We start from the raw sequence: 111,464 nt of genomic DNA on the forward strand, positions 1-111,464 counted from the left end.
GCAGGGCGCCGTCGACTACGCCGGGCTGCTGTACGAGCTGATCCAGCTGCGCCGCGTCCAGCCGGGCGACGACCTCACGTCCTGGCTGCTCGGCCACGACGCGAAGCTCAGCGACGAGGAGACCCTCAACCAGCTCTACACGACCGTCGGCGCGGGCGTCATCCCCACCGCCGCGTGGATGGGCTGGGCGCTGCACCTGCTGCTGGGCGACGACTCCTACGCGGGCACGCTCGCGGCCGGCACGGTGACGGTGCGCCGCGCGCTGGAGAAGGCGCTGTGGGTGCGCAGCCCGATGGCGAACTTCTCCGTCCACTTCGCCCGCAAGGACACCACCCTGCACGGGATCGCGGTGCCCGGCGGCGTACCGATCCTCGTCAGCCACGCCGCGGCGAACACCGACCCCGGGCTGCCCGCCGACCTCGGCTACGAGAACCGGTCCCACCTCGCGTGGTCGGCCGGACCCCACCGCTGCCCGGCCATCAGCCAGGCCACCGTGATCGCCCAGACCGGCATCGAGACGGCACTCGACCAGCTGTGGGACATGCAACTGGCCGTGACGGACGACGAGATCCAGCTCCGCCACGGCCCCTTCCACCAGTGCCCGGTCGCGATGCCCGTGACGTTCCGCCCGAAGTCCGCAGCGGCCATCCGGGCCGCCGCAACCGATGGAGGTACACCGTGACCAGCAGCACCACCGGTACCGACGTGACGCTCGACGCGAGCGGCGGGACCCGCCTCTACGCGCAGGCGGACGAACTCCGCGCGGCCGGACCCGCCGTGCGCGTGGCGCTCCCCGAGGGTGTGACGGCCTGGTCCGTCACCCGCGGCGACGTCATACGCAGGCTGCTCAGCGGCGACCAGCTCTCCAAGGACGCCCGCAGGAGCTGGCCCGGCTACGTCCCCGGCGCCATCCCGTGGCTCTACTCCTGGGTCGACGTCAAGAGCATGTTCACCTCCGACGACCCCGACCACCAGCGGCTCAAGCAGCTCATCAGCCGCGCCTTCACCCCGCGCCGCATCGAGGCGATGCGCCCGGTGCTCCAGGGCATCGTCACCGACCTGCTGGACGGCCTGGAGCGGCGCGAGCGCGAGGCCCCCGGCTCCCTGTACGACCTGCGCGCCGACTTCGCCTACCAGGTGCCGACCCGGCTGATCTGCGACCTCTTCGGCGTCCCCGACGACCAGCGCCCCGCGATGCTGGACGTCATCGACCGCGTCCTGACGATGAGCGGCGCCACCCAGGAGGAGGGCCAGGCCATCAACCGGGACATGGGCGCCGCCATGTACCGGCTGCTGGAGACCAAGCGGCAGGCGCCGGGCGACGACATGACCAGCCTGCTGCTGGGCGCCCACGAGGAGGACGGCGACCGGCTCGACGAGAACGAGCTGATCTCGACCCTCATCCTGATGATCGGCGCGGGCAGCGAGACCGCCGTGGCGATGATCAGCCACGCGATACGGATGATGATCGCCCACCCCGAGCAGCTCGCCGCCGTCCGCCGCGACCCGGCCCGCTGGACGGACGTGATCGAGGAGACGCTGCGGCTGCACCCGCCGATCATGCACATGCCCCTGCGGTACGCGACCGCCGACATCGACCTCGGCGAGGGCGCCGTCATCCGCACCGGCGACGCGGTCATCATCGGCTTCGGCGCCCACGGCCGCGACCCGGGCGTGCACGCGTCCGCGGACAGCTTCGACATCGACCGCGAGGACAAGAGCCACCTCACCTTCGGCTACGGCATGCACTACTGCATGGGTGCGCCGCTGGCCAAGCTGGAGGGCGAGGTCGCCCTCCCCGCCTTCTTCGCGCGCTTCCCGGACGCCTCGGTCGAGGCGGACGCCGCCGCGCTGGTGCCGCAGCCGTCGTTCATCGGCAACGACATGTCCCGCGTCCCGATCCGCCTCGGCGCCCCCGCCGCTTCGCGGAGCTGAATCCCGCGCCGGGCCCTCCCGAGTCCTCGGGCGGGCCCGGTGTGACATTCTCTGACGTGACGTCAATCTCATTTCTGCGTAAGTCGATTACTTACGTACGCCGCACAGGTCGTTGCTAAGTCGGAGTTTCGTTCTTCCGGATATCGGACGCCCGGCGGCGGAATTCTTCACGGAACCTTGACAACCGGGCGGGAAACCGTACGCATTGGGCCTGCGTGTATAGTGACGCGTCGTCGCCGACGACTCGCACGAACGGATCGGTGCACGGACCAGTCGGTCCGGCCCGATTCCCGTACTCGTATTTCCGCAACCGGGGGGCATTGCCTTGCGCGTCCGTATCACCACCACCCTCACCGTCGCCGCCGCGGTCATAGCCGGCAGCGCGCTCCTCACCGCGTGCAACGACGACGACTCGTCGTCCGACGCGCCCTCCAGCCCGTCCGCGACCGCCCCGGCCACGACGGACGCGCCCACCACGGACGCCCCCGCCCCGACCGACTCCGCCACCGACGCAGGCGGCGACACCGCGGCCCAGGGCAAGCCCGTCACCGTCAACAAGTCCTTCACGGACGACGTGATGGGCGAGAAGGCGACGGTCATCAGCTACATCTCGGGCTTCCAGCCCTCCGCCGCCTCGAAGGGCAAGTTCTCCGCGCTGGAGGACGAGAACGTCGTCCTGGTCAACGTCAAGGTCACCGCGAGCTCCAAGTATTACGACAGCTTCGGCGCCACGTCCTTCTACCTGACGAACCAGTCGAACGGCATCGACCAGGCCAGCACCACAATCCTCGACGACGACATCAAGGCGGCGGGTTACACCCCCCTGGAGGACGCGTCGACGGGCAAGACGACGACCGGCTGGGTCGTCTTCACCCCGAAGAAGACCGAGACCTCTCTCGTCCTGCGCTACAAGCGCCTCGCGGCGAACGCGTCGGACGGCACGAAGATCACGGCGAAGAACTTCGACATCCCGATGAAGTAACCGCCCCCGCACGCGCTGCGGCCCCGCTCCCCGGAATCGCCCGGGCGGCGGGGCCGTGGCCTTTTCCGGCGGAGGCTGTCAGACGTCCCCGAAGTCGCCCTGCCGGACGGCGCTGACGAAGGCGTGCCAGGCGGAGGTGCCGAAGGTGAGGGCGGGGCCCTCGGGGTCCTTGGAGTCGCGCACGGGCACGATGCCGGGGAACCCCGGGGCTACTTCGACGCACGCGCCGCCGTTGCCGGCGCTGTAGCTGCTCTTGATCCACGCGGCGGTGGTGAGGTCGGAAGCGGTGTTCATTGCGTGCCCCCTTGGCGGTTCGAGCTGAGGCTGTCAGACGTCCCCGAAGTCGCCCTGGCGGACGGCGGCAACGAAGGTGTGCCAGGCGGAGGTGCCGAAGGTGAGGGCGGGGCCCTCGGGGTCCTTGGAGTCACGCACCGGGACGACGCCGGGGAAGCCGGGGGCTACTTCGACGCACGCACCGCCGTTGCCGTCGCTGTAGCTGCTCTTGATCCATGTCGCGCCGGCGAGGTCAGGGGTGGTGCTCATTGTTCGTACTCCTCCATCACTTGACGGATGAACGCCAGCGACTCCTCGGGAGGTAGCGCGGCGGCTCGCAGCCGATCGTACCGGTCCTGAGCCTCCGCGACCGTAGCCGCAGAGTCGTCAACGTGCCCCGTGGTCATGGTTTCCGTGTAGAGCAGGGTCGGGCCCTTCTCCGGCGTCACCAGGATGAAGAGTGAGGCCCCTGCGGGCAGTCCCTGCGCAAAGGGCAGCACCTGGATAGTGACGTGCGGGCTGGCGGCTTCGTCGGCCAGCAAGCTGGCGAGTTGGGAGGCCATGATCTCCTTGCTCCCCATGACCATGCGCAGCGCCGCCTCGTGAATGACAACCCACAACAGCGGCGGATTCGGGCGGGTGAGCACCGCTCGGCGCGCGAGACGAGCCTCGACGCGTTCCGCAATGGATTCGGCGTTCTCCCGCGGGTGAGCTTGGCGGAAGATCGCCGTGGCGTACTCCCGGGTCTGGAGGATGCCGGGGATGACGACCGGTGAGGAGTCGAGGATGCACTTGGCCTCCTGCTCGATGGTGGCGTACCGGATGAACCAGCCCGGGTGCCCGCGCTCGGCCACGCGCTGCCGCAGCCGTGCGAACATTTCCGGCGTACCGAAGACGCGGTCGCAGGCCTCGGCGAAGTGCATCGACGCCAGCAGGGTGCCGCCTTCCACCCTCGTGACGTACGGGCGCTCGTAGCCCGCATCGGTGGCCAGTTCTTGCTGCGTCATCCCCCTCTGCTTGCGGAACTTCAAGACCTCGTGCCCGAAGTACGCAGCGCCGTCCCGGGCTGTGTCCGGCTCTTGATGGGGCATCAGTTACCTCAACTCCCTGATGTTCCAACGCGCCTGGAACCACGTTTCCTCTGGTCAGGGAGGTGCGGCGGGCGCGACTCTTGTGAGGCGTTACCAGGCTCACAAGCAGAGCCGACGACGGCGGGTGAGGTGACGCTCACCCACCGTTGGACCTTCCACGCTACGAGCCGCGCAGCGCCTGCGCAGCGGAAACGGCAAGAAAGGCCCCCCACGATGGAGACTCCCGGGCGGACGCTGGAGCAACCGGCGGTGTTCCGCTGGCCCTCGATGCATCGGTGCGTGCCGGAGGCCCGGCACGCGTTACGGGCGACGCTCAGCCGCTGGGGCCTGCTCGGGCTGGCGGACGACGCGTGCGTGGTGCTCTCGGAGCTGATGACGAACTCGATCGAGCACACCGTCCCGCGCGGCCACCGCGTCGAGACACGCTTCGTGCGTCTTCGCCCCGCGGAGGGCGGCCGCCCGACCGGCCTGCGGATCGAGGTCCACGACGCGGAGGAGTCCGTCCCCGTCCTCCGTATCCCCGCCCCGGACGCGGAGCACGGCCGCGGCCTCCCCGTGGTCGACGCCCTGACGGCGGGCCACTGGGGCATCGCCCCGCGCGAGGGCATCGGCAAGCTCACGTGGGCCGAACTCTGACGCTGTGCGGGTGGCCGGGCACATCCGGCCACCCGCACAGCGGATGTGAGGGACCATGCGTGAGCGGGTGAGCTGGGAGGAGTTGCCGTCGGCGCTCCGCGGAGCGATCGAGCAGCGCGCGGGTGCGGTGACGCGCTCGGCCGAGGTGACGTCGGGACTCACCTGCTCCGCGGCCCTCGTCGTGGACACCGAGCGGTACGGTCGCCTCCTCCTCAAGGGAGCCCGCGACGCGGACCGCGCGGCCGTCGCAGGACTGCGGACCGAGGGGATGGTGAACCGGGCGGTGCGAGGCTGCACCCCGGCGATCCGCCTCACGGTCGGGGCGGCCGGGTGGTACTGCCTGGCCTTCGACCACATCGCCGGGCGGCACGCGGACCTGAGCCCGGGAACGGCGGACCTGCCTGCCGTGCGGCGGACCCTGACGCGGATGGGCCGCATCACCGGCCCGAGACCCGACCTGCTGGGGAGTTACGGCCTGCCCCGGATCTCCGACCGCCTGGCCGGATTCCTGGAGCCCGGGGAGGAGCGGCTGCTCAACGGGACGAGCCTCCTGCACACGGACACCAACCCCCACACCATCATGATCGCCCGGCACGGCGGAGCCGCCTACGTGGTGGACTGGGCGATGCCCGCGCTCGGACCCGCGTGGGTGGACCCGGCGAACACGGCGGTCCGCCTCATGGAATCCGACCAGGACCCGGCCACGGCTCTCGCCTGGCTCAGCGGTCTCCCCGCATGGCGGACGGCCGCCCCGAACGCGATCGCGGCCTACGTGAACGCGACCTGCCGCCAATGGACCGCCAGAATCGGTGAGAAGCAGTCCCGTCCGAGCAACGACCGCTTCCGCCACCTGCTCCAGGAGAAGTAATGGCCCGCACCGAGTTCTCCGAGACCCGGACGCCCCGACCCCGCCAGGTCCACCGCGACGAACGCGGGTACTACTTCGACCCCACCGCCCGGACATGGACCGCGCTGGAGCCGCCCACCATCACCTGGGCACCGGCGCCGCGCGACGTCGCCGCGCTCCTGGGTGTGCCGGTCGACGAGGACGTCCTTGTCCGCGACCGGCTCATGGGAGACCCCGCCACCCGCGTCCCCATGCAACTGGCCACGAGTTACCTGCCGGCCTCCGTCGCACGGGGAACCCGGCTCGCCCAACGGGACACCGGCCCCGGCGGCATCTACGACCGGCTCGAAGAAGGCGGCCACCTGCTCTCCTGGGAAGAGGCCGTGAGCGCCCGCATGCCCACCCCCGACGAGGGCGCGCGCCTTCGCCTGCCCAAGGGCGTCCCGCTCCTGCGGATCGTGCGGACCGCCACCCGCGACGGCCTGACGGTCGAGGTCAACGACACGCGCATGAGCGCGGACGCCTTCGAAGTCGGCTACCGGATCACCCGGCACCCATCCGCCCAGCCGAAGGCATAGCTCACCCACCGACGCGATCGAGCACACCGTCCCGCGCCGGGGGTTATCCCCCGTTCCGATCCTGGGGTTGATCGGATCGCGACCCGTCCGGGGGCGAAACTAGCGTCCCGGACATGACTTTGACGCTGCGAAAGTACCTTGCTGTGGCACTCGGTGTCGCTACGTTGCTTGCCGCAGAGGCGGCCACCGCCGCCGCCCAGCCTGCCCGGCCGTCTCTTGCGAAGCAGCTGCGCCAGGACACCGAGGCGATCCACGCCCTCGGTGTCAGCGGCGTGCAGGCCCGCGTGATCGGGCCTGACGGACGGCAGTCGGTCGCCACCAGCGGCACCGCGGACCTGAACACCGGCCGCCCGGTCTCTCCCGACGGCTACTTCCGTATGGCCAGCACGGCCAAGACGCTGACCGCCACCGTCGTCCTCCAACTGGAGGCCCAGCACAGGCTGTCCCTGGACGACACGGTCGACCGCTGGCTGCCGGGAGTGGTGCGCGGCAACGGCAACGACGGCAGCCGGATCACCGTCCGCCAACTGCTCCAGCACACCAGCGGCATCCACGACGACCTGCCCGGATACTCCACGCCGGAGGAGTATTACCAGCAGCGCTACGACGTCTACAGCGCCGCGCAGTTGGTCGCCCGTGCCATGACCCACGCGCCGGACTTCCCGCCCGGCGAGGGCTGGGGGTATTCCAACACCGACTACATCCTGCTCGACATGATCATCCAGAAGGCCACCGGCCGGCCCGCCCACCAGGAGATCGAAGCCCGCATCCTGCGCCCTCTCGGCCTCGACCAGACCCGGTGGGGCGGCACCTCCGCCACCCTGCCCCGGCCCCATGCCCAGGCCTACCAGCTCTTCGGCCCCGACTCCGTGGTGGACGTCACCGAGCAGATACCGGTGGAGCACGAGAGCCTTTCCTTCGTCACGACCACACGGGACCAGAACCGCTTCTTCCGCGCGCTGCTCGCGGGCCACCTGCTCCCGACGCGACAACTGGCCGAGATGAAGCAGACCGTCCCCGTGAGCGGTCAGGTCGCCCAGTCCTGGCCCGGCGGCCGATACGGGCTCGGCCTGGTCCAACGCCCGCTGAGCTGCGGGGGAACCTACTGGAGCCACGAGGGCGGCGACGCCGGCTACATCACCCTCAACGGCGTCACCGCCGACGGCCGGCGCAGCGCCGTGGTCTCCATGTCCGAGGCCCGCGGCGACACCCTGGAGCACATCCTGGCCCAGGAGAAGGCCGGCAGCACCCTGATCGACCACGCCCTGTGCGCCAAGGGCACCACCACCCTGTAGGCCGGGGCGTCATCCACCGTCCCGGCCGTCGAGGACGCGCAGCTTGCGGGACAGGGCCCGGTCTGTCACGGCGTAGGTGACGAGGGCCGCGAGGTGGAGGGGCCAGAGGACGGCGAGCACCAGGCCGGCGAACGCGGCGAGCATCTTGCGTACGGTGTGGGCGGGACGGCGAAGGGCGAGCACGAGGGTTGTGACGGACGCGGCCACGCCCCACCACAGTGCGACGAGGACGTACACGCCCCGCGCGTCCTGGCTGGACAGGCTGTAGGCGAAGAGCAGCGTGGCCCACGCGGCGTATCTCGCGTACCACAGCCCGCCGGCGATGGCGAGCAGCACGAGGAAGGTGCCCGTGTGTCCGAGTTCGGGGCGCGGTGGGGGCGGGGTCGTTCTCCAGGGCACGGTCGGGCCTTTCGGACGCGGCTGCGGAGTGAGGGCTCAGCGGACGAAGACCGTGCCGGGGGCGCACGCGGAGTCCGGGTCGAGGGTGACGCACAGGAAGGGGGTGCCTCCTGCGCGGAGGGTTTCGAGGCGCAGGTCGGCGCCGGCCCAGACGCCCTCCGGGTCGAGGGAGGGGTCCAGGGTGAAGAAGAAGCCGCCGCTGTAGCTCCAGAGGCCGTGGGCGTCGACCGTGTTGTCGGCGTGCACCGTGCCCGTGGGGAAGAGGCCGTGCGGGACGCGGGTGGCCCGGAAGCGGCCGTCCGCGCCGAGGTGGAGGCGGCCGCCGGAGGCGGTGTGCCAGTCGCCCGTCACGGTGGCCGCGGTCGCGGAGCCGTCCCGGCGGACGTGGGAGTCGTCCTGCGCCCGGCGGTCCCATGTGCCCCCGGCGATCAGGACCGCGACGCCCGCCGGGACGGCGAGGACGCGCAGCGCGAGGGGCAGTGACCGGCGGGTCACGGCGTAACCGGCGAGCACCGCGGCCTGGACGGGCCAGAAGACGGCGAGCACCAGGGCGGCGACCGAGGCGCCCCATCCGCCACCGCGTCGTGCTCGCCGGCCGGGTGCCCCGGAAGACGGCGACGAGCACCGTGACCAGGGCCGCGGCCACCCCCCACCACAGCGCCACCAGGACGTACGCGTCCCACCCGTCCTGCCCGGGCACGTCGTAGGCCACCGGATCCAGCGTCTCCTCCACGGCGAACGCAGCGAACCAGAGCCCGCCGACCACGGCGACGAGCAGGAGCAGGGCACCCACGCACCCGGGTGCGTTGCGCGGGGGAGAAGTGTCGGGCATCGCCGGGGCCTTTCTGCCGGGGGGAGCGGGGCTCAGCGGACGAAGACCGCGTCCGGGGCGCAGGGCGTGTCGGGGTCGATGGCGATGCAGAGGATGTGGGCGTGGCGGGTGCGGTAGGCGGTGAGCCAGGTCGGGGTGGCGGACGGGGTGTCCTCGGCGAGGAAGGTGAAGCTGGTGCTCCAGGACTGGTACGCGTACGTCCAGTGGCCGTGCGCCTCGGTCGGTCCGGGCGGAGAACCGGTGAAGCTGTCGGTGAAGAGGGTGGGCGGGACGTGGGTGGCCTCGAAGCGGCCGTCCGCGCCGAGGTGGAGGCGGCCGCCGGACGCGGTGTGCCAGTCGCCTGCCAGGGACGCGGCGGTCGCGGTCTCGTCGTCGAGGATCTGCGCGTTGTCGTGGGCCGGGCCGCCCCACAGGACGCCCGCGAGCAGCGCCCCGGCGCCTGCCGGGACGGCCAGGACGCGGAGCGTGCGGGGGAGGGAGCGGCGGGTCGCGGCGTAGACGGCGAGTATCGCGACCTGGAGGGGCCAGAAGACCGCGAGCACCAGGCCCGCGTCGGCGGCGGCCATGCGGCGGACGGTGGACCGCGCGGGGCGGGCGGAGGGGACGAAGGCGAGGAGCAGCGTCGTGGCTCCCGCGGCGGCGCCCCACCACAGCGACACCGTCTTGTACGCGTTCCAGGGCCCCTGGTCGGGGACTTCGGCGACATCGAGGCTGCCGGTCGCCGCGAGCGCTGCGCACAGCAGCCCGCCGAGCAGGGCGACGACCACGAGGAAGGCGCCCCCGCAGCCGGGGCGGTCGTGCGGGGGAGGAGTGTCGGGCATCGCCGGGGCCTTTCGGGCGGGGCGGCGGGGCCCGACGGGGGGTCAGGTGCGCCGCTTGGGGGCGGGGGTGGGGCGGGTGACGGCTGTGCGGCCGATCGTGGGGAGCACGAAGTCCTGGATGAGGGACTTCGCGTCGCGGACCATCGGGCGGAAGACGCGGTAGCGGGACAGGGCGATCAGGCGGGCCACGAAGGGGGTCGAGCGGCGGACGAACTCGCGGGTGCGCTCGGTGTCGGGGGTGCGGTCGAAGACCCAGTAGAGGACGACGACCATCAGGTGCAGCCACAGCAGGTCGGGCAGCAGGTCGGCCAGCTCGGGATCGAGCTTGGGGGCCAGGTCGGAGCCGGTCAGGACGTCGCGGAAGAGGTCCACCGCGGTCGCCCGCGCCGGGTGGGACTCGTTCGAGAACGGGCTGAGCGAGCTGTCCGGGTCCGCCGCCGTACGGAAGAACTGGGCGGCGAACTCGTGGTAATCCGCGGCGCAGTCGAGCCAGGACTCCAGCGCGATCCGCAGCCGTACGTCGAACTCCCGCACCCCGGCCATGCGGACGGCGGCGTCCGCGGCGTGCTCGTACGTCATCCGGTCGTAGAAGCCCTGGATCAGGAACTCCTTGGACTCGAAGTAGTAGTACGCGTTCCCGACCGAGACGCCCGCCTCCTGGGCGATGGCCCGCATGGTGGTCTTCTCGTAGCCCCGCTCCCGGAAGAGCCGCATCGCGGTCTCCAGGATCAGCGCCCGGGTCTGCTCGCTCTTGCCGGTCTTGGGCCGGGCCCGGCCGCCGGGCAGCTCCTCCGCGGGCCCGGGGGCCTGCGAAGGGGCCGGAGGGCGTTCGTCGGGGCTGTGCTTGTGGTCCATTGCGGTGAGCCTAGCCCGGCGGTGGGCACCCTTCCCCGCACCCTGGCGCCTCGTCGCGGGCGGGTCCGGCGAACGGGCCCGAGCCGCGTACCGTCCAGCCGCCGTTGCCGTCGTAGACCCAGGCGGTGCGGTTCCCGGGGGTGCGGGGCGGCTCAAGGGGGAGGGTGTACGTGCGCGGGAGCTTCCGCGCGCCCGGGTGGTGGGTGTTCGCGCCCTCGCGGTATTTCGCCGCGCCCAGCACCGCCGCCCGCGCCAGCCGCCGCCCCGCGGGCGTGCTCATCCGGTGGGCGAGGGCGCGGTGGTCGGCCAGCGCCCACAGCACGACCACCCACGCGGCCTGGCCCACGTACACCTGGCCCGCGTCCCCGACGACCGTGATCTCGCGGCGGGTGGCCCCGTCGTGGTCCAGGTCCGGGAAGAGGCGGCGGGCCTCGGCGGAGCCGACGGGGACGAGCGCGACGGGGACGAGCTTGCGCTGCCCCGCGATCCAGCCCGCGACGAAGCGGCACAGGCGGCACGCCGGGTCGGTCAGGACGGTGAGCCCGCGCAGCGGCTCCCGCCGCCGGGCCCCCGCCCCTGCCGCGCCCCCCTCCGGCGCGGCAGGGGCGGCGGGCGCGGGGGGCTCGGGAGGCACCCTCCCAGGAGGCACGCTCCCGGGACCCGAGGGCGCGGGCACCTCACGCCCCCGCGGGCTTCGTCGCGGTGAAGCCGTCGGGAGCGACGGGCGGGTACTGCTCGCGCTCCATCAGCCCGCGGCGGCGGATCTTGTTGAGGACGTACACATTGCCGAGGTGCATCACCCCGAGCACCAGCAGCACCACCCCGAGCTTCACCGACAGCTCCTCGAAGACCTGCCGGGCGTCGTCGACGGTGTCCGCCGACTTCAGGTAGAGGGCGACGAAGCCCAGGTTGACCAGGTAGAAGCCGACGACCAGCAGGTGGTTGACGGCGTCGGCGAGCTGCTCGTTGCCGTGCAGCACGTCGGCGAGGAAGACGCGCCCGTTCGCGCTCAGTGTCCTGGCCACCCAGACGGTCAGCGCGACGCTGACCACCAGGTAGACCGCGTAGGCGACCACGGTCAGGTCCATGATGATCCCACCCCTCAGACGTTCCTTGAACGTGTTCAAAACCTTGTGCCACAGACGCTAGACCTCTTTTTGAACGCGTTCAAGCTCGCAGCCGGAGGCAGGCCTGTGACCCAGGCCACGCACGAAAAAGCCCGGCCCGGCTCCGAGGGTTCGGAGCCGGGCCGGGCGGGGGAAGGCGGGAGGGGAGGCGTCAGTCCGAGGAGGACGCGAGCGCGAGGTCCGGCTCCTGGCCTGGCCTGGCCGCCGGGTCCGGCGCGGCCTCGTCCGCGGGCTCGACGGCCATGTGCGGCAGCCGCTTGTCCAGCCACGCGGGCAGCCACCAGTTGGCCTTGCCGAAGATGTGCATGAGCGCGGGCACCAGCACCGACCGCAGGATGAACGCGTCCAGCGCGACCGCGCCCGCGAGCCCGACGCCGAACATGCCGAGCACGCGCACCCCGCTGAGCGCGAAGGCGCCGAAGACGCACACCATGATGACGGCCGCGGAGGTGATCACCCGGCTGGTCTCGGCGAGCCCGACCCGTACCGCACGGGCGCTGTCGCGGGTGTGGACCCACTCCTCGTGCATCCGGCTGACCAGGAAGACCTGGTAGTCCATCGACAGCCCGAAGAGCAGCGCCAGCATGATCACCGGCAGGAAGGCGTCGATCGGCCCCTCCCGGGTCGCGCCGAGCAGGCTGCCGCCCCACGCCCACTGGAAGGTCGCGACCAGGACGCCGAAGGACGCCGCCGCCGCGACCATGTTCATCACCGCCGCGGTGAGCGGGACGACGATGCTGCGGAAGGCGAGCAGCAGCAGCACGAAGCCCAGGGCGATGATCACCCCGATGAAGATCGGCATCTTCCCGCCGAGGACGCTGGAGAAGTCCTTGAAGATCGCGGTCGGACCGCCGACGTACGCCTTCATCGTGGTGCCGCGCTCGGCGGCCGGTACGACGTCGTGGCGCAGGTGGTTGATGAGGGTGTCGGTCTCCTTGTCCTGCGGCGAGGTGGTCGGCACCGCCTGGACGAGGGCCACCTTGCTGTTCGGCTCCATCGGCAGGGCGGCGGCGTAGGCGATGCCCTTGGTGTGGCCGAGTGTCGTGACGAGGTTGTCCAGGGCCTGCTTGTCGCGCTGGCCGCCGGGCACCTCGGCGAGGATGGTGAGCGGGCCGTTGAAGCCGGGGCCGAAGCCGTCGGCGAGCATGTCGTACGCCTTGCGGGTCGTCGTCGACGTCGGGTTGTTGCCCTGGTCGGACGAGCCGAGCCGGAGCGCAAGCGTCGGGATCGCCAGCGTCGCCATGACCACGATCGCGGCGGCGGCGAGCGAGCGCGGGTGCCGCTGCACGAAGGACGACCAGCGTGCCGACGCGCCCACCGGCTCCCCGGTCCGCACACCCTCGGCGGCGAAGCGCCGCCGCTGCTTGCGGCTGAGCACCTTCATGCCGAACAGACCGAGCAGCGCGGGCAGCAGCGTGACCGCGCCGATCACGGAGACGACCACGGTCATCGCCGACGAGATCGCCACCGCGTAGAGGAAGCTCAGGCCCACGGTGAACATGCCCAGCAGCGCGATGCAGACCGTGCCGCCCGCGAAGAGCACCGCGCGCCCGGAGGTGTTGATCGCCTTGACCGCCGCGTCCTCCGGCGACAGGCCGCTCAGGATGCCCTTTCTGTGCCGGGTGACGATGAAGAGCGCGTAGTCGATGCCGACGCCGAGGCCCACCAGCATCGCCAGCTGGCCGGAGAAGTCCGGCACGTTCTCGACGTGGGTGAGCAGTGTGATCAGCGACGACGAGATGCCGATGGCGAACAGCGCCGTCACGATCGGTGTCAGCATGCCCAGCAGCGAGCCGAACGCCAGGAAGAGCACGACCGCGGCGGCGGCGATGCCGACGAACTCGCTCACGCCCGCGGGCGGCTGCTCGATCAGGCCGATGATGTCGCCGCCGACCTCGACCCTGAGCCCGTCGGCCCGCGCGGAGTGCGCGGTGTCGACCAGGTCGTGGACCTGCGCCTCGTCGAGCGCGGAGCCCAGGACGTCGTACGTCACACGGGCGTAGGCGGTCTTGCCGTCCTTGCTGATCTGTGTCGCCCCGGCCGGGTCGTACGGGCTGACGACCTGTCCGACGTCCTTCTGGTGCCGGATCTTCTCCAGCATCGGGACGATCCGGTCCTTGACCGCCGGGTCCTTCACCGTGCCGGAGTCGGTGTGCCAGGCCACCGTGTCGCTCTCGCCCGACTGGCTGTGCACGGCCTGGTCGAGCAGTTCCAGCACCTTGTTGGACTCGGTGTTCGGGAGCGAGAAGACATTCGAGTACGCGTCGCCCGCGATCCTGCCCGCGGTACCGACGCCGAGCAGCGCCGCCACCCACAGCAGGATCACCACCCACTTGTGCCGGAAGCACCATCGCGCCAGAGAGGCCACGATCCATCCCCCATCATCTTCGTCGTCATCGTCGTCCTTGCGGCTCCGTACGGTTGCGTACGGTCGTGCCGTGATCACTCGCCCCCCACCAGAGTCAGTGGTGACAGGCCCGCCCACCAAGTCCAACGGCCTTCTCTCAAGGAACTCCAAAGTTCGCGCCCCCCGGAGGACACCCGGTGTGCGGATACTTGACGCATGGAGACAGCTGTCGGTACGGCTCCCACCGTGCTCGTCGTCGAGGACGAGCCGGGCATCGCGGACATCCTGCGCATCACGCTGACCTACAACGGCTTCACCGTGCACTGCGCGGCCACCCGCAGGGAGGCCCTCGCCGCGGTCCGCGCCCACCGCCCCGACCTCGTGCTGCTCGACGTGATGCTGCCCGACGGCAACGGCTGGGAGCTGTGCCGCGCGCTGCGCGCCGAGCACCCGGCCGGGCGGGACGGCGCGGGCGACGACCTCGCCGTCATCTTCGTCACCGCGCGGGACGCGCCGCGCGACGTCGTCGCCGGGCTCGCGCTGGGCGGCGACGACTACATCACCAAGCCCTTCGGCGTCGACGAGGTCGTCGCGCGCGTGCACGCGGTGCTGCGCCGTACCCGCCGCACCACGGGCGTCGCGGACCGGGTGCTGCGGCACGGCGACCTGGAGATGGACGAGGCGACGTACTCGGTACGCCGCTCCGGCGAGCCCGTCGAGCTGACGCCCACCGAGTACAACCTGCTGCGGCACCTGCTGCGCAACTCGGGGCGGATCGTCTCCAAGGAGCAGCTGCTCCAGCACGTCTGGCAGTACGACACGGTGGTGCCGTCCACGGTCGTCGAGACGTACATCTCGTACCTGCGGCGCAAGCTCGACCGGCTGGGCCCGCCGCTGATAGAGACCCGGCGTGGCGTCGGCTACGGGCTGCGGGCGGTCGAGGGCGCATGAGCAAGCGGCTGCTGCCGTGGGCCTTCGCGTGGGCCGCGGCGGAGTCGACCCGCAAGTCGCGCGAGGCGGCCGGGGAGACGGGCGGGGTGCTGTGCGGCAAAGGGCGGCTGCTGCCGGGGCCCAAGACGCTGCGCGCGCGGCTCACGCTCGCGAACGTCGCCTTCGTCGCGCTCGGGCTGCTCGCGACCGCGGCCTTCAGTGTCATGGCCACCGACATGGTGCTGGGCAGCGAGATAGACCACACCCTGAGCGAGTCGCAGCGCTCGCTGCGCAGCACCCCGGTCACGGCGAACGGCCTCCAGCAGCTGTGCACGCTCGCGACGATCCTGCAGACCGGCCACGACGGGGACGACGGCGGGGGCGGGCTGCCCTTCGCCAAGGCCTTCAAGCAGGACCTCTTCGTCGTCCTCGACCCCGACGGCCGCAACTCCACCGTGTGCGAGAACGGCATGGGCACCGACAACCGCGTCCGCGCCGACGTGACCGCGGCCCTGCCCGACCCCGCGGAGCTGGCCCGTACCGGAAGGGCCGTCAACGTGCGGGCGGCTGGGACGGACTACCGGGTCGTCGTCACCCGGCTCGGCGACGGCAGCATGGTCGTGCAGGGCATGCGCTACAGCGGTGTGGAGCGGGCCATCCACAAGCTGCTGGGCTGGGAGTTCGTCGCCGGGTTCGTGCTGCTGGCGCTGCTCGCGGTCGGCTCGCTGACCTCGGCCCGGCGGCGGCTGAGCCCGCTGGAGGCCATGGTGGAGACCGCCTCCGCCATCGCCGAGGGCGATCTGTCGCGGCGGATCGCCACCGGGCGGTACGGCTCCAGCGAGGTGCAGCAGCTCAGCACCGCCCTCAACGCGATGCTCCAGCAGATCGAGACCGCCGTCACCGAGAGCGAGCGCGCCACCGCCCAGCTCCGGCACTTCCTCGCCGACGCCTCGCACGAGCTGCGCACCCCGCTGGCGTCCGTGCAGGGCTATCTGGAGCTGTACGAGAAGGGCATGCTCGACGCCGACGACAAGGAGCGGGCGCTGCGCCGGGTCTCCGCGGAGGCCGCCCGGATGAGCCGCCTGGTTGACGAACTCCTCGCGCTGGCCCGGCTGGAGGAGCGCCCCGAGCTGGACTTCCAGCCGGTCGACCTGTGCGCGCTGGTCCGGGACGCCGCCGCCGACCTGGCCGCGCAGCAGCCCGGACGCCCGGTCACGCTGCTGCTCCCGGAGCCCGGGGGGCCGGGCGCCGGGTGCTCGGTGTGGGCGCTCGGCGACGAGGCGGGGCTGCGGCAGGTCGTGGGCAACCTGCTCAGCAATGTGCGGGTGCACACGCCGCCGGACGCGCCGCTCGTCGTCGAGGTGCGCGGCAGCACGCGCGGGGTGCGGCTGCGGGTGAGCGACGCCGGGCCGGGCCTGGACGCGCGCGACGCCGAGCGCGCCTTCGACCGCTTCTTCCGGGCCGACCCGGAGCGTGCCCCCGACACGGGCGGGGCGGGGCTGGGCATGGCGATCGTGCACGCAGTCGTCCAGGCCCACCACGGGACGGTGCGGCTGGACACGGCGCCGGGCGCGGGGCTGACGGTGCGGGTCAGCCTGCCGGGCGCGCCGCCGCCACCCGGGCGTACCGCGCCGGTCGCGGTCGAGTCGGGCCGCGCGGGGCGCTGAGGCGGGCCGGGCGGGGCGCTGAGGCGGGCCGGGCGGGGCGCTGGGGCGGGAGCGCGGAAACGCCCGCGGAAACGCGGCTTGCGTTGGAGCGGACTCCAACTCGTAGCGTCATGGTCATGACCCACGGAACCGCAGCTCACGCACCCCGCCCCGGCGACCGGGACCGCGACGACGACCGCTACGCCCGCGGCCTGGCCGCACTCCGGCTCGTCACGGGCAGCGAGCACAACGCCGTCCTCGACCCGGTCGCCGAGATCGCGCCCGACCTCGCGCGCTTCACCGTCGAGTTCGGCTACGGCGACATCTGGTCGCAGCCCGGACTGACCCCGCGGCAGCGGCAGATCGGCACCGTCGCGGCGCTCGCCGCCCTCGGCAACGCGGCGCCGCAGCTGCGCTTCCACATCGCCGGGGCCCTCAACGTCGGCTGCACGCGGCGGGAGATCGTCGAGACCTTCATCCACACGACCGTCTACGCCGGATTCCCGGCCGCCCTCAACGCGCTGGCCGCGGCCCGCGAGGTCTTCGCGGCACGCGGTGCGGAAGAGGCGGAGCAGACCGCGTCGGAGCCGGAGGACGGGCGGGACCGGTACGCGCGCGGCCTGGACCTGCTGCGCGCGGTGGACGGCCCGGCGGGCCCGCACGTCGTCGACTCGCTCGCGGACATCGCCCCGGACCTCGGCCGCTACCTGGTCGAGTACGTCTTCGGCGACGTCTACGCCCGCACCGGCCTGGATCTGCACACCCGCGAGCTGGCCAGCGTCGCGATGTGCACCGCGCTCGGCACGGCGGGCCCGCAACTGCGCGTCCACCTGCGGGCGTTCCTCAACGTCGGCGGCACCCGCGAGGAGATCGTCGCCCTGCTCACGCAGCTCGCCGGATACGCGGGATTCCCCGCGGCCCTCAACGGCGTCGCGGCGGCCCGGGAGATCTTCGCCGAGCGGGACGCGGCGGACGCGGCGGATACGGCAGGGGAGTGACCGCAGGTGTGTGACCCCGGTTCAGGGGCAAGTGGCCACTATGGGCATCATCGGATGGATCGTACTGGGACTGCTCGCGGGCGCCATCGCCAAGATCATCCTGCCGGGCCGCGACCCGGGCGGGCTCATCGGCACCACCCTGATCGGGGTCGTCGGCGCCTTCCTCGGCGGCTGGCTGTCGGCGAAACTGTGGGACAAGCCGGTGCCCCACCATTTCTTCGACGGCAGGACGTGGGTGGCGGCGATCGGCGGCTCGCTCGTCCTGCTCATCGCCTACCGCATCCTCTTCGGCGACTCGCGCGCCCGCCGCTGAGGGCCCTTCCGGGGCCGGGCGGCGGCATCGACAGCCGGGGACGGCATCGCTAGTCTCGATGTCATGACCCTGCTGGTGAGCCGCCGCCATGTGGACCACGGCCGCGCCACCACCACCGGGTGTCGCCGCGTCAGCTGACGCGGCCCCCTCCCCGTTCCGACTCCTCGTCCGTACGAGGGTCCGTACGAGGGCCGCTTCCTTCCCTCCTGCTTCCTGCCGGGCGGCCCCGCACACCCCTTTCTCCGCAGCGCTGCGTGACCGCGTGCGGCCGCCGGGCATCCGACCCTGCCGCAAAGGACCCCGCTCATGCGTCCGCACGCCCCGCGCCGCCGCCTGCTGACGGCGCTGGCGACCGCCGCCGTCGCCGCGCTCACCGCCACCGCCACGGCCTCCGCCGCGACCCCCGGCTTCGGCCCGCTGCCGCCGCAGAACCCGGCCACCGCGCCGAACGGCACCGCCACCATGCACGGCGACAGCGCGTCGAGCGACACCACCCCGTACGCCGGACCCGGCACGGGCTCCGTCAACTGGAGCCGTACGGCGCTGGCGTCGGCCTGCCCCACCGTCGTCATCGGCGCGGACGGCTACCCCGTCACGCTGTGCACCACGATCTTCGGCCAGACCCCGACCGTGCACCTGCTCGACCCGGCGACGGGCGGCGACCTCGCCTCCCTCGCCCTGCCCAAGGGCAGCCTCTTCGGCGGCGTCTACGCCTACCTCGACCAGTCCGGCGCGCTCGTCGTCGTGGACGGCGACGACAACCTGCTGCGCATCGGCCACCACCAGCAGGGCGGCAGCTGGAAGCTGACGGTCGACCAGTCCACCTCGCTGGCCGCCGCGCTGCCCGCGGGGGACGCCATCGTCGGCCTCAGCCCCGGCTGGGACGGCCGGGTGTGGTTCGCGAGCGCGGGCGGCGTCATCGGCACCGCCGACACCACGACCGGCGCGGTGCACACCCTCAGCACGGGGGAGGGCATCGGCAACAGCATCTCCACCGTGCCCGGCCACACCGCCGTGGCCACCGACCACGCCCTCTACCTGCTGGACGAGACCGCCGACGGCACACCCGTGGTCGAGTGGCGCGCCCCCTACGACCGCGGCCCCGGCCGCAAGCCCGGCCAGCTCACCTGGGGCACCGGCGCCACCCCGAGCTTCTTCGGCCCCGGCGACGGCACCGAATACGTCACCATCACCGACAACGCCGCCCCGCACGAGAACCTGCTCGTCTACCGCGTCGCCGACGGCCCCGCCCCGGTGTGCACCACGCCCGTCCTCACCCAGTACGCCCAGAGCGGCACCGAGGACGCCGTCATCGCCAGCGGCAGCAGCGTCATCGTCACCAACACCTTCGGCTACGCCTACCCAGCCCTCCCGGACGGCGCCCCGCCCAGCGTCCCGTCCTCCGCGAGCTTCGACGGCGGCCTGAGCCGGATCGACGTGGACGCCGACGGCGGCGGCTGCCACGTGGTGTGGAACAGCACCGTCAAGTCGGCGGCGCTGCCCCGGCTGTCGGTCGGCGACGGCCTGGTCTACACCCTCACCGTCAGCGGCCCGACCGACGTGATCGGCTCCAACACCTTCGCCGCCTACTCCTACGCGGCCCTCGACCCGGCGACGGGCGCGGCCGTGAAGACCTCCGCCATCGGCCTCGGCCTGCTCTACAACCCGCTCCAGATGACCGGCACGACAGCCCCCGACGGCACTCTCTACCAGGGCACCGAGACCGGAGTGCTGCGCATCACCCGCCGCTGACCGCCGCCTCCGCCCCGACCGGCGGCAGCTGGCGGGTGATCGTCGGGTCGGTGATCGACGCGTCGTCCGCCAGCAGGAACGCCTTGGACAGCACCACCGCCAGCATGCCGCCGTCCTCCTCGAAGGGCAGGAAGACCCGCCCGGCCGCACCCTGCGGCCGGGCGGGCACGATGCACAGATAGGCGTCGTGCGGCTCGACCAGCACATTGCCCGAGCCCAGGTGGATGCGGTACGTCGCCCGGTCGCCGCGCACCCGCAGGAAGCGCCCGGCCAGCTCCACCCGGTCGGCGATCCTGGTCCGCGGCAGCAGCCGGGCCAGCGCCTCCCCGCGCATCTCGGCGGACGGCGGCAGCTCCCCGAAGGCCGCCTCGTGCCACCGCCCGGCGAGCCGCCCCTCCGCGGCGTCCCGCCAGTCCGGATCGCCCGCGATCGAGGCCACGCCCACGAAGAGGTCCACATCGCGCAGCGCCTCGCTCAGCACCAGCGGCGGCACCTCCACCAGCGCCACCGGCACCCACGCCTTGGCGCCCGCCGCCTGCCGCTCGAACCGCACCCGGTTGGTGGAGCACAGATCCCCCAGGCCCGACAGCGCCCGGGTCTCCTCGACCAGCTGGTAGTCGAAGCGCGCCCGCCACTCCACCGGACCGGCCGCGGGCACCACCCGCACCGCCTCGCCCTCGTAGCCGCCGTCCCAGAAGCCCAGGTGCGTCGCCGACCAGCCGCGCGCCGCCATCAGCGAACGGGCCTGCCCGAAGCGCAGCACCTGCGCCGCGAAGCGGTTGGAGTAGCCGCCGGTCGCCTCCTCCGCGGGGGTGAGCGGGTAGATCTCCCGGAAGACCTGCTTGAACGGCTGCCGCAGCTCCCGCCCCGTCACCTCCGTCCGCCACGCGGCCACTTCCGAGACCTCCGCCCGCAGCGGGTGCCACATCCGCACCCGGTCGGCGGCGCCCACCGGGACCGCCGTGCCGTCCGCCCCCGCCAGCACCCACCCGGCACCGGCCCGCTCCGGCAGGCCCGCCCGCCAGCCGTCCTCCCCGGGCCCCTCCGGCCGCCCCGGCGCGTCCGCCGGGCGCACCTCCCACAGCAGGGCCTTCGCCTGCGCCCCGACCACCGGGTGGTCGGCGTACCAGCGCTGCCACTGCGCGCCGCTCCAGCTCGCCCCGGACGCCAGCAGCTCCTCCAGCCGCAGCCGCTCGGCCGCCAGCAGCTTGCGCAGCCCCTTCAGCTCCTCCCGCAGCCCCGCCACCTCACCGGCCGCCTCCCGCTTCGCCGACGCGGGCGGCGCCGCGACCCGCCGCCCCGCCGCCGTCACGAACGCCAGCGACGCCTTCCCCGCCGCGTCCACCGCCAGCACCGCCGTCGAACCGTCCGGCAGCGCCACCTCCCGCCGGTGCTCCCCGTCCAGCCCCGCCGTCGGCACCGCCCGCTCCCGCAACTGCGACGGCGCCAGCCCCGCCCGCCCCCCGATCTCCCGCTGCGCCCGCTCGGCCCCCTTGAGCACCGTCCGGTTGCGCACCTTGTCCCGCAACGAGGCCAGCTCGCCCACCGCGTGAGCGCCCAGGTCGCCGTCGAACCCGGCCAGCACCGCCACCGCGGTGTTCGCCACCTGCTCGTTGCGCGACTCGCCGCCCCTGCCGCCGATCCCCGTCCCGGCGTGCCGCGCGCACTCCCCGAGCAGCCGCACCACCTCCTCGCCCGCGGCCTCCTCCGGCACGAGCCCGGCCAGCGTCCACAGCAGGCCCCGCACCAGGCAGGTGTTCGCCCGGCCGGTCAGCCCGCGGGACCGGCCCTGCTCGCCGTAGCTCCAGCGCATCACGTACCGCCCCTCCGGCTGGGCGGCGAACGCGGCCACCAGCTCCCGGACCGCCTCCGCCCCGCGCGGCGCCGCCCCGACCAGCTCCGCCGCCCGAGCCCGCCACCGCACCCCGGCCCTGACCTGCTGCAGCGTCACGCAATGTGCCAGCAGCTCCGGCACCCCCGGCGACGCCAGCAGCCCGGCGTGCTCCGCCCGCATCCGCGGCCCGTACGCGTCGTCGTCGTCCAGCACCGACCAGTGCAGGCCCGAGCCGTCCGGCGGGAGCAGGCCGTCCAACCGGCGCAGCAGCTCCTGCTGCACCGCGGACGGCGCGTCCAGCACCTGCAACCACCGCCCCAGCGCCTCGACCTCCTTGCGCCACCCGGCCGTTGCCTCCCCGTCCGCCGACTCCAGGGCCGCCACCGCCAGGACGAGCGCCCCGCGCGACCGTGTCCGCAGATCCCCCGGGTCCGCGAGGATCCGCCCCAGCAGCTCCTGGACCTGCTCCGGCGCCCACCGCAACGGCATCTCCGCGAGCGCCAGCACCGCCGCCTCGGCCGCCTTCTCCCGCCCGGGCCTGCGCAGCCTCCCGTGCAGATGCAGCGCCGCCCTGCGCTGCTCGGGCTCGGGAAGGCCCAGCACCAGCCGCCCCACCTCCGTGTCGGCGAACTCCCGCCCGTGCACCCCCTCCTTGTCGTCCCGCCCCACCGCCGCGTCCAGCCGCGCCGCCAGCAATATCGCCATCCGCCCCACCCCTGCGCCCGGGCCCCGGCAGGGGCGCCGTCCTCCGACGGTCAGCAGAGTAGGCAACCCCACCGACACCCGGGCCCGCGGCCTACGCCACGCCGAACCACCGCCCTCCCGCCGCGCGCAGCTCCGCCAGCTCCTCCGAGGTGGGCTCCGCCGCCGAACTCACCCACGCCACATAGGAATCCGGCCGGATCAGCGCTGCCGTGAAGGGCGCCGCACCCGGCGGCCGGACCGACGCCCGCACCACGTCCACCCCCGCGGCGCCTTCCGCCGTCCCTTCCGAGGCCCAGCCCTCGGCCACCCGCGCCGCCGCTGCTCCCTCCGTCAGATCCAGCAGCAACGGGCGCCCGCTCCGCGCCAGTTCGGCCAGCCGCACCTGCCCCTCGGCCGTCACCAGCGGCACATCGGGCACGAACCCGCCCAGCAGCGGATGCCCACCCGCCGGACCGCCCCCCGGGCCACCCGAGCCGCCCGCCGGACCGCCCATCTCGTAGCGCAGGTCGGAACCGGCTATCAGCGCGGCCACCCGCGCCACCGCCGACGCGTCCCGCAGCAGCTCGCCCATCAGCTGGCGCAGCACGTCCACATCGCTGCCCGGCATGTGCAGGGCGTGCTGGGCCTGCGCGGAGACCAGGGTGCGGCGGGCCGCGGCGCCGCGTTCGGTGTCGTAGCTCCGCAGCAGGCCCTCGGGCGCGGTGCCCGCGAGGGCCGCCGCCAGCTTCCACCCGAGATTGACCGCGTCCTGGAGCCCGGCGTTGAGGCCCGGGCCGCCGCCGGAGGCGTAGACATGGGCCGCGTCCCCGACCAGGAAGAGCCGTCCTTCCCGCATCCGCTCCGCCACCCGTGTGTTGCCGCCCTTGAGCCGCCGCAGCACATGCGGGCCCTCGCCCTCCGGCGCCTCCCACGGGATCTCCGCCCCGAGCACCCGGGCCGTGCTCGCCCGCATCTCCTCCAGGCTCATCGGCTCGTCGCCCTCCACCGGCTCCCACTCGGTGGTGGCCACCAGCGGCGGCCGGCCGGGCAGCGGCGCCCAGGTGAAGGCCCCCCGCTCGGTGCGCAGCGGCAGGAAGGGCGGCACCGTCCCCACGCCCGGCACCCGCAGCCCCGCCGCGTCCGCCCACCCCGGGGGCAGGGACACATGCGCATGGCGCCCCACCGAGCGGTCGTACGTCACCCCGGGGAAGCCGATCCCGGCGAGCTTGCGGGTCGGGCTGTGCGCACCGTCGGCCCCGACGGCGTAACGCGTCCGCAGCTCGTAGACCCCCGCCGGGCCCGACACCTTCAGCTCGACCCCGTCCTCCCGCAGGACCAGGCCCACCACCTCGTGGCCGGTGCGTATCTCGGCGCCCAGCTCGCGCGCGCGTTCCTCCAGCACCTGCGCGATCCGCTGCTGCGGCACCGCCACCGTGTAGACGGGGCTCTCCTGGAGCAGGCTCAGATCCAGCGGCATCCCGGAGAACATGAAGCCCGTGGTGTTGGGCCGCGGCGCCCCCGGCTCACCTGTCAGCGGCTCGCTCAGCCCGCGTCGATCCAGCGCCTGCACCACCTGGCCCACCAGGCCGTTGGCCTTCGGCTCGCGCCCCGGCTCCGCAAGCTTCTCCAGCACCAGCGGCCGCACTCCGAGCAGCCCCAGCTCGGCGGCCAGCATGAGCCCGGCGGGCCCGCCGCCCACGATCACGACATCCTCGGCCGACACGTTCCTTTCGGCCCCTTCGCCCGCAATCTTCCCGGTCATCAGGACGCACTCCTCCCAGCTCTCCACGCACGGTTGTCGTTTCTCCGGTCGTCGACCGGTGCGGCCCAGCGGCTTCACGCCGCGGGCGTCAGCTCTCCGCGGGGGCGCCGTCCGGCGAGGACAGGCCCGTCCGCAGGTGGTGCAGGGCCTCGTCTATCAACGGGGCCAGCGGGACCGGGGGATCGGCCCGCAGCCAGTGGGCCAGCGTCGCGCCCATCGCGGCGCCGACCGCGGAGGCGACCAGCTTCGGATAGAGGTCGGCCACCGCGTCCGTACCCGTCCGCGCCGCTATCGCCTCGGCCAGCACGCCCTGCGCGGCCTGGTCGGCGCGCATGACCTCGGCCTGCACGGCGGGCTCGGTCAGCACCTCCCATATCGCCTCCCGGTGCTGCCGCCGGGGTGTCCGCTGCTGGTGCGCCGCGCTGTCCTCGGGTGCGAACTCGAACCGCAGGGCCGTCCCTATGGCCTCGAACAGCGGCTCCACCGCGGGCCGTTCGCCGACCGCCCGCGCGACCCGCGCCATCCGGTCCAGATGCGTCGCCGCGACCGCTTCCGCCTTGCCCGAGAAGTAGTTGCGGAACGTGCGCTCCGAGACGTTCACCGCCGCGGCGATGTCCTCGACCCGCACATTCGCCCACCCCCGCTTGACCGCGAGCGCGATCGTGGCCTCACTGAGCGCCCGCCGCGTCTGCTGCTTCTTGCGCTCGCGCAGCCCCGCCGCCTGCTCGCCGCCCGGCTGCCCGTCCGCCTGCTCGTCCGTGAGCCCCCGCGCGGGCTCACCCGCGAGCCCTTCCGCCTGTCCGTCCACCGGTCCGCCCCCTCGCTCTCCGTTCTCCGCTCTCCATCCTCCCCGTGACCACCAAGCTAGCAATTCTTTCCGATCCGGAAAACCTGCCCTGTGGAAAACTTTTCCGATCCGGCAAGATTATCCGACCTTCGGCCCGCGCCCACTCGATTCGGCCGCGGCGCCGCCGCTGTCAGTGGTCGCCCCTACGCTCGCGGTCATGGGAATGGTGACCTTCGTCGACGAGACGACATCAGGGGAGAACCGCGACTCCTGGGGGCTGGAATTCGTGGAGGAGCGCGTCAGCGCCCGCGAGTTGATCAGGCGCCGGGTCTTCCAGGAGGTGGCGGAGTACAACGCGAAGCAGCCCGGCCTCTTCCAGGGCCTGGTCCAGCCGACCGACGCCGAGCGCACGCTGAACGGCTACCGGCTGCGCACCCCGCGCCGGCTGGACGCCGAGCGGCAGTTCGAGCTGGCCGTCGAGGCCTTCGGGCGCAACGGCTTCCTGCTGCTCGTCGCCGACCGCCAGATAGAGGACCTGGACGAGGAGGTCGACATCTCCTCGGGCACGGCGGAGGCCGTCTTCCTCAAGCTCGTGCCGCTGGTGGGTGGCTGATGGCCGCCATGGGGGAGCACGTGGTGGCGGTGCGCGGGCTGGTCGCCGCCGGGGACATGGGCGCCCTGGCCCAGCGGCTCAGGAACGCCTGGGTCACGGCCGGCCCGAGCACCTCCGGAGCCGCGAAGATGCTGGCCGCCGTCGACACGCTGGCCCCCGAGCAGCGCCGCGCCCTGGTGGAGGCTCTGGCGGCGGGCTATGCCGACCGGCCGCCCGCCGATGCCGACGACCGGCAGAGGCTCCTGACGGTCATCGTCCTCGCCGCGCGCGGCACGGGCCTCGACCCGCTCGCGGAGGAGCGCGCCGCCCGGCTCGCGGAGCACGGCGGACTCAGCGTCGCCTGGTACGACCACGGGATCGACGTGCTGGCCCGGGCCGAGATCACCGCGGGCCGCGCGGTGCCCGCCGGAGCGGTCGCCCTGCTGCGCCGCAGTGTGCTCGCCGGCTACGCGCCCCCGGAGTACGCGACCCTGCTCAAGAAGCTCCCCGACCCGCCGGTCAACCCCGGCGAGGCCTGGTCGGACGACGCGCTCGCGACCGCCGCGCTGCTCGGCGAGCCCTGGACGCTGCTGCTGCGGCACGCCGCCACCGCCACCTCGGCCCGCCCCACCGCCCGCTGGGAGAAGGAAGCCCGCGCCCTGGTCGACCGGATCGGCGCGGACGCGGTTCGGGACAAGGCGACCGCCTGGCTCGGCATGGCGGGGCGGCCCAGGACGGTCCCCTTCACCGATCCCGAACATTTCGCCGCCGACCCCAACGCCCTGATCGACGCCTACAACGCCAACGCCCTGCGCGGGCTCGCCTGGACGCTCGCGCTCCTCCCGCCGCACCCGGCGGTCCCGCGCGCGCTCGGCTCCCTCGTCGACGGGTGCCTGCGCAAGGTCCCCGGCCACGGGCCGCGCAACCCCAAGCTCGCCAACGCCGGGGTGACGGCGCTGGCCCGCTGCGAGGGTGAGGCGGCGCTCGGCGAGTTGGCGCGGCTCGCCGCCCGCGTCACCTTCCGCGGCACGCTCAAGCAGATCGACCGCGCCCTGGAGGAGCGGGCCGAGGCGCTCGGCCTCAGCAGGGAGGAGATCGAGGAGCTGGCGGTCCCGGCCTACGGGCTCACCGAGGTCGGGCTGCGCCCGCACGCGCACGGCGAGTTGGCCGTACACGCCGGGAAAGCCGTCCTGACGTGGCGCAACGCGGCGGGCAAGCAGGTCAAGGGCGTCCCGGCGGCGGTGCGGCGCGACCACCCGGAGGAGGTCGCGGAACTCAAGGCCGCCGCCAAGGACGTCGACCGCATGCTCGGCGCCCAGTCCGAGCGGCTGGACCGGCAGTTCCTGGCCCGCCGCCGGTGGGCGTACGCCGCCTGGCGCGAGCGCGTCCTCGACCACCCGCTGGTCGGCACCCTCGCCCGCCGCCTGCTGTGGACGGTCGACGGCCGGGCCTGCGGCTTCGCCGACGGCGAGCTGCACACCCTCGACGGCGCGCCCGTCACCACCGGCGGGAGCGTCGAGCTGTGGCACCCGGTCGGCCGGGAGGTCGCCGAGGTCATGGCCTGGCGGGATTGGCTGGAGCGGCACGGCGTCACCCAGCCGTTCAAGCAGGCCCACCGCGAGGTGTATCTGCTCACCGACGCCGAGCGCCGCACGGCCACGTACTCCAACCGCTTCGCCGCGCACGTCCTGCGCCAGCACCAGTTCCAGTCGCTGGCCGCCGTCCGCGGCTGGAGCAGCAAGCTGCGGCTGGCGGTGGACGACACGTATCCGCCCGCCGTACGCGAGCTGCCCGCGTGGGGGCTGCGCGCGGAGTTCTGGATCGAGGGGGCGGATGTCCACGACATCACCGGCCCGGGCAGCTACCTCCATCTGACGACCGACCAGGTCCGCTTCCACCGCATCGGCGCGCCCGGCAACTGGGCGCACGCGGGCGGTGGCGGCTACCGCCCCGACCGCCGCGGCACCCCGGCGCCCGGGGACGGGGCGCTGCCGCTGGAGGAGATCCCACCGCTGGTGCTCAGCGAGGTGCTGCGCGACGTGGACCTCTTCGTGGGCGTCACGAGCGTCGGCAACGACCCGCTGTGGCAGGACGGCGGTCCGGACGGCCGCTACCGCGACTACTGGCACAGATACGGCTTCGGCGAGCTGACCGTGTCCGCGCAGGGCCGCCGCGACGTCCTCGCCCGGCTCCTCCCGCGGCTCGCGACAGCCGAGCGGTACACGATCGAGGGGCGCTTCCTGCACGTCCGCGGCGACCGGCACACGTACCGCATCCATCTCGGCTCGGGCAACATCCTCATCGCCCCGCAGGACCGCTACCTGTGCATCGTGCCCGGCGCGGCCAAGCCCTCCGACGCCGGATATCTGCCCTTCGACGGCGATCGCACGCTCGGCCTCATCCTCAGCAAGGCCCTGCTGCTGGCGCGCGACACCGAGATCACCGACCCGACGATCCTGAGCCAGCTGTGACAGGGACCCGGCGGTGAAAAGGCCGCACACACAGAAAAGCCCCGGCCCCCGGGCGCACCGCGCGCCCAGGGGCCGGGAAGAACAGCAGCAGCCGGAAAAGCTCAGTACCGCCGGGTGATCAGCGCCCGCTTGACCTCCGCGATCGCCTTCGTCACCTCGATGCCGCGCGGGCACGCGTCGGTGCAGTTGAAGGTCGTGCGGCAGCGCCAGACGCCGTCCTTGTCGTTCAGGATCTCCAGCCGCTGCTCCCCGCCCTCGTCACGCGAGTCGAAGATGAAGCGGTGCGCGTTGACGATGGCGGCCGGGCCGAAGTACTGGCCGTCGTTCCAGAAGACCGGGCAGGACGACGTGCACGCCGCGCACAGGATGCACTTGGTGGTGTCGTCGAAGCGCGCGCGGTCCTCGGCGGACTGCAGCCGCTCCCGGGTGGGCTCGTTGCCCTTGGTCACCAGGAAGGGCATGACGTCCCGGTAGGCCTGGAAGAACGGGTCCATGTCGACCACGAGGTCCTTGAGCACGGTCATGCCCTTGATGGGCTCGATCGTGATGGGCTTCGTGGGGTCGACGTCCTTGATCAGGGTCTTGCAGGCGAGCCGGTTGCGCCCGTTGATCCGCATCGCGTCGGAGCCGCACACACCGTGCGCGCACGAGCGGCGGAAGGTCAGGGTGCCGTCGATCTCCCACTTGACCTTGTGCAGCGCGTCCAGGACGCGCTCCTTGGGGTCGATCGGGATCTGGTAGTCGACCCACTCGGCGTGGTCCGCGACCTCGGGGTTGAAGCGGCGCACCCGCAGGGTGATCGTGACCAGGTGGGACGCGCCGGCCTCGGCGGCGTCCAGGGCCGCGGAATGCCCGCCGTCGAGCGTCGGAGTGCTCGGGGTGCTCATCAGTACTTACGCTCCATCGGCTGGTAGCGGGTCTGCACGACCGGCTTGTAGTCCAGGCGGATCGTCTCGGCGCCGGTGGCCGGGTCGAACTCGCGGTAGGCCATCGTGTGCCGCATGAAGTTGACGTCGTCGCGGTTGGGGAAGTCCTCGCGGTAGTGGCCGCCGCGGGATTCCTTGCGGGCGAGCGCGGACACGGCCATGACCTCGGCCAGGTCCAGCAGGTTGCCCAGCTCGACGGCCTCCAGCAGGTCGGTGTTGAAGCGCCGGCCCTTGTCCTGCACGGAGACGTTGCGGTAGCGCTCGCGCAGCTCGCCGATCTTCTCGACCGCGGTCTTGATGGTCTGCTCGGTGCGGAAGACCATCACATTGGCGTCCATGCACTCCTGCAGCTCGCGCCGCAGGTCGGCGACCCGCTCGGTGCCGGTGGACTCGCGCAGGTGCTCGACGAGCTCCACGACCTTCTCGGCCGGGTTGTCCGGCAGCGGCACGTAGTCGTTGGCGTGCGCGTACTCCGCGGCGGCGATGCCGGAGCGGCGGCCGAAGACGTTGATGTCCAGCAGCGAGTTGGTGCCCAGCCGGTTCGCGCCGTGCACGGACACGCACGCCACCTCGCCGGCCGCGTACAGGCCCGGCACCACCGTGGTGTTGTCGGACAGCACCTCGCCCTGCACGTTGGTGGGGATGCCGCCCATGGCGTAGTGCGCGGTGGGCTGGATCGGGATCGGGTCGGTGTACGGCTCGATGCCCAGGTAGGTGCGCGCGAACTCGGTGATGTCCGGCAGCTTGGCGTCCAGCTGCTCCGGCGGCAGGTGCGTGAGGTCGAGGTAGACGTGGTCGCCCTCGGGGCCGCAGCCGCGGCCCTCGCGGATCTCGGTGTAGATCGCGCGGGAGACGACGTCGCGCGAGGCGAGGTCCTTCATGACGGGCGCGTACTTCTCCATGAAGCGCTCACCGTCCTTGTTGCGCAGGATGCCGCCCTCGCCGCGGGCGCCCTCGGTGAGCAGGATGCCCATGCGCCAGATGCCCGTCGGGTGGAACTGGAAGAACTCCATGTCCTCCAGTGGCAGCCCGCGGCGGAAGACGGCGGCCTGGCCGTCGCCGGTGAGGGTGTGCGCGTTGGAGGTCACCTTGAAGAACTTGCCGGTGCCGCCGGAGGCGTAGATGACGGCCTTCGCCTGGAAGACGTGGATCTCGCCGGTCGCCAGCTCGTACGCCACCACGCCGGCCGACCGCTTGACGCCGTCGACCTCGGTGAGGAGCTGGTCCAGGACGTAGAACTCGTTGAAGAACTCCACGCCCTCCTTGACGCAGTTCTGGTACAGCGTCTGGAGGATCATGTGACCGGTGCGGTCGGCGGCGTAGCACGCCCGGCGGACCGCGGCCTCGCCGTGGTTGCGGGTGTGGCCGCCGAAGCGCCGCTGGTCGATCCGGCCCTCGGGCGTCCGGTTGAACGGCAGGCCCATCTTCTCCAGGTCGAGGACCGCGTCGATGGCCTCCTTCGCCAGGATCTCGGCGGCGTCCTGGTCGACCAGGTAGTCACCGCCCTTGATCGTGTCGAAGGTGTGCCACTCCCAGTTGTCCTCCTCGACGTTCGCGAGGGCCGCGGCCATGCCGCCCTGGGCGGCGCCGGTGTGGGAGCGCGTGGGGTAGAGCTTGGTCAGGACGGCGGTGCGGGAGCGCTTGGTGGCCTCGATGGCGGCGCGCATACCGGCGCCGCCCGCGCCGACGATGACGGTGTCGTACTTGTGGATCTGCATTGGGGTCGCTTTCCCTGTCCCAGCCCTGGCTCAGCGGATGTTCGGGTCGAAGGTGAAGATCACCAGCGAGCCGAGCGCGATGGTGAAGACCACCGCGGTGTACAGCAGCGTCTTGAGCCAGACGCGGGTGTTGGCCTGCTCGGCGTAGTCGTTGATGACGGTCCGCAGACCGTTGCCGCCGTGCAGCATGGCCAGCCACAGCATGGCCAGGTCCCAGAACTGCCAGAACGGCGAGGACCAGCGGCCGGCGACGAAGGCGAAGCCGACCTTCTGCACACCGCCGTCCAGGACCAGCTGGATCAGCAGGTGGCCGAGCACCAGCACCACGAGCACCACGCCGGACAGCCGCATGAAGAGCCAGCCGTACAGCTCGAAGTTGGTGCGGGTGGCGCGCGGGGTGCGCGAGGTGCGGGCCCGCGGCGGCTCGATGACCGGCGCCGGATTCGCGGGGCTGTACGGGGCGACGCTGGAACCGGTCAGTTCGACGGCGTCGGAGATGTCAGCGGACATGGCTCAGTTCCCCCACAGGACTCGTGCGGCGTGGCCGAGGACGGGGTAGATCGCGCCGAGCATCAGCAGGATCCACACGCCGAGCACCGTCCACAGCATCTGCTTCTGGTACCGCGGGCCCTGGGTCCAGTAGTCGACCGCGATGATCCGCAGGCCGTTGAGGGCGTGGAAGAGGATCGCGGCGACGAGGCCGTACTCCAGCAGGCTGACGATCGGGGTCTTGTAGGTCGATACGACCTTGTCGTAGTCCTCGGGGGAGACGCGCACGAGTGCGGTGTCGAGGACGTGGACGAACAGGAAGAAGAAGATGAGGACACCGGTGACTCGGTGAGCCACCCAGGACCACATGCCTTCCCGGCCGCGGTACAGCGTTCCTGCCGGCACGGAAAAAACCCTCCGGGAGCGGGGCGAGGGGGTGCCGGCCAGTGTGTCGGTCACGCCCGGCCGGGTACGGTCCACCGGCCCCGGCCATCGTAGCGACGTGATCCGGCCTCGGGACGGCGGGGTGGGCCAGGTGTGAGCGATCCCGCACGGTCGGGTGAACGCGACGGCTCGAACGCACGCAGCAGCCGGGCCCGGCACAGGCCGCGCAGCTGCTCCGCGGTGACCACCGACTCCTCGTCCGTGTCGTGCCCGAGACGGATCCGCAGGCTGAGGAGGGTCTGGTCGAGCGCGGTGGCCGGGTCGGCGGCGGCGCGCTCGTCGAGGGCGAGGATGAAGGCGTGGCCGAATTTCGCTTCGTAGTGGGCGTGCGCGGCCCGCAGCGCGGTGTGCACGCTGAGCCCGCCGCGGTCGGCGAGCGCGGCGGGCCGCTCGGCGGCCAGCGCCTCGGCGAGATCGGCCGAGGTCAGGTCGTACGCCGCTTCCTCCGCGGCCGCCAGCAGGGCGTCGACGGTCGGGTACGGGCGGTGGGCCGCGAGCCGGCGGGCCCACCGGTGGCTGCCGCAGCACGCCAGCAGCGCGGCCTCCGCGGCGGTGACCGGCGCCCCGTTGAAGCGGGAGAGCGGCGACGGCGCGGCGGCAGGAGCGGCGAGCGGGGCCGGCACGGAAGGCGTGACGGCCTCGGAGGCGGGGTCGCTGGACAGCAGCGGGGCTCCAGGAGAGTGAACGGGGCGGCCCTACGGCGGAAGTCCACTCTAGGCGGGACCTCTTCGAACACGGCAGGCGGATATCCGAACTTCACCCGTTCGGGCCTCTCGTGTCACCTCCGGTTGACGCGTACGCCGCGCGGCGGCCCGGCGCCCCACCTGTCGGTCCAGTCCGAACGACCTCAGTCCCACCAGAACGACCACAGGCGCTCGCCCCGCAGCGCCTCCGCGTACTCGGCGAACGGGAAAGCGCCGTCGTTCAGGTTGGTCGCCCCCGTCAGGACGTGCTCCAGCGCCACATGCGCGGCGTGTCGCGACGCGAGCGGCGGCGAGGCCACCGACACGAAGAGCGAGGCGCCCTCGAAGCCGATGACGCGCGCCCCGAAGCGGTCCTCCCAGGTGCGCAGCAGCGCGGACAGCTCCAGCGCGGGCGCGTCGGCCTCCCAGCCCACGGCGGCGGGGATGTCCGCGCTGCGCGCCACCTGGACGAGCGCGACATAGGCCACGAAGCGCGTCGTGAAGTAGTGCAGCATCTGCCCGACCGCGACCCGCGCCACCGCGTCCGGCGACGGCCCCTCGTGCGGCTCCGACGCCGCCGCGAGCCCCGGCCACGCGCCGTACGGCACCCGGAGCCCCGCGCCCTGCCCGGCACCCGCCGTCGAGTCGGGGCCCGACCGCCCGCGCGGGGGCCACAGCACCGGCCGCGCCGCCCGGCTCAGCTCGTACGACTGCCAGGAGTCGCGCAGGGACTCGGCGACGTCGACAGCGGCGACCTCCTCGGGCCCCTGCCCGTTGCCGTGCCCGCAGGGCCACGCCATCAGCACCGGATACCAGCCGGTGCGGCGGTGCTGGCGGTGGCAGGACGTCCATAACCGCCCGGGCGCGACGACGGGTTCGTGGCTCATCCACAGACCCGGGGCGGATCCGGCCACCACCCGGCCCGGGGGGAGGCCGTCGGGGAGGCGGTCCACATGCATGGCGGCGGGCTCCTCCGTGGCGCGCGCCCGGATGCGCGGCGCGCACCCGGGCAGGTGTTACGAGTGACGACGGCCGGGGGCCGCCTCCCCCCACAGGAGCGTCCCCGGCCGCCGACTTGTACGGCGTATCCCAGACCAAAAGTGTCACAGGCCCGTATGAGGCAGGATTGGCCGTGTGTTCGAGGGGGTGGGGCCGGACGTGGAACTGCCGGAGTCTCTGGAGGCCGCGGTCAGTGCGGCGCAGCAGGGCGACGAAGGGGCGTTCCGTACCGTCTACCGCGCTGTGCAGCCGCAGTTGCTCAACTACGTGCGCAGCCTGGTCGGTCCGGGCGAGGCCGAGGACGTCGCGTCCGAGGCGTGGCTGCAGATAGCCCGCGACCTGCCCAACTACCGCGGCGGCAGCGGGTCGATCCGCGGCTGGGCGGCGCGGATCGCGCGCAACCGCGCGCTGGACCACATCCGCGCGCGGGCCCGCCGGCCGGTCGCGGGCGGCGGCGTGGACGACCTGGTGCAGATGCCGGACCGGTCGGACACCGCGGGCGAGGCGCTGGACGCGGTCGCGACCGACCGGGCGCTCTCGGCGATAGCGGCGCTGCCGCGGGAGCAGGCGGAAGCGGTGCTGCTGCGGGTGGTGATGGGACTCGATTCAACCAGTGCGGCAAGAGTGCTCGGGAAACGGGCCGGATCGGTGAGAATGGCGACTCACCGCGGGCTGCGGCGGCTCGCCGAGATCCTGGAGTACACCGACGAAGGGGGCGGGAAGGGCTACCGGGACGGCGAGGGGGACGAGGACGACGGGAGCGGCGGCGAGGAGGGCCGGCGCGGCGTCCCCGGGCAGCGGCCGGCGGACCGGCAGAACGCGGATGTGACGTTTTCCGCGTCCAAGGCGCTGTGAGTGTGAGGGAGTGGGATGAGCGACAACGCGCGACGTGACACCGCATCCACGGACCTGCCCCACCCGGCCCGTCACCCCTACCGGGCCCGGCGGTACGAGCACCGCCCGGCGGTCTACCCGGTGCCGCGCTCCGAGCGCCGCCCGGCGGCCGCCCGGGGCCAGAACTGGCCCGACGCCCGTACGGCCGAGACGCTGCTCGACGGCGGCACCGCCACCGCGGCGGCCGGGGAGCCCGCCGACCGTCTGGTGCGGCTGCTCAGCGCCGCCCGCGAGGTGGGCCCCGTGCTGGACCCGGCCCGGGAGGCCGCCGCGCTCGCCGCCTTCCGCAGCGCGGTCGCCGGACGGGCCGCCGGCGGGGAGGCCCCGCGGCCCCGGCGGCTGGCCGCGCTGCGCGCCGCGTTCGCGGTACGCCGGCCGCGGGTGATGGCGGCCGCGGTCGTGTCGGCGCTCGCGCTCGGCGGGGTCGTCGTCGGGATGGCCGCCGCCGCCCGCTCCCTCACCCCCGGCGGGGCGGGCACCAGCCCGCTGGAGACCCGCCCGCCCGCGGCCGTCTCGCCCGACGGCGGCCGGCTGGGCCCGTGGACCGCGGGCCCCGTCACCCGCTCCCCGGCGCCGCGTTCGACCGGCGGCCCGCAGCGCGAGCACGACACGGGCCGTACCGTCCGCGGCTGCCGCAACCCCGCCGCCGACCACTGCCGCACCGGCTCGTCCACCGGCAGGGGCAACGGCTCCCGCACGGGCGGCAGCGGCCAGGGCGACGACAACGAGCGGGGCAGCGGGCAGGGCGGCGGCAACGGCCAGGGCAACGGCCAGGGCGGCGGCCAGGGCGGCGACAACGACCGCGGAAAGGGCCGGGGCGGCAGAGGCGGCGCGTCCGGCGGGGACGCGGGGCCCGGACGGGACGGCTGGGATTCCTGGGGCGAACGCGTCTCCTCGCCGGGCAGCGCGGGGCCGCGCGCCACCCGCCCCGGCTACCGCTCCCCGTCGCGCCCGCCGGGCAGGTGACACTTCTGACGGTTCGTGCGCTGTAGGGAGTAAGGCCGACTGGTCATCGGCCCCGATGACCCCGGTTCTCCCCGTACCGGGGTTTGACACGGAGCGCGGCCGGGCGCATTCCCCCTGCCCGGCCGCGCTCCTCAGCGCTGTCGGCCGTGCCGTGTCACCAGTAGACGACGACCTTGTCGCCGACCTCGACCTCGTCGAAGAGCTTGGCGATGGCGGCCTTGTCGCGGACGTTCACGCAGCCGTGGGAAGCCCCCGCGTAGCCGCGCGCGGCGAAGTCCGAGGAGTAGTGCACGGCCTGGCCGCCGCTGAAGAACATCGCGTACGGCATCGACGTGTGGTAGATCGTCGAGACGTGGTCGCGGCTCTTGGAGTTCACGTGGAAGAGGCCCTCGCGGGTCGGCGTGTACTGCGACCCGAAGCGGACGTCCATGGTGGCCTGCACCTTGCCGTCGACGACCCACGACAGGCTGCGGGTGGTCTTGCTGATGCACAGCGCGCGGCCGGTCATGCAGCGCGCGTCCAGCTTCTGCGCGGGCTTGGCCGGGGCCGGCGGGTACAGCTCCTTGTGCGTCGGGGTGTGCGTCAGCGCCGTGAGCTTCGACCAGGTGGCCTGGGTGACGCTGCTGCCGCTGCCGGACAGGCCGTGCCGCTCCTGGAAGTCGCTGACCGCGTGCTCGGTCACGGTGCCGTAGTAGCCCGTGGGGTTGCGGGAGAAGAAGTGCAGCTGGCCGAGCCGGGCCTGGAGCTCGCGGACCTTCGCGCTGGTCTGGCCCGACGCCATCAGGGCGGCCGGCTTCGCGGGGGCCTTCGTGGTCGGGGTGTCCGAGGGCTTGGGCGCCGTGGTCGTGGGCGCCGCCGTCGTGGTGGGCGGTGCGGTGGTGGCGGGCTCGGTCGTGGCGGGCGCGTCCGTGGTGGCCGCCGGGTCGGCCGACGCCGTGGCCGACGCCGACGGCTCGCCCTCCGCGTCGCTGCCGTCCGGGCCGCACCCGCTCAGCAGCGCGGCGGCCAGCGCCGCTCCGACCGCCGTCGCCATGGGCAGCGACATCCGCCGTCGTCTGCCGCTGCTTCCTCTGCCTGTACCTGTCGACATCGCTGGTTATCCCCTTGATCAGCCGTTGTGCCCGCATAGACACGATTCCGGCGCGCACGGTTCCACCGCTGCGGGCCGCGGACTCCGTACTGTGAGGAAGGTCCCAGCTCGCGGCGCTGCGTCCCGCGCGGGCCCGCCGCTACAGTCCGTGTCGGTAACTTCGCCGGTTCCCCCCGGCCCGCAAACCCCCACCCCACCCCTGTCCGTCCATTCGTCCTTCCGGACATTCCGGCTTCCCGGACATTCCGGCCACTGAGCAACGCGGAGGCGTGCAGCATGACGCGCGAGTCGGAGAGCGGCCTGCCGATCGAACCCGTCTACGGCCCGGAGGCGCTGGCCGGCTGGGACCCGGCCGAGCGGCTGGGCGAGCCGGGCGGCTACCCGTACACCCGCGGGGTCTACCCGTCGATGTACACCGGGCGGCCCTGGACGATGCGGCAGTACGCGGGCTTCGGCACCGCGTCGGAGTCGAACGCGCGCTACAAGCAGCTCATCGCCAACGGCACCATGGGCCTGTCCGTGGCCTTCGACCTGCCCACCCAGATGGGCCACGACTCCGACGCGCCGCTCGCGCACGGCGAGGTCGGCAAGGTCGGCGTCGCGATCGACTCCGTCGACGACATGCGGGTGCTCTTCGACGGCATCCCGCTGGACAAGGTGTCCACGTCGATGACCATCAACGCGCCCGCCGCGCTCCTGCTGCTGCTCTACCAGCTCGTCGGCGAGGAGCAGGGGGTGCCGGCGGACAAGCTCACCGGCACGATCCAGAACGACGTGCTCAAGGAGTACATCGCGCGCGGGACGTACATCTTCCCGCCCAAGCCGTCGCTGCGGCTCATCGCCGACATCTTCGCGTACTGCAAGGCCGAGATCCCGAAGTGGAACACCATTTCGATCTCCGGCTACCACATGGCCGAGGCCGGCGCGTCGCCCGCGCAGGAGATCGCCTTCACGCTCGCCGACGGCATCGAGTACGTGCGCACCGCGATCGCCGCCGGGATGGACGTGGACGACTTCGCGCCGCGGCTGTCCTTCTTCTTCGTCTCGCGCACCACGATCCTGGAGGAGGTCGCGAAATTCCGCGCCGCCCGGCGGATCTGGGCCAAGGTGATGCGCGAGGAGTTCGGCGCGAAGAACCCCAAGTCGCTGATGCTGCGCTTCCACACCCAGACCGCGGGCGTCCAGCTCACCGCGCAGCAGCCCGAGGTCAACCTCGTACGGGTCGCGGTGCAGGGCCTCGCCGCGGTGCTCGGCGGCACGCAGTCGCTGCACACCAACTCCTTCGACGAGGCGATCGCGCTGCCCACCGACAAGTCCGCGCGCCTGGCCCTGCGCACCCAGCAGGTGCTGGCGTACGAGACGGACGTCACGGCGACCGTCGACCCCTTCGCGGGCTCCTACGTCGTCGAGAAGCTCACCGACGACGTCGAGGCCGCGGCCCTCGACCTCATGGCCCGCGTGGAGGAGCTCGGCGGCGCGGTCGCCGCGATCGAGCACGGCTTCCAGAAGTCCGAGATCGAGCGCAGCGCCTACCGCATCGCCCTGGAGACGGACGCGGGGGAACGCGTCGTGGTCGGCGTCAACCGCTTCAAGCTCGACGAGGAGGAGCCGTACGAGCCGCTGCGCGTCGACCCGGCCATCGAGGCCCAGCAGGCCGCGCGGCTGGCCGCGCTGCGCGCCGGACGCGACCAGGACGCGGTCGACACGGCGCTGGCCGCCCTCCAGAAGGCGGCGGGCGGCACCGACAACGTCCTCTATCCCATGCGGGACGCGCTGCGCGCCCGCGCGACGGTGGGCGAGGTGTGCAACGCGCTCCGCGCGGTGTGGGGGACGTACGTGCCGTCCGACACGTTCTGAGGCTTCCCCCCGCGTCCTTCAGGCGCGCGCCCTCCTGCTCAGGGCGCGCGCCCGGCGCGCCACGCGGCGGACGACGCGGTTGCGGGGGACGAAGGAGAGCTTGGCCGGGACGCCTCCCGGCAGGCCCAGGGAGGTCAGGCGGCGGCGCTTGAAGTACGGCCAGGTGCGCTTCGTGAGATGCGCGGTGAGCCAGGCGGTGGCCTCGTCGCGCAGATGCGGATACGCGGCGGACTGCATGCAGAAGCCGACCGTGCGGATCAGCGGGGTGAGGTCGGCGGCGACGGACTCCGGGGTGGGCGGGGTCCACGCGCGCACCGCCGCCGGGGCGGTCAGCTCCGGCAGGAGCGCGTGCACGATCGTGACCGGCACGCGGTTGCTGTTCTGGTACGGCGAGAGCCGCTCCAGCAGCAGGTCCGTGCCGGTGCGGGCGACCGGGATGCCGTAGAGCGCGGACGCGGTGAGCAGCGCGGTGGAGAAGCAGCCGGCGACGAGCGCGGGGCGGGCCTTGAGGTAGACGGCCTCGGCCAGCACGGGCGTGTCGAGCACCGTCAGCCGGCAGCCGAGGCGTTCGGCCTCCGCGACCAGCGGCTCGGTCCAGCTCGCGGGCGCGGTGGGGTGCGGTTTGAAGACGATGTCCCGGTGGCCGAGCGCGGCCGCGCCGCGCACCATCGACAGGTGCAGCTCCTCCTCCTCGCGCACGCTGAGGATGTTCAGCGCGGAGAGGTACTGGCCGAGCAGCAGCGCGGCGCCCTGCGGGAGGCCGGCGAGGACGTCGGCGCCGGCGGAGGCCTCCGCGACCTCCTGGAGGACCTTGGTGAATTCCGCGCTCGGCACGACCTGCGGCTCGACGCCGAACTCGCTGAGCAGCAGCGGCCGCAGGCCCGGCACGAGGTCCAGGTGCAGCAGCCGGTCGATCCGGGTGTCGACGAGCAGGCCGAGCTTGTTGCGCGTCGGGCCGTAGGACATGAGGCCGTCGGCGTAGACGGTGATGGGCGCCCCGGTGAAGACCTGCGCGAAGGCGAGCGAGGGGGCGACCTGGATGGACTCGACGACCAGGTCGACGTCGTCGTCCCCGAGGTCCCACAGCATCCGCACATGCCGCTCCCACATCGGGATCTCGTTGACGCGCGGGGTCCAGCCGCCCGGGTGCAGCGGGCTGACGAGCGCGTTCCAGGAGACCAGCCGGTCGAAGCGGGAGCGCAGCGCGGCGAAGCCGGGCGCCTCGTCGAGGGCGGGGTGCGTCTCGGGCACGGAGGCGTTGTTGCTGACCACGAGGATGCGGCGGTCGGCGGGCGGGAGGGCGCCGGCGTCGACGGCGGCGGCGAGCGTCGCGGCCCCGTAGAGGGTGGACGCCATGAGCAGCTGGGTGGTGGCCATCACGCGGCCTCCGTTCCGTTGCCGGTGCCGGAGCCGCCGCCGGAGCCGCCGCCGGACCGCCAGCGCAATCTGCGGATCTTCGTGCTGCGTTCGATATCCATCGCGTCCAGAACCGCGTTCAGCGTCTCCGCCGGCAGCCGGCCGAGAGCGGCGGCGCTCACCGACTTGAGGCGGCGTGCGACGGCGGGTTCGAAGCGGTCTATCTGTTCCAGGTGGAAAATGACGAGCGCGCAGAACTGCCGGATGGCTTTCGGCAGGTAGCGCTCGCCCTCAGGGTCTTTCGCGAGCATGTCGAAGACCAGTTCGCACGAGCGGACGAAATCGAGTTGGCGCTCGTCGCCGATGCGCGTGAGCGAGGTGCTCACATCACGGCGGTAATGCATCCCCAGCAGGCCGACGACACCGACGGATTCGGCGTTCAGGTGCATCCGCCACGCCCACAGCCGGTCCTCGGCGGTGCGCAGATCCTCGGGCATGCGCAGCAGGCCGCGGTCCACGGTGCGCCGGTGGTAGGCGCCGAAGGGCAGGTTGGGGTAGTCGACGAGCGAGGGCCGCTCGGCCGGCAGGATGCACGCGCGCGGCGCGAGCACGGCGTTCCGGCGGCCGTGCGGCGCCCGGACGATCTCCCGGTTGGCGCCCGTGCACTTGACGTGGTCGGTGCGCAGGAAGTCGACGTCCAGCTCCTCCATCGCGTGCACGAGCCCGTCCAGATAGCCCGGGGCCATCCAGTCGTCGCCGTCCATGAAGGTCAGGTACCTGCCCTCGGAGGCGTCGATTCCGGCATTGCGCAGGGCGGACACGCCGCCGTGCTCGCGCCGCAGCACCCGCGCGCCGGGCAGGGTCCGCGCTCCTTCTTCGAGCAGCCGCGGCGTCTGGTCCGAGGACCCGTCGTCCATCAGCAGGAACTCGTAATCCGGACGGTTGTTCGCGCGCAGACTTTGCAGTGCGTCGGGCACGAATTGCTGCACGTTGTAGAACGTCACGATGACGGAGAGCTTGACCACCCGATGAATCCTATGGTCCTGCGGCCCGGGGCACTTGGCGACCGGGGGACGTTTGGGTAAACGGAAAATGGCCAACCGGTGACGCCGCTGATCGGGAGCCCTCCGTGCAAAGTAGCGGCATTCTGTTTACCTCCCGTTGTCCTTCGCTTCGTCATTTCCACCCGCCCGCTTCCTACTGTCGGCGCTGTGCCAACACGTACGTCAGGCCCGCTGCGGGTCACGGTGATCGCCGATTCGGACACCCGGTGGAAATGGGGCGCGCTCGTCGCGCGCCGGATCGACCCCGACGCCCGGCTCGACGCGCGCCTGCTGCGGGGCCGCGCCACCCCGACGCCGCGCCAGCTCGCCGAACTCGGCATCCCCGCCGACACGATGGTCGAGCGCACCGCCGCCGAGATCCTCGCCGAGACCAGCGCCGACACCTGCGACGTCGTCGTCGTCTCCTGCGTGGGCGGCACCTGCCAGGCCCTGCTGCACGGCTTCCAGCACGCCTGGGCCGGCCGCGCCCGCCGCCCCGTCGTCGTGACCGGATACGTCGGCGTCGTCTACGAGAAGCTCACCGACGGCCTGCTGCTGCGGGCCGGCGCCGACGTCGTCCTCGCCAACAGCGCCGACGACGCCCGCCGTTTCCGCGACGTCTACGAGGGCGTCGGCCACCGCACCGGCAGCATCGTCGAGACAGCGCTGCCCTTCCTCGGCGGCGACCACTACCGGCCCGACGAGACCCGGCCCCTCACCGTCACCTTCGCCGTCCAGCCCTCGGTCCCCGACAGCCGCAAGGACCGGCTGCACCTGCTGCGCCGCGCCGTCGCCCACGCCCGGCTGCACCCGCGCCGCGAGGTGCTCGTCAAGCTGCGCAGCAAGCCCGGCGAGCACACCACGCACATCGAGGAGCAGCCCTACCAGAAGCTGGTGGCCGACCTCGAACCACCGGACAACCTGCGCCTGGTCTACGGCAACATGGCCGAGGTCCTCGACCGCACCGACCTGCTGGTGACGGTCAGTTCGACCGCCGCGCTCGAATCGCTGCACCGCGGCATACCCACGGCGGTGCTCACCGACCTCGGCATCCGCGAGTCGCTCGGCAACCACCACTTCCTCGGCTCCGGCTGCTACGCCTCGTGGGACGAGCTGGACGACGGGCACCTGCCGCGGGCCTCCGCGGAATGGACGTCCACCCACGGGGTCGACGGCGCCGCCCCGTACGCGGCCCTGCGCGGCCGGGTCGCCGCGCTCCTGGAGGAGGAGTCCCTCCCCCCGCTGGAGCCGTACTACACCCTGCGCACCGCGCCGGGTTACCTCCCCGGCGTCCTCGCCCGCCACGGCCTCGACCCCACCGGCGAGCCCGTCCCCGGCTTCGCCCCCCGCGAGGCGGGGCCCGTGCGGGCGGCTGTACGGGAGTTCGTGCGCAACTCCGCGCGCACTGCCTACCGGCAGGGGGTTCAGCGGGTAGCCCCCGCCATCCGCCGCTGGGGGCAGCTGTGAGCCGCACTCGCCGTGGGGGCTGTGCCCCGAAGGGGCGCGGGGAGCCCCCACCGGGGCGCGGGTCGCCACCGTCCGAAAGGGGCAGTTCGGTCCGCTCCGGACCACCGGCCGGTGGGTGGTTGCTCGCGCAGTTCCCCGCGCCCCTTCGGGGCGCCCTGCTCACCCTCACGACAGGAGTCACCTCATGAGCACCGAGCCGCCGGCGGCAAACCGGAGCGTTCTCGTCGTCATCCCCGCGCGCGGGGGGTCGAAGGGGGTGCCCGGGAAGAACCTCGCGCCGGTCGCGGGTGTGCCCCTCGTCGCGCGGGCGGTGGACGCCTCCCGCCGGGCGCGCCGCGTGACCGGCGTGGTCGTGTCGACCGACGACCCCTCGATCGCCGAGGTCGCGCGTACGGCCGGCGCCGACGTCGTGCTGCGGCCGGCCGCGATCGCGGGGGACACCGCGACGAGCGAGGCCGCGGTGCTGCACGCGATGGACGCGTACGAGGCGATGACCGGCGCGGAGCGGGGAAGCACCGACGTGGTGCTGCTCGTGCAGTGCACCAGCCCGTTCGTCACCGCCGAGGAGATCGACGGCGTCGTGGCCGCCGTCACCGAGGGCGGCGCCGACACCGCGCACACCGTCGCGCCCTTCCACGGCTTCATATGGCGGGAAGGCGTGGACCAGGACCCCTCCGCGTACGGCGTCAACCACGACAAGGCCACCCGCCCCCGCCGCCAGGACCGCCCGCAGGACCTGCTGGAGACGGGCACCGCGTACGCGATGCGCGCGGCCGGCTTCCGGGCCGCGGGCCACCGCTTCTTCGGGCGCACCGCGCTCGTGCGCACCGACCCCGCCAAGGTGCTGGAGATCGACGAGCCCGCCGACCTCGCGCGCGCCCGCGCCCTGGCCCCGCTGCTCGACCCGACGGCGGCCACCCCGACCCGCGACGACGTCGACGCGGTCGTACTGGACTTCGACGGCACCCAGACCGACGACCGGGTGCTGATCGACGCGGACGGACATGAGGCCGTCACCGTGCACCGCGGTGACGGGCTCGGGATCGCGGCCCTGCGCCGCGCGGGACTCCCCGTGCTCATCCTGTCCACCGAGACCAACCCGGTCGTCGCCGCACGGGCCCGGAAGCTCAACGTGCCCGTTCTGCACGGCATCGACCGCAAGGACCTCGCGCTCAAGCAGTGGTGCGAGGAGAACGGCATCGCGCCCGAGCGGGTGCTCTACGCCGGCAACGACGTCAACGACCTGCCGTGCTTCGGCCTGGTCGGCTGGCCCGTGGCCGTCGCCGGCGCCCACGACGTCGTACGGGCCGCCGCCCGTGCGATCACCACGGCCGAGGGCGGCTTCGGCGCGATCCGCGAGATCGCCGCCTGGCTCCTCGGCCCCACTCTGGCCCGCTGACCCGGCCACCACACCCCTGATCCAGTCCCGAAACCTCCTAAGGAACCACCCGTGAACTCTCCTCTCGCTTCGCTCCCGGCCAACCTCCGCAAGGTCGGCTCGCGCCACATCGGCAACGGCCAGCCCGTGTACGTCACCGGTGAGATCGGCATCAACCACAACGGCGACCTGGAGAACGCGTTCGCGCTGATCGACGCGGCCGTCGCCGCGGGCTGCGACGCCGTCAAGTTCCAGAAGCGGACGCCGGAGATCTGCACCCCGCGCGACCAGTGGGACATCGAGCGCGACACCCCCTGGGGCCGGATGACGTACATCGACTACCGCCACCGCGTCGAGTTCGACGAGGCCGGCTACCGGGCGATCGACGAATACTGCCGCAAGCGCGGCATCGACTGGTTCGCCTCCCCGTGGGACGTCGAGTCGGTCGCCTTCCTGGAGCAGTACGACGTGCCCGCGCACAAGGTCGCGTCCGCCTGCCTGACCGACGACGACCTGCTGCGCGCCCTGCGTGCGACCGGCCGCACCGTGATCCTCTCCACCGGCATGTCGACGCCGAAGCAGATCCGGCACGCGGTGGAGGTGCTCGGCAGCGACAACATCGTGCTGTGCCACGCCACCTCGACCTACCCGGCCAAGCACGAGGAGCTCAACCTGCGGATGATCAACACGCTGCGGAACGAGTACCCGAACGTGCCCGTCGGCTACAGCGGCCACGAGGTCGGCCTCCAGACCACGCTCGCCGCGGTCGCGCTCGGCGCCGTCTTCGTCGAGCGGCACATCACCCTCGACCGCGCCATGTGGGGCTCCGACCAGGCCGCGTCCGTCGAGTCGCAGGGCCTGGAGCGGCTCGTCCGCGACATCCGCATCATCGAGACCTCGCTCGGCGACGGCGTCAAGAAGGTCTACGAGGGCGAGCTGGGCCCGATGAAGAAGCTGCGCCGCGTCGCCGGTGTCGTTGCGGAGGCGGAGGCGGAGGCGGAGGCCGCCGGGGCCGGTACGGAGGCCGCCGGGGCCGACGCCGCCGCTTCCGTCTGACGCGCGGCCGAGCGCCCACGACAGAACGCCGAGCCGGCACCGAGGACACGAGGACATGGACGAGTCGAGGACGACCGCCACCCCCGACCGCACCCCCGCGCCCCACCCGGGCCACGGGACCGTCGCGCTGGTCGAGTCACCCGTGCAACTGCTCAACGTCCTGGAGTGGGCGCACATACAGCCCGGCATCCCCGCCGCCCGGGACGGCGGCCCGGGGGGTGGCGGTACGGCGGGGGGTACGGCGGTACGCGGGCGCGTGCCGGTCACCGTCGTCGTGCTCTCGCCCGCCGACCCCACCAGCCGCGGGCAGCTGCGGCGGATGGCCGAACTCGCGCGGGACGAGGGCCTGGCCGTGCGCTGGTTCGAGGCCCGCGGCAACCGCGGCGGGCTGCTGCGTACGGCGCTCGCGCTCGCGCCCACGCTGCTGCGGGTGCGGCGGCTCGTCATCGGCGACCCCTTCTCGCGGCTCGTGCAGGTTCTGCTGCCGCTGTGCCGCGCGAAGGAGCTGACCGTCGTCGACGACGGCACCGCCACGATGGAGTTCACCGCCCTGCTGGAACGCGGCGGGCGGCTCGTCCGCTGGCACCGCAGTGGGCGGCGGCGCTCGCTCGTCGAGGCCGCCTTCGGCGTCTTCGCCTCCGCCGCGCGGCGCCGCCTCACGCCGGGCGGGCGGCGGCGCGTCGAGCTCTTCAGCGCGATGCCCGCCACGCCGCCCGCCGGGATGGCGCTCACCGTCAACGCCTTCTCCTGGACCCGCGGCCGCTTCGGGCCGCCCCACGTGCTCGCGGGGACGGACCTCATCGGGACCTCGCTCGTCGAGACCGGCGTCGTCGACCCCGAGCGCTACGTCGCGGTCGTCGCGGATCTCGCGGCGCGGCATGGTGCGCGGCGGTATTTCGCGCACCGCAAGGAGGCGCAGGAGAAGCTGCACCGGCTCGCGGCGGAGACGGGCCTGGAGATCGTCCGGCCCGACCTCCCGCTCGAACTCGTCGCCCGGCGCGGGCCGGCGGGGCGGGTGATCCTCTCCTTCCCGTCGACGGTCGTCCACACGTTGCCTCTGGTGCTCGCGGGTACGGGAGTCGACCTCCGGGTCGTCGACATCGATCCGGCGTGGCTCACGCCTGCGGCGGGCGAGCGGGCGCATACGTTTCTGGCGGCGATCACGTCTTCGGCGAAGTCGCCCACTCGGTAGGGGGTGCCGCTCCGGGGCGGGGGGTTGCGGTGGTCCGCGCGACCTTCTGCCGGTGGGTGGTTGCTCGCGCAGTTCCTCGCGCCCCTGGTGTACCCGGCGGGGCATCGCGCGTTGCGTGCGGGGGGTGGGTCGGGTGCCGGCACGGGGCACCTCCTCGGAATGCGCGTCTGACGTCATGGGGGTAGGTGGCGGGTCCTGTGTGCGCATTCCTGCGGGGGCACCCCGCACCGTCCCCCTCCCGGGAGCGTTGGCGGCTGCCTGCCGGTGGGGGCGGATGTCTTGGGGACTGCGGTTAGCCCCCGACGGCGAATGCGCCCCACAGGGGGACCGTCAGACGACATCTGACTCGCACGGGTGGCTGGGGGTGGGAAACACCCCGCGCCGCCAGGCGCGGGCGCCACCGCGGTGGGCGTGTTTGCCCCCGCGTAAGGGGGACGTAACCTCGTGATCAACTCCGTAGGACAGGGTGCGGGGATGGCGGGATCTTTACGCGGCGCCGAGTCGGCGCATGCTCGGCCCATGACGGGGGAGCCGTCGGAGGGGGTCGCCCTCAAGGGGAGGCGCGGCGTCCGGCTGGCCGTGGTGACGAGTGGCGGGGTGGACGGGGATTCGCGGGCGCTGCGGGTGGCGGAGGCGGCGCGCGGTGCGGGGTATCGCGTGACGTTGGTGGGGCAGGCCCCTGCCACGGTGCGGCTGCCCGGAATCGACGTGCGGCAGGTCGGCGTCGCGGGGGTGCTGGGGAATCACCGGGTGCGGCGGCCGCGGCCGGGGCTGCGGTGGCCGCTGGCGTACCGGAGCGCGGGGGCGTACGACCACCGGACGGTACGGCTTGCGGCGGTGCGGCAGTTGCTGATGACGCGGGCGGCGGAGCTGGTCGTGGTGCACCGGCCGCTGCCGCTGCTGGCGCTGGCCCGCTGCGGGCACGCGGTGGCGTGGGTGCGGTACGGGGTGCGGGCGGGGTGGACGCGGGTGCGCGCGGCGCAGTACGTGGCGGCGGTGCGGCGGCGGCGCAGTCCGGACGCGCGGCTGGACAACCTGATGACGGATGTGGCGCGGCTGGTGCTGGGGCGCCGGGCGTGGCGGCGGCTGGACCCGGGGCTGCTGGACGAGGAGGTCGCGTACGGGCCGGTGCTGGACGCGGTGCGGCCGCAGCTGATCCATGCGCTGGGGCACCGCGCGCTGGGCGTGGCGATCCGGGCGGCGCTGCGGGCGGAGGGGTCGGGGCACCGTATCGAGGTGGTGTGGGACGCGCCGTCCCGTACGCCCGCGGCGACCCGGCGGGCGAATGTGGCGGCGGACGCGCACGAGCGGTCCTTCGCGCGGGAGGCGGACGGTGTCGTGACGGTCGGGCAGGGGCTGGCGCGCGAGTTGCGGGCGCGGCACCGGCTGGCGGCGACGCCCGCGGTGGTGCGCAACGCCCCGCCGCTGGTGGAGGGCCCGCGGGTGCCGCAGGGCGGGGTGCGGGAGCGCTGCCGGCTGGCGGCGGACGTGCCGCTGCTGGTGCACACGGGGCCGGTCGCCCCGGACCGCGGGCACGCGCTCGTCGTGGAGGCGCTGCCGAAGCTGTACGACCTGCACGCGGCTTTCGTGGTGCCCGACCCCGCGCACCCGGACCTGGCCCCGCTGCTGGACCGGGCGGCGCAACTCGGCGTGCACGGGCGGCTGCACGTCCTGCCGTACGTGCCGGTCGCGGAGATCCCGGCGTTCCTGGCGTCCGCGGACATCGGCGTGCTGCCCGTCCACAAGCTCCCGCACCACCAGCCGGTGCTGGCCACCCGCTACTTCGAATACGCCCACGCGCGCCTGCCGGTGGTCGTGAGCGACGTCCGGGCGATGGCCGCGGCCACCCTGGAGCTGGGCAACGGCGAGGTCTTCCGCTCGGGCGACACCGCCGACTTCGTCCGCGCGGTCGGCGCCGTCCTGACCAACCCGCGCCGCTACCGCAAGGCGTACGACCGGGTCGACGTCCTGCGCCAGTGGTCCTGGCAGACCGAGTCCGTCCCGCTCCTCGACCTCTACGCCCGTCTCCTGGGCCCCACGGCCCAGGAGGCGTAGCGGCCGGTCAGGGGGTCAGGGCGTCGAGGTCGAGGACGATGTCGAACGGGACGGGCCGCTTGAGCGTCCCCCGGAAGATGCCCGCGGGCGCGTACGCGCCGGTCGGCTCGTCGAGCTCGTAGACGTGGACGACGGGGCTGCCGTCCTCGTCCTCGATGCACCAGTAGTGCACGATGCCCGCCGCCGCGTACTTCTGCAGCTTGACCGTGCGGTCGCGGTGCGCGGACTCCGGCGAGACGACCTCGACGACGAGCACGACGTCCTCGGGGGCGAACCATGTGCGGTCGTCCTCGAAGGGGCGGGTCGTGAGCAGGAGGTCGGGCTCGGGGCGGTTGCGGGCATCCAGGCGGACGGTCATCTCCCGGCCGACGGAGAAGCCTTCCGGGACCTGCTGCATCAGCGCGACAGTCAACGTGGTGACGAGGTGGCCGTGCCACCACCGCTGCGGGGACATCATGAAGACGAGGGCTCCGTCGATCAGTTCGGTGTGGCGGGGCGCCTCCGGCAGGTGGTCCAGGTCCTCCGCGAACCACCCTTCCGGGCGCGGCGGCACCATCCAGTCAGGCAGTGCAGTCATGGCGCCAGCGTAGCCAAGCGGTTCAGCTATATGTGTCATCTGGTCCCAGCAGCGTGGGTGCAAGGCCACGAGCGGGAGGGGCGCCGCCTCGTAGGGGCAGGGCCGCGGGACAGGTTGGGGTGCGTGTCCGGACCCCAAATAGGTGGACATACCCCTGAGGTTAGCCAGGTATGCGCCGATCGGGGGACTTTCTCTCCACAGAGGGGCGGTATCTTCACCTTTTCTGCTCGATCGGCCCGGCCGCGGGGCCGCAGGGGCCTACCCTGACTGAGGTGAACGACTCACCCTCAGCGCCGTCCGGCGCGCTGTCCGAAGAATTGCGCGACGAGCTCATCGCCTTCCGCCGGGATCTGCACCGGCATCCGGAGCTGAGCCGGCAGGAGTTCGAGACCACCGCGAAGGTCCGGGCCAGGCTGGAGGCGGCGGGGCTGCGGCCGCGGGTGCTGCCCGGCGGGACGGGGCTGGTGTGCGACATCGGGCCCGACCGGCCCGGCGGGCGGCTCGCCCTGCGGGCCGACCTGGACGCGCTGCCGGTGACCGACCTCAAGGCCGTGCCGTACCGCTCGACCGTCGAGGGGCGGGCGCACGCGTGCGGGCACGACGTGCACACCACCGTCCTGCTCGGCAGCGGGTTGGTCCTCGCGGAGCTGGAGCGGCAGGGGAGGCTGCCGCGGCCGGTGCGGCTGGTCTTCCAGTCGGCCGAGGAGGTCATGCCCGGCGGGGCGATCGACGCGATCAAGGCCGGGGTGCTCGACGGCGTCGAGCGGATCTTCGCGGTGCACTGCGACCCGAAGGTGGAGGTCGGCAAGGTCGGCCTGCGGCAGGGCGCGATCACCTCGGCCGCCGACAAGCTGCTGCTGGCGCTGGACGGCCCGGGCGGGCACAGCGCCCGGCCGCACCTGACGACCGACCTGGTGATGGCCGCCGCGAAGCTCGCGACCGAGCTGCCGATGGTGCTGACCCGGCGGGTGGACCCGCGCGCGGGCCTGAGCATCGTGTGGGGCCGCATCCAGGCCGGGCACGCCGCGAACGTCATCCCGCAGCACGCCGAGCTGGAGGGCACCGTGCGCTGCCTGGACCTGGCGGCGTGGCACGACGCCCCGGACCTGGTGCACGAGCTGATCGACCAGGTCGCGTCGATGTACCGCGCCAAGGTCGAGATCACCTACCAGCGCGGGGTGCCGCCGACCGTCAACGAGGCGGCGTCGACCGAGATGCTGCGGGACGCCATGACCGCGCGGTACGGTCTGCACGCGGTGGAGGACACCGAGCAGAGCCTCGGCGGGGAGGACTTCGCGTGGTATCTGGAGCAGGTGCCAGGAGCGCTCGCCCGGCTCGGGGTGCGGTCGCCCGGCGACACCGCCAAGCGCGATCTGCACCAGGGCGACTTCGACGCGGACGAGGGCGCGATCGAGGTCGGTGTGAACCTCTTCACAGGGGTTGTCCTGCTGGCCTGACACGGTGTGAAGCCCCGGCTACCGGGGCTTCACCCAGCGGAAATGCGTCGATCCGATAACGGGCCTTCATTCGGTCTTTACCTGACATCTACGCGCGTTAAGCTCCCGCGTAGCCAGCGCCGGACGGGGCGCGACACAACCGAAGGGGACCCTCTTGCGCCGGGTATCCAAGATCGCTGCCGCGGGCGTGGCCACCGCGGCTCTCGCGCTGTCCGTGGCCGCGTGCGGCAGCAGCACGACGGACGACAACAGCTCGTCGAGCAACAGCAGCTCCAGCACCGGCTCGGGCGGCGCCAAGTCCAAGGGCCCCGGTATCGCGTACGACGTCGGCGGCCGCGGTGACCACTCCTTCAACGACTCGGCGGCGCGCGGCCTGGACAAGGCCGACAAGGAGCTGGGCGTGGAGTCGAAGGAGCTGACCGCCGCCAACGGCGAGACGGACTCCGACCGCGAGCAGCACCTCGACGCGATGGCGGCCGCGGGCTACAACCCGGTCATAGCGGTCGGCTACACCTACGGCCCGGCGCTGACGAAGATCGCGAAGAAGTACCCCAACACGACCTTCGGCATCGTCGACTCCGTCGTGGACCTGCCCAACGTCGACAGCATGACCTTCGCGACCGAGCAGTCCTCGTACCTCGCGGGCGTCGCGGCGGCGCTGAAGACCAAGACCGGCAAGGTCGGTTTCATCGGCGGTGTGCAGAACGCGCTGATCGGGACCTTCGACGCGGGCTTCGCCCAGGGCGTCAAGGACACCAAGCCGAACGTCCAGGTCACCCGCGAGTACCTGTACAAGAACGACCCGCGCGGCTTCAACGACGCCGCCTCCGCCGCCGGCAAGGCCCAGGGCATGCTGGACCGCGGCATCGACGTCATCTACACCGCGGCCGGCCTGTCCGGCGACGGCTCGATCCAGAAGGTCGCCGGCAAGTCCGGGGCCTGGGCGATCGGCGTCGACTCCGACCAGTACCAGGACCCGGCGCTGGCCAAGTACCAGAAGTCCATCCTCACCTCGGCGGTCAAGAACGTCGACGTGGCGGTCTACGACCTGATCGTCTCGGTCGACAAGGACAAGAAGCCGAAGGTCGGCACCAACACGTACAACCTCGCGAACAACGGCGTGTCGCTGGCCACCTCGGGCAACTTCATCGCCGACATCCAGTCCCAGCTGGACGCGGCCAAGCAGAAGATCGTCTCCGGCCAGGTCAAGGTCAGCGCGACCCCGTGACCTCGGGCGGATGACCCGGTACGGTCCGTGAGGCCCGGCAGGGACTGCTCCGGCAGCCCCTCCGGGCCTCGGCCGCGCGACAGTTCCACCCTGCCCGAGCCTTTCCCCCGAGGAGAGTGCGCCATCAACGCGTCCACGAGTCCCCCCGCAGCCCCCGCCGTCGAACTGCGCGGCATCACCAAGCGGTTCCCCGGCGTCGTCGCCAACCACGACATCGACATCACCGTCCGCAGCGGCACCGTGCACGCCCTGGTGGGCGAGAACGGCGCGGGCAAGTCCACCCTGATGAAGATCCTCTACGGCATGCAGAAGCCGGACGAGGGCACCATCGCCATCAACGGCGAGGCCGCCGACTTCCACGACCCGGGCGACGCGATCGCCCGCGGCATCGGCATGGTCCACCAGCACTTCATGCTCGCCGACAACCTCACGGTGCTGGAGAACGTCGTCCTCGGCAGCGAGAAGGCGTACGGCATCGGCGGGCGCGCCCGCGCGCGCATCAGGGAGATATCCGACGCGTACGGGCTCGGCGTGCGGCCGGACGCCCTCGTGGAGGACCTGGGCGTGGCCGACCGGCAGCGCGTGGAGATCCTCAAGGTCCTCTACCGCGGCGCCCGCATCCTCATCCTCGACGAGCCCACCGCGGTGCTCGTCCCGCAGGAGGTCGAGGCGCTCTTCGAGAACCTGCGGGAGCTGAAGTCCGAGGGCCTGACGGTCATCTTCATCTCGCACAAGCTCGGCGAGGTGCTGTCGGTCGCGGACGCGATCACCGTCATCCGCCGCGGCACCACGGTCGGCGACGCCGACCCCGGCTCCACGACCGCCCGGCAGCTCGCCGAGCTGATGGTCGGCAGCGAGCTGCCGTCGCCGGAGACCCGCGAGTCGACCGTCACGGACGAGCCGATGCTCACCGTCGAGGGCCTGCGGCTCGCCGAGACCGACTCCGACGGCGTCGAGCGCATCGTCCTGGACGGCATCGGCTTCACCATCCACAAGGGCGAGGTCCTCGGCATCGCGGGAGTCGAGGGCAACGGGCAGGCCGAACTCGTCGAGGCCGTCATGGGCATGCGGCCGGCGGACGCCGGCACGCTCACCCTGGACGGCCGCGACATCACCCGGGTGCCCACCCGGGCCCGCCGCGAGGACGGCATCGGCTACATCCCCGAGGACCGGCACCGGCACGGCCTGCTGCTGGAAGCCCCGCTGTGGGAGAACCGCATCCTCGGCCACGTCACCGAGCGCCCCAACTCCCGCGGCCTGCTCATCGACCCGGGCGCCGCGCGCCGCGACACCGAGCGCATCGTGCGCGAGTTCGACGTGCGCACCCCCGGGATCGAGGTCACGGCCGCGTCGCTGTCCGGCGGCAACCAGCAGAAGCTGATCGTCGGCCGCGAGATGAGCCACCTGCCCAAGCTGCTGATCGCCGCGCACCCCACCCGGGGCGTGGACGTCGGCGCGCAGGCGCAGATCTGGGACCAGATCCGGGCCGCCCGCCGCGAGGGCCTCGCGGTGCTCCTGATCTCCGCGGATCTCGACGAGCTGATCGGCCTGTCCGACACCCTGCGGGTCATCTACCGCGGCCGCCTCGTCGCGGACGCCGACCCGGCCACGATCACCCCGGAGGAGCTGGGCTCGGCCATGACCGGTGCCGCCGCGGGCCACCTGGAACACGAACCCGCGGGGGAGCCGGACGTACCGAAGCAGGCCGGGGGAGAGGACCGATGAAGAAGTTCGACAAGGACCGGGTGCTGCTGGGCCTGGCCGCACCCGTGCTCGCCGTGGTCGGCGGCCTGATCGTCACCGCACTGGTGCTGCTGGCCAGCGGCAAGGAACCCTTCCACGCCTTCCACCTGATGATGACCTACGGCGGCAAGTCCGACAGCCAGGTCTACATCCTCAACAAGGCGACCCCCTACTACCTGTCGGGTCTCGCGGTGGCCATCGGCTTCCGGATGAACCTGTTCAACATCGGCGTCGACGGGCAGTACCGGATCGCCGCGTTCTTCGCCGCCGCCGTCGGCGGTGCGATGTCGATCCCCGGTGTCGTCGAGATCCCGGTCATCGTGCTGACCGCGATGGTCGTCGGCGCCGCGTGGGCCGCGATCGCCGGTGTGCTGAAGGTGACCCGCGGGGTCAGCGAGGTCATCTCGACGATCATGCTCAACTCGATCGCCGGCATCGTCATCGGCTACTTCCTGCAGGACGGCCGGCTCGGCGTGACCAACAAGGAGTCGCTGAGCACCAGCACCAAGCCGCTCCCCTCGGGCAGCCACCTGTTCAACTTCACCACCCAGACCGAACCGGTCTACGGCTTCATCGTCTTCGCCGGGCTCGCGGGTGTCGTCTACTGGTTCGTGCTGTCGCGCACCCGCTTCGGCTTCGACCTGCGCGCGGTCGGCCGCTCGGAGTCCGCCGCGCAGGCCGGCGGCGTCAACGTCAAGCGGATGGTCATCATCAGCATGGTGCTGTCCGGGGCCATGGCCGGCCTCGTCGGCATGGCGACGCTGCTCAACGACGCCCACCAGTACAGCACCGAATTCCCGACCGGCATCGGCTTCACCGGTATCGCGGTCGCCCTGCTCGGCCGCAACAACCCGATCGGCATCGCCATCGGCGCCCTGCTGTGGGCCTTCCTGGAGCGCTCCTCCAACGGCCTGGAGTTCGAGGGCTACGACAAGGAGATCGTCGGCGTCATCCAGGGCGCGATCGTGCTCGCCGTCGTCATCGCCTACGAGGTGGTCCGCCGCTACGGCCTGACCCGGCAGCAACGCCAAGTCGGCGCGGAACTCGCCGCCGCAGGCACCCCGACCAAGCAGCAGGAGGTGACGGCGTGAGCGCCACCGCCGTACAGACCCCGCCGCCCGCGGCGCCGCGCGCGCCCGGAGCCAAGGCCGGACGCCGCAAGCTGTCCGTGCCCGTCCTCCTGCTGATCGTCGCCGCGGGACTCGTCCTGGTGTCCGCCGTGCGCGTCATCGCCGGCGACAACGCCACCGACGTCACGTCCTCCGGGCAGATCGCCGGAACGCTCACCGGCGCCGTACCCATCGCGCTCGCCGGGCTCGGCGGCCTGTGGGCGGAGCGGGCCGGCGTGGTCAACATCGGCCTCGAAGGCATGATGATCCTCGGCACTTTCTTCGGCGCCTGGGCCGGCTGGGCGATGAACCCGTGGATGGGCGTCGTCGCCGGTGTGCTCGGCGGCATGGCGGGCGGCCTGGTGCACGCGATCGTCACCGTCACCTTCGGCGTCGACCACATCATCGCCGGTGTCGCGATGAACATCCTGGCCGCGGGCGTCACGGCGTACATGGCCAAGCGGATCTTCAACGTCGGCAAGGCCGCGACCGAGGGCGGCACGCCCAAGCAGTCGCCGCCGATGGAGGACATGAAGACCTTCACCGTGCCGGGCCTGGCGCACTGGCTGGCCACGCTGGAGAAGCACCACTGGTTCGTGGTGTCCGACATCGCCGGTGTGCTCGGCGGGGTCGTCACCCGGATCTCGTCGCTGACGCTGCTGGCCGTGGTGCTCTTCGTCGCGACCTTCTTCGTGCTGTGGCGCACGTCCTTCGGCCTGCGGCTGCGCTCCTGCGGCGAGAACCCGGTGGCCGCGGAGTCGCTGGGCGTCAACGTCTACCTCTACAAGTACATCGCCGTCATCGTCTCCGGCGGCCTCGCCGGGCTCGGCGGCTTCTTCCTGTCGGTCGGCACGCACTTCTACCTCGAAGGCCAGACCAGCGGCCGCGGCTACATCGGCCTCGCGGCGATGATCTTCGGCAACTGGCGGCCCGGCGGGCTCGCCATGGGCGCGGGCCTGTTCGGCTACACCGACAGCCTCCAGCTGCGCAGCGGCACGGACTCCGTGCACGCGCTGCTCCTGCTGCTGGCGATCCTGCTGCTGGCCATGGCGGTGTGGAAGTACCTCCGCAAGGCGTACATCTCGGCGGGCTTCGCGCTCGGCTTCGCCGCCCTGCTGGCACTGTGGTACCTGACCACCGACTCCGTCCCCTCCGAGGTCGTGCAGGCCTCGCCGTACGTGGCCACGCTGCTGGTGATGGGCCTGTTCTCGCAGCGCCTGCGGATGCCGAAGGCGGACGGCCAGCCGTACCGGAAGGGGCAGGGCGGATGAGCCCGGACAGCGGCGCGTGCAGCGACTCCAGTGTGACCGACGTGGACTGGAAGGCGCTGCGCGCGGCCGCCCGGGAGGTCATGGAGCGGGCCTACGCGCCCTACTCCGGCTTCCCGGTCGGCGCCGCGGCCCTTGTGGACGACGGGCGCACGGTCGTCGGCTGCAACGTCGAGAACGCCGCCTACGGGGTCGCGCTGTGCGCCGAGTGCGGCCTGGTCTCCGCGCTGCACGCCACCGGCGGCGGCCGGCTCACCGCCTTCGCGTGCGTCGACCGCCGCGGTGAGCCCCTCATGCCGTGCGGGCGCTGCCGCCAGCTGCTGTGGGAGAACGGCGGCCCCGCGCTGCTGGTCGACACCGCGGCCGGGGTGCGCCCGATGAGCGAGATCCTCCCCGACGCCTTCGGGGCCGACGACCTCGGCCGGTAAGGCCCCCGCTCCGGTCCGCACGGGGCACCCCCGCGCGGACCGGACACGTACCCACCACCAGCCGCGCCCGCGGCGAGGAGCAGCCCCATGGACGTCATTTCCGTCATCCGCGCCAAGCGGGACCGCGCCCGGCTCAGCGACGAGCAGATCGACTGGGTTGTCGACGCGTACACCCGCGGCGCGGTCGCCGACGAGCAGATGTCCGCGCTCGCCATGGCGATCCTGCTCAACGGCATGGACCGCGCCGAGATCGCCCGCTGGACGGCCGCGATGATCGCCTCCGGCGAGCGCATGGACTTCTCCGCCCTCGACCGGCCGACCGCCGACAAGCACTCCACCGGCGGTGTCGGCGACAAGATCACCCTGCCGCTCGCCCCGCTGGTCGCCGCGTGCGGCGCCGCGGTGCCGCAGCTGTCCGGGCGCGGCCTCGGCCACACCGGCGGCACCCTCGACAAGCTGGAGTCGATCCCCGGCTGGCGCGCGGCCCTGAGCAACACCGAGATGCTGGACGTGCTGCGCGGCACCGGCGCGGTCATCTGCGCCGCCGGTGACGGCCTCGCGCCCGCCGACCGCAAGCTCTACTCGCTGCGGGACGTGACGGGCACGGTCGAGTCGATCCCGCTCATCGCCTCCTCCATCATGTCCAAGAAGATCGCCGAGGGCACCGGCTCGCTCGTGCTGGACGTCAAGGTCGGCTCCGGCGCCTTCATGAAGACCCTGGAAGACGCCCGCGAGCTGGCCGCCACCATGGTGGGCCTGGGCACCGACCACGGGGTGCGCACGGTCGCGCTGCTCACCGACATGTCCGTGCCGCTCGGCCTGACCGCGGGCAACGCCCTGGAGGTGCGCGAGTCGGTCGAGGTGCTCGCGGGCGGCGGCCCCGCGGACGTCGTCGACCTCACCCTCGCGCTGGCCCGCGACATGCTCGACGCCGCCGGGCTCCCCGACGCCGACCCCGCGAAGGCGCTCGCGGACGGCTCCGCGATGGACGTGTGGCGCCGCATGATCCGCGCCCAGGGCGGCGACCCCGACGCCCCGATGCCCACCGCCGCCGAGCGGCACGTCGTCACCGCCCCCGCCGCGGGCGTCCTGACCGCGCTGGACGCCTACGCGGTGGGCGTCGCCGCCTGGCGCCTGGGCGCGGGCCGCGCGCGCAAGGAGGACGCCGTCCAGGCGGGCGCGGGCGTCGAGATCCACGCCAAGCCGGGCGCCGTGCTGCGCGCGGGCGAGCCGCTGCTGACCCTGCACACCGACACCCCCGAGCGCTTCCCGTACGCCCTGGAGGCCCTGGAGGGCGCGGTGACGGTCGCCCCCGAGGGCACGGACTTCACGCCGGGCCCGATCGTCCTGGACCGTATCGTCTGAATTCCCGTGTCAAGGGCGCCTGTTCTGCGACGCAGCGGAACCGGAACGCCGCCTTGTGACATCCTCTCTGCCAGTACGGCGCCGTCAACGGCACGCGCACAGCATCCACAACGGGGAGGAAAGAACACGTGGGTGAGTTCTCGGGCATAGACGCATCAGCCCTGCAGGGAATGACGGACTCCTTCAAGAAGGACAAGGACAACCTGCGGGACCGGGCCTCGTCCTACAAGTCGGCGTTCGAGGGGCACGGGCTCGACACGTCGTCGCTGACCGAACTGGTCGGGATCTGCGGCTGGTTGGACGACCAGATGCCGATGCTGACCCGGCGCTACCACCTGGCGATCGCCGCCGACAAGGCGTATCCGGGCCACAAGGGCATGGTGCAGATCGACGAGAGCATGGTCGGCACCACCGCCCAGTCGCAGAAGGACGGCAAGGCGCTCGCCGACCAGTTCGACAAGGCCCTCGACGACGGCGACGACCCCGGTGAGGACCTGTTCGCCGACCTCAAGGCGCACGCCGACGACCCGGACTACCTCAAGGCGTTCTACGACCAGCTCGGCCCGCAGCGGCTGATGTTCCTCACGAACGACCAGGCGGGGACCCCGTACGGCCGCTACGGCGACCACCCGGACCAGGCCGCGGCCGACCGCGACATCATCGCCAAGACCTTCGGCACCTACACCAAGGTGGCCTTCGAGGGGCAGACCGCGGCGCAGAAGCAGGCCAGCTGGAACAAGTGGTTCGACAAGTCCATGTTCCCCAACCAGGCCTTCCGGGCGGACTACATGACCGCCCTGCTGCCGGGCGGCACCCAGGACAAGGACTTCCTCGTCGCCCTCGGCGACCGCGTCTGGGACGAAAAGAACCCCCAGCGCAGCGGGGCCGAGTTCATGAACGGCAGCGGCGAGGGCGCCTTCAACAACGACCACTACACGCAGCTCTTCAACGCCATCGCCGCCAACCCGGAGGCGTCCGGCGAGTTCATGGACCACAACTACGACAGCCTGCAGACGGTGATGTACCCGCACGGCCCGTGGGACCTCGGCCAGCCGCCGTCCCGCGCCCAGGCCTTCGCGGACATGCTCTCGGCCGGCACGATCGACCTCAAGTCCACGAACCGTCCGCTCGCCGAGAAGCTCACGGGCCGCATCCTCATGGACAACTACCGTCATATGAACGGTGACATGAAGGACATCCACACCTACGACCCGATCGACGTCTACTACGGCAAGCTGCTCACCGCCAACTGGAGCGACATGGTCTACGGGATCACGTCGCCGACCGGCAACAAGCTGTGGGGCGCCGACGCCACGGCGGGCGGCTTCACCGAGAAGATGTCGCAGTGGGACCAGAAGGCCTTCCTGGCCGGCCAGGACCCCAACCGCAAGGGCCTGGAGGTCGGTGCGCCGCTGTGGCAGGCGATGCTCAACGAGTCCTGCCGCGACCCCACGACCGCGGGAAACATGAGCGCGCTCTTCGACTCCTTCCGCACGCAGATCACCGAGGAAGTGAACAGCGCGGAGAAGGACACGGACGACCACGCCCAGGACTTCCGCACGATGCAGAACGGCATGATGATGAAGGCCTACAGCCAGGCCTTCGAGTACGCCAAGAGCAACATCGAGGGCGACGCCACCAAGTGGGCCGAGGGCGTCAACAGCGCGCGTACGGCGCTCATCGGCAGTGTGACGGACCTGGCGGTGGCGGGCGCCACCGGCGGGGCCACGGCCATCACCGAGCTGGGTACGTCGAAGGCGGGCGAGCTGGGCGGTACGGCCCAGGACCTGCTGGTGGACTTCGTCGCCGCCGGGATCTCCGTCAAGCCCGAGGACGCCCCGGGCGGTCTCGCCGACAAGTACAAGAAGATCAACGACGCCGAGCTGGACACCAGCTGGCAGTACAACTACCAGGCCGCGGCGAACGCGCAGCTGCACAACGGCGGCTTCAGCCCCGACGTCACCGAGCCGGTGACCATCCACCCGCGCGGCGACAAACCGATGACGTACACCGGTGACCCGAAGGGCTACATCAAGACGCCGGAGGACAATTTCCTCGACGACAAGGGCGAGGTCAAGAACGTCGACGACATGACCCCGCGCCAGCGCACCGCGTACAGCAACTGGCTCATCGACCCCGCGGTCGTCAACCACGTGGATTCGCGTGGCTTCACGCAGCAGGAGCAGTTCCAGCACCTCCAGGACGGCTGACCGGTCCCGGAGGTGGGTGAGCGCCGCCCGTACGGTCGACGGGCGGCGCTCGGTGAGCTGTTCGGATCAGGGGCGGCTCAGGACTTCAGCGGTTCGATCTTCAGGGCGTCGAGGAAGGTCTTCAGATTGTCCGCGGTCGCCGAGGTCTTGTCGGTGACGGTCTTGCCGTCACGCACGGGGGTGTACGTGACCGTGGCCGACGTGCTCTGCCAGCCGCAGGTCGTGATCGTCACGCCGTGCGAGGACGGATCGGCACATTGGATCGTGCCGCCCGACTTGCCCGCCGGGTACTCGCGCACTCCCTTCAAGTCCTCCACGCCCAGCAGCGATTTCGTGAAGGTGTCCGACCCGGGGGCGTAGCGCGTGCCGTCGTCCGACGTGAAGTCCGGCGGGTTGACCTCGACGCTGACCGTCGCGCCCGTGCCGTCCGGGGCGGTGTACGTGACGCGCGCCCCGCCCTTCTTCAGCGGGTCGGGGTTGTCGCCGCCGATGGACTTCCACAGGGAGTCTTCTGGCTTGGTCACCTGCGTGTACTCCCCGAACGCCTTCGGGAGCACCGCCGTGTGCTTGACCGGCTTGTCGTCGCCCCCGCCCGCGACCACGACCCACGTCGTGATGCCGCCCGCGATGACGACGACGGCCGCCGCGATGCCGATGACCCGGTTGCGGCGCCGGCGGCGCTCGCGGTCGGGAACGGTGAGGGGGGAGAAGGTGATGGGGTCGTCGGAGTCGCGTTGCGTGCCCGCGCCCCCGGCGTTGCCCGCCCTGTCCCCTGTGGCGTTGTCGGTCACGGCATCCTCCTGGGAAACGGCTGGCGCTATGATATGCGTGGCGCATTCCAGTGCGTACAGAGCAGCAGGGCAAACGGCGGGCAACGCCACTACGGGGGTAGTGACATGGGCGGACCAGCTCAGCAGCAGGCGACGGTGCCGAATCCGGCGATCACCGACCTGAAGAGCCTGAGATCACGGCTCATGGGCGAGATGGGCACGCTCAACGACACGCTGAAGCAGACGAATTCGGACATGGGCGGCAAGAAGGTGTGGGTCGGCAAGGCCGCCGACACCTGGGCCTCGGACATCTCCGGGCGCCGCAGCCGGATCCAGACACTGCTGGGCAAGCTCGTGCCCGTCATCGACGCCGAGATCAACAGCCTGCCGGAGAAGGTCACTCCGAACGAGGCGAAGCTCTACAACATGGACCGCTACCGCTACTGACCGCCCGGGCCCGGGAGTTCACTCCCAGGGGCCCGGACGGCCGCGCTACGCGCGCAGAGCGCGGCCGAAACCCGACGCCAGCGGCATCCGCAGGCCCAGCGGCGGGGGAGCGGCGAGCGCGTCGGCCACCGGGCGGGCGTACGGGCGGTCGAGGAGCGAGCCGAGGACGAAGTCCGTGGCCAGCGCGAAGACTTCGGAGCGGTGCTGGTGCAGGCTGTGCCCGTCGGAGTGCACCTCGAAGCGGCACACCTCGCGGTTGATCTTCTTGGCGCGCTCGGCGAAGCGCAGCGACAGCTCGGGGTCCGTGGACTCGTCCTGCGTGCCGTGCACGAGCAGCACCCGGCGCCCGGCCAGCTGCTTGACCGGCTCCGGCTCCGGGTCGTCCGGCAGCCAGGGGGAGAGCGCCACGACCGAGCCCACCGCCGGGTGCGCGGCGGCGTGCAGCGCGGCGCGCGCGCCCATGCCCATGCCGACCAGGCACACGGGCACGTCGCCGTACCGCCGTACGGCCTCGCCCACGGCCCACTCGGCGTCCTCCGCGGGGTGCGCGTGGCCGCCGTTCCAGCCGCGGAAGCGGTAGTGGACGACATGCGCCGCGACCCCGTCGGCGGCCCCCTCGCGTACCAGGTGGCGGGCCAGCGGCCAGATCACCGCGGCGGCCAGCGGGGAGCGGCGCCGGGTGCTCAGCGCGTCACCGCCGGGCAGGGCGAGCACGACGGCGCGCACGGTGGAGCCGGTCGCCCCGCCGTCCGTCCCCTCGCCGCCCCGGGGCGCGCGGCCCGCGTGCTGACCCCACCGGGGCGTCGGCACGAGCCCGGGCGCGACGGGGTGCCCCAGCCGGGCGCCGCGTGCCGGTAATGCTTGTGAAGCCATGGCGTAACGATCGCAGAAACCGGGGTGTGCGCAGTATGGCCGAGCGGAAAATATTTGCCCCGCCTGCGAATTCTACGCGCGTAGGGACTATCGTTTCGCCCATGCAGAAGCCGAAACCCGGCGCTCCGTCCCGGGACCAGATCCGCCGTGCTCCGAAGGTGCTGCTCCACGACCACCTGGACGGCGGCCTGCGGCCCGGCACCATCGTCGACATCGCCCGTGCGACCGGCTACGACGGCCTTCCCGAGACCGATCCCGACAAGCTCGGGACGTGGTTCCGGCAGGCCGCCGACTCCGGCTCCCTCGAACGGTACCTGGAAACCTTCACCCACACCTGCGCGGTGATGCAGACGCGTGACGCACTCGTCCGCGTCGCCGCCGAATGCGCCGAGGACCTCGCCGCCGACGGCGTCGTCTACGCCGAGGTGCGCTACGCCCCCGAGCAGCACCTGGAGGGCGGCCTGACGCTCGACGAGGTCGTCGAGGCGGTCAACACCGGCTTCCGGCAAGGGGAGAAGCGCGCCCGCGAGTCCGGCAACCGGATCCGCGTCGGCGCGCTGCTGACCGCGATGCGGCACGCCGCCCGCTCCCAGGAGATCGCCGAACTGGCCAACCGCTACCGCGACTCGGGCGTCGTCGGCTTCGACATCGCGGGCGCGGAGGCCGGTTACCCGCCCACCCGGCACCTGGACGCCTTCGACTACCTCAAGCGCGAGAACAACCACTTCACCATCCACGCGGGAGAGGCCTTCGGGCTCCCGTCGATCTGGCAGGCCCTCCAGTGGTGCGGCGCCGACCGGCTCGGCCACGGCGTCCGCATCATCGACGACATCGAGGCCGGCCCCGACGGCCAGGTCTCGCTGGGCCGGCTGGCCGCGTACGTACGCGACAAGCGCGTCCCGCTGGAGATGTGCCCGACGTCCAACCTCCAGACGGGCGCGGCGACCTCGTACGCCGAGCACCCCATCGGGCTGCTGCGGCGGCTGTACTTCCGGGTCACCGTCAACACCGACAACCGGCTGATGTCCGGGACGAGCATGAGCCTGGAGTTCGAGCACCTGGTCGAGGCGTTCGGCTACGGGCTCGACGACATGCAGTGGTTCACCGTCAACGCGATGAAGTCCGCGTTCATCCCTTTCGACGAACGTCTCGCCATGATCAACGAGGTGATCAAGCCCGGTTACGCCGAGCTGAAGGCGGAGTGGCTCTTCGAGCCCGGCGGCCACGACAGGCCGCTGGCCAGCGGTTCCGCGCCCCGCGAAGGGTGATTCTACGGGCGCTGCCCGCGCGTTCGCGGTGGGCGGGCAGCGCGCGCCGCGCCGTTTGCACGCGGTGTGAGCACGTCGATACGTTCCGACGTCATGCAGACTCGAACCAAGAAGACCCTCGCGACCGGTGCGCTCGGACTCGCCTTCGCCGCCGCCGCGGCCGGCACGGCGAGCGCCACCGCCCCCGTCGTCCTCGGCAACCTGCCGGTCGGCAACACGACGAACCTCGTCCCCGGCGCCGACGCCGCGCAGAACGCGCTCGCCAACGGCGCGACCGCGCTGAACGGCACGTCCGCCCTGCCGGCCGACCCGCAGAACCTGCTCCCGTCCGGCAACCACCTCGACGGCAACCAGGTCGCCCCCGTCGGCGGCCTGCTCGGCGGCCTGCCCATCAGCGGCTGAACGAGCCCGGCGCGGCTCCCCGGGCACGACACAAACGGGCCCCCGAGCGGCATCCCCCTTGCCGCCCGGGGGCCCGTTCCCCCGTTCCCCCCCCGTCCGGAAGACGGCGGGCCGTTCAGGCCACCAGCTCGCCGAAGGCGTCCGCCTCGTCCCGGCCGAACGACAGCGCCTCGTCGTCGCGCAGGCGGCGCAGCGACCGCCAGATGCTGCTCTTGACCGTGCCGACGCTGATGCCGAGGATGTCGGCGATCTCCGGGTCGGTGCGGCCCTCGTAGTAGCGGAGCACCAGCATCGTGCGCTGCTGCTCGGGCAGCCGGGCGAGCGCCTGCCACAGGACGGCGCGCAGCTCGGTGCCGCCCATCTCGTCCGTGTCGCCGACCGTCTCCGGCAGCTCCTCGGTCGGGTACTCGTTGAGCTTGCGCCGCCGCCAGGCGCTGATGTGCAGGTTGGTCATGGTGCGGCGCAGGTACCCGCCGACCGCGGCCTTGTCGCTGATCCGGTCCCACGCCCGGTAGGTGGAGAACAGCGCGCTCTGGAGCAGGTCCTCCGCCGCGTAGCGGTCGCCGGTGAGGTGGTAGGCCGTCGCGTAGAGCGACGCGCGCCGTTCCTGCACGTACGCGGTGAACTCCGCGGCCGAGTCGCCGGACGGCTCGGGGGTCGTCCCGGCCGGCTCCAGCGGTGTGATGTAGGCGGGACGCTGCCGGACCACCGTCGTCGACGCGGAAGCGGAGACGCGCCCGGCGCCGCGAGCGTACCCCCGTCCGTTCGCGGCGCCGGACAGTTCGGTGGACCTGGCAGCGCGGTGCGTCGTCGCTCGCGGCGAGTGGACCGCGGCGGTCGCGGTACCCAGCAGTGCGTTCATGTCGCGCCCCCCTCAGTGGAACCTGCAGCCTTGCTTTCGGCGTCGCAGTCGGTGTGCCCTGCGCTCTCCCGATGTGGCTAAAGCCTGCCGGGCCAGTTTCATGGGGACGTCCGTCGAGTGTCACAGGCCCGTCACAGAGGTCCGGTGCCCCGTGACGTCCGGCGCACCCCGCCCGCGACCGGGGGTGAAGGTGCTGCGGACGAGTTGTCCCCGCACTTCATGCGGCCGCCCGCGGTAGGCAACAATGTCACGGTGCCTTTCCTGTTGCTGATCGAGGATGACGACGCCATCCGCACCGGTCTCGAACTCGGCCTGTCCCGCCAGGGTCACCGCGTGGTGGCCGCTGCGACGGGCGAGGACGGCCTGAAGCTCCTCAAGGAGCAGCGTCCCGACCTGATCGTGCTCGACGTCATGCTGCCCGGGATCGACGGCTTCGAGGTCTGCCGCCGCATCCGCCGCACCGACCAGCTGCCGATCATCCTGCTCACCGCCCGCAGCGACGACATCGACGTCGTGGTGGGCCTGGAGTCGGGCGCCGACGACTACGTCATCAAGCCCGTGCAGCCCCGGGTGCTGGACGCCCGGATCCGCGCGGTGCTGCGCCGCGGCGAGCGCGACAGCACCGACTCCGCCGCCTTCGGCTCGATCGTGATCGACCGGAACGCGATGACCGTCACCAAGGACGGCCGCGACCTCCAGCTCACCCCGACCGAGCTGCGGCTGCTGCTGGAGCTGAGCCGCCGGCCCGGGCAGGCGCTGTCCCGCCAGCAGCTGCTGCGGCTGGTGTGGGAGCACGACTACCTGGGCGACTCGCGCCTGGTGGACGCGTGCGTGCAGCGGCTGCGGGCCAAGATCGAGGACGTGCCCTCGTCGCCGGTCCTGATCCGTACCGTCCGCGGGGTCGGCTACCGCCTGGACACGCCGCAGTGACCTCACGCCCCGCACGCTGGGGGAGCGGCATATTGCGCTGGACGAGTCTGCGGCTGCGGCTGGTCGCCGTCTTCGCCGCGGTCGCGCTGACCGCGGCGGTGTCGGTGTCCGGCATCGCGTACTGGCTCAACCGCGACGCCGTCCTCACCCGCGCGCAGAACAGCGCGCTCAACGACTTCCGCGACTCGCTCCAGCGCAACGCCGCCTCGCTGCCCGTCGAGCCCACGTGCATGTCGCTCAACGACGCCGCCTCCCGGATCGGCGACGCGGACACCTACGAGGTCGTGCTGATCAGCAGGACCTCGGACGGCCAGGACTGCGCGGCGCCGTCCAACCGGGACGTCTTCACCCTCGACGACGTGCCGCAGACGCTGCGCACCGCCGTCAACACCCGGCATCTGAAGGACGACGGCAAATACCACCTGCACTGGGAGCGCATCTCGCTCCAGGGCCGCCCCTACCTCGTCGCGGGCGCGCAGATCAACGGCGGCGGCCCGACCGGCTACATGCTCAAGTCGCTCGACGCGGAGCGCAAGGACCTCAACTCGCTGGCCTGGTCCCTCGGTATCGCGACCCTGCTGGCCCTCATCGGCTCCGCGCTGCTCGCGCAGGCCGCGGGCGCGGCGGTGCTGCGGCCGGTGCGGCGGCTCGGCGAGGCCGCGCGGGCACTCGGCGAGGGCAAGCTCGACACCCGGCTGAAGGTCACCGGCACCGACGAGCTGGCAGAGATGTCGCAGACCTTCAACAACGCGGCCGAGGCGCTGGAGAAGCGCGTCGAGGAGCTGAGCGCGCGCGAGTCGGCGAGCCGCCGCTTCGTCGCGGACATGTCGCACGAGCTGCGCACCCCGCTGACCGCGATCACGGCCGTCAGCGATGTGCTGGAGGACGAGGCGGACGCGCTGGACCCGATGATCGCACCGGCCGTGCGGCTGGTCGTCAGCGAGACGCGGCGGCTGAACGAACTGGTGGAGACGCTGATGGAGGTCACCCGGTTCGACGCCGGAACGGCGAAGCTGCGGGTCGACGAGGTGGACGTCGGCGAGCAGGTCATGGCCTGCATGGACGCCCGCGCGTGGCTGGACTCCGTCGAGCTGGACGCGCCGCGCGGCGTGCTCGCGACCCTCGACCCGCGGCGGCTGGACGTGATCATGGCAAACCTGATCGGCAACGCGCTCAAGCACGGAGGCTCGCCGGTACGGGTCACGATCGGGGAGGACGCGGGGGCCTCCGGCGGTGCGGGCGGCTCGGGGGCCTCGGGCGGCTCGGGCGGCTCCGACGCCGGGGGCGACATCGTGGTGGCCGTCTCCGACAACGGTCCCGGCATCCCCGAGGACGTCCTGCCGCACGTCTTCGACCGCTTCTACAAGGCCGACGCCTCCCGCCGCCGCTCCGAGGGCAGCGGCCTGGGCCTGTCCATCGCCATGGAGAACGCCCACATCCACGGCGGCGACATCACCGCCGCGAACCGCCCCGAGGGCGGCGCCGTCTTCACCCTGCGCCTGCCGCGCCGCCCGCGCGCGAACGGCCAGAACGGCGGCGGCCAGGCCGCGCAGCCGTACGACGCGGTCAACGGCGAGAACGGTGAGAACGGCGACTCCGGCTCGTCCGGTTCGTCCGGCGACGGCACGGCGGGGGGTGCGCAGAAGTGAGAGTGCCTTCCCTCCGGCGGGCCGGTGCGCTGCTCGCCGCCGCGGCCGCGCTGCCGCTGCTCGGCGCGTGCGGCATCCGCTCCACCACCGTGCCGGTCGACGCCGGACCCGCGCCCTCCCGGGTGTCCTGCCAGGCCCCCACGCCCAAGAACTCGCCGGGCGCCGTGGACACGGCGGTGGTGCAGGTCTACCTGGTGTGCGGGGGCCAGGCCACCGCCGTCCCCCGTGTGCTCGTCGTACGCCCGCAGCCCACGGGCCGGGTCGAGCAGATCAACGAACTGGTCCGGCAGCTCCAGCGCAGCGTGCTCGGCGAGGAGGCGAAGGCGGGCTTCTCCAGCGCCGTCCCGGGCTCCCTCCAGATCCTCGGCCCCGACCCCGGCGACCCCGCCGGCGCCCTGCGCCTCAGCGAGCCCATCGGGGACCTCCCGCCCTTCGCGCTGGCCCAGATCGTCTGCACGGTCGCCAAGAGCGCGCTGGCCTCCCCGTCCGGCACGGTGGTGCTCGGCGGCCCGGAGCAGTCCAAGCCCGTCCTCGGCTACGAGTGCACGGACGAGCTGAAGACCCGCTCCCAGGCGGCGGAGGACGCGGGTACGGAGGTGGGCTAGCTACGTCGCTGCGGGGCGGTTCCGCTTCGTACGCGCCACGGCGTCCCGCGGCCGGAGCCCGGCCCGCCCCGCGGTTCCGGGCCGTACGGGCGTACGCCGGGCGCATCCGGCGGGCGACCAGCGGCGCAGGGCCTCCGTACGGCCGACGTGCGGCCCGTCACACCCACCGGACGGGAACCGTCCGCACGCGTCCCGCGTCTTGGGCGGTGTGCAGCACGAAGGCTCCATGTACCGGGTGCGCGCCGCCGGCCTCCTGCTGACGGCGGCCTACCTCTCGTTCACCGGGTGGCTGCTGCTGCGACCGCACTACGTGACGTGGGTGCCCTCGCCGAACCTGCGCCCCTTCGGCACCATCCGCGACGACCTGCGGCTCCCGCCCGTCGACGCCGCCCGCCACCTGCTGGCCGGGCTCGGCCTGCTCGCCCCGCTCGGCTTCCTGCTCCCGGTGGCCGGCGGCCGCCTCGAATCCTCGGCCGTCGTGTCCTTCGTACGCACCGTCTTCGCGGGCCTGATGATCTCCCTGTCGGTCGAGTTCACCCAGACCATGGTCCCGGGCCAGCTCTTCGACGTCGACGCGCTGATCCTCAACACGGCGGGCGTCGCCCTGGCCCACCTCCTGATCGTCCCCGCGGCCCGCCGCCACCTCCGCCGCCGTCGCCGCACTTCCCCACCCCCACCGGGCGCCCCGGCCGCCCTGACCCCTACGGGCGTCGGGGCTCCGTAGCGGCTGCCCACGTGTGGGGTCCGGGGTGGGTGGCGAAGTGGCCGCAGGGCTCGCCGTGGTGTGAGCTGTTGAGGCAGTCGGCCCGAAGCCAGAACGTGCCGGGCGGCTCGCCGTCCGCCCAACGCGTCCAGAGGGCGCCCGGAGGGGAGAGGAAGTCGTCGTAGACGACGGCCAGATGCTCTCCGCGACCGTGCGCTTCGAGCGCGCACACCAGCTCGTCACAGACCCGCTGCCGGTCGACGTCCGTGTACGTAGGCAGCAGGTCGCTGCGCAGGCCGGGCGGCAGGAGGGTGGCGGCTTCGCACAGTCTCGCGTCCTCGACGCTTTCGGTGGTCACCTCGCCACCTCGCCCCACACGGACTTGCCCGTGGCCCCGAGCACGATTCCCCACCGCTGGGAGGTGCACAGCTCGACGAGCCGCAGCCCGCGCCCCCGCACATCCTCCCCGCTCGCCGGGTCCGGGACCCGCGGGAGCCGCCCGCTGTCCGCGTCCAGCACCTCGATCCGCACGCCGCCCCTGCCGGGCAGCCGCCGGAAGCAGGTGCCGACCGTACGGTCCGGGTTGTCCGAGTGCACGATGGCGTTCGTCAGCAACTCCGAGAGCACGATGGCGGAGTCGTCCGCGAGGTGTGCCAGCCCCCATTGCCCCAGCGCCTCCCGGAGCACCTGCCGAGCCTGCCCCACACAGGCCAGCGTCTGCGCCCAACGGTGAGCCACCGTGTCCTCGACCCCGGGCGGGGCCGTTCCCGGCGAGGCCGGGGAAGTCGTCTCATGCATGGCGGGAACCCATTCCTTGCCGATGGTCACTGCAGATCAGGCATTTCCGGGCGTGCCGGTGCCTCTCCGTAGCAGAATCGCTACCGAGGCGTTCAGACTGACTTAGCGTCAGGGACGCGTTCAACTGATCAATCGCGCACGGAAAGTTGGCGAGGCCCCTGTGAATCGCAAGGAGTTGGAGCCAGGAAAATCGCCCGCGCATCGTTCGGCGTGCATTTGCGCACGTCACGAGAGCAGCGGGGCTGGACGCAAGATCAGCTGGGTGCGGAGATGGGGTACACCGGCTCCCACATCTCAGCCGTGGAAACTGCTCGCAAACTGCCAACCTTGCGGTTTTCGACAAGTTCGGACCGTGCCCTGAGCACGGGCGACAAGTTCGAACGTTTGTGGCGGGAAATGCGCAACGGAGTCCTGCTGGAGGGATTCCCGGAGTACGTGGGATACGAGGGTCGGGCGACCGAGATCCGGCTCTACGACATCGGGGTCATGCCGGGCCTGTTGCAAACACCGGAGTACGCACGGGCGTTGGCGGAGGTCAACGTGAGGCGCGGAGCGATCACTGCCGAGCACGCTGACGAACGTGTGTCCTTCTTGGCACAGCGGCAGGCCGCACTGGTGCATCACAACCCGCCGATGATGTTCGTCGTGATGGACGAGAGCTGCATCCGGCAGTGTGTCGGCGGCGCGGAGGTCATGGGAAACCAGCTCGACCGGCTGGTGGAGATCGCAACACGGCCCACAACGGTGCTCCAGGTGGCACCGTTCAGCTTGGGCGAGCGTCGCTACTTCCGTCTCCCGGTCAACCTCCTCACGCTCTCGGACAGGTCGGTCATCGCCTACTCCGAGTCTCAGTCCCAGGGCCACCTCGACCGTGAACCGGCCACGGTGATGCCGCTGCTGATGACCTACCATCAGCTACAGGCTGAGGCGCTGTCGCAGGCGGGCAGCGTGGCCATGATCAACGAGATTCGAAAGGGCCTCTCGTGACGACGACGAACGACTCCCCGCGCTGGTTCACGTCCTCGTACAGCGACAACGGCGGCAACTGCGTCGAGGTCGCCGTCAACGTCCCCGGCACCGTCCCCGTCCGGGACTCGAAGGACGTCACCGGCCCCGCCCTCGCGTTCACGCCCGCCGCGTGGGCGGACTTCGTGGCGGCGGTACGGGACGGGGAAATCCCCAGCGTGTGAGTCACCCCGAGGACCCCGCGGTCATGTCGACCTCGCGGGGTCTTTCGGCGTGCCCGGCGACGCGGAACAATCGGCCACGGCAAGGCACTTCGTGACGACGAGAGGACCCTCCGTGATGAGCCCCCGCCCAGCCCCGCGCTGGTTCACGTCCTCCCACAGCAACAACGGCGGCAACTGCGTCGAGGTCGCGGTCAACGTCCCCGATACCGTCCCCGTCCGGGACTCGAAGGACAGGTCCGGCCCCGCCTTCGCGTTCACGCCCACCGAGTGGGGGTCCTTCGTCGCGGCCGTCCGCGACGGTGAACTGGGCGGCGCCTGACGGGGCCGCCGCGTCGTCCAGGGGTCCCTGGGTCACCTGGGCGGCTGCGGCGTGGCCTGGTAGGAAGTGGTGCGGTAGCGACCGCGGAATTCGGCGAGGAGATCGTCGGTCACCGACGCCCCGGCGTTCACGGCGGCGTGGACGTCGCGGAAGTAGTTCTCGTAACCGGCGGGCGTATAGAGACACAGGGCCCGTGCGGGGACGTGGCCCGCGTTGCGGAAGCCGTGCGGGGTGCCGCGGGTGGCCGCGAGCAGGCACCCGGGTCCGGCCGCTGTCTCCCCGTCTCCGGTGTGGAGCGTCAACTCCCCGTCGAGGACGTAGAAGTACTCGTCGTGGCCGTCGTGGACATGCGGCCTCGCCCCGACGATTCCGGGGGCGAGGCTGAACTCCTCGAAGGCGAAGCGCCCTCCGGTGTGCTCCGCGGTGAGTCGGAAGAAGTGCTCGACGCCTGCGACGTCGATGAGTTCGCCGTCCTGGGGACGACGCAGGAGCGCGCGCACGCGGTCCGGGATCTGCTCGGTCATGGCTGCATCGTGACCTGTCCGTCCCCGCTCCGCGACCCGGTTAGACGACCGGTCCGCCCGGCGGCCCCGTTCTCGCGGAGGATCCTGGACCGTCCCCGCCGGGGTCAGCTGTCGAAGGGCGACGTCGTGGTGGGCACCACCGGCACTCTGAGGGACGACTTGCAGGCGTCGTTGACCTGCCCCAACGGCCCGGCGATCGGGGCGAGATCGAGCTTCCCGTCCCTCGCGGTGTCCACCACCTTTTGCAGGCTCTTCTGGAATTCCTTCATCCGCTTCTTGGTGTCCCCGGTCGCGTGGACGTCCGTGTCGACGCCGACCGCGTTGGCGTCTTCCTGGAGGTCGTCCACGTAATACGAGGCCAACGAGCCGTACGGGCCAGAGATCCTGTTGATGTGCTTCGTGAAGTCGGCGTAGTCCGACGAGAAGTCGGAACACGCGCGCGAGTTGTCCGCATCGGGATCGGCGTTGCAGCCGACGCCGATCGTGCTGAGTATCGCCGTGGCGACGATCGCTGTTGTGGTCGTGCGGAGTCTCGACATGACTTTCCCCCTGTGTCGAAAGGGGGATTCTAGCCTCGATCGTTCATGAGGGCCCGTCAGTTGCTGACGGACCCCTCGTGGTGAGTGCTGGTGGGGGTTTTCGGAGTCTGGGCGGGTCCGGCTGTCGCGTCGGGTGTGCGCCGGGTTCCACGGTTCCGGTCGGGGTGGCGCTTGCTCGCAGAGATGGAACGCTGCTGGTCAGCCGGGGTTCGGGAGGGCATGGAGCCGGTCCAGAGCATCGGTGATCACGTTGGTCCAGGGCCAGTGCGCCGCGAGGCGGAGGCAGCGGGGGCGGCCGGTGGTGACGAGCTGAGCAGCGGTGGACAACAGCCGAAGCCGCAGACGGCGGGGCTCCCAGAGCCGGGCGGTGCCGGTCAGGGCGAGCAGGGGCATCCAGGCCAGCAGGTCCAGGGCGATCTGGACGATCTCCAGCCAGATCTTGTTCTGTGCTGCGTCGTGGAGGGGGAGGTTGCGCAGGCCGGAGGGCGGGGTGGAGGGGGCGGGTCGGCCGATACGCGGCGCCTGCGTGCCTCAGGCCTTCACAATTGTGTCGTGGGCTGCGGCCCCCCCGGGCGCGGCCTCGCCGCACCGCCATGGCGGGAACGATCCGGGCCTTCGCCCTGCGCACCCCTCGGTAACACGCCGATCGTCGTCACGAGCCGCCTGTCCGAGCACGGTCAGGCGGCCTACGCGACGTGCTCTGAGGGAACGCAGCCGAGGACCGGCGGCCACTACGCCTCTCCCCGGATCAACGCCGCCGGCGGGAACCTTGACTTCGAGAACGGGGTCCCGGCGATCCGGTCGGGGCGGGGCATCGACCTGACGCCCGGGTTCTCGGAGGTGGCCGCGGCCCTGGCCGAGCAGCTCCCGCCGGGGGAGTCTGGTCGACGGCGAGCTGGTGGTCTGGGCGCAGGGACGGTCGGCCTTCGGCCCGCGCTGAATCGGATATTGATCCGAATGTTGCTGCTGGCTGGTGCTTGCCCACGCAGGACCGGCGCGGCCGCGGGTACTGCTGCCTCTCGACGGCCCGTCACGGGACCTCGGCGATCGGGATAGGAATGCGCGTGAGTACCGCTGCCGCGGCCTGGCGGATCGCGGTGATAGCGGAGCGGGTGCGGGCGGCAGCTGACCAGGCCAGGGCGGAGGTGCACGGTGTCGCGTCGCGGACGTCGACATAGGCCACTCCGGGCCGGGGAAAGAAGGTGCGGGCCGCTGCCGGGAGGAAAGCCACCGCGCTGCCGACCGCCACCAGGTGGAGCAGAGCTTCGAGGTCGGTGGCGACCGGGCCGTACCGCACGGGCGAGCCGTCGGGGCGCGGATCGGTGACCCAGAAATCCCACCAGAGCCTGGGTACTTGCGGTGGCACATCCACCACCGGGCGGTCGGCGAGGTTGGACAGCGACACCGAACTCCGGTTCGCGAGCGGGTCGTCGGAGGGCAGGCAGACGACGCGGGTCTCGCTGGCCATGTGGAGCGTCTGGATACCCGGCGGAACCGGTGGCCGCAGGAAAACCACGTCGACGTCGCCATCGACCAGGCAGGTCATGTGGTCCACGAAGTTGAGGTTGCGGACTTCCACGGCCAACCGCGGGTGCCGAGCGCGGAGTACGTCGAGTATGGCGCGGGCGTGGGGCATCGCCGCCTCGGCCCCGATGGCCCCCACCACCAGTCGCCCCGACGGCTCGCGACTGTGCTCCTGCGCGGTCTGTCTCAGCTGGTCCATCGCATGCACCACCCCCTGCGCGTAGGGCAGCAGGGCCCGGCAGCTCTCAGTCGTCTCAACTGTGCGGCTGCTGCGCTCGAACAGATGCACGCCGAGCCGCCTCTCAAGCGCTCGCAATTGCTTGCTGAGCGTTGGCTGCGACATGAATAGCCGTACCGCGGCACGCCCGAAGTGCAGTTCCTCAGCCAGAACCAGCAGAAGCCGCAACTGATGCACCGTGGGTTCCGGCAGCCCGAGCCCGCCTTCCCGGCGGTTGACGCTCTCGACCTCATCCATAGACATGAGTCTATCGAACGGCACTCGGATGTCATCGCTGTGTTCTGGAGGTCCGCGCACTCCCATGGAACGATGAAGATACGTGGGCGTACACTGCGCCGCGAGGGGGGGGGACCAGTTGAGAATTCGTCGCGCCGTTACCGGTCTTGCAAGTGCAGCTGCCGTGATCGGCTTGATGTTCGCGGGTACAGGTGTGGCACATGCCACCGGCTCCACCGGTTGCACATCGACCGGTTACGTGTGGCAGTACACGAAATACCACGGGCTAATCTGCTACACCAACACAGGGTTCGACGATCTGCACACATCGGGCTTCTGGACGACCGAACTTTGGACCGGCAATAATTATGGTTGCCTCTTCGTGGCTGACCACGGGCCTATTCCTTTCGGCTCGAATCAAGACATCTACTTCAATTCCTATCCCTCGGGTGTCGTCTCAGTGACCGCGTTGTGGATCATAGGGAACACGACGGGAAGCGCTCCGGGCTGCGACTGAGCGCGGCGGCCGCAGCGTGTCCGATCACGGCGTACGGCAGGGCAGCGCGGGCTCGTCCCGACCAGGCAGGAAAACGTACGTGGCGCCGCGTCGTTGGCGTCCGCGTAGATCACTTTGGCGCGAGGGAACAGAACGAGGGGACAAGTTGATTTTTCGCCGAGCTGTTACAAGTCTATTGGCTGCGGTAGCCGCCACCGGCCTGCTGTTCGCTGGCGCCGGGGTCGCAAACGCCATCGGATCCACCGGCTGCACCTCGTCCAATTACGTGCGGCAGGTGACTTCGTACCACGGAACGATTTGCTACACCAACACTGGATACGATAATCTGACCACGTCAGGGTTCTGGACAAAAGAGGTCTCCGCAGGAAACAATACAGGCTACGTCGATTTCAAGACGAAAGCCGGAGTTGCTGGCCGGTGGTACTTCGAGCCGGGCGTCTACCCGTTTTACCCGGCTGACTACCCCGGCTTGAAAAGCGATGTGGTCTCGATGGTAGGCCTTTATATCGAGACCAACTACTGAGGCTTCACTTGTGGACTCATGACAGGTAGTTCCTGGCTGAGATATTGCAGGTTTTGCGATATCGCTTGAACAGCGGGTGGACCGCCATCGGCGGACCCGATGGTTCACAAACCTGAGCAGCGGAGTGTCCTGCCCGGGGCGCGGTGAGAACTCCTCCGAACGGCCCGGCACGACGAGGAGCTGTACGTGTCGCGTTTCGTCGCGCCAAGGCGCTCGGGAGGAGTTGACGTGACCGGTCTCTTCGCCGGCCGAGCGTGCGGGAAACGCATGAGCCAGCGGGAGTAGTCATGCGTTCTACGAGAGCATGACCGAGATGCCGCAGTCTGTGCTTTCCGCCAGCTCCTCGACCTTGCGGCGCGCGTCGTCGGTCGAGGCATGCCGCCAGTTCCCGCACGACGTCGGCGCCGTCGTCGCTGGTGTGCACCATCGTCAGAATCCGGCCCGGACTGCCGGCCAGCGACCGCAGCGAATCGGCGGCACGACCCGCCGGGTCGTTGGCCCCTTCAAGGAAGTCATGCGCTGCGGCGCCCGCCCGGCCGGATGCTCGTACAGCACCAACAGACCGGGGCCGAGAGAGGCAACAGCGTCCAGCAGGACCAACCGTTCAGCCGTGGCCCAGCCCAACTGCCACCACCACAAGGCCCGCACGCCCGCCCGGCCCAGAGCGGCCGGAGCGGCAGACCCGCCACGGCGCGGCGTCCGGACGCTTGAGTGCGGTGCGGGCGCTCAGTCCGCGGGGCTGGTCCGGATAGGCAGGCTGTGCAGTCTCTCGCTGAGTTCGGCGAGCCTGACAGGATCGTCGGCGACCGCGGGGCCGACCACAGCCCATCCATTGCCGCCGTCCGGACCCGGCATCTCCACAACCTCGAAGTCCGGGCGGCCGGACCCCACGATCGCGGCGATCATGAGTTCCTTACGCTGTCGGGGGATCTTGCAAATAGCGCCTTTTGGGAAGACCATCAGCACTCGGCCAGGGCCGCCGGGCGAACCTTGCCCCAAAGAGGAATTTCGCAATCCATATTTCGCAAGCATTTACACCTGGCGTCGAGAAGTCCCAATGAGTTAGAGTCCTGGACGAGACTCATGGGATTAAATGAAAGAGACGTTACTGTTATTTCTGGATCAGATGGCTGACTGTCGTCCACGGCCCGTGGGTTCGGCGAGTCGCTGTCACCGCTGCCGACAAATCCAGACATCCAGGCGCACGAGCGAGGAGACCGTACATGCGCAAGTCATCAGCACTTATAGCAGCCGCCTTCGCCATGCTTGGTTCGATGTACGCGGCGAACACTGCTGCAGCGAGCACCCAGACAGGAAAAGTGATAGATAACTTCCTCGCCAGTTCGACTGCCTATTGCGCCACGCCCCAAGGGGACAGCACCGCGAACGGAGCAATCATCACTCTCTGGGTCTGCGATGGGGCGCGCAGCCAGCTATGGCACCGCAATGCAAACGATCAACTGGTTAACGATGCCAGCGGTAAATGTCTGACGCCTCAAGGGGATGCGTATAGCACCAATGGGGCAATCCTCACCCTTTGGACCTGCAACCCCGCCCAGTTGCCCTCTCAGGGCTGGCTCAGTTTGGACTACCCTCTCCTCAACGATGCTTTCAAGGCTATGACGCCTTATGGCAACAGAATGGCAAACGGCGTTTACCTTACGTTGTGGACAGAGGCGTCCCCTGACATCGCACCTGTTCAGGAGTGGGGGCTGGACCAGAGTTGGTGATCTCCCTCTCTGCCAGCCTTGGGTGAAGGACACTCAGCGCCCGCCGGGTCGCCTTCACGTCTGTGGTGGCGTGTGTTCTGGTGCCGTCCTCGCGGCGGGGTGAACCCGGCGGTGGTCAGGAGCGTGTCCGCCTCCTGGTAGCGGGTGCCGCCGGCAGGGCGGTTTCAAGTTCCGGGTAGAGGTGGGTTGTGGGTGATGCCCCAGATCCATAGGGCGTGTTCGGGTGCGTTCCGGATCGCTCGGGTGGTCTTGGCGATGTTGTCCGCTCCGAGCAGTCGTAGCCTGCCGATGGCCAGGTTCCGTAATGGAGGCCATCGCCCGCGGTGCGCTGCCGGTGTGGACGGTGGAGGCATCCTCGGCGAAGATCACGTCTCTGACGTGGTGGCTGGAGTTTTCGACTGCCCAGTGCCCGCGCACGTATCCGCCCAGGTCGGCGGGTCTGGCCTGGTGGGTGTCGAGGCTGGTGACGGCGTAGACCGTCTCCCGGGTCTGCCGCTTGCCGGGCTCCTGGCGGCGCCGGTGGACGCGCACGGCCAGCCGTGCTTCGGGGAAGGCAATCCCGCCCAGGTTCGCCGCGATGGCTATGGTCTTGACCGAGCGGGACCGGTGATCTCGGTGACGGTCTGGGCACCGGAGACGACCGCGCAGGCGCAGATGAGCAGCAACCCGACCAGGGGATACCACCGCCCGCGACGAGAACGAGGGTCAGGCACGCATTGGAGCTGGGCGCGCAGGCGACCGGTGTCGTGCTGACGGGGGGCCAGTTTCGCCAGGACGGCAGGGATCGGGAAAGACGGAGGGCCTCCCTCGGTACGTAGTCGGGGATCTCGGCGGGACCTTCCCCGTCGGTCGGCCGGGTAAGCCTTCTCACCTGGCATGGTGCGGGCGCCTCCCGCCCGCGGGGTTTCGGCGGGCGGGCCGTCCGGGGCGGACGGCGGCGCGCCGGTCGGGCGGGGGGAATCGGGTGGATCGAACATGATGTGGGGAAATGTCGTGTGAAAGCGGCCGTCAGGCATGCTCGGGCGATCCCCGGGCAGGCCGCCTTCGTAGGGCAGGTGGCGGGGACGGGGTCCGGGGACGGGCTTCGGGGACGCTGGTCGGGACGGCGAGGGCGGTCGGTATGGGCGAGACAACCACAGCAGCACCGCAGGGGGAGACGGGGGCGCCGTCGCCGGGCGGGCACGGGTTGCGGCGGGATCTGGGGCGGGTCAGCCTGCTCTTCGCGTGCGTCGGGTCGATCATCGGGTCCGGGTGGCTCTTCGGGGCGCTCAACGCCGCGCGTGAGGCGGGGCCGGCTTCGGTGTTCTCGTGGGCGCTCGCCGCCGTGATGATCCTGCTCATCGGGCTGTGCTTCGCGGAGCTGGGCACCATGTTCCCGCTCTCGGGCGGGGTGGTGCGCTTCCCGCACCTGTCCTTCGGGTCCTTCGCCAGCTTCACGATGGGCTGGATCACCTGGATCGCGGCAGCGACCGTCGCGCCCATCGAGGTCGAGGGCGCGCTGCAGTACGCCACGAAGTGGGCGCACTTCACGAACGCCCACCCGAGCACCGGCACCCACACCCTGACCGGGCTCGGGTACGCGGTCGCCGTCGTGGCCATGGCCTTCTTCGTGACGCTCAACTACTTCGGCATCCGCTGGTTCGCGCGGGTCAACAACGTCCTGGTGTGGTGGAAGCTCGGCATCATCCTGCTGGTGGTCGTGGCGTTCCTGGTGACGGCCTTCCACGGGCACAACTTCAACGCCAAGGAGTACGGCGGCTTCGCGCCCGGCGGCGGCAAGGGCGTCTTCACCGCGATCTCCACCGCCGGGATCACCTTCTCCTTCCTCGGCTTCCGGCAGGCGATCGAGCTGGCCGGCGAGACGGACAACCCCAAGCGCAACGTGCCCTTCGCGGTGATCGGCTCGGTGGCCGTCACCGCGGTGATCTACATCCTGCTGGAGGTCGCCTTCCTCGCCGCCGTCCCCGGGCACGACCTCGCCGCCTCGCACGGCTGGCTGAACCTGCAGTTCGCCGACGACTTCGGCCCGCTCGCGGCGATCGCCAGTGCCATCGGGCTGGGCTGGCTGGCGTATCTGCTGTACGTGGACGCGGTGATCTCGCCGGCTGACACCGGTCTGATCTACACCACCGTGACCGCGCGGATCTCCTACGCCATGGGCCGCAACCGCAACGCGCCCGAGGCGCTGGCGCGCACGACCCCGCGCGGAGCGCCGCTGATCAGCCTGGTCGTGACGTTCGTGCTCGGCCTGATCGTCTTCCTGCCCTTCCCCAGCTGGCAGCAGCTCGTCGGCTTCATCACGTCCGCGACCGTACTGTCCTTCGGCTCCGGCCCCCTGGTGCTGGCCGCGCTGCGCCGCCAGATGCCGGACCGCCTGCGGGTCTTCCGGGTCCCCGGCGGGGACGTCATCCCGTTCCTCGGCCTCTACTCGTCGAACCTGATCGTCTACTGGGCCGGCTGGAACACCAACTGGAAGCTCTTCGCCACCATCGGCATCGGGTTCGTGCTGCTGGCCGTCTTCGAGATCACCGGCCGGGGCCGCGCCCCGCAGCTCGACCTGCGCGCGGGGGCGACCTGGTCGCTGCCGTGGCTGGGCGGCCTGGCCCTGACCAGCTGGGCGGGCGACTACGACGGCGGCATGGGCTGGATCGGCCTGGGCTGGGGCTTCGTCGTCAACCTCGCCCTCGCCGCGCTCGTCTACCTGCTCGCCCTGCGCGTCCGCCTCCCGCTGTCGCGGGTGGAGGAGCACGTCCGCGAGGCCGAGGAGGAGTCCCGCGCCGAGCAGGCGGAACTCGGCGGGACGCCCTGACCTCGCGGCGAGGTCAGGCCAGCCGGTCGGGGATCGGGGCCAGCGTGTAGTTGTTCCAGACGTACGCGTCCATCTGGTGCTGGTCGGCGGAGAGGTTGACGACCCGGTCGACCTTGCCCTCCTGGTTGAAGTGCCACACCAGCGCCCAGGTGGTGTCGACCTTGCCGACGCCCTCGGTGGTCCAGCCGCGGTGGATGTCGACGACGTACTCCTCGTTGGCCTCCAGGAACAGCGGGTCGGCCTGGAAGCTGGCCTTGCCGAGCTGGGTGAAGAAGGCCGCGACCTCCTCCACGCCGCGCTTGGTGCCGGACAGGGCGTGGTGGCCGGGGATGGTCCACTCGATGTCCTCCGTCAGAACCTCCCTCATGCCTTCGAGGTCGTAGACGGCGTAGGCCGCGAAGAACTTGTTGATGGCGTCGATCTTCGAGGTCTTGTCGCTCATGGTGTCCGCTCTTTCGTCGGGCCGGCTGGTTCCTCCGTGCGTGATCAATCCTGCTGGGGCCCCGCCGCGACCGTCCAATACCTGCGTCCATAACCTGATCGCATGGATATCGACACGCGGCTGCTGCGCTACTTCGCGGCCGTTGCCGAGGAAGGGCACCTGACGCGGGCCGCGGAGCGGCTGTTCATCTCCCAACCGGCCCTGACCAAGCAGATCAAGCAGTTGGAGACCCACCTCGGGGTCGAGCTGTTCACCCGCTCCCGGGCGGGCATGTCCCTCACCGAAGCCGGGCGGGCGCTGGCCGAGCGCGTCCCGCTCGTCCTGGAGGAGTGGGACGTCGCGCTGCGTGACACGCGCGGCGCCTCCAGCCGCGCCGCCCATGTGCTGCGGGTCGGCTTCGTGGCCAGCGCCGCGAACGAGAGTACCCAGGAGATCATCGGCTCGTTCGCGCGGTACCGCCCCGGCTGGCGGGTGGACATGCGGCAGACCGACTGGTCCGACCCCACCGCGGGACTGGCCGACGGGCAGGTGGACGCGGCGCTGCTGCGGCTGCCCTTCCCCGGCCAGGACCGGCTGCGGGTCGAGGTGCTGATCACCGAGCCGCGCTGGGTCGGCATCGCCACCACCCACCCGCTCGCGGAGCTGGCCGAGATCCCCTTCCGCCGGCTGTGGGACGAGCCTTTCGTGGCCACCCCGCCCGAGTCGGGCTGGTGGCGCGACTACTGGCTGGCCGCCGACGAACGCGACGGCGTCCCCGTCCGGATCGGCGCCGTCGCCAACAACCCGGACGAGTGGCTGACCGCGATCGCCAACGGCTACGGCGTCAGCCTCACCCCCGAGGCCACCGCCCGCTTCTACCAGCGCCCCGGGGTGACCTACCGCCCCGTCACCGGCGTGACCCCCAGCCAGGTCGGAGTCGCCTGGTCGCCCGCGGCCGGCGACGACGCCGTCATCGCCGACTTCGTCCGCGCCTGCCTGCACCACCGGCAACGCCCGGGGAGCGGAACCTCTTCACCGACGTGACCGCCGGGGGGCTGCCGGAAGCCGCATCGGGGGGTTCTCCCCAGCGAAAGGCGAGGTGGGGCGAGCCTACGCTCGGGGTGTCCCGATCGTTCGGTTCTCACAGGGGGAAATCTCATGGCACGCCGCCCGCAGCAACGCATTCTCGTCGGCGCGATGGTGGCCGCGACCGCCGTCGCCGGTCTTGCCGCGTGCGACATCGGGAAGTCGAAGACGGCGACGGACGACACCACGGTGACGCAGAAGGTCACCTCCGTCCGGCTCGACGACAGCAACGGCTCGGTACGGGTGGAGGGTTCGGCGGGGGTGACGACGGTGAGCGTGCACCGCGTGGTCCGCTACCACGGGGACAAGCCGGGAGCGACCTCGCGCGTCGACAAGGGCGTGCTGTGGCTCTCCGGCTGCGGCCACAACTGCGGGGCGGACTACGTCGTCACCGTGCCCGCCGGGCTGGCGGTGGCGGGCGGTACGTCCAACGGGGCGATCACCCTCAAGGGCGTCGGCACCGCCGACGTGCACACCAGCAACGGCAAGATCACCGTCACGGGCGCCACCGGCGCGCTGAAGGTGCGCACGTCCAACGGTGCGATCAGCGTCGACGGCACCCGCGGCGGCGTCGACGCGCAGTCGTCCAACGGCAAGATCACCGTGACGACGCCGGCCCCGCAGGACGTCCGCGCCCACACCTCCAACGCGAGCATCACCGTCACGGCGGCGCCCGGCGCGTACCGGGTCTCGGCGAAGACGTCGAACGCGGACAAGAACGTCGGGATCGCCGACGACCCGGCGGGCACGTACCGCCTGGACCTGTCGACGTCGAACGGCACGCTGACGCTGCGCAAGGGGTAGCGGGCCGCGTGTCGCCCGGGGTGCGCGGAGTGTGGCCGGGGTCACGGAAGGATCTGTCACAGGAACCGGGTTTGCGGTGTCTGGTGTGCAGAAGGCCGGACGGACGGGAGTGGCGGACATGAAGATCGCGGTCGCCGGTGGCACCGGGCAGGCGGGGCGGTACGCCGTCGAGGCGCTGCGCGCCCGCGGGCACGAGGTGGTGGTGATGTCGCGCGGGGAGGGCGTCGACCTGGTCACCGGGGCCGGGCTGGAGGCGGCGCTGGCCGGCGCCGAGGCCGTCGTGGACGCGAGCAACGTCCTCAGCGCCCGCAGGAAGACGGTGGTCGCCTTCTTCGACACCGCCGGGCGCAACCTCGCCGACGCCGCGGCGCGGGCCGGCGTACGGCATCTGCTGACGCTGTCGATCGTGGGCGTCGACCGGGTGAAGAACCCGTACTACACCGGCAAGCTGCGCCAGGAGGAGATCGTCCGGCGCGGCGCGGTGCCGTGGACCGTCCTGCGGGCCACGCAGTTCCACGAGTTCGCCGGGCAGACGCTGGACCAGCTGCCCGGGCCGGTCGCGATCGTGCCCAAGGCACCGGTCCAGCCGGTCGCCGCCCGTGACGTGGGCGAGGCGCTCGCCGACCTGGTGGTCCAGGAGCCGCGGGGGATGGCCCCCGAACTGGCCGGGCCGCAGGCCGAGTCGCTGGTGGACATGGTCCGGCGCCTCATGGCCGCGGGCGGCGCCCGCAAACGCCCCGTCCTGCCCGTGCACCTGCCCGGCGGGATGAGCAGCGGCGGCCTGCTGCCGACCGGACCGGGCCCGCGCGGCACGCAGACCTTCGCGGCCTGGCTCGCGGAGCACCACCCGGCGACGCCCGCGTGAGCCCCTCCGGGGACGTACGCGGGCGGTCCGGGGCGGCGACGGGCGACCCCGCGGGCGACCCGGCCACCGAGGCGTTCTTCGCGCACCGCACCCTGCTGTTCACCCTCGCCTACGAGATGCTCGGCTCCGTCGCCGACACCGAGGACGTGCTCCAGGAGACGTGGCTGCGGTGGTCCGGCGCCGACCTGGAGCAGGTGCGCGACCCGCGCGCCTACCTGGTGGCGACCACCACCCGGCAGGCCCTGAACCGGCTGCGCACCCTCAAGCGCCGCAGGGAGACGTACGTCGGGCCGTGGCTGCCCGAGCCGCTGCTCACCGCGCCCGACGTCGCCGAGGACGCCGAGCTGGCCGAGAGCCTGTCCATGGCGTTCATGTGCGTGCTGGAGACCCTTCAGCCGACCGAGCGCGCGGTCTTCGTGCTGCGCGAGGTCTTCGACGTCGGCTACGACGAGATCGGCGCCGCCGTCGGCAAGAGCCCGGCGGCGGTGCGGCAGATCGCGCACCGGGCGCGGGGGCGCGTACGGGCGGGCCGCCCGCGGACGACGGTCACCGCGGCCGAGAACCGCAGCGTGCTGGAGTCCTTCCGCGGCGCGCTCCGGACCGGCGACCTGCGGGGGCTGTTCGACGTGCTCGCGCCCGACGTCGTGCTCTTCACCGACGCCGGCGGCTTGAAGACCGCCGCCCTCCGGCCGATCCTCGGCGCCGACCGGGTGCTGCGCTTCATCGCGGGCGGCGCCGGCAAGGCCGGGGCGCCGCTCACCTTCGAACCGGCGGACGTCAACGCGAACCCGGCGCTCGTGGTGCGCATGGGCGGCGAGATCGACGGCGTCGTCAGCTGCCGGCTGGACGGCGGCCGGGTCACCGGCCTCTACTTCGTGCGCAACCCGGAGAAGCTCGGCCGCGTCGAGGCCGAGACCCCGCTCGCGCGCGGCTGAACCGACCGGCGCCGGCGGCTCGTACGCCTCACGCCGCCTGCGTGGCCGTCACTTCCGCGGGGGCGAGGATGCGGGACAGGGCCTCGGTGAAGTCGCAGGGGGTGCAGCCGAGTTCGAGCTGGCGGGCGACGATCGCGCGCTCGGCGCGGTAGAGGTGCCAGCCTCTGCGCAGCAGGAAGGGCACGGATTTGCGGCCCTCGCGGATGTCGCGGACGAAGCGGTGCCAGGCCGTGGTCGAGGGGCGGCCGCGCAGGCACACCGCATCGACGGGCAGGCCGAGTTCGCGGACCCGGCCGACGATCTCGGCGGCGAAGATGCCCTCGGCGACGAAGACGGGCGAGCCGTCGAGGTCGAGCCGGGTGACGCCGGTCGCCGAGCTGGTGGCGATGTCGTAGACGGGGGTGTCCGCGGCGCCCCGCGTGCAGAGGGCGGTGATCGCGGCGACGGCCGCGTCGGCGTTCCAGGACGCGGGCGCGTCCCAGTCGCCCGCGCCGCCCGGGAGCCGCGGCAGCGTCGGGTCGTCCTCGTCCTTGTAGAAGTGGTCGAGCCCGAGCACGGGCACCCCGGAACGCGCGGCGAGTGTGGTCTTACCCGAGCCGGAGGGCCCGGCCAGCAGGATCACACGGGCGGGAAATGAACTCACGGCAAACCATTCTCCGGCATGCCCGCCGGTACGCTCCCGCCCGGTCCCACAACTACGGTCCGCGTCCACCCGGCAGCACCGCACGTGGACGGCCCGCGGCAGTCCTTGTCCACAGGCGGCCCGCTACCGCAGGTGCCCGATCGGCTACGCTGAGCACCTGACCGCCGTACGTCCCCGAGCAAGGCCCAGGTGTCCCGATGCCCTCACTGCGTACCGCCCTCGCGCTCACCATGACCGCCGCCGCCGCGGTCCTCGCCCCGGCCGCGGCGGCGACCGCCGCCACCCCGGCTCCCGCCGCCGCCCCCGACGCCGGCGCGGAGCTGTCCGCCCTCCCGACCTCGGCGGTGACGAGCGCCCTCGGCCCCGCGGTCGCCCCCGTCCGCGACCTCACCCTGGACCCGCTGTCCAACACCGGCGTCGACCCCCTCGACAACGGAGTCGGCTCCCAGGTCGCCGACTTCCAGCCCGTCTCGACAACCGCCCTCACCGACCCCGTCACCCACGGCGGCTCCCTCGGCACCCTCCCCGTCACCGGCGAGGCGACGGGGCTGCTCACGGGCTGACCGCCCGACGGGCTGACGGGGGCCGGGGCTCAGACCCCGATCGGGTGCCAGACCGTCTTCGTCTCCAGCCACGCCGTCAGGCGGGACGTGCCCGGGTCCGCGGTCCAGTCCTCCGGGGACGGGCGGCGGACGCGCTTGAGGGTGTCGGCCGCGGAGGCCTCCAACTCCGTTGCCAGGTCCGGTGCGGCGCCCGTCAGGTCGAGGGCGTTGACGTCCTGGTGGGCGGCGAGGGGGGCGGAGAGTTCGGCGGTGCGGCCGGAGAGGATGTTCACCACGCCGGAGGGGACGTCGGAGGAGGCCAGGACCTCGCCGAAGCTCAGGGCCGGGAGGGGGGCCTTCTCGGAGGCGACGACCACCGCGGTGTTGCCGGTCGCGATGACCGGGGCCAGGACGGAGACCAGGCCGAGGAGCGAGGAGTCCTGCGGGGCCAGCACCGCGACCACGCCGGTCGGCTCCGGCGTCGAGAGGTTGAAGAAGGGGCCCGCGACCGGGTTCGCGCCGCCGGCGACCTGGGCGATCTTGTCCGTCCAGCCCGCGTACCAGACCCAGCGGTCGACCGCCGCGTCCACCGCCGCCGCGGCCTTGGACTTCGACAGCCCCTCCGCCTCGCCGACCTCGCGCACGAACTGCTCGCGCCGCCCCTCCAGCATCTCCGCGACGCGGTAGAGGACCTGCCCGCGGTTGTACGCCGTCGCGCCCGACCAGCCGGGCACCGCCTTGCGCGCCGCGACGACCGCGTCCCGCGCGTCCTTGCGGGACGCGAGCGGCGCGTTGGCCAGCCACCCGCCGCTCCTGGACTCCGTCACCTCGTACACCCGGCCGCTCTCGGAACGCGGGAACTTGCCGCCCACGTACAGCTTGTAGGTCTTGAAGACGGTGAGCCGCCTGGTTTCGTCAGACTGCCTCATTGGTCGCGCTCCCCTTCTCACTCGCAAGCTCGCTCGTCGGCTCGGCCGCTCCGGCGAGGTATCCCTCCAGGCCGTGCCGGCCGCCCTCCCGGCCGTAGCCGGACTCCTTGTATCCGCCGAACGGCGACGTCGGGTCGAACTTGTTGAACGTGTTCGCCCACACCACCCCCGCCCGCAGCTTGCTCGCCATCGACAGGATGCGCGAGCCCTTCTCCGTCCAGATGCCCGCCGACAGGCCGTACGGCGTGTTGTTGGCCTTCTCGACCGCCTCCGCCGGGGTGCGGAAGGTCAGGACGGACAGCACCGGGCCGAAGATCTCCTCGCGGGCGATGCGGTGCGCCTGCGTCACGCCCGTGAAGAGGGTCGGGGCGAACCAGTAGCCCGCGGAGGGCAGTTCGCAGGACGGGGCCCAGCGCTCGGCGCCCTCCGCCTCGCCCGCCTCGGCCAGCGCGGTGATACGGGCCAGCTGCTCGGCGGAGTTGATCGCGCCGATGTCGGTGTTCTTGTCCAGCGGGTCGCCGACCCGCAGCCGGGCCATCCGCCGCTTCAGCGCGTCCAGCAGCTCCTCCTGCACGGACTCCTGCACCAGCAGGCGCGAGCCCGCGCAGCACACATGGCCCTGGTTGAAGAAGATGCCGTCGACGATGCCCTCGACGGCCTGGTCGATCGGGGCGTCGTCGAAGACGATGTTCGCGGCCTTGCCGCCGAGTTCGAGCGTGACCTTCTTGCGCGTCCCCGCGACCCCGCGCGCGATGGCCCGGCCGACCTCCGTGGAGCCGGTGAAGGCGACCTTGTCGACGCCCTCGTGCGCGACCAGCGCGGCGCCCGCGTCGCCGTACCCGGGAAGGATGTTGACGACGCCGCGCGGCAGCCCGGCCTGGCGGCAGATGTCGGCGAAGAACAGCGCCGTCAGGGGCGTCGTCTCCGCGGGCTTGAGCACCACCGTGTTGCCGGTGGCGAGCGCCGGGGCGATCTTCCAGGCCAGCATCAGCAGCGGGAAATTCCACGGGATGACCTGGCCCGCGACGCCCAGCGGCCGCGGGTCCGGGCCGAAACCGGCGTACGCGAGCTTGTCGGCCCACCCGGCGTAGTAGAAGAAGTGCGCGGCCACGAGCGGGAGGTCGACGTCCCGCGTCTCGCGGATCGGCTTGCCGTTGTCGAGCGATTCCAGGACGGCCAGCTCGCGCGAGCGCTCCTGGAGGATGCGCGCGATACGGAAGAGGTACTTGCCGCGTTCGGCGCCCGGCAGCGCGCTCCACGCGGGGAAGGCCTTGCGGGCGGCGGCGACGGCGCGCTCGACGTCCGCCTCGCCCGCGCGGGCGACCTCGGCGAGCACTTCCTCGCTCGACGGCGAGACGGACTTGAAGACCCGCCCGTCCGCGGCCTCGGCGAACTCGCCGTCGATGAACAGGCCGTAGGACGGCGCCAGGTCGACGATCGCGCGCGACTCGGGCGCGGGGGCGTACGGGAAGAGGTTGTCGGTCATCGCGATCAGTCCACCGTGACGTAGTCGGGGCCGGAGTAGCGGCCGGTCCTGAGCTTCTGCCGCTGCATCAGCAGGTCGTTGAGCAGGCTGGAGGCGCCGAAGCGGAACCACTCGGGGGAGAGCCAGTCGTCGCCGAGCGTCTCGTTGACCATGACCAGGTACTTGATCGCGTCCTTGGACGTCCGGATGCCGCCCGCGGGCTTCACCCCGACCTGCACGCCGACCGCGTCGCGGAAGTCGCGCACCGCCTCCAGCATCAGCAGCGTGTTCGGCGGCGTCGCGTTGACGGCGACCTTGCCGGTGGAGGTCTTGATGAAGTCCGCGCCCGCCAGCATCGCCAGCCACGAGCAGCGGCGGATGTTGTCGTACGTCGCCAGCTCGCCGTTCTCGAAGATCACCTTGAGATGGGCCGACGTCTTGTCGGGCCGCGCGCAGGCCTGCTTGACGGCGCGGATCTCCTCGAAGACCTGGAGGTAGCGGCCGGACAGGAAGGCGCCGCGATCGATGACCATGTCGATCTCGTCGGCCCCGGCGGCGACCGCGTCCGCGGTGTCCGCGAGCTTGACCGGCAGGCTCGTGCGGCCCGCAGGGAAGGCCGTCGCGACGGACGCGACCGCGATCCCCGAGCCCTCGCCGAGCGCCTCGCGGGCGATGCCCGCCATGTCCGGGTAGACGCAGATCGCCGCGACGTGCGGGGCCGTCGCGTCCGTGGGGTCGGGACGCAGACCCTTCGCGCACAGCGCCCGCACCTTGCCGGGGGTGTCGGCGCCCTCCAGCGTCGTGAGGTCGATCATCGATATGGCCAGGTCGATGGCGTACGCCTTCGCGGTCGTCTTGACCGAGCGCGTACCGAGGCCGGCGGCGCGGGCCTCCAGGCCGACGGCGTCGACGCCGGGCAGCCCGTGCAGGAACCTGCGCAGGGCCGCGTCCGAGGCGCTGACGTCCGCCATGCCGGCGAGGCGGGCGGCGGCGCCGGGGGCGTGGGCGGGGAGAACTTTGGGCATGGTCACCAGCTCAGCATATCTACGCGCGTAGCGGCCCGGCTACCCCCGGGGGGTCAGGGGGTCGCCCCCTACGAGGCGGCCTCGTGGGCGGCGAGGCAGCTGTGCGTCCACGCGGTGTGCCGGTCGCGCAGGTCCGCGGAGGTGAGGTCGGTGCGGGCGAGGTCGTGGTAGTTGGGGAGCCAGGTCTCGACGGAGGCGTGGGAGTTCGCGAGGGCGAAGAGGTCCCACAGCGGCATGTCGGGCACGGTCTCGCCGGACGCCCGCTCGTAGGCGGTCAGGAAGGCTGCGGCCGCGGACGGGCCGTGCAGGAGGACCAGGTCGAGGCGGCACCAGCCCACGTCGAAGCCGCGGGGGGCGCGGGAGGCTCCGGACCAGTCGACGATGCCGCTGAGGGCGCCCTCGTGCCACAGGACGTTGCCGGACCAGTAGTCGTAGTGGGTCAGGACCTGTTCCCGGGCGGCGAGGCGGTGGCCGTGGGCGGCGAGGACCGGGGCGGCGGGGCCCGTACGGCGGGCGGGGTCGCCCGCTGCCGCGAGGCCGTCGCGGAGGGGGCCGAGGCGGGCGGCGGGCACGGCGTGGACGCGGGCCAGGGCCCGCCCGAGGTGGGTCGCCGCGGCTTCGGCGGAGGGCCCCGTGATGTCGGCGCGGCCCGGGAGCCGGCTGATCAGGACGGCGGGCTCGCCGAACCGCCGCCCGTCGGGGTCGGCGTCCAGCAGGCGCGGCGCCCAGCCGTCGAGGCCGTCGAGCACCGCCAGCACCCGCGCCTCGTACCGCGCCGCCCGGTCGCCGGGCGGGAAGCGGCGCAGCACCATCTCGACGTCCGGGCGCCCGGTGCGCAGCAGATGGGTCGCCGCGTGGGTGCCCCCGGCGAGCCGCCGCACCACGCGGGCGGGGGCGGCGGAACCGGCGGTCTCGGCGGCCCAGGCGAGGGCGGCGGGCGGCGGCTCGGTCATCGCGCCATCCTGCACGATCCGCCCGCGGAGCGCACCGGTGCCCGGCGGCGCGGTCCTACGGTGAGGGGATGGAGATCATCGTGGTGAGCGGGCCCTCGGGGGCGGGGAAGAGCACCGTGGCGGGGATCCTCGCCGGGAGCAGGCTGTCGCCGTCCGTGCATCTGCACACGGACGACTTCTACGCGGCGGTCAAGCAGGGCTTCGTGGCCCCGTACCTGCCCGGGGCGAAGGAGCAGAACGACGTCGTCACCGGGGTCATCGCACGGGCCGCCGCCGGGTACGCCGCGGGGGGCTACCACGTGGTGGTGGACGGGGTGATCGGGCCCTGGTACCTGGGCGCCTACCGGGAGGCGGCCGCGGCCGCCGGGGTCGGGCTGGTCTACGTGGTGCTGCGGCCCGACCGGGAGACGGCGCTCGCGTGGGGCACGGAGCGGTCGGGGCATCCGCTCACCGACCGGGAGATCCTCGGCGGGATCTACGACGGCTTCGCCGACCTCGGCCCGTACGAGGAGAACGTCCTCGACTCCGGCGGGCTCACCGCGCAGGAGACGGCGGACGCGGTGCTCGCGCGGCTCCGGAGCCAGGGGGCTCACTAGTTCACCGGTGCGGTGGTATGTTAGTAAACCAACAAACCAGCGCACTCAAGGGAGCCCAGCTCATGGCACCAGCCCCGGACAGCGGCGGGCCGCTCTTCGCCCAGATCGCCGCCTCCCTCGCAGACCAGATCGCCGACGGCGGGCTCGGGGAGGACGAGCGGATCCCGTCCACCAACGACCTCGCGTCCTTCCACCGGGTCAACCCGGCCACCGCCGCCCGCGCGCTCACCTCGCTCGTCGAGGACGGGCTCGCGGAGAAGCGGCGCGGGGTGGGGATGTTCGTGGCGAAGGGCGCGCGCGAGCGGCTGCTCACGGCGCGGCGCCGGGAATTCGCCGAGCGGTACGTGCGGCCCCTGGTCGTCGAGGCGGCGCGGCTCGGGCTCGACGAGGCGGAGCTGCTCGCGCTCGTCCGGGACGAGCGCGGCGCCGTGAGCCTGACCGCGGGGAGCCCGTCGTGACCGGCGGCGGCGCGGAAGCCGTCATCTCGCTGACCGGCGTCACCCGCCGCTTCGGCGGCTCGGGCGGCCACCAGGCGCTGGACGGCGTCACCGCCGACATCCACGGCCCCTGCATCGTCGGGCTGCTCGGCCGCAACGGCGCCGGGAAGACCACGCTGCTGCGCTCGCTGGTCGGCCAGGACTTCGTCTCGTCCGGGACCGTCCGCGTCCTCGGCGCGAACCCGGTCGAGAACGACGCCGTCCTGCGCCGTACGACCCTCATCCGCGAGGACCAGACCTATCCCGACCTGAAGGTCCGCCAGGCCCTCGCAGCCGGTGCGCTCTTCCACCCGAGGTGGGACGCCGCGCTCGCCGCCGAGCTGCTGGAGGCGTACGAGCTCCCGCCCGACCGCAGCATCAAGAAGCTCTCCCGCGGTATGCGCGCGGCCCTCGGGATCATCCTGGGCCTTGCCGCGCACGCCGACGTGACGCTCTTCGACGAGCCGGTCGCCGGGCTCGACGCGGTGGTGCGGGACATGTTCTACCGGCATCTGCTGGCCGACTACACCGCCCACCCGCGCTGCATCGTCCTCTCCACCCACCTCATCGACGAGGTCGCCGACCTGCTGGAACGCATCCTCATCCTCGACCACGGCCGGCTCGTCCTGGACGCCCTCACCGACGACCTGCGGGGCAACGCCGTCACCGTGACCGGGCCGACCCCCGGCGTCGAGCGCTTCGTCGCCGACCGCACCACCCTCAGCCGCCGGGCGCTGGCCGGGCGGACCACCGCCGTCATGGCCGGCCGCCTCGACGACCGCGACCGGCAGCTCGCCGAGCACCTGCGGCTCGACCTGCGCCCGCTCACCCTCCAGCAGCTCGCGATGCACGCCGCCGACAGCGGCAGCCGCGCCACCCTCTCCCCGGCAGGGACGGTCTGACCATGCCCACGACCTGGTCCACGAACATGTCCGCGAGCCTCCCGGCAGGCATGCCCGCGCTGCCGTCCGTCCCCGGCCTCACCCCCGTCCTGACCGTCGTCCGCTACCTGCTGCTGGACCGCGTCACCTACCTCGTCGTGCCGTGGATGTGGGCCGCCTTCGCCTTCGTCCTGGACGCGGTGATCCTGCAGCTCACCCCCGCGGGGAATTCCGGCCACCGCTGGGTGGGCGGGCTGGCCGCGGTCTTCCTCGTCGTCTTCGGGATCGGCGTCCAGACCGTGGCGCGGGCCCTGCCCTTCGGGCTCGCGCTGGGCGTCAGCCGCCGTACGTACTTCCTGGGGGCCGCGCTGCTGGCCGTCGCGCTGGCGGTGTGCTTCGGCGCGGCCGTCGCGATCGGCCGGGCCGCCGAGCGCGCGACCGACGGGTGGGGCATGAACATGGCCTACTTCCGGGTCTCCGGCGTCCTCGACGGCCCCTGGTGGCAGGCCTGGCTGAACGCGACCGCGGCCTTCGTCGTGCTCTTCGCCTACGGCATGTGGTACGGCCTGGTCTTCCGGCGCGCCGGGCTCGTCGGCACGGTCTCCTTCGCCGGGGCGCAGGGCGTGCTGCTCACCCTCGCCGCCGCGGTGATCACCTGGACGCACGGCTGGACCCGGTTCGCCCACTTCTTCACGATCACCGCGCTCTTCCCCGCCGTCCTGGCCACGGCGGCGGTGATCCTGCTGGCCGGCGGGCTGGCGACGGTCCGCCGGCTGACCGTCTGACGCGCGCGTACGCCACCGGTCGAGACGGGAACGCAACCGGGTCGTGGCCCGGCGGGCGTCGGGCGTCGGGCACAATCGGTCCTTATGACGAGTCCGAGGTCCGACCGCCCGAGCCCGCCGGACGGCGGTCCGGCACAGCCCGCGTACGCCGACCGGGTCTACCGCTCCACGGCGGGGATGATCGGCGGGGTCGGGCTGCTCGTCGTCGCCTGCTGGCTCGGCGGCGACGCCATCGCCAACGGCAAGGGCCACACCCCGTGGTTCGCCATCGCCGGGCTGCTGCTCGCCCTGCCGATCATCATCGCCCTCACCCTGCGCCCCGCGGTCTTCGCCAACTCCGAGCGGATCCGGGTGCGCAACCCGTTCCGTACGATCGCCGTGCCGTGGACGGGCGTCGACGGTGTGCGGTCGTCGTACACCACCGAGCTGCTGGCCGGCGACAAGAAATACCAGCTCTGGGCGATCCCGGTGTCGCTGCGCGCGCGCAAGCGGGCGGCGCGGCAGGACGCGCGGGCGAAGGCCGCGGGCGACGACGAGTTCACCCCCGGCCGCCGCGGCGGGCGCCCGCCCTACGGCCGCCGCCCGACGCCCGTCCCCGGCGCCGACCCGACGATCCGGGCGTGGTCCGACCAGGCGCTGGCCGAGCTGCGCGAGCTGGCCGAGGCCCGCGAGGGTACGGCCGACCGCGCCGCCCCCGAGGCGGCCCCGGTGGTCCGCTGGTGCTGGGAGGTCCTCGCCCCGGCCCTCGCGGGCGCCGTGGTCCTGATCGTCCTCGGCGCCATCAGCTGAGCCGCCCCTGACCGGGCCGCGTCACGCCGGGCCGCGCCGAGGCGCGTCACACCACCCCGCGCCACGTCACGCCGAGTCGCCCCACGGGACGGCCTCGGCCGCGCCGAGGCCCAGCAGCAGCACGCGGAAGCGCTCGTACGCCGACTGGCACGTCGAGTGCCGCTCGTACGCCCGCGCCGAGACCGCCTGCACCTGCCCGTCCGGGCCGCGCAGCCGCCACACCCAGCCGTTCGACTCGGCGGCGTGCTGCACCCCTCCGGCCAGCCCCTCCGAGCGCGCGCACAGCGCCTCGAAGGCGGCCTTGCACTCGTCGTCGGCCGGATAGGCCTGCGCGCCCAGCGCCATGACCCGGCCGTTGTTCGCGGTCAGGCGCCACGAGAACCAGCCGTCCTCGTTGATGTCGACCTGGCACCGCGTACCCGCCCCCCGGGTACCGGCACCCCCGATGTCCCCTGCCATTGCCCCACCCCACCCTGACAGTCGCGGCGCAGCACCAGCGCTGCGCCCCGAGGCCGCCCCCACGCCCCGCGCGGGAGTCGTCGTGCAGCACGGGCAATGTATGGGTCAAGTGATAGTTAAGACCTGCATCACAGCAGGCCCGCGGGATCCTTCACTGCGAAGTTGCCCCTTGTTCACGAACGGTCACGTACTGCAATCATGCCCCCGGTGGGCAGGGGTTCTGCCGCCGTCCCGGGCGCGCGCGGCTGCGGGGGAGCGGGCCGGCGCGCGTGGGCGGCGGACTTCCCGGGGGACCGCCAGGTGAACTGAAGTTGCCCCTACGGGTGCCGCCGTTCACATTGGCGTGTCGGCCCGGCCATCGCCTGCCCGGAGCGTCAACCCGTGACAATGCGAACACGGGCACGAACCGCGGGTGTCGCCGCCGACCTCGACACCGGGGCGGCCGCCGACCGGCCGCGCCGGCTGCACGCGGACTCCGGGCTGCCCGACCGGCTCTTCCGCGGGGTGGCGCACGGCGGCGGCGGCCTGGTCCTGGCCGTGATGCTGCTGGTCGGCGGCTTCCTGACCTACCGCGCCTGGCAGGCGCTGCGGGTGGCGAAGTGGCACTTCCTGACCACCGCCGAATGGCAGCCGGACGCCCGCAACTTCGGCATCGCCGCCGTCATCGTCGGCACCGTCCTGATCGCCGGGGTCGCAGTGGTGATCGCGGTGCCGCTGGCGATCGGCACCGCCCTCTACATCTCCGAGTACGCCCCGCAGCGGCTGCGCCGCCCGCTGGTGAGCACCATCGACCTGATGGCCGCGGTTCCTTCGGTCATCTACGGCCTGTGGGGGCTGTTCTTCCTGCAGGGCAAGGTCATCGGGCTGTCCCGCTGGCTGTCGACGTATTTCGGCTGGATCCCGCTGTTCAAGGTGACCGACGCCGATCCGCACGACCCGCTGGCCACCGCGACCGTCTACACCGCGTCGACCTTCATCGCCGGGATCGTGGTGGCGATGATGGTCACCCCGATCATCTGCTCGGTGATCCGCGAGGTCTTCTCGCAGGCCCCGGTCGGCGAGCGCGAGGGCGCCTACGCGCTGGGCGCCACCCGCTGGGGCGTGATCCGCTCGGTCGTCCTGCCGTTCGGCAAGGGCGGCATGATCGGCGGCACGATGCTGGGCCTGGGCCGGGCGCTCGGCGAGACCATCGGCGTCTACATGATCATCTCGCCGGTGTTCGCGGTCCAGCCGCACATCCTCCAGGCGGGCACCAGCTCCGTCTCCTCGCTGATCGCCCTGCAGTACGGCGAGGCGAGCAAGTTCGGCATGTCCGCGCTGATGGCGGCCGGTCTCGCCCTGTTCCTCATGACCCTCGTCGTCAACTTCGCCGCCTCCACGATCGTCGCCCGCAGCCGTTCCGGCGCCACCGCCGAATAGCCGAGCAATCGGCGGAGCAAGGAGTGACCCCCGCATGACCACGGACGCAACGGACGCCCGCGGCGTGACCGCGCCGGGCCCGTACGAACCCGCGCCACCGACGCCGCCCCCGCCGGAGCACGGCGGCACCACCTTGCACAAGGCCGCGCCGCGGGCCGTACGGGAGCCCCGCCGCTCCACCGCGACCACGCGCCCCACCGACTACTTCGCCGCCCTCGGCGCGGCAGCCGCCTCGCTCGCGCTGACCTGGCTCTTCTTCACCCGGATCGCGCCCTTCACCGGCGGCCTCGGCTTCGTGGTCTTCGCGTACGCGCTCTTCCTGGCGCTCTACGCGCTGCTGGTGTCCTTCGACGAGGACGGCCCCGCGGTGCGCGACCGCATCGCGTCGGTGATCGTGCAGAGCCTGGCGCTGCTGCTGCTGACCGCGCTGGCCTTCGTCATCGTCTACACCCTGTGGTCCGGCCGCCAGGCGCTGCCGCACACCAACTTCTTCACGCAGGACATGCGCAGCGCCGGACCGCTCGACCCGCTCACGGTCGGCGGCATCCGGCACGCGATCCTCGGCACCCTGATCCAGATCGGGATCGCGCTCGTGCTCACCGTGCCCGCGGGGCTGCTGTGCGCGGTCTTCCTCAACGAGGTGCCCGGCCGCTACGCGCGGTTCGTCCGCACCGTCGTGGAGGCGATGACGGCGCTGCCGTCGATCGTCGCCGGCCTGTTCGTCTACGCCACCGCGATCCTCGCCCTCGGTGTGGCGCAGTCCGGCTTCGCCGCGTCCCTGGCGATCTCGGTGATGATGATGCCGATCATCATCCGCGCCTCCGACGTGGTGATCCGGCTGGTGCCCGGCACCCTGCGGGAGGCGTCCTACGCGCTCGGCTCGCCGCGCTGGCGCACGGTGTGGCACGTCGTGCTGCCGACCGCCCGCTCCGGCCTGACCACCGCGGTCATCCTCGGCACCGCCCGCGGTGTCGGCGAGACCTCGCCCGTCCTGCTGACGGCGGGCTTCACCGCCGTCACCAACCTCAGCCCGACCGACGGCCCGATGGTGCCGCTGCCGCTGGTCACCTTCGAGTTCGTGAAGTCCTCGCAGAAGACGATGATCTCCCGCGGTTTCGGTACGGCGGCCGTGCTGCTGGTACTCGTCCTGATCCTCTTCGTCGTCGCCCGGATGGTCGGCGGCCGCGGGCCGGGCGAGCTGACCCGCCGCGCCACCCACCGCCGGGTCGTCGCCTCGCGGCGCGACCAGCGGCGTTTCGCCGAACGGGCGGCGGCCCGCGGGGGATTGACCGCCGCCGGTAATACCCCAGCCCACCCCGAGAGCCCCGAGCGGGGACCCGTACAGGGAGTTGACGGATCGTGAAGAGAATTCGGGCGGTGGCGACGGCCTTCGCCCTGCTGGTGTGCTCGCTGCTGGCCTTCGGGCAGTCGCCCGCGCACGCGGAGTCCTACGCCCGTATCAGCGGCGGCGGCTCCACCTGGAGCCAGAACGCGATCGACCAGTGGCGCAAGACCGTCAACCAGTACGGGATGACCGTCAACTACGCCAGCACCGGCTCCTCCATCGGGCGCCAGCAGTACGCCGACGGCGCCGTCGACTTCGCCGTCTCCGAGATCCCGTACGGGACCACGGAGTTCGGCGTGCGCGAACCTCCGCCGAAGCGCGGCTACGCCTACATGCCGATCGTCGCGGGCGGCACCGCGTTCATGTACAACCTGAAGATCGGCGGCAAGCGGGTCACCAACCTGCGGCTGAGCGGCAGCAGCATCGCCAAGATCTTCACCGGGAAGATCACCCGCTGGAACGACCAGCAGATCAAGGACGACAACCCGTCGCTGACGCTGCCCAACCGCAAGATCATCCCGGTGGTGCGGTCGGAGGGCTCCGGCACCACGGCCCAGTTCACGCTGTGGATGTCCAAGCAGCAGAGCGGGCTGTGGAACGACTACTGCAAGCGGGTGGGCAAGCCCACACCGTGCAGCCTGACGTCCAACTTCCCGGTCCTTCCCGGCTCCGGCTTCATCGCCCAGGAAGGCTCGCAGGGCGTGTCGGGCTACACGCAGCAGAACTACGCCGAGGGCGCGATCACCTACGTCGAGTACTCCTACGCGATCGCCGCGCACTTCCCCGTCGTCAAGGTGCTCAACGCGGCCGGCTACTACACCGAACCCACCGCGGCGAGCGTGGCCGTCGCCCTGCTCCAGGCGCAGATCAACCAGAACAAGGACTCCGTGAACTACCTCACGCAGATCCTCGACAAGGTCTACACCGACCCCGACCGGCGCACCTATCCGCTGTCCAGCTACAGCTACATGATCCTGCCCACCTCGCTGGACTCGCCCATGACCGAGGACAAGGGCAGAACCCTCGGCGCGTTCGGCTACTACTTCCTGTGCCAGGGACAGGCCCAGGCCGAGCCGCTGGGCTTCTCCCCGCTGCCGAAGAACCTCGTCCAGGCCGGGTTCGACCAGCTGAAGAAGGTCCCGGGGGTGGACGTCCAGAACATCAAGCTCGACAACTGCCACAACCCCACCTTCTCCACCGACGGCAGCAACACCCTGGCCAAGACCGCCCCTTACCCGCAGTCCTGCGACAAGCAGGGGCCGGTCCAGTGCCTCACCGGCACCGCGGGGACGCCCGACACCGTCAACACCGGCAAGAGCGGATCCGCCGGCGGGGGCGCCAAGGCCACCGGCGGGTCGGGCACCGGCACCGCGAACGGCGGCGCCACGACCGCGGGGGCGGGCACCGCGGGCGCGACCACCGCCGGGGCGACCACCGCGGGCGCGACGGCGACCGGGGGGACCGGTACGACCGCCGGCACCACCGGCCAGGCGATCGACCCGGACACGGGCCTGCCCGCCGCGGACGCGGGCGGCACCAGCGGGGGCGAGGACATCACGGCCTCCACCGTGGGTGTCGGCGCCGAGTCCTTCTGGGGGATGCGGACCTGGCTGATGGGGCTGTCCGCCCTGATGCTGCTGGCCGTCGTCCTCCTCCCGCCGACCCTCGCCCGGCGGTTCTCCAGGACGGGGAGGCGTGATGGCCGCGCGTGACCGACGCCCCGCCGCGGGCAGCACCCTGCCGGTCCGGCTCGGCGCCCTGCTCGCCTCGCTGCTGGCCGCCCTCGGCCTGGTCCTCCTGCCGTCCGGCACGGGCGGCCAGGCGCACGCGGACACCGGCGCCGGCTCGGCCGTCACCAAGTCCGGCGCCAAGGGGACGTACGACGACTTCTCCCAGCTGAAGGTGACGGTCGAGCAGACCGCGAACGTCCGCACGCAGGGCGTCAAGGTGAGCTGGACGGGCGGGCAGCAGACCGTGGGCGTCTGGGCCAACTACCTCCAGATCATGCAGTGCTGGGGCGACGCCTCGGACGGGCCGACCCCCGAGCAGTGCGAGTACGGCGGCCAGGGGCTGAAGTCCGACGTGGCCGGGGTGGTGAACCGCAAGGCGTGGGCCAAGGACCCGCTGGAGCCGGCAGCGCGGGACATCCCCTTCACCACGGTGAAGGGGGAGAGCTCCACCGACGCCAGGAAGTTCTTCACGGGATACACGACCAACGAGCAGGACCGGGCCATCATCGGCGGCGACGGCGGCGGTGACACGATCTTCCAGCTGGAGGACGCGAACACCTCGCCGATTCTCGGCTGCGGAACGGTCACGCAGACCGGACAGGCGCCCGAGCCGTGCTGGCTCGTGGTCGTGCCGCGCGGGACCTATGAGCCGGACGGCTCCCTGCCGCCGCAGCAGACCGGCTTCCAGTCCTCCCCGCTGTCCGCGGGGAACTGGGCGCAGCGCATCGTCTTCCGTCTCGACTTCCACCCCACCGACTCGGTGTGCCCGATCGGCCAGGACGAGCAGCCCACCACCGGCTCCGACATGATCGTCGGCGCGATGACGTCGTGGGAACCGGCGATGTGCACCACGAACAAGATCACCTACGTCTACTACCCGCAGGCCGAGGACGACGCCCGCGGGCAGATCCTCAACCCCCCGGTCGGTACGGCGGGGCTCGCCTTCGTCGAGAACCCGGCCCAGCCGCCGCCCGACGCGGCTCCTGTCGTCCACGCGCCGGTCGCGGTGTCCGGACTCGTCATCGGGTACAACATCCAGCTGTCGGGCTCCTCGCAGCAGGTGCCCCGCATACGTCTGAACGCACGGCTCGTGGCGAAGATGCTCACCCAGTCGTACAAGTGCGACGTCCCGGGGGACTCGGGCAGTGTCATCCCCCCGGGGAAGCTCTCGGCGAAGAACGCGCGGGATCTGTCGGGCGACCCGGAATTCCAGAAACTCAACCCGGGGGTCAGGGAATCCTCCTTCCTCTCCTGCGGCCCCGGCCTGACCGTTCCGCAGGGGACGAGCGACACGGCGACACAACTGTGGCGGTGGCTGCGGTCCGACCCTGACGCGAAGAGCTTCCTCGCCGGAGAAGCCGACCCGTGGGGAATGCAGATCAATCCCTACTACCTGGCGATGGACCCCGCGCATTCCGCGCTCCACCAGTTCTGGAAGCCCGATGCCACCGAATTGGTGCCGGACAAGTCCTATCCCGACCTCAAACTCACGTCGGTGGCGCTGAATCCCTACACCGGCAGCCTGGGTGACGTCGCCAAGGCGGTCAGGGGGTCGTCCAGCGGAAGCTCCGCCCCGGCCGTGGACCCGGTCGCGATACCCCCGGCGCTGGAGAAGAGCGGGCCGCAGCCCGAGGGCAGCCACTTCTACCTGGGGCTCACCGACGCGGCCAGCGCCGCCAACTACCGGCTCGGCACGGCAGAACTGCTCAACGCCGACGGCCAGTTCGTGGCGCCGACACCGCAGTCCCTGGGCGCCACGGTGGCCGGGATGAAGGACGGCCCGGTGCCCGGGGTCCTGGACGCCGATCCCGGGCTCAGGACCCCGGGCGCCTACCCCCTCACGACCGTCACCTACGCGGCCGCCTCCACCTCCATGGACGCCACGCGGCGGCAGACCTACGCCGCCTTGATGCGCTACGCGGTCGGCGCCGGCCAGGCTCCCGGCATCGGCGACGGCCAACTGCCGCCGGGCTACGCGCCGCTGACGCAGGCGATGCGCGACCAGGGGCTCGCGGCCTCGACCGCGCTGCTCGCCGGTGCGCCGCCCACGAGCCCGGCCGCCGCGGATTCCTCCGGCGGCGGGTCCGGCGCCCCGCCCGGCGGCGACGCCGGACCGGCCGGCGGCGCGGGCCCCGCGGGCGGCGGCACGAGCGCCGGTGCCCCGCCCACCTCGCCCGCCGCCGCGGCAGCTGCCGGCGGCACGTCCAAGGGCGCGTCGGGCGGCGGCAGCGCCTCACCCCCGGTCGACAACGCGGCGAGGACGTCCGGCACCACACCGGGCGCCCTCCTCGGCGCCGTCCGCTGGGTCCTGCTGATCGTCCTGATCGCCGGTGTCGCCGGCTCCCTGGGCGGCCCGCTCCTGATGCGCGCGGGCCTGGTCCGCGGCACGGGCCGCGCTTTCCTCGCCTTCCGCGGGCAGTCCGGCGCTACGCCCGCGCCCGACAGTCCGCGAGGGACCTAGGCGCCCCCAGGAAGGAAATTGAAGGAGAATTAAGAATGCTCGTTGTTCACTTTCCCGGAGCGATCAATTTGGTTGCTGCATCTTGTGGTGGTGGGCAGGATGAATGCGATCCGGTCGACGGGTCGGATCTTTCCGGGGGGAATTCCGGATTCTCCTCGCGCGTCTCGTCTGAAATTCCATCCGCATCACTTCGGAGGAAACAGTGAACGTGAAATTCGCCAAGCGGGCGGCGATCGCGGCCGGTGCCGCGGCTCTCGGGGTCGTCGTGGCGTCCGGGACGGCCCAGGCCGACCCGCCCACCACCACTCCCCCCACCTACCGGACCCTGGTGGGCGTCGGGTCGGACACCACGCAGGACGTGATGAACGGCCTCGCCAACGGCACCGGCGACGACCAGATCTTCGACACGAACCCGGGCCCGGACTCCGACGGCCTGCTGATCGCGTCCTACGACGCCACGCCCGCCGGCACCATCCAGGTCGGCGCCGGCTGCTCCCTCCCGCGCCCCGACGGTTCGGGCGCCGGTGTCAAGGCGCTGCGCCTGGACATCGCGGCGAACACCAACTGCCTGGACTTCGCCCGCTCCTCCTCGGCGCCCAACGCCTCGGGCCAGTTCACCTTCATCCCCTTCGGCGTGGACGCGGTGACGGCGGCGACGGCGACCGTCACCAACCTGCCCGGCAACTACTCCTTCAAGGTCGGCGGCGCCACCCTGCCGGACTCCGAGAAGGCCCAGTACGACCTGAACCGCGTGTACAACTGCCTGGACACGAGCGGCAACAAGCTGGCGGACGGCGTCTACCCGACCATCGGCGGTGTCACCGTGCACCCGCTGGTCCCGCAGGACGGCTCCGGCACCCGCAAGTTCTGGGCGTCGACGCTGGGCTTCGACCCGGCGCACCTGCCGTCCTGTGTGAAGGACGTCGCCGCGAACGGCGACAAGGTCCAGGAGCACAACGGCAGCGCGCTCCAGGGCCCGAACGACCTCATGCCGTTCTCGATCGCCCAGTACATCGCGCAGGGCCGGTCCCTGCCGGGCGTGACCAACCGCCGCAACGGCGCGGTCCTGGCCACCGTCAACGGCACCTCGACCACGGTCACGGGCGGGAACCTCAACTCCGCCTTCCCGATCAACCGCGAGGTCTACAACGTCGTCCAGGACAGCCGGGTGACCGAGACCAACATCGCCACCACCTTCGTCGGCTCCGGCTCCGACGTCTGCTCCAAGGACTTCGACTTCGCCAACGGCACGTCGTACGTCAACGCGTACGGCTTCGGCACCGACCCGAACTGCGGCGACATCACGCTGAGCGGCAAGGACCTCATCTGACCTCCGGGTCACGACCGGCCGGGCCCCGCACCCGCGGGGCCCGGCCACCGGCACCACCCCACCCGTACCGAACTCCTCAGGGGGAGCAGATGAAGAGACGAAGAATGCGCGGCGTGCTCGTCAGCGCGCTCGGGCTGGCCATGGGCGCGGGCGCGCTGCTCGCCGGCGCTGGCACCGCCAACGCCGGGACCGCGGCGCCGACCGGCACGCCGGGCACGGTCACCCTCACCGCCCGGAGCAGCAGCGTCACCGACGCCTCGCCGTTCACCCAGGTGTCGGTCGACAAGGCCTGCCCGGCCGGCTACCGGGACGCCCTCAACGTGTCCCTGGTCGTCCCGGACGGCCGGGAGTCGCTGCTGGCCTCCCACCTGACCGGCGGCGCCCCGTACGCGGCCGCCCCGGCCACCGCGCCGGTGCCGGCCGCCTCGGGCGGCGGCACCATCGTCCGGTCGATCGCCACCGCGTTCTCGGCCGCCCACGTCGCGCTCGCCGACGGCACCTACCCGATCCACGTGACCTGCGCGAACACCGACCGGACGGCCTTCCCCGAGCACCCGACGTCCACCGGCTTCATCGAGGTCACCGGCACCACGTGGCAGGTCTCGGCCCACGCGGCCCCGGCCGCCACGAGCGTCAGGCTCACCGCGAGCCCGTCGAGCCGCGTCCGGGTCGGCCGGCCCTTCACGCTCACCGCGAAGGTGGCCGGCGGCGTCCCGGGGACCGTGCAGTTCCAGGCGGACGGCGGCGCCACCGTGTACGGCCAGCCCGTTCCGGTGGTGAACGGCGTCGCGACCCTCCAGCTCACGGCGAACTCCGCGCCCGTGGTCCGCAGCTACATCGCGATCTTCACCCCGACCGACCAGCTCGGCCGCGCCCAGGCCTACACCGTTCTCAGCTGCACCTTCGTCAACGCGCCGTCGATCACGGTGACCGACGCGGACGGCACCGCCCTCGGCGACACCCCGCGGCTGACGCCCGGCCAGCAGATCACCGTCTCCGCCCAGGGCTTCCGGCCCGCCGACGGGGAGACGGTCGACGTGGCGGCCACCAACGTCTACTTCGGCATCCTGCCCGCGCTCTTCCCGTCGGCCACCTCCGACAGCGCCGGGTCGGTCGCCGGTTACACCCTCACGATTCCCCAGGGCATCAGCGCCGGGGACCACACGCTGGTCCTCCTCGGCGAGAAGACCCTGCTGACGCTCGCCTTCGACTTCACCACCGCATGACCGTGCCTCCGCGGACAGCCCGCTGACCAGCACGGACGACAAGCGCCCTGCCACCCGCCAGGTGGCAGGGCCGCATGCGTGACCCGCACCACCGCTCGTGACCGGCGACATCCCCGAGGGGACGAGGAGACATGAAACGAAGAATGCACGCGGCGCTGCTGAGCGTGCTGGCACTGATCCTGGGCACCGGGGCCCTGGTCCTCTCCACCGCGGGGACCGCGTCCGCGGACCTCGCGGGGACGGTGACGCTGACGCCCGCCACCGGCACGGTGGCCGCTGTCCCGGCCTTCCCGGAGATCTCGGTGTCGGCCCCGTGCCCGGAGCCGTACCAGGCCAAGCTGGGCGTGTACCTGACGATCAACGGTACGGACGACCTGCTGGCGAACAACCTCACGGACGGGGCGCCGTTCAGCGGGAGCACCATCACCACGCACCTCCCGGCCACGGCCGGCGCGTTCAACCGCTCGATCAACACCACCTTCAGCACCGCGCACCAGACGGTGGCCGACGGCACCTATCCGCTGCACATCCAGTGCCTGGCGGCCGACGGCACCAAGGCCGACGGGATGTTCGCCACCGCCATCCAGATCACCGGGAGCACCTGGGCGGCCGCGACCACCTCCGTGCCCACGGGCACCTCCCTGGCCGTGACCGCGTCCCCCGCCGGGCACACGGTCGTGAACCACGAGGTCGTCATCACGGCCACCGTCACCCCGAGCACCGCGGTCGGCACGGTGACGTTCGCGAACTCCGCCACCCCGTTCGCCAAGGACGTCCCCCTCGTCAACGGCGTGGCCACGGCAACGCTCAGCGGCGCGAGCACCCCGGGACCGGCCGCGATCACGGCGACGTTCAAACCGACCGACCCGCTCGCCTTCGGCACCAGCCAGGGCGCGCTGTCCTACGGCATCGTCGACGAGCCCGGGATCACCGTGCTCGACAGCTCCGACAACACCCTGGACGAGAACGCGAACCTCACCAAGGGCCAGACCGTCAAGGTCTCCGCGGAGGGCTTCCTGCCGACCGGGACGGACGGGCACGGCGAGCCGGTCGGCTTCGCCGTGGACGGCAAGAAGGTCCACGACGACCTGGTCTCCAACAACGCGGGCAAGCTGACGAACATCCAGGTGACGCTGCCGGACGACCTGGCCGACGGCACCCACTCGCTGGACCTGACGGGCGCGACGAGCGCCATCAAGCTGTCCTTCCCGTTCAGGACCGGTGCGACGAGCACGCCGACGCCCGACCCCTCCGACACGGGGACGGACGGCGGCACCACGGACGGCTCGTCCGACGGCGGCACCACGGACGGCTCGACGGACGCCGGTACCACCAGCGGCAGCACCACCGACGGCGCCGCGTCCGACGCCGGTACGTCCACCGGCTCCTCCGACGCCGGCACCGCCACCGGCACGACCGGCGGTTCCTCCGGCGGCTCCGACGGCCCGCTCGCCGCGACCGGCGCCACGGGCATCGTCCCGCTCGGCGTGCTCGCCCTCCTGATGATCACCGGTGGCGGCTACGCCGCGTACCGGGTCCGCCGGGACGGCAGGCTGCTCAGCTTCGGTCCCTCCCCGCGCGACTGACCGCGCGGGGCACGCCGGGTGGCGGGCGGTCCGCCGCCCGCCACCCGGCCGCCCCTGCACCCCACCGCATCGGAACGCACCAGAAGGAGCCCCACCCGTGGCCGTACTGTCACCCTCCCGCGAGGCCGCGGGGCCGCCGCCGGAGCCGGCCGGGCCGGAAGGGCCGCCGGACGCCCGCCGGCCCGCCGGCCCCTGGCTCGTCGTCCCGGGTGCCGCGCTGACCCTGCTGGCGGCGCTGCTGCTCGGCTTCGTCGTCAACCTCACCGTCCTCGGCCACGTCGAGCACGCCCGCGACCAGCAGACCGGCTACGACAAGCTGCGCGCCGAACTGGCCCTGGGCACCGCCCCCGTGGGCCGGCTGGACGCCGACGGCAAGCCCGTGGCGATGGGCGCCCCGGTGGCCGTCCTGCACATCAAGGCGATCGGCCTCAAGGAGGTCGTCTTCCAGGGCACCACGTCCGGCGTCCTGCGCTCCGGCCCCGGACACCGCAGGGACACCCCGCTGCCCGGCCAGCCCGGCACCAGCATCCTGATGGGCCGCCAGTGGGGCTACGGCAGCCCGTTCAACCACCTCGACGAGCTGACGGCCGGCGACCGCATCACCGTCACCACCGGCCAGGGCCGGCAGGAGTACAAGGTCACCGGGCTGCGGCGGGCCGGCGACCCGGCGCCCGCCCCGCCCGCCGCCGGGCAGAGCCGGCTGATCCTGATGACCGCGACCGGCGGCCTCTACACCCCGCACGGCGTGCTGCGGGTGGACGCCGACCTGGTCGGCGACGTCCAGCCCGGCCCCGCCGCGGGCGGCGGCATCACGGCGGCCGAGGCGCCGCTGGCCGGGGACCCCGCCGCCTGGCTGCCGATCATGCTGTGGCTCCAGGCGCTGCTGCTCGCCGTCGTCGCCGTCACCTGGATCTTCCGCCGCTGGGGCCGCTGGCAGACCTGGATCTGCGCCGTCCCGGTGCTCACCGCCGTCGTCGTCGCCCTGTCGGGCGAGGCCACCCGCCTGCTGCCCAACCTGCTCTGACCGCCCCGTCACGTAAGGAACGCCATGTCCGCGACCGACGAGACCGTCGTCCTGCCGCCCGTCCCCGCCGCGCCCGCCGCCGCCTCCCGCTCCGCCACCCTCGACGCCCGCGACATCTCCGCCTGGTTCGGCGACCACAAGGTCCTCGACCGGGTGTCGCTCACCATGCCCGCGCAGCGGGTCACCGCGCTCATCGGGCCGTCCGGCTGCGGCAAGTCCACCTTCCTGCGGATCCTCAACCGCATGCACGAGCTGATCGGCAGCGCGTCGCTCGCCGGGCAGGTGCTGCTGGACGGGCAGGACATCTACGACCGCGGGCGGCGCATCACGCAGGCCAGGCGGGAGATCGGGATGGTCTTCCAGAAGCCCAACCCCTTCCCGGCGATGAGCATCTACGACAACGTCCTGGCCGGACTGAAGATGAACGGCATCAAGGCGGGCCGCGGCGAGCGGGACGACCTGGTCGAGGAGTGCCTGACCAAGGCCGGGCTGTGGCGCGAGGTCGCCGACCGGCTGCGGCAGCCCGGCGGGGCGCTGTCCGGCGGGCAGCAGCAACGCCTGTGCATCGCACGGTCGTTGGCGGTACGGCCACGTGTGCTGCTGATGGACGAGCCGTGCTCGGCACTCGACCCGACGTCCACCCGGCGGATCGAGCAGACGATCGGCGAGCTGTCCGACGAGGTCACCATCGTCATCGTCACCCACAACATGCAGCAGGCCGCGCGCGTTTCGCACTCCTGCGCCTTCTTCCTCGCCGAACAGGGCACGCCCGGCGTCATCGTGGAGCACGGGCCCACCGACACGATGTTCACCAGCCCGCAGGACCAGCGCACGTCCGACTACGTCAACGGCCGCTTCGGCTGAGCCCGGTGGGAAGCTCGCGCACTCTCGTGCCCGCGGGCGCGCTGGCGGCCGCCGCGCTGCTGGCCGCGTGCGGCCACCCGGCGGCCGGCCCCGCCCGGCCCGCCGCCGCCCACGCCCCGGCGGGGTCCGCCACGACGCCGCCGGGCGCCAACCGGCCGCTGCCGCACGCCCTTTCGGCCCCACCGGCCACCACGGCGCCGACCACCACCACCACCGCGCCGCCGCCCGCCCCGGCCGCACCGCAGGTGACCACGCCGCCCCGTACGGCCGCGCCCCCGGCGCCGCGCACCGGCCCGCCGAAGCCGCCGGCCCGCACGCCCGCGGCCACCGTGCGGCCGTCCCGGCGGGCGACCGCGCCGGGCGCGATGGTGCTGCACATCGGGACGTGGTCCCGCCCGGTCGTCCGCGGCGACCAGGCCGCGATCGACCGCTGCACCGCCGCGGTCCTCTTCACCGGCCCCGACCCGGCCCAGGCCGACGGCGACGCGATGCGCACGTCCGTCATCGTCGGCCACGACTTCTGCGGCTACGCCGTCCTCGCCCCGCTCCCGGTCGGCACCCGCGTGACCCTGGACACCCCCCGGGGCACGCTGTCCTACCACGTCTACGCGAACTACGTCACGCCCGGCCAGGGCGGCCCCGACAACGGCCTGTACTGGGGCGACCTCACCCTCCAGACCTGCGTCGGGCCCGACACCGGCTTCAGCTACCTCGTACGCGACTGACCGGGCCGCCCCGCGAAGGGCGGCCCGGCCGCCGGGTCAGATCAGGCCCTGGGCCAGCATCGCGTCCGCGACGAGTTCGAAGCCCGCGATGTTGGCGCCGACCACGTAGTTGCCGGGGCTGCCGTAGCGCTCCGCGGTGGTGTGGCAGGAGTCGTGGATGTGGCGCATGATCTCCGCCAGCCGCTCCTCGGTGTGCGCGAAGGTCCACGAGTCGCGCGAGGCGTTCTGCTGCATCTCCAGGGCGCTGGTGGCCACGCCGCCGGCGTTCGCCGCCTTGCCGGGCGCGAAGGCGACCCCCGCGTCCTGGAAGACGCGTACGGCCTCCGGCGTGGTGGGCATGTTCGCGCCCTCCGCGACGGCCTGCACACCGTTGCGCACCAGGGCCAGGGCGTCGGTCTCGTGCAGCTCGTTCTGCGTGGCGCAGGGCAGGGCCACGTCGCAGGGGACGTTCCACAGGCCCGTGCCCTCCACGTACGACACGTGCGGGCCGCGCCGCTGCGCGTACTCCGAGACGCGGCCGCGGCCGACCTCCTTGATCTCCTTGAGCAGGCCGAGGTCGATGCCCTTCTCGTCCACGACGTAGCCGGAGGAGTCGGAGCACGTCACGACGGTCGCGCCGAGCTGCTGGGCCTTCTCGATCGCGTAGATCGCCACATTGCCCGAGCCCGAGACGGCCACGCGCCGCCCCTCCAGCGACTCGCCCCGGCTGCGCAGCATCTCGGCAGTGAAGAGCACGCAGCCGTACCCCGTCGCCTCCGTACGCGCCTGGGCGCCGCCCCAGCCCAGGCCCTTGCCGGTCAGTACGCCTGACTCGTAGCGGTTGGTGATCCGCTTGTACTGGCCGAACAGGTAGCCGATCTCCCGGCCGCCCACGCCGATGTCGCCCGCCGGCACATCGGTGTACTCGCCGATGTGGCGGTGCAGCTCGGTCATGAACGACTGGCAGAAGCGCATGACCTCGGCGTCCGAGCGGCCCTTCGGGTCGAAGTCGGAGCCGCCCTTGCCGCCGCCGATGGGCATGCCCGTGAGCGCGTTCTTGAAGATCTGCTCGAAGCCGAGGAACTTCACGATCCCCAGGTTCACCGACGGGTGGAAGCGCAGCCCGCCCTTGTACGGCCCGAGGACGCTGCTGAACTCGACCCGGAAGCCGCGGTTGACGTGGATGTCCCCGTTGTCGTCCGACCACGGCACCCGGAAGATCAGCTGCCGCTCCGGCTCGCAGACCCGCTCGATGATCCGCGCGTCCAGGAACTCCGGACGCTGCTCCAGCACCGGGTCGAGGGTCTCCAGCACCTCGCGTACGGCCTGGTGGAACTCGGTCTCGCCCTGGTTGCGGCGCAGGATCTCTGCGTACAGCGGCTCGATGACGCGCATACGGGTGTGCCCTCCGTTGACTCGGCGATTAGCGCGCTGGGGCACCCCGTCCCTGGGGGCCGCAGCGGCCCCCTTCGGCGTTTGGCATATTCATTGTCGCCGGACGGCCGCCGTGCCGGAACACGACGTGAGCCAGGCCACGCCCGCCGCGCCGCGGGCTACAGGCCCGCCGCCTCGGCGAGCGCGGGCTTCAGGGCGGCGAGCAGGGCGGCGGCGCGGGCGCGGGCCGGGGCGAGGTCGGCGGTCGGCGGGAGGACGACCTCCAGATAGCACTTGACCTTGGGTTCCGTGCCGCTGGGCCGGACGACGACCCGCACGGCGGAGACGCCCTCACCGGCCAGGTGGTAGCGCAGCCCGTCCGTGGGCGGCAGCCCGCCCGCACCCTCGCGCAGATCCTCCGCGGAGGTGACGGTGAGGCCGGCCAGCTCGGTGGGCGGGTGGGCCCGCAGCCGGGCCATCGCGGCGGTGATCACGGCGAGGTCGTCGACGCGTACCGAGAGCTGGTCGGTCGCGTGCAGGCCGTGGACGCGGGCGAGGCCGTCCAGCTCGTCCGCGAGGGTGCGCCCCTCCTGCCGGGCCTGCGCCGCCATCTCGGCGACGAGCAGCGCCGCGGTCACGCCGTCCTTGTCCCTGACCCCGGCCGGGTCGACGCAGTAGCCGAGAGCCTCCTCGTAGCCGTAGCGCAGCCCGGGGACGCGGGCGATCCACTTGAAGCCGGTGAGGGTGTCCTCGTAGCCGAGGCCCGCGCGAGCGGCGATCTTCGACAGCAGGGAGGACGAGACGATGCTCGCCGCGAAGACGTCCTGCCCCGGTTCGGCGGCGCCGCGCCCGACGAGGTGGGCGGCCAGGAGCGCGCCCAGTTCGTCGCCGCGCAGCATGCGCCAGCCCGCGTCGGCGTCCGGGTCGGGGACGGCCACGGCGCAGCGGTCGGCGTCCGGGTCGTTGGCGATGACGAGGTCCGGCGCGGTGTCCCGCGCGGTCTTGAACGCGAGGTCCATCGCCCCCGGTTCCTCCGGGTTGGGGAAGGCGACGGTGGGGAAATCCGGGTCGGGCGCGGCCTGTTCGGCGACGGGCACGGGCGCGGGGAAGCCCGCGCGGGCGAAGGCGGCGGTCAGCGTCTCCAGGCCCACGCCGTGCAACGGCGTGTAGACGGTGGCCAGTTCGCGCGGGCTGCCCGGCGCCAGCACGCCCGTCGCGCGCTCCAGATACGCGGCCAGGACGTCCTCGCCGAGCACCTCCCAGCCCTTCTCGGCCAGCGGTACGGACGCCAGCGGCCCCACCGCCGCGATACGGGCGGCGATCTCCGCGTCCGCGGGCGGCACGATCTGCGAGCCGTCGCCGAGATAGACCTTGTAGCCGTTGTCCTGCGGCGGGTTGTGGCTCGCGGTCACCATCACGCCCGCGGCGACGCCCAGTTCGCGGATCGCGAAGGCCAGCACCGGCGTCGGCAGCGGCCGCGGCAGCAGATACGCGCGCAGGCCCGCGCCCGTCATCACCGCGGCCGTGTCGCGTGCGAAGTCCGCGGACTTGTGGCGGGCGTCGTAGCCGACCACGACCGAGCCGCCGGGACCGAGATACGCCGCCAGCCCCGCGGCAGCGCGGATCACGACCGCGCGGTTCATCCGGTTCGGACCCGCGCCCAGCGCCCCGCGCAGCCCCGCCGTCCCGAACTCCAGCGTCCCGTCGAAGCGGTCGGCCAGCTCCGCGGAGCCGCCCGCGGCGATCAGCGCGGTCAGCTCCGCCCGGGTCTCGGGGTCGGGATCCTCCGCGGCCCACGCGCGGGCACGGGCGAGCAGGTCGGTCATGGGAGCCGGTTCCCTTCGTTCGGTGTCAGAGGCGGGCGAGCAGGTCCGCGAGGAGCGTGCCCATCCGGGTGGCCGACTCGCGGCCCGCGGCGAGCACCTCCTCGTGGTTGAGCGGCGCGCCCGTCATCCCCGCGGCCAGGTTCGTCACCAGGGACACGCCCAGCACCTCCGCGCCCGCCTCGCGGGCCGCGATCGCCTCCAGCGCGGTGGACATGCCCACCAGGTCCCCGCCGATCGCCCGGATCATGCCGATCTCGGCGGGCGTCTCGTAGTGCGGGCCGGGCAGCTGGACGTACACGCCCTCGTCCAGCGTCGGGTCTATCTCCCTGCACAGCGCCCGCAGCCGCGGCGAATACAGGTCCGTGAGGTCGACGAAGTTCGCGCCCGCGATGGGGGAGGCCGCCGTCATGTTGATGTGGTCGCTGATCAGCACGGGCTGCCCCGGACGGTAGCCGGGCCGCAGGCCCCCGCAGCCGTTCGTCAGCACCACCGTCTTCACCCCGGCGGCCACCGCCGTCCGCACCCCGTGCACGACGCTCGCCACACCGCGGCCCTCGTACAGATGCGTACGGCCCAGGAACACCAGCGCCCGCACGCCGCCGACCCGCACCGAACGCAACCGGCCCGCGTGGCCTTCCACCGCGGGGGCCGGAAAACCCGGCAGATCGGTGAATGCCAGCTCTGTGTCGGGCGCCCCCAGCGCGTCGGCTGCGGGCACCCAGCCCGAACCCAGGACCAGGGCGACGTCGTGCGTCTGCGCGCGGGTCAGCTCGCGCAGACGGGCGGCGGCGTCGTCGGCCGCGGCGTAGGGCTCGGGATTCACGGAAGCGTTCACGCGCAGAGCGTAGCCTGTTTGAGCCTACGCGCGTAGACGCTCCCCGCTGTTCGCCGGGCCCCCGGCGCGGTGAGCTTGCGGCTTTCCCGCCGCGGGGGCTTCCCGCGCCTGGCGGCGCGGGGTTCTCCCACCCGCACCACCCGTGCGAGTCAGATGTCGTCTGACAGTCCTCCTGTGGGGCTTAACCACCGTCGGCGGCGAACCCGCCGTACAACCCGGAGTGGCCCCCGACCCCACCCACCGCACGGAGTGCGCGATGCCCCGCCGGGTGACAACAGGGGCGCGGGGAACTGCGCGACCAGCCCCCGCCGAGGGAAGGTCGCGCGGACCACCGCAACAGGCAGCCCGGAGCGCAAACCCGAGCCCCAGCGGTCAGCACGGGCGCTTACGGAGCTCCATGACGTAGTCGTGGGGCGCGCCCGCCGATTCCGCCGCGTCAGCGATTTCGCCGAGGTAGCGCGCGGACGGCAGACCGCCCTCGTAGTCGTCGAGGACGTAGAGCCATGCCGCGAGGTCGCCGTCGAGCGTGTGGACGCGGACGGTCGTGCGGCGGTACATGCCGAGGGGGACGCCCTCCCAGCGGTCGAGGGAGTCCTCGTCGACCGGCGCGATGTCGTAGAGGCCCACGAAGACCTGGTGGGTCGGGTCCTCCACGAGCGTCGCGAGCGCGCCCTCCCAGCCCATCTGCTCGCCGCCGAAGGTGAGGCGCCAGCCGGTCAGCCAGCCCGTGCCGCGCAGCGGGGAGTGCGGTGCGCGGCGCGTCATCAGCCGCGCGTCGAGGTTGCCTGCGTAGGCGGCGTAGAGCGACATGACGTCGAGAGTACGGGAGCGGCATCGGGGCGGCGTAAGGACGCGGAGACGCGCTCCCCCCGGGAGCCCCCCGGCAGCCCACCCCGCCGGAGGCGCCCCGCGCGGTCGCTTCTTGGCGCGTGCGGGACAATGGGGTACGTGACAAGGATCGTGATCATCGGTGGCGGACCCGGCGGCTACGAGGCGGCGCTGGTGGCGGCGCAGCTCGGCGCGGAGGTGACGGTCGTCGACTGCGACGGCCTCGGCGGTGCGTCGGTGCTGACCGACTGCGTACCGTCGAAGACCCTCATCGCCACCGCGGAGGTGATGACGACCTTCGACAGCTCCTACGAGGAGCTGGGCATCATCGTGGCCGACGACACCCCGCCGGAGGCCCGGGCGGCCCGCGTGGTCGGCGTCGACCTGGGCAAGGTCAACCGCCGGGTCAAGCGGCTCGCGCTCGCGCAGTCGCACGACATCACCGCCTCCGTGACGCGCGCGGGCGCGCAGGTGATGCGCGGGCGCGGGCGGCTGGAGGGCCCCCAGACGGCGGAAGGCACCCGGACGGTCGTCGTGACGGCCGCCGACGGCACCGAGCAGCGGCTGACGGCCGAGGCCGTGCTGATCGCCACCGGTGCGCGGCCGCGCGAGCTGCCGGACGCGATGCCGGACGGCGAGCGGATCCTGAACTGGACCCAGGTCTACGACCTGGACGAGCTGCCGCGCGAGCTGATCGTGGTGGGCTCGGGTGTGACGGGTGCGGAGTTCGCGGGCGCGTACCAGGCGCTGGGCTCGAAGGTGACGCTGGTCTCCTCGCGCGACCGGGTGCTGCCCGGCGAGGACCCGGACGCCGCGGCGGTGCTGGAGGACGTCTTCCGGCGCCGCGGCATGAACGTGATGTCGCGCTCGCGCGCGCAGAGCGTCAAGCGGGTGGGCGACGGGGTGGAGGCGACGCTCACCGACGGCCGCGTCATCACCGGCACGCACTGCCTGATGGCGGTCGGCGCGATCCCCAACACCACCGGGATGGGCCTGGAGGAGGCGGGCGTCAAGCTCACCGAGCACGGCCATGTGTG

At 72.3% G+C, this 111,464-nt stretch carries 109 protein-coding genes and 1 pseudogene (2 of these 110 cut by a window edge); 65 read left to right on the forward strand and 45 right to left on the reverse strand.

Annotated features, from left to right (window positions below):
* From ACH4SL_RS17260 to ACH4SL_RS17270, 3 genes are all read left to right on the forward strand, one after another.
* Positions 1–682, forward strand: partial view of a cytochrome P450 gene (locus tag ACH4SL_RS17260; RefSeq protein WP_398446134.1) — the 3' portion only. 629 nt of this gene lie to the left of the window's left edge; only the last 682 of its 1,311 coding nucleotides appear in the window; the start codon falls outside the window, past its left edge; its stop codon occupies positions 680–682.
* Positions 679–1,935, forward strand: a complete 1,257-nt coding sequence (locus ACH4SL_RS17265) for a cytochrome P450 (protein WP_398446135.1) — start codon at positions 679–681, stop codon at positions 1,933–1,935. Before ACH4SL_RS17260 ends, ACH4SL_RS17265 begins: the two co-directional genes overlap by 4 nt.
* A 325-nt stretch (positions 1,936–2,260) precedes the next feature.
* Complete coding sequence (locus tag ACH4SL_RS17270; protein ID WP_398446137.1) at positions 2,261–2,917, forward strand: hypothetical protein; 657 nt, start codon at positions 2,261–2,263, stop codon at positions 2,915–2,917.
* Positions 2,918–2,995: 78 nt separating this feature from the next.
* On the opposite strand, the gene ACH4SL_RS17275 is transcribed toward ACH4SL_RS17270, so the two are convergent.
* Genes ACH4SL_RS17275 through ACH4SL_RS17285 form a run of 3 tightly spaced genes read right to left on the reverse strand, consistent with a single transcriptional unit; the run spans position 2,996 to position 4,281 of the window.
* Entirely contained in the window at positions 2,996–3,211 is a 216-nt protein-coding gene (locus ACH4SL_RS17275; RefSeq protein WP_398446139.1) for a DUF397 domain-containing protein, read from the reverse strand.
* Positions 3,212–3,244: 33 nt separating this feature from the next.
* Positions 3,245–3,460 carry a DUF397 domain-containing protein gene (locus ACH4SL_RS17280; RefSeq protein WP_398446141.1) on the reverse strand — a complete coding sequence of 72 codons (216 nt, stop codon included), beginning with the start codon at positions 3,458–3,460 and terminating at the stop codon, positions 3,245–3,247.
* Positions 3,457–4,281, reverse strand: a complete 825-nt coding sequence (locus ACH4SL_RS17285; protein WP_398446143.1) for a helix-turn-helix transcriptional regulator — start codon at positions 4,279–4,281, stop codon at positions 3,457–3,459. Before ACH4SL_RS17285 ends, ACH4SL_RS17280 begins: the two co-directional genes overlap by 4 nt.
* 213 nt (positions 4,282–4,494) lie before the next feature.
* Here ACH4SL_RS17285 and ACH4SL_RS17290 point away from each other — a divergent pair, with 213 nt between their 5' ends.
* The 4 genes from ACH4SL_RS17290 to ACH4SL_RS17305 all read left to right on the forward strand — a co-directional run bounded on the left by ACH4SL_RS17290 (position 4,495) and on the right by ACH4SL_RS17305 (position 7,637).
* A complete protein-coding gene (locus ACH4SL_RS17290) occupies positions 4,495–4,917 on the forward strand; it encodes an ATP-binding protein (RefSeq protein ID WP_398446145.1) in 423 nt (140 codons plus the stop codon).
* A 55-nt stretch (positions 4,918–4,972) separates the two neighbouring features.
* On the forward strand, positions 4,973–5,785 hold the full coding sequence (locus ACH4SL_RS17295) for an aminoglycoside phosphotransferase (RefSeq protein ID WP_398446147.1): 813 nt from the start codon (positions 4,973–4,975) through the stop codon (positions 5,783–5,785).
* A complete protein-coding gene (locus ACH4SL_RS17300; RefSeq protein WP_398446149.1) occupies positions 5,785–6,342 on the forward strand; it encodes a GntR family transcriptional regulator in 558 nt (185 codons plus the stop codon). The genes ACH4SL_RS17295 and ACH4SL_RS17300 overlap by 1 nt, the downstream gene beginning before the upstream one ends.
* Before the next feature lie 143 nt (positions 6,343–6,485).
* Positions 6,486–7,637 carry a serine hydrolase domain-containing protein gene (locus ACH4SL_RS17305; protein WP_398446151.1) on the forward strand — a complete coding sequence of 384 codons (1,152 nt, stop codon included), beginning with the start codon at positions 6,486–6,488 and terminating at the stop codon, positions 7,635–7,637.
* 9 nt (positions 7,638–7,646) lie between these two features.
* Here ACH4SL_RS17305 and ACH4SL_RS17310 read toward each other — a convergent pair whose 3' ends face one another.
* From ACH4SL_RS17310 to ACH4SL_RS17340, 7 genes are all read right to left on the reverse strand, one after another.
* A complete protein-coding gene (locus tag ACH4SL_RS17310; protein ID WP_398446153.1) occupies positions 7,647–8,036 on the reverse strand; it encodes a hypothetical protein in 390 nt (129 codons plus the stop codon).
* A 36-nt stretch (positions 8,037–8,072) separates the two neighbouring features.
* Positions 8,073–8,582 (reverse strand): hypothetical protein, encoded by a 510-nt coding sequence (locus ACH4SL_RS17315; RefSeq protein WP_398446155.1) that lies wholly within the window; start codon positions 8,580–8,582, stop codon positions 8,073–8,075.
* 318 nt (positions 8,583–8,900) lie between these two features.
* Positions 8,901–9,689 carry a hypothetical protein gene (locus ACH4SL_RS17320; protein ID WP_398446157.1) on the reverse strand — a complete coding sequence of 263 codons (789 nt, stop codon included), beginning with the start codon at positions 9,687–9,689 and terminating at the stop codon, positions 8,901–8,903.
* 42 nt (positions 9,690–9,731) lie between these two features.
* The gene (locus ACH4SL_RS17325) at positions 9,732–10,544 is read right to left on the reverse strand and encodes a TetR family transcriptional regulator (RefSeq protein WP_398446159.1); all 813 of its coding nucleotides are present in this window, start codon (positions 10,542–10,544) and stop codon (positions 9,732–9,734) included.
* A 10-nt stretch (positions 10,545–10,554) separates the two neighbouring features.
* Positions 10,555–11,178, reverse strand: a complete 624-nt coding sequence (locus ACH4SL_RS17330; RefSeq protein WP_398446161.1) for a thiol-disulfide oxidoreductase DCC family protein — start codon at positions 11,176–11,178, stop codon at positions 10,555–10,557.
* Between the two features lie 43 nt (positions 11,179–11,221).
* Positions 11,222–11,632, reverse strand: coding sequence for a hypothetical protein (locus ACH4SL_RS17335; protein WP_398446163.1), 411 nt, complete (start codon positions 11,630–11,632; stop codon positions 11,222–11,224).
* A 190-nt stretch (positions 11,633–11,822) separates the two neighbouring features.
* Positions 11,823–14,039, reverse strand: coding sequence for an MMPL family transporter (locus ACH4SL_RS17340; RefSeq protein WP_398446165.1), 2,217 nt, complete (start codon positions 14,037–14,039; stop codon positions 11,823–11,825).
* 195 nt (positions 14,040–14,234) lie between these two features.
* Between ACH4SL_RS17340 and ACH4SL_RS17345 the strand changes: the two genes are divergently transcribed.
* The 5 genes from ACH4SL_RS17345 to ACH4SL_RS17365 all read left to right on the forward strand — a co-directional run bounded on the left by ACH4SL_RS17345 (position 14,235) and on the right by ACH4SL_RS17365 (position 19,657).
* The gene (locus ACH4SL_RS17345) at positions 14,235–14,969 is read left to right on the forward strand and encodes a response regulator transcription factor (RefSeq protein WP_398446168.1); all 735 of its coding nucleotides are present in this window, start codon (positions 14,235–14,237) and stop codon (positions 14,967–14,969) included.
* A complete protein-coding gene (locus tag ACH4SL_RS17350; protein WP_398446170.1) occupies positions 14,966–16,615 on the forward strand; it encodes a sensor histidine kinase in 1,650 nt (549 codons plus the stop codon). Before ACH4SL_RS17345 ends, ACH4SL_RS17350 begins: the two co-directional genes overlap by 4 nt.
* Before the next feature lie 116 nt (positions 16,616–16,731).
* On the forward strand, positions 16,732–17,592 hold the full coding sequence (locus ACH4SL_RS17355) for a carboxymuconolactone decarboxylase family protein (protein WP_398446172.1): 861 nt from the start codon (positions 16,732–16,734) through the stop codon (positions 17,590–17,592).
* 40 nt (positions 17,593–17,632) lie between these two features.
* Complete coding sequence (locus tag ACH4SL_RS17360; RefSeq protein ID WP_398446174.1) at positions 17,633–17,905, forward strand: GlsB/YeaQ/YmgE family stress response membrane protein; 273 nt, start codon at positions 17,633–17,635, stop codon at positions 17,903–17,905.
* A 306-nt stretch (positions 17,906–18,211) separates the two neighbouring features.
* Positions 18,212–19,657 carry a hypothetical protein gene (locus ACH4SL_RS17365; protein WP_398446176.1) on the forward strand — a complete coding sequence of 482 codons (1,446 nt, stop codon included), beginning with the start codon at positions 18,212–18,214 and terminating at the stop codon, positions 19,655–19,657.
* Here the strand turns inward: ACH4SL_RS17365 and ACH4SL_RS17370 are convergent.
* The 3 genes from ACH4SL_RS17370 to ACH4SL_RS17380 form a co-directional block, all read right to left on the reverse strand.
* Positions 19,644–22,196 (reverse strand): DUF4132 domain-containing protein, encoded by a 2,553-nt coding sequence (locus ACH4SL_RS17370; RefSeq protein WP_398446178.1) that lies wholly within the window; start codon positions 22,194–22,196, stop codon positions 19,644–19,646. The genes ACH4SL_RS17365 and ACH4SL_RS17370 overlap by 14 nt on opposite strands.
* A 91-nt stretch (positions 22,197–22,287) precedes the next feature.
* Positions 22,288–23,937: an FAD-dependent monooxygenase gene (locus ACH4SL_RS17375; protein ID WP_398446180.1), complete on the reverse strand. Its 1,650-nt coding sequence runs from the start codon at positions 23,935–23,937 to the stop codon at positions 22,288–22,290.
* An 88-nt stretch (positions 23,938–24,025) separates the two neighbouring features.
* A complete protein-coding gene (locus tag ACH4SL_RS17380) occupies positions 24,026–24,745 on the reverse strand; it encodes a TetR family transcriptional regulator (RefSeq protein ID WP_398446182.1) in 720 nt (239 codons plus the stop codon).
* A gap of 196 nt (positions 24,746–24,941) precedes the next feature.
* Between ACH4SL_RS17380 and ACH4SL_RS17385 the strand changes: the two genes are divergently transcribed.
* Entirely contained in the window at positions 24,942–25,337 is a 396-nt protein-coding gene (locus ACH4SL_RS17385) for a hypothetical protein (RefSeq protein WP_398446184.1), read from the forward strand.
* Positions 25,337–27,787 carry a DUF4132 domain-containing protein gene (locus ACH4SL_RS17390; RefSeq protein ID WP_398446186.1) on the forward strand — a complete coding sequence of 817 codons (2,451 nt, stop codon included), beginning with the start codon at positions 25,337–25,339 and terminating at the stop codon, positions 27,785–27,787. The genes ACH4SL_RS17385 and ACH4SL_RS17390 overlap by 1 nt, the downstream gene beginning before the upstream one ends.
* Positions 27,788–27,888: 101 nt before the next feature.
* Here ACH4SL_RS17390 and ACH4SL_RS17395 read toward each other — a convergent pair whose 3' ends face one another.
* The 6 genes from ACH4SL_RS17395 to ACH4SL_RS17420 all read right to left on the reverse strand — a co-directional run bounded on the left by ACH4SL_RS17395 (position 27,889) and on the right by ACH4SL_RS17420 (position 33,006).
* Positions 27,889–28,674, reverse strand: coding sequence for a succinate dehydrogenase iron-sulfur subunit (locus tag ACH4SL_RS17395; protein ID WP_398446188.1), 786 nt, complete (start codon positions 28,672–28,674; stop codon positions 27,889–27,891).
* Positions 28,674–30,431, reverse strand: a complete 1,758-nt coding sequence (sdhA, locus tag ACH4SL_RS17400; RefSeq protein ID WP_398446190.1) for a succinate dehydrogenase flavoprotein subunit — start codon at positions 30,429–30,431, stop codon at positions 28,674–28,676. Before sdhA ends, ACH4SL_RS17395 begins: the two co-directional genes overlap by 1 nt.
* A gap of 30 nt (positions 30,432–30,461) precedes the next feature.
* A complete protein-coding gene (locus ACH4SL_RS17405) occupies positions 30,462–30,941 on the reverse strand; it encodes a succinate dehydrogenase hydrophobic membrane anchor subunit (RefSeq protein ID WP_398446192.1) in 480 nt (159 codons plus the stop codon).
* Positions 30,942–30,944: 3 nt separating this feature from the next.
* Positions 30,945–31,325: a succinate dehydrogenase, cytochrome b556 subunit gene (gene sdhC, locus ACH4SL_RS17410; RefSeq protein WP_398446194.1), complete on the reverse strand. Its 381-nt coding sequence runs from the start codon at positions 31,323–31,325 to the stop codon at positions 30,945–30,947.
* A 50-nt stretch (positions 31,326–31,375) separates the two neighbouring features.
* Positions 31,376–31,987 carry a 2-oxo-4-hydroxy-4-carboxy-5-ureidoimidazoline decarboxylase gene (locus tag ACH4SL_RS17415; protein WP_398446197.1) on the reverse strand — a complete coding sequence of 204 codons (612 nt, stop codon included), beginning with the start codon at positions 31,985–31,987 and terminating at the stop codon, positions 31,376–31,378.
* A gap of 224 nt (positions 31,988–32,211) precedes the next feature.
* Positions 32,212–33,006: a DUF4253 domain-containing protein gene (locus ACH4SL_RS17420; RefSeq protein ID WP_398446199.1), complete on the reverse strand. Its 795-nt coding sequence runs from the start codon at positions 33,004–33,006 to the stop codon at positions 32,212–32,214.
* 175 nt (positions 33,007–33,181) lie between these two features.
* Here ACH4SL_RS17420 and ACH4SL_RS17425 point away from each other — a divergent pair, with 175 nt between their 5' ends.
* Entirely contained in the window at positions 33,182–33,901 is a 720-nt protein-coding gene (locus ACH4SL_RS17425; protein ID WP_398446201.1) for an RNA polymerase sigma factor, read from the forward strand.
* 15 nt (positions 33,902–33,916) lie between these two features.
* Complete coding sequence (locus ACH4SL_RS17430; protein ID WP_398446203.1) at positions 33,917–34,906, forward strand: hypothetical protein; 990 nt, start codon at positions 33,917–33,919, stop codon at positions 34,904–34,906.
* A 154-nt stretch (positions 34,907–35,060) separates the two neighbouring features.
* Here the strand turns inward: ACH4SL_RS17430 and ACH4SL_RS17435 are convergent, their stop codons facing one another.
* Positions 35,061–35,951 carry a L,D-transpeptidase family protein gene (locus ACH4SL_RS17435; protein ID WP_398446205.1) on the reverse strand — a complete coding sequence of 297 codons (891 nt, stop codon included), beginning with the start codon at positions 35,949–35,951 and terminating at the stop codon, positions 35,061–35,063.
* A gap of 321 nt (positions 35,952–36,272) precedes the next feature.
* On the opposite strand from ACH4SL_RS17435, the gene ACH4SL_RS17440 reads away from it, so the two are divergent.
* On the forward strand, positions 36,273–37,853 hold the full coding sequence (locus tag ACH4SL_RS17440; RefSeq protein WP_398446208.1) for a methylmalonyl-CoA mutase: 1,581 nt from the start codon (positions 36,273–36,275) through the stop codon (positions 37,851–37,853).
* 18 nt (positions 37,854–37,871) lie between these two features.
* Here the strand turns inward: ACH4SL_RS17440 and ACH4SL_RS17445 are convergent, their stop codons facing one another.
* On the reverse strand, positions 37,872–39,230 hold the full coding sequence (locus ACH4SL_RS17445) for a polysialyltransferase family glycosyltransferase (RefSeq protein WP_398446210.1): 1,359 nt from the start codon (positions 39,228–39,230) through the stop codon (positions 37,872–37,874).
* A complete protein-coding gene (locus ACH4SL_RS17450) occupies positions 39,230–40,234 on the reverse strand; it encodes a glycosyltransferase family 2 protein (protein ID WP_398446213.1) in 1,005 nt (334 codons plus the stop codon). The genes ACH4SL_RS17445 and ACH4SL_RS17450 overlap by 1 nt, the downstream gene beginning before the upstream one ends.
* A gap of 186 nt (positions 40,235–40,420) precedes the next feature.
* Here ACH4SL_RS17450 and ACH4SL_RS17455 point away from each other — a divergent pair, with 186 nt between their 5' ends.
* From ACH4SL_RS17455 to ACH4SL_RS17475, 5 genes are all read left to right on the forward strand, one after another.
* Positions 40,421–41,719, forward strand: a complete 1,299-nt coding sequence (locus ACH4SL_RS17455; RefSeq protein WP_398446215.1) for a DUF6716 putative glycosyltransferase — start codon at positions 40,421–40,423, stop codon at positions 41,717–41,719.
* Positions 41,720–41,903: 184 nt separating this feature from the next.
* Positions 41,904–43,118, forward strand: coding sequence for a cytidylyltransferase domain-containing protein (locus ACH4SL_RS17460; protein WP_398446218.1), 1,215 nt, complete (start codon positions 41,904–41,906; stop codon positions 43,116–43,118).
* A gap of 51 nt (positions 43,119–43,169) precedes the next feature.
* Complete coding sequence (locus ACH4SL_RS17465; RefSeq protein ID WP_398446220.1) at positions 43,170–44,153, forward strand: N-acetylneuraminate synthase family protein; 984 nt, start codon at positions 43,170–43,172, stop codon at positions 44,151–44,153.
* 55 nt (positions 44,154–44,208) lie between these two features.
* Entirely contained in the window at positions 44,209–45,345 is a 1,137-nt protein-coding gene (locus ACH4SL_RS17470) for a hypothetical protein (RefSeq protein WP_398446222.1), read from the forward strand.
* A 519-nt stretch (positions 45,346–45,864) separates the two neighbouring features.
* Complete coding sequence (locus ACH4SL_RS17475; protein ID WP_398446224.1) at positions 45,865–47,400, forward strand: glycosyltransferase; 1,536 nt, start codon at positions 45,865–45,867, stop codon at positions 47,398–47,400.
* 7 nt (positions 47,401–47,407) lie between these two features.
* Here the strand turns inward: ACH4SL_RS17475 and ACH4SL_RS17480 are convergent, their stop codons facing one another.
* Positions 47,408–47,977 (reverse strand): Uma2 family endonuclease, encoded by a 570-nt coding sequence (locus ACH4SL_RS17480; protein ID WP_398446226.1) that lies wholly within the window; start codon positions 47,975–47,977, stop codon positions 47,408–47,410.
* A gap of 272 nt (positions 47,978–48,249) precedes the next feature.
* On the opposite strand from ACH4SL_RS17480, the gene ACH4SL_RS17485 reads away from it, so the two are divergent.
* The 8 genes from ACH4SL_RS17485 (at position 48,250) to ACH4SL_RS17520 (ending at position 58,785) form a co-directional block, all read left to right on the forward strand.
* On the forward strand, positions 48,250–49,434 hold the full coding sequence (locus ACH4SL_RS17485; protein ID WP_398446228.1) for a M20 family metallopeptidase: 1,185 nt from the start codon (positions 48,250–48,252) through the stop codon (positions 49,432–49,434).
* Positions 49,435–49,588: 154 nt separating this feature from the next.
* Positions 49,589–50,662 (forward strand): BMP family protein, encoded by a 1,074-nt coding sequence (locus ACH4SL_RS17490; protein ID WP_398446230.1) that lies wholly within the window; start codon positions 49,589–49,591, stop codon positions 50,660–50,662.
* Between the two features lie 123 nt (positions 50,663–50,785).
* Positions 50,786–52,387, forward strand: a complete 1,602-nt coding sequence (locus ACH4SL_RS17495; RefSeq protein WP_398446663.1) for an ABC transporter ATP-binding protein — start codon at positions 50,786–50,788, stop codon at positions 52,385–52,387.
* Positions 52,384–53,496, forward strand: a complete 1,113-nt coding sequence (locus ACH4SL_RS17500) for an ABC transporter permease (RefSeq protein WP_398446232.1) — start codon at positions 52,384–52,386, stop codon at positions 53,494–53,496. The genes ACH4SL_RS17495 and ACH4SL_RS17500 overlap by 4 nt, the downstream gene beginning before the upstream one ends.
* A complete protein-coding gene (locus tag ACH4SL_RS17505) occupies positions 53,493–54,785 on the forward strand; it encodes an ABC transporter permease (protein WP_398446234.1) in 1,293 nt (430 codons plus the stop codon). Before ACH4SL_RS17500 ends, ACH4SL_RS17505 begins: the two co-directional genes overlap by 4 nt.
* Positions 54,782–55,210 carry a cytidine deaminase gene (locus ACH4SL_RS17510; protein ID WP_398446236.1) on the forward strand — a complete coding sequence of 143 codons (429 nt, stop codon included), beginning with the start codon at positions 54,782–54,784 and terminating at the stop codon, positions 55,208–55,210. Before ACH4SL_RS17505 ends, ACH4SL_RS17510 begins: the two co-directional genes overlap by 4 nt.
* 87 nt (positions 55,211–55,297) lie before the next feature.
* A complete protein-coding gene (locus ACH4SL_RS17515; RefSeq protein WP_398446238.1) occupies positions 55,298–56,575 on the forward strand; it encodes a thymidine phosphorylase in 1,278 nt (425 codons plus the stop codon).
* Between the two features lie 170 nt (positions 56,576–56,745).
* Positions 56,746–58,785 (forward strand): hypothetical protein, encoded by a 2,040-nt coding sequence (locus ACH4SL_RS17520; protein ID WP_398446240.1) that lies wholly within the window; start codon positions 56,746–56,748, stop codon positions 58,783–58,785.
* A gap of 77 nt (positions 58,786–58,862) precedes the next feature.
* On the opposite strand, the gene ACH4SL_RS17525 is transcribed toward ACH4SL_RS17520, so the two are convergent.
* Complete coding sequence (locus tag ACH4SL_RS17525) at positions 58,863–59,576, reverse strand: hypothetical protein (RefSeq protein ID WP_398446242.1); 714 nt, start codon at positions 59,574–59,576, stop codon at positions 58,863–58,865.
* Positions 59,577–59,681: 105 nt separating this feature from the next.
* Between ACH4SL_RS17525 and ACH4SL_RS17530 the strand changes: the two genes are divergently transcribed.
* Positions 59,682–60,002: a hypothetical protein gene (locus ACH4SL_RS17530; protein WP_398446244.1), complete on the forward strand. Its 321-nt coding sequence runs from the start codon at positions 59,682–59,684 to the stop codon at positions 60,000–60,002.
* 45 nt (positions 60,003–60,047) lie between these two features.
* Here the strand turns inward: ACH4SL_RS17530 and ACH4SL_RS17535 are convergent, their stop codons facing one another.
* The gene (locus tag ACH4SL_RS17535) at positions 60,048–60,875 is read right to left on the reverse strand and encodes an alpha/beta hydrolase (protein WP_398446246.1); all 828 of its coding nucleotides are present in this window, start codon (positions 60,873–60,875) and stop codon (positions 60,048–60,050) included.
* A gap of 101 nt (positions 60,876–60,976) precedes the next feature.
* On the opposite strand from ACH4SL_RS17535, the gene ACH4SL_RS17540 reads away from it, so the two are divergent.
* Together ACH4SL_RS17540 and ACH4SL_RS17545 are read left to right on the forward strand one after the other, a co-directional pair.
* Complete coding sequence (locus tag ACH4SL_RS17540) at positions 60,977–62,143, forward strand: adenosine deaminase (RefSeq protein ID WP_398446248.1); 1,167 nt, start codon at positions 60,977–60,979, stop codon at positions 62,141–62,143.
* 93 nt (positions 62,144–62,236) lie between these two features.
* Entirely contained in the window at positions 62,237–62,545 is a 309-nt protein-coding gene (locus ACH4SL_RS17545; RefSeq protein ID WP_398446250.1) for an ATP-binding protein, read from the forward strand.
* Positions 62,546–62,660: 115 nt separating this feature from the next.
* Here ACH4SL_RS17545 and ACH4SL_RS17550 read toward each other — a convergent pair whose 3' ends face one another.
* Entirely contained in the window at positions 62,661–63,407 is a 747-nt protein-coding gene (locus tag ACH4SL_RS17550) for a SigE family RNA polymerase sigma factor (protein ID WP_398446252.1), read from the reverse strand.
* Positions 63,408–63,659: 252 nt separating this feature from the next.
* Here ACH4SL_RS17550 and ACH4SL_RS17555 point away from each other — a divergent pair, with 252 nt between their 5' ends.
* The 4 genes from ACH4SL_RS17555 to ACH4SL_RS17570 all read left to right on the forward strand — a co-directional run bounded on the left by ACH4SL_RS17555 (position 63,660) and on the right by ACH4SL_RS17570 (position 67,315).
* The gene (locus ACH4SL_RS17555) at positions 63,660–64,337 is read left to right on the forward strand and encodes a response regulator (RefSeq protein WP_398446254.1); all 678 of its coding nucleotides are present in this window, start codon (positions 63,660–63,662) and stop codon (positions 64,335–64,337) included.
* A complete protein-coding gene (locus tag ACH4SL_RS17560) occupies positions 64,334–65,986 on the forward strand; it encodes an ATP-binding protein (protein ID WP_398446256.1) in 1,653 nt (550 codons plus the stop codon). The genes ACH4SL_RS17555 and ACH4SL_RS17560 overlap by 4 nt, the downstream gene beginning before the upstream one ends.
* Positions 65,987–65,988: 2 nt before the next feature.
* Positions 65,989–66,591 carry a hypothetical protein gene (locus ACH4SL_RS17565; RefSeq protein ID WP_398446258.1) on the forward strand — a complete coding sequence of 201 codons (603 nt, stop codon included), beginning with the start codon at positions 65,989–65,991 and terminating at the stop codon, positions 66,589–66,591.
* Between the two features lie 226 nt (positions 66,592–66,817).
* Entirely contained in the window at positions 66,818–67,315 is a 498-nt protein-coding gene (locus ACH4SL_RS17570; protein ID WP_398446260.1) for a VanZ family protein, read from the forward strand.
* Here ACH4SL_RS17570 and ACH4SL_RS17575 read toward each other — a convergent pair.
* Positions 67,293–67,652 (reverse strand): hypothetical protein, encoded by a 360-nt coding sequence (locus ACH4SL_RS17575; protein ID WP_398446262.1) that lies wholly within the window; start codon positions 67,650–67,652, stop codon positions 67,293–67,295. The two genes, ACH4SL_RS17570 and ACH4SL_RS17575, sit on opposite strands and share 23 nt — an antisense overlap.
* Positions 67,649–68,092: an ATP-binding protein gene (locus ACH4SL_RS17580; RefSeq protein WP_398446264.1), complete on the reverse strand. Its 444-nt coding sequence runs from the start codon at positions 68,090–68,092 to the stop codon at positions 67,649–67,651. The genes ACH4SL_RS17575 and ACH4SL_RS17580 overlap by 4 nt, the downstream gene beginning before the upstream one ends.
* A 210-nt stretch (positions 68,093–68,302) precedes the next feature.
* Between ACH4SL_RS17580 and ACH4SL_RS17585 the strand changes: the two genes are divergently transcribed.
* The 3 genes from ACH4SL_RS17585 to ACH4SL_RS17595 all read left to right on the forward strand — a co-directional run bounded on the left by ACH4SL_RS17585 (position 68,303) and on the right by ACH4SL_RS17595 (position 69,601).
* On the forward strand, positions 68,303–69,079 hold the full coding sequence (locus tag ACH4SL_RS17585; protein WP_398446266.1) for a Scr1 family TA system antitoxin-like transcriptional regulator: 777 nt from the start codon (positions 68,303–68,305) through the stop codon (positions 69,077–69,079).
* Positions 69,076–69,282, forward strand: a complete 207-nt coding sequence (locus tag ACH4SL_RS17590; RefSeq protein ID WP_398446268.1) for a DUF397 domain-containing protein — start codon at positions 69,076–69,078, stop codon at positions 69,280–69,282. The genes ACH4SL_RS17585 and ACH4SL_RS17590 overlap by 4 nt, the downstream gene beginning before the upstream one ends.
* A gap of 115 nt (positions 69,283–69,397) precedes the next feature.
* Positions 69,398–69,601 carry a DUF397 domain-containing protein gene (locus ACH4SL_RS17595; protein WP_398446270.1) on the forward strand — a complete coding sequence of 68 codons (204 nt, stop codon included), beginning with the start codon at positions 69,398–69,400 and terminating at the stop codon, positions 69,599–69,601.
* Between the two features lie 32 nt (positions 69,602–69,633).
* Here ACH4SL_RS17595 and ACH4SL_RS17600 read toward each other — a convergent pair whose 3' ends face one another.
* The 4 genes and pseudogenes from ACH4SL_RS17600 to ACH4SL_RS17615 all read right to left on the reverse strand — a co-directional run bounded on the left by ACH4SL_RS17600 (position 69,634) and on the right by ACH4SL_RS17615 (position 72,663).
* The gene (locus tag ACH4SL_RS17600; RefSeq protein WP_398446272.1) at positions 69,634–70,125 is read right to left on the reverse strand and encodes a cupin domain-containing protein; all 492 of its coding nucleotides are present in this window, start codon (positions 70,123–70,125) and stop codon (positions 69,634–69,636) included.
* 104 nt (positions 70,126–70,229) lie between these two features.
* The gene (locus ACH4SL_RS17605) at positions 70,230–70,664 is read right to left on the reverse strand and encodes a hypothetical protein (RefSeq protein ID WP_398446274.1); all 435 of its coding nucleotides are present in this window, start codon (positions 70,662–70,664) and stop codon (positions 70,230–70,232) included.
* A gap of 198 nt (positions 70,665–70,862) precedes the next feature.
* Positions 70,863–71,147: pseudogene (locus ACH4SL_RS17610) on the reverse strand (transposase); the annotation flags it as partial.
* Positions 71,148–71,694: 547 nt separating this feature from the next.
* A complete protein-coding gene (locus tag ACH4SL_RS17615) occupies positions 71,695–72,663 on the reverse strand; it encodes a LysR family transcriptional regulator (protein ID WP_398446276.1) in 969 nt (322 codons plus the stop codon).
* 163 nt (positions 72,664–72,826) lie between these two features.
* Between ACH4SL_RS17615 and ACH4SL_RS17620 the strand changes: the two genes are divergently transcribed.
* Together ACH4SL_RS17620 and ACH4SL_RS17625 are read left to right on the forward strand one after the other, a co-directional pair.
* A complete protein-coding gene (locus ACH4SL_RS17620) occupies positions 72,827–73,159 on the forward strand; it encodes a hypothetical protein (RefSeq protein ID WP_398446278.1) in 333 nt (110 codons plus the stop codon).
* Positions 73,160–73,238: 79 nt separating this feature from the next.
* Complete coding sequence (locus ACH4SL_RS17625) at positions 73,239–73,682, forward strand: hypothetical protein (protein ID WP_398446280.1); 444 nt, start codon at positions 73,239–73,241, stop codon at positions 73,680–73,682.
* A gap of 726 nt (positions 73,683–74,408) precedes the next feature.
* On the opposite strand, the gene ACH4SL_RS17630 is transcribed toward ACH4SL_RS17625, so the two are convergent.
* Entirely contained in the window at positions 74,409–74,588 is a 180-nt protein-coding gene (locus ACH4SL_RS17630) for a hypothetical protein (protein WP_398446282.1), read from the reverse strand.
* A gap of 317 nt (positions 74,589–74,905) precedes the next feature.
* Between ACH4SL_RS17630 and ACH4SL_RS17635 the strand changes: the two genes are divergently transcribed.
* A complete protein-coding gene (locus tag ACH4SL_RS17635; RefSeq protein WP_398446284.1) occupies positions 74,906–75,412 on the forward strand; it encodes an RICIN domain-containing protein in 507 nt (168 codons plus the stop codon).
* A 581-nt stretch (positions 75,413–75,993) separates the two neighbouring features.
* On the opposite strand, the gene ACH4SL_RS17640 is transcribed toward ACH4SL_RS17635, so the two are convergent.
* Entirely contained in the window at positions 75,994–76,428 is a 435-nt protein-coding gene (locus ACH4SL_RS17640; protein ID WP_398446287.1) for a transposase family protein, read from the reverse strand.
* 104 nt (positions 76,429–76,532) lie between these two features.
* Here ACH4SL_RS17640 and ACH4SL_RS17645 point away from each other — a divergent pair, with 104 nt between their 5' ends.
* Complete coding sequence (locus ACH4SL_RS17645; protein WP_398446289.1) at positions 76,533–78,221, forward strand: APC family permease; 1,689 nt, start codon at positions 76,533–76,535, stop codon at positions 78,219–78,221.
* 13 nt (positions 78,222–78,234) lie between these two features.
* Here the strand turns inward: ACH4SL_RS17645 and ACH4SL_RS17650 are convergent, their stop codons facing one another.
* Positions 78,235–78,663: a nuclear transport factor 2 family protein gene (locus ACH4SL_RS17650; RefSeq protein ID WP_398446291.1), complete on the reverse strand. Its 429-nt coding sequence runs from the start codon at positions 78,661–78,663 to the stop codon at positions 78,235–78,237.
* 102 nt (positions 78,664–78,765) lie between these two features.
* Between ACH4SL_RS17650 and ACH4SL_RS17655 the strand changes: the two genes are divergently transcribed.
* The 4 genes from ACH4SL_RS17655 to ACH4SL_RS17670 all read left to right on the forward strand — a co-directional run bounded on the left by ACH4SL_RS17655 (position 78,766) and on the right by ACH4SL_RS17670 (position 82,332).
* Positions 78,766–79,686, forward strand: coding sequence for a LysR family transcriptional regulator (locus ACH4SL_RS17655; RefSeq protein ID WP_398446293.1), 921 nt, complete (start codon positions 78,766–78,768; stop codon positions 79,684–79,686).
* 114 nt (positions 79,687–79,800) lie between these two features.
* Positions 79,801–80,532: a hypothetical protein gene (locus ACH4SL_RS17660; protein WP_398446295.1), complete on the forward strand. Its 732-nt coding sequence runs from the start codon at positions 79,801–79,803 to the stop codon at positions 80,530–80,532.
* 118 nt (positions 80,533–80,650) lie between these two features.
* Positions 80,651–81,397, forward strand: coding sequence for an SDR family oxidoreductase (locus tag ACH4SL_RS17665; RefSeq protein WP_398446297.1), 747 nt, complete (start codon positions 80,651–80,653; stop codon positions 81,395–81,397).
* Positions 81,394–82,332 (forward strand): RNA polymerase sigma-70 factor, encoded by a 939-nt coding sequence (locus tag ACH4SL_RS17670; protein WP_398446299.1) that lies wholly within the window; start codon positions 81,394–81,396, stop codon positions 82,330–82,332. Before ACH4SL_RS17665 ends, ACH4SL_RS17670 begins: the two co-directional genes overlap by 4 nt.
* A gap of 28 nt (positions 82,333–82,360) precedes the next feature.
* Here ACH4SL_RS17670 and ACH4SL_RS17675 read toward each other — a convergent pair whose 3' ends face one another.
* The gene (locus ACH4SL_RS17675; RefSeq protein ID WP_398446301.1) at positions 82,361–82,975 is read right to left on the reverse strand and encodes a uridine kinase; all 615 of its coding nucleotides are present in this window, start codon (positions 82,973–82,975) and stop codon (positions 82,361–82,363) included.
* 197 nt (positions 82,976–83,172) lie between these two features.
* Between ACH4SL_RS17675 and ACH4SL_RS17680 the strand changes: the two genes are divergently transcribed.
* Complete coding sequence (locus ACH4SL_RS17680; RefSeq protein WP_398446303.1) at positions 83,173–83,538, forward strand: hypothetical protein; 366 nt, start codon at positions 83,173–83,175, stop codon at positions 83,536–83,538.
* 29 nt (positions 83,539–83,567) lie between these two features.
* Here ACH4SL_RS17680 and ACH4SL_RS17685 read toward each other — a convergent pair whose 3' ends face one another.
* From ACH4SL_RS17685 to ACH4SL_RS17700, 4 genes are all read right to left on the reverse strand, one after another.
* Entirely contained in the window at positions 83,568–84,446 is an 879-nt protein-coding gene (locus ACH4SL_RS17685) for an aldehyde dehydrogenase family protein (RefSeq protein WP_398446305.1), read from the reverse strand.
* Positions 84,433–85,932 carry an aldehyde dehydrogenase family protein gene (locus ACH4SL_RS17690; RefSeq protein ID WP_398446307.1) on the reverse strand — a complete coding sequence of 500 codons (1,500 nt, stop codon included), beginning with the start codon at positions 85,930–85,932 and terminating at the stop codon, positions 84,433–84,435. The genes ACH4SL_RS17685 and ACH4SL_RS17690 overlap by 14 nt, the downstream gene beginning before the upstream one ends.
* 5 nt (positions 85,933–85,937) lie before the next feature.
* A complete protein-coding gene (deoC, locus tag ACH4SL_RS17695) occupies positions 85,938–86,936 on the reverse strand; it encodes a deoxyribose-phosphate aldolase (protein ID WP_398446665.1) in 999 nt (332 codons plus the stop codon).
* A gap of 68 nt (positions 86,937–87,004) precedes the next feature.
* Positions 87,005–87,889: a phosphotransferase family protein gene (locus ACH4SL_RS17700; protein WP_398446309.1), complete on the reverse strand. Its 885-nt coding sequence runs from the start codon at positions 87,887–87,889 to the stop codon at positions 87,005–87,007.
* 68 nt (positions 87,890–87,957) lie between these two features.
* Between ACH4SL_RS17700 and ACH4SL_RS17705 the strand changes: the two genes are divergently transcribed.
* The 5 genes from ACH4SL_RS17705 (at position 87,958) to ACH4SL_RS17725 (ending at position 91,416) form a co-directional block, all read left to right on the forward strand.
* Complete coding sequence (locus ACH4SL_RS17705) at positions 87,958–88,485, forward strand: AAA family ATPase (protein WP_398446311.1); 528 nt, start codon at positions 87,958–87,960, stop codon at positions 88,483–88,485.
* Between the two features lie 62 nt (positions 88,486–88,547).
* The gene (locus ACH4SL_RS17710; protein WP_398446314.1) at positions 88,548–88,943 is read left to right on the forward strand and encodes a GntR family transcriptional regulator; all 396 of its coding nucleotides are present in this window, start codon (positions 88,548–88,550) and stop codon (positions 88,941–88,943) included.
* Entirely contained in the window at positions 88,940–89,863 is a 924-nt protein-coding gene (locus ACH4SL_RS17715) for an ATP-binding cassette domain-containing protein (protein ID WP_398446316.1), read from the forward strand. Before ACH4SL_RS17710 ends, ACH4SL_RS17715 begins: the two co-directional genes overlap by 4 nt.
* A gap of 2 nt (positions 89,864–89,865) precedes the next feature.
* On the forward strand, positions 89,866–90,627 hold the full coding sequence (locus ACH4SL_RS17720) for a hypothetical protein (protein WP_398446318.1): 762 nt from the start codon (positions 89,866–89,868) through the stop codon (positions 90,625–90,627).
* An 84-nt stretch (positions 90,628–90,711) separates the two neighbouring features.
* Positions 90,712–91,416: a PH domain-containing protein gene (locus tag ACH4SL_RS17725; protein WP_398446320.1), complete on the forward strand. Its 705-nt coding sequence runs from the start codon at positions 90,712–90,714 to the stop codon at positions 91,414–91,416.
* Positions 91,417–91,482: 66 nt separating this feature from the next.
* On the opposite strand, the gene ACH4SL_RS17730 is transcribed toward ACH4SL_RS17725, so the two are convergent.
* Positions 91,483–91,875, reverse strand: a complete 393-nt coding sequence (locus ACH4SL_RS17730) for a hypothetical protein (RefSeq protein WP_398446323.1) — start codon at positions 91,873–91,875, stop codon at positions 91,483–91,485.
* A gap of 387 nt (positions 91,876–92,262) precedes the next feature.
* On the opposite strand from ACH4SL_RS17730, the gene pstC reads away from it, so the two are divergent.
* The 10 genes from pstC (at position 92,263) to ACH4SL_RS17780 (ending at position 105,585) form a co-directional block, all read left to right on the forward strand.
* Positions 92,263–93,294, forward strand: coding sequence for a phosphate ABC transporter permease subunit PstC (gene pstC / locus ACH4SL_RS17735; RefSeq protein WP_398446667.1), 1,032 nt, complete (start codon positions 92,263–92,265; stop codon positions 93,292–93,294).
* 34 nt (positions 93,295–93,328) lie between these two features.
* The gene (gene pstA, locus ACH4SL_RS17740; RefSeq protein ID WP_398446325.1) at positions 93,329–94,657 is read left to right on the forward strand and encodes a phosphate ABC transporter permease PstA; all 1,329 of its coding nucleotides are present in this window, start codon (positions 93,329–93,331) and stop codon (positions 94,655–94,657) included.
* Positions 94,654–96,351 (forward strand): phosphate ABC transporter substrate-binding protein PstS, encoded by a 1,698-nt coding sequence (locus tag ACH4SL_RS17745; RefSeq protein ID WP_398446327.1) that lies wholly within the window; start codon positions 94,654–94,656, stop codon positions 96,349–96,351. Before pstA ends, ACH4SL_RS17745 begins: the two co-directional genes overlap by 4 nt.
* A complete protein-coding gene (locus ACH4SL_RS17750; protein WP_398446329.1) occupies positions 96,338–98,830 on the forward strand; it encodes a hypothetical protein in 2,493 nt (830 codons plus the stop codon). The genes ACH4SL_RS17745 and ACH4SL_RS17750 overlap by 14 nt, the downstream gene beginning before the upstream one ends.
* A gap of 208 nt (positions 98,831–99,038) precedes the next feature.
* Positions 99,039–100,160 (forward strand): hypothetical protein, encoded by a 1,122-nt coding sequence (locus ACH4SL_RS17755; RefSeq protein WP_398446331.1) that lies wholly within the window; start codon positions 99,039–99,041, stop codon positions 100,158–100,160.
* Between the two features lie 89 nt (positions 100,161–100,249).
* Entirely contained in the window at positions 100,250–101,386 is a 1,137-nt protein-coding gene (locus ACH4SL_RS17760; RefSeq protein ID WP_398446333.1) for a hypothetical protein, read from the forward strand.
* Between the two features lie 131 nt (positions 101,387–101,517).
* On the forward strand, positions 101,518–102,972 hold the full coding sequence (locus tag ACH4SL_RS17765; protein WP_398446335.1) for a hypothetical protein: 1,455 nt from the start codon (positions 101,518–101,520) through the stop codon (positions 102,970–102,972).
* Between the two features lie 97 nt (positions 102,973–103,069).
* Positions 103,070–103,996 (forward strand): sortase, encoded by a 927-nt coding sequence (locus tag ACH4SL_RS17770; RefSeq protein WP_398446337.1) that lies wholly within the window; start codon positions 103,070–103,072, stop codon positions 103,994–103,996.
* 24 nt (positions 103,997–104,020) lie between these two features.
* Positions 104,021–104,860: a phosphate ABC transporter ATP-binding protein gene (locus ACH4SL_RS17775; RefSeq protein ID WP_398446339.1), complete on the forward strand. Its 840-nt coding sequence runs from the start codon at positions 104,021–104,023 to the stop codon at positions 104,858–104,860.
* Positions 104,861–104,865: 5 nt separating this feature from the next.
* The gene (locus ACH4SL_RS17780; protein WP_398446341.1) at positions 104,866–105,585 is read left to right on the forward strand and encodes a hypothetical protein; all 720 of its coding nucleotides are present in this window, start codon (positions 104,866–104,868) and stop codon (positions 105,583–105,585) included.
* 36 nt (positions 105,586–105,621) lie between these two features.
* Here ACH4SL_RS17780 and gdhA read toward each other — a convergent pair whose 3' ends face one another.
* From gdhA to ACH4SL_RS17800, 4 genes are all read right to left on the reverse strand, one after another.
* On the reverse strand, positions 105,622–106,959 hold the full coding sequence (gene gdhA, locus ACH4SL_RS17785) for an NADP-specific glutamate dehydrogenase (RefSeq protein ID WP_398446344.1): 1,338 nt from the start codon (positions 106,957–106,959) through the stop codon (positions 105,622–105,624).
* Positions 106,960–107,117: 158 nt separating this feature from the next.
* A complete protein-coding gene (locus ACH4SL_RS17790) occupies positions 107,118–108,764 on the reverse strand; it encodes a phospho-sugar mutase (protein WP_398446346.1) in 1,647 nt (548 codons plus the stop codon).
* A gap of 25 nt (positions 108,765–108,789) precedes the next feature.
* Positions 108,790–109,599, reverse strand: coding sequence for a purine-nucleoside phosphorylase (locus ACH4SL_RS17795; protein WP_398446348.1), 810 nt, complete (start codon positions 109,597–109,599; stop codon positions 108,790–108,792).
* Positions 109,600–109,971: 372 nt separating this feature from the next.
* The gene (locus ACH4SL_RS17800) at positions 109,972–110,409 is read right to left on the reverse strand and encodes a gamma-glutamylcyclotransferase (RefSeq protein ID WP_398446350.1); all 438 of its coding nucleotides are present in this window, start codon (positions 110,407–110,409) and stop codon (positions 109,972–109,974) included.
* Positions 110,410–110,538: 129 nt separating this feature from the next.
* Between ACH4SL_RS17800 and ACH4SL_RS17805 the strand changes: the two genes are divergently transcribed.
* Positions 110,539–111,464 carry the 5' portion of an NAD(P)H-quinone dehydrogenase gene (locus ACH4SL_RS17805; RefSeq protein WP_398446353.1) on the forward strand. 511 nt of this gene lie beyond the right edge of the window, so 926 of the gene's 1,437 nt are visible here — the first part of the coding sequence; the start codon lies at positions 110,539–110,541; the stop codon falls past the right edge of the window.

This window comes from Streptomyces sp. NPDC021020, from assembly GCF_044333285.1.
Lineage (GTDB): Bacteria > Actinomycetota > Actinomycetes > Streptomycetales > Streptomycetaceae > Actinacidiphila.

Bases quoted from the DNA above. Each gene is read 5' to 3' on its own strand.
- ACH4SL_RS17300 (WP_398446149.1), top strand. From the start codon at position 5,785: ATGGCCCGCACCGAGTTCTCCGAGACCCGGACGCCCCGACCCCGCCAG.
- ACH4SL_RS17470 (WP_398446222.1), top strand. From the start codon at position 44,209: ATGGACGAGTCGAGGACGACCGCCACCCCCGACCGCACCCCCGCGCCC.
- gdhA (WP_398446344.1), bottom strand. From the start codon at position 106,959: ATGCGCGTCATCGAGCCGCTGTACGCAGAGATCCTGCGCCGCAACCAG.
- ACH4SL_RS17435 (WP_398446205.1), bottom strand. From the start codon at position 35,951: ATGTCGCTGCCCATGGCGACGGCGGTCGGAGCGGCGCTGGCCGCCGCG.
- ACH4SL_RS17515 (WP_398446238.1), top strand. From the start codon at position 55,298: ATGGACGTCATTTCCGTCATCCGCGCCAAGCGGGACCGCGCCCGGCTC.
- ACH4SL_RS17290 (WP_398446145.1), top strand. From the start codon at position 4,495: ATGGAGACTCCCGGGCGGACGCTGGAGCAACCGGCGGTGTTCCGCTGG.
- ACH4SL_RS17375 (WP_398446180.1), bottom strand. From the start codon at position 23,937: ATGACCGGGAAGATTGCGGGCGAAGGGGCCGAAAGGAACGTGTCGGCC.
- ACH4SL_RS17540 (WP_398446248.1), top strand. From the start codon at position 60,977: ATGCAGAAGCCGAAACCCGGCGCTCCGTCCCGGGACCAGATCCGCCGT.
- pstC (WP_398446667.1), top strand. From the start codon at position 92,263: ATGCGAACACGGGCACGAACCGCGGGTGTCGCCGCCGACCTCGACACC.
- ACH4SL_RS17395 (WP_398446188.1), bottom strand. From the start codon at position 28,674: ATGAGCACCCCGAGCACTCCGACGCTCGACGGCGGGCATTCCGCGGCC.
- ACH4SL_RS17725 (WP_398446320.1), top strand. From the start codon at position 90,712: ATGACGAGTCCGAGGTCCGACCGCCCGAGCCCGCCGGACGGCGGTCCG.
- ACH4SL_RS17440 (WP_398446208.1), top strand. From the start codon at position 36,273: ATGACGCGCGAGTCGGAGAGCGGCCTGCCGATCGAACCCGTCTACGGC.
- ACH4SL_RS17580 (WP_398446264.1), bottom strand. From the start codon at position 68,092: ATGCATGAGACGACTTCCCCGGCCTCGCCGGGAACGGCCCCGCCCGGG.
- ACH4SL_RS17710 (WP_398446314.1), top strand. From the start codon at position 88,548: ATGGCACCAGCCCCGGACAGCGGCGGGCCGCTCTTCGCCCAGATCGCC.
- ACH4SL_RS17370 (WP_398446178.1), bottom strand. From the start codon at position 22,196: ATGGCGATATTGCTGGCGGCGCGGCTGGACGCGGCGGTGGGGCGGGAC.
- ACH4SL_RS17765 (WP_398446335.1), top strand. From the start codon at position 101,518: ATGAAACGAAGAATGCACGCGGCGCTGCTGAGCGTGCTGGCACTGATC.
- ACH4SL_RS17345 (WP_398446168.1), top strand. From the start codon at position 14,235: ATGGAGACAGCTGTCGGTACGGCTCCCACCGTGCTCGTCGTCGAGGAC.
- ACH4SL_RS17730 (WP_398446323.1), bottom strand. From the start codon at position 91,875: ATGGCAGGGGACATCGGGGGTGCCGGTACCCGGGGGGCGGGTACGCGG.
- ACH4SL_RS17750 (WP_398446329.1), top strand. From the start codon at position 96,338: ATGGCCGCGCGTGACCGACGCCCCGCCGCGGGCAGCACCCTGCCGGTC.
- ACH4SL_RS17775 (WP_398446339.1), top strand. From the start codon at position 104,021: ATGTCCGCGACCGACGAGACCGTCGTCCTGCCGCCCGTCCCCGCCGCG.
- ACH4SL_RS17355 (WP_398446172.1), top strand. From the start codon at position 16,732: ATGACCCACGGAACCGCAGCTCACGCACCCCGCCCCGGCGACCGGGAC.
- ACH4SL_RS17600 (WP_398446272.1), bottom strand. From the start codon at position 70,125: ATGACCGAGCAGATCCCGGACCGCGTGCGCGCGCTCCTGCGTCGTCCC.
- sdhA (WP_398446190.1), bottom strand. From the start codon at position 30,431: ATGCAGATCCACAAGTACGACACCGTCATCGTCGGCGCGGGCGGCGCC.
- deoC (WP_398446665.1), bottom strand. From the start codon at position 86,936: ATGCCCAAAGTTCTCCCCGCCCACGCCCCCGGCGCCGCCGCCCGCCTC.
- ACH4SL_RS17615 (WP_398446276.1), bottom strand. From the start codon at position 72,663: ATGGATGAGGTCGAGAGCGTCAACCGCCGGGAAGGCGGGCTCGGGCTG.
- ACH4SL_RS17325 (WP_398446159.1), bottom strand. From the start codon at position 10,544: ATGGACCACAAGCACAGCCCCGACGAACGCCCTCCGGCCCCTTCGCAG.
- ACH4SL_RS17285 (WP_398446143.1), bottom strand. From the start codon at position 4,281: ATGCCCCATCAAGAGCCGGACACAGCCCGGGACGGCGCTGCGTACTTC.
- ACH4SL_RS17365 (WP_398446176.1), top strand. From the start codon at position 18,212: ATGCGTCCGCACGCCCCGCGCCGCCGCCTGCTGACGGCGCTGGCGACC.
- ACH4SL_RS17500 (WP_398446232.1), top strand. From the start codon at position 52,384: ATGAAGAAGTTCGACAAGGACCGGGTGCTGCTGGGCCTGGCCGCACCC.
- ACH4SL_RS17475 (WP_398446224.1), top strand. From the start codon at position 45,865: ATGACGGGGGAGCCGTCGGAGGGGGTCGCCCTCAAGGGGAGGCGCGGC.
- ACH4SL_RS17605 (WP_398446274.1), bottom strand. From the start codon at position 70,664: ATGTCGAGACTCCGCACGACCACAACAGCGATCGTCGCCACGGCGATA.
- ACH4SL_RS17630 (WP_398446282.1), bottom strand. From the start codon at position 74,588: ATGATCGCCGCGATCGTGGGGTCCGGCCGCCCGGACTTCGAGGTTGTG.
- ACH4SL_RS17275 (WP_398446139.1), bottom strand. From the start codon at position 3,211: ATGAACACCGCTTCCGACCTCACCACCGCCGCGTGGATCAAGAGCAGC.
- ACH4SL_RS17640 (WP_398446287.1), bottom strand. From the start codon at position 76,428: ATGCCTGACGGCCGCTTTCACACGACATTTCCCCACATCATGTTCGAT.
- ACH4SL_RS17385 (WP_398446184.1), top strand. From the start codon at position 24,942: ATGGGAATGGTGACCTTCGTCGACGAGACGACATCAGGGGAGAACCGC.
- ACH4SL_RS17665 (WP_398446297.1), top strand. From the start codon at position 80,651: ATGAAGATCGCGGTCGCCGGTGGCACCGGGCAGGCGGGGCGGTACGCC.
- ACH4SL_RS17720 (WP_398446318.1), top strand. From the start codon at position 89,866: ATGCCCACGACCTGGTCCACGAACATGTCCGCGAGCCTCCCGGCAGGC.
- ACH4SL_RS17445 (WP_398446210.1), bottom strand. From the start codon at position 39,230: ATGGCCACCACCCAGCTGCTCATGGCGTCCACCCTCTACGGGGCCGCG.
- ACH4SL_RS17335 (WP_398446163.1), bottom strand. From the start codon at position 11,632: ATGGACCTGACCGTGGTCGCCTACGCGGTCTACCTGGTGGTCAGCGTC.
- ACH4SL_RS17530 (WP_398446244.1), top strand. From the start codon at position 59,682: ATGGGCGGACCAGCTCAGCAGCAGGCGACGGTGCCGAATCCGGCGATC.
- ACH4SL_RS17685 (WP_398446305.1), bottom strand. From the start codon at position 84,446: ATGAGGCAGTCTGACGAAACCAGGCGGCTCACCGTCTTCAAGACCTAC.
- ACH4SL_RS17655 (WP_398446293.1), top strand. From the start codon at position 78,766: ATGGATATCGACACGCGGCTGCTGCGCTACTTCGCGGCCGTTGCCGAG.
- ACH4SL_RS17480 (WP_398446226.1), bottom strand. From the start codon at position 47,977: ATGACTGCACTGCCTGACTGGATGGTGCCGCCGCGCCCGGAAGGGTGG.
- ACH4SL_RS17510 (WP_398446236.1), top strand. From the start codon at position 54,782: ATGAGCCCGGACAGCGGCGCGTGCAGCGACTCCAGTGTGACCGACGTG.
- ACH4SL_RS17690 (WP_398446307.1), bottom strand. From the start codon at position 85,932: ATGACCGACAACCTCTTCCCGTACGCCCCCGCGCCCGAGTCGCGCGCG.
- ACH4SL_RS17680 (WP_398446303.1), top strand. From the start codon at position 83,173: ATGCCCTCACTGCGTACCGCCCTCGCGCTCACCATGACCGCCGCCGCC.
- ACH4SL_RS17460 (WP_398446218.1), top strand. From the start codon at position 41,904: ATGAGCACCGAGCCGCCGGCGGCAAACCGGAGCGTTCTCGTCGTCATC.
- ACH4SL_RS17545 (WP_398446250.1), top strand. From the start codon at position 62,237: ATGCAGACTCGAACCAAGAAGACCCTCGCGACCGGTGCGCTCGGACTC.
- ACH4SL_RS17350 (WP_398446170.1), top strand. From the start codon at position 14,966: ATGAGCAAGCGGCTGCTGCCGTGGGCCTTCGCGTGGGCCGCGGCGGAG.
- ACH4SL_RS17595 (WP_398446270.1), top strand. From the start codon at position 69,398: ATGAGCCCCCGCCCAGCCCCGCGCTGGTTCACGTCCTCCCACAGCAAC.
- ACH4SL_RS17800 (WP_398446350.1), bottom strand. From the start codon at position 110,409: ATGTCGCTCTACGCCGCCTACGCAGGCAACCTCGACGCGCGGCTGATG.
- ACH4SL_RS17295 (WP_398446147.1), top strand. From the start codon at position 4,973: ATGCGTGAGCGGGTGAGCTGGGAGGAGTTGCCGTCGGCGCTCCGCGGA.
- ACH4SL_RS17420 (WP_398446199.1), bottom strand. From the start codon at position 33,006: ATGCATGTGGACCGCCTCCCCGACGGCCTCCCCCCGGGCCGGGTGGTG.
- ACH4SL_RS17550 (WP_398446252.1), bottom strand. From the start codon at position 63,407: ATGAACGCACTGCTGGGTACCGCGACCGCCGCGGTCCACTCGCCGCGA.
- ACH4SL_RS17360 (WP_398446174.1), top strand. From the start codon at position 17,633: ATGGGCATCATCGGATGGATCGTACTGGGACTGCTCGCGGGCGCCATC.
- ACH4SL_RS17760 (WP_398446333.1), top strand. From the start codon at position 100,250: ATGAAGAGACGAAGAATGCGCGGCGTGCTCGTCAGCGCGCTCGGGCTG.
- ACH4SL_RS17405 (WP_398446192.1), bottom strand. From the start codon at position 30,941: ATGTCCGCTGACATCTCCGACGCCGTCGAACTGACCGGTTCCAGCGTC.
- ACH4SL_RS17700 (WP_398446309.1), bottom strand. From the start codon at position 87,889: ATGACCGAGCCGCCGCCCGCCGCCCTCGCCTGGGCCGCCGAGACCGCC.
- ACH4SL_RS17650 (WP_398446291.1), bottom strand. From the start codon at position 78,663: ATGAGCGACAAGACCTCGAAGATCGACGCCATCAACAAGTTCTTCGCG.
- ACH4SL_RS17645 (WP_398446289.1), top strand. From the start codon at position 76,533: ATGGGCGAGACAACCACAGCAGCACCGCAGGGGGAGACGGGGGCGCCG.
- ACH4SL_RS17390 (WP_398446186.1), top strand. From the start codon at position 25,337: ATGGCCGCCATGGGGGAGCACGTGGTGGCGGTGCGCGGGCTGGTCGCC.
- ACH4SL_RS17570 (WP_398446260.1), top strand. From the start codon at position 66,818: ATGTACCGGGTGCGCGCCGCCGGCCTCCTGCTGACGGCGGCCTACCTC.
- ACH4SL_RS17635 (WP_398446284.1), top strand. From the start codon at position 74,906: ATGCGCAAGTCATCAGCACTTATAGCAGCCGCCTTCGCCATGCTTGGT.
- ACH4SL_RS17430 (WP_398446203.1), top strand. From the start codon at position 33,917: ATGAGCGACAACGCGCGACGTGACACCGCATCCACGGACCTGCCCCAC.
- ACH4SL_RS17320 (WP_398446157.1), bottom strand. From the start codon at position 9,689: ATGCCCGACACTCCTCCCCCGCACGACCGCCCCGGCTGCGGGGGCGCC.
- ACH4SL_RS17280 (WP_398446141.1), bottom strand. From the start codon at position 3,460: ATGAGCACCACCCCTGACCTCGCCGGCGCGACATGGATCAAGAGCAGC.
- ACH4SL_RS17790 (WP_398446346.1), bottom strand. From the start codon at position 108,764: ATGACCGACCTGCTCGCCCGTGCCCGCGCGTGGGCCGCGGAGGATCCC.
- pstA (WP_398446325.1), top strand. From the start codon at position 93,329: ATGACCACGGACGCAACGGACGCCCGCGGCGTGACCGCGCCGGGCCCG.
- ACH4SL_RS17705 (WP_398446311.1), top strand. From the start codon at position 87,958: ATGGAGATCATCGTGGTGAGCGGGCCCTCGGGGGCGGGGAAGAGCACC.
- ACH4SL_RS17520 (WP_398446240.1), top strand. From the start codon at position 56,746: ATGACGGACTCCTTCAAGAAGGACAAGGACAACCTGCGGGACCGGGCC.
- ACH4SL_RS17660 (WP_398446295.1), top strand. From the start codon at position 79,801: ATGGCACGCCGCCCGCAGCAACGCATTCTCGTCGGCGCGATGGTGGCC.
- ACH4SL_RS17535 (WP_398446246.1), bottom strand. From the start codon at position 60,875: ATGGCTTCACAAGCATTACCGGCACGCGGCGCCCGGCTGGGGCACCCC.